We start from the raw sequence: 112,881 nt of genomic DNA, 5'->3' as shown, positions 1-112,881 counted from the left end.
GATCTTCGCGACGCATTGGCGGGCAGCGGTATTGAAGCGGCCGCCGGACCGCAGGCCCTGACCGAAGCAGCCGCGCGTCCGGCAGACTGGGTTATGTCGGCCATTGTCGGCTCGGCAGGCCTTCCGCCTGGCCTTGAGGCGCTGAAGCAAGGCGCAACCCTTGCACTAGCCAACAAGGAAACGCTGGTCTGCGCAGGCGCTCTAGTGCTTGAGACAGCGCGCAAGCATGACGCAAAGCTTCTGCCTGTCGACAGCGAACACTCTGCCGTGTTTCAGGCGCTGGTTGGCGAGGATATGCAGGCCGTCGAACGTATCATCATAACGGCAAGCGGCGGAGCATTTCGCGACTGGCCCCTTAGCGATTTGGCAAGCGCCACGGTCGAACAGGCGTCAAGCCACCCAAATTGGAATATGGGCCAGAGGATTACCATTGACAGCGCGTCGATGTTCAACAAAGCCTTGGAATTGATTGAGACAAAAGAGTTCTTCGGCGTCGCACCAAGTCAGATCGAAGTATTGGTTCATCCCGAATCCATCGTTCATTCCTTGGTGGGATTTACTGATGGCGCGGTCATGGCCCATATGGGTGCGCCCGACATGCGTCACGCCATAGGATACGCCCTGAATTGGCCGGACCGACGCGACCTGCCGGTTGACCGGTTGAACCTTGCAAAATTGGGTCAACTTCGGTTCCACGACCCGGACGAGGCACGATACCCGGCCCTAAGGCTGGCGCGTCATGTGATGGAGCGGGGCGGGTTGTCAGGCGCAATCTTCAACGCGGCCAAGGAACGGGCGCTGGATCACTTTATCGACCGCAAGATCGGCTTTTTGGAAATGGCTGACATCGTCGAAACCGCTCTGGACAGGGCAGAGGCCGAAAGCAGCCTTATTGATGCCCCTTTGACACTTGATAACGTGCTGCAAACGGACCATCTGGCACGTAAGTGGGTAGATGAAACCGTAGCCCAACGCGCAGGATAGAATTTTGGACGTACTTTCACTGATCCCCCAATTCGGTAATCTGGTTTACACCATTGTTGCGTTTGTCATTGCGTTGTCGGTGATCGTGGCGGTGCATGAATACGGCCACTATATCGTGGGTCGGTGGTCTGGGATCCACGCCGAGGTATTCTCGATCGGGTTTGGCCCGGTCCTCTGGAGCCGAGTCGACAAGCGTGGAACACGGTGGCAGATCGCGGCGCTACCCTTTGGCGGATATGTGAAATTTCTGGGCGACGCCAATGCGGCATCGGGCAAGGACGAAGCCGCCATGTCCGAGATCACGCAGCAAAGCCCGGAAGAGTTGCGCAGAACGATGCATGGCGCGCCGCTTTGGGCACGTGCGGCGACGGTCGCTGCCGGGCCGGTTTTCAATTTCGCCATGTCCATCTTGGTTTTTGGGATGATCTTCCTGTCTCAGGGCGTAACGAAAGAGCCGTTGACGGTTGGCGCACTCGCCCCCTTGCCGGGTACGGTTCAGGAGCTTCGTGACGGGGATGAGATCATCGCCATCGCAGGCGTTCCACTACCCGAATTTGGAGAAGAAGGGGTGTGGTCCGAATTCTTGGAAGCGCTACCAGTTGAACCTGTGCTGGACTACACGGTCGTCAGAGATGGTCAGACATTGGACGTTTCCGCACCCTGGCTGATGCCTCCGCTAATCCAGCAGGTGGCACCGCGCAGCGCCGCAATGGATATCGACCTGAAGCAGGGTGACGTCATCACTGCGGTTGACGGTGAGCCGATCTTTGCGTTCGAACAGTTGAAGGACCATGTGGAAGCGTCTGACGGCAAGGTTCTTTTGCTGGATGTATGGCGCGACGGAGCAGAGCTGGAGTTTGCGCTGGCACCACGCCGCACCGATGAACCTCAGCCGGACGGCGGTTTTGTCACCCATTGGCGGATCGGGATTGTCGGCGGCATGATGCTGGAACCAGCTACGGAACCGGCGGGTATCGGCGATTCCCTTTCCGGTGGCGTAAGGCAGACAATTCGGATCGTTGAAGGATCCCTTTCGGGGATTTGGCATATGGTTACAGGTGCTATCAGTACATGTAACATGTCAGGGCCCATCGGTATCGCCGAAACCTCGGGGGCGATGGCGAGCCAAGGCGCTCAGAACTTCATCTTTTTCATAGCGGTACTGTCGACGGCGGTTGGTCTTTTGAACCTGTTTCCCATCCCGGCTTTGGATGGCGGGCATCTGGTTTTCTACGCTTACGAGGCGGTTGCAGGTAAACCACCCAGCGATGGTGTACTGCGCGTGCTGATGGGTGTCGGTGTCTCGTTGATCTTGGGCTTGATGCTTTTCTCGGTATCCAACGATTTGTTCTGCTGATTGTGGCGCGTTCGGCGCGGAAAGGCCGCAATTCCGCCCCAATTTATGGGTAATCTCTATGGCAATCGGATGATTGTTTCAGAGGATGCCATGACACGGGCCCTGCAAAAGTCGTATAAAAGCTTCAGCTTCCTATTCCTGTTGAACTGGGACTCGATCCTGTTCTTCGGCGCGACCGCTTTGGCGATGTTTGGATGCGCTTATCTGATCACAATGTGATTCTCGCATTCCACTGAAAAACAACAGTTGGCGACCTTCTGGGTCGCTTTACTTTTTGGGCTTTTGACAAGATTTCTGAATACCGCTACTCAAACCTAAAGTCCTGAAAATTTGGGTAGAGAAAAATATGACTGATAGGCGAGGCGCAGGCACATCCTGCGGGGGGCAGAAGCTAACAAACAATATTTTGTGGCGAACGCTATCCGTTTTTTCCGTTATAGTTTTAGTGAGTTTAGTGTCGGCGCCGCACGTCGCACAGGCGCAGAGTTACACCATCAATTCCTTCGACGTTGACGGGAACCGTAGGATCGAAACATCCACGATTATTGCCCGTACTGGCATCCAGCCCGGTCAGACCGTGACCGCCGGAGAATTGAACGACGCGTTTCAGCGTTTGCTTGACAGTGGTGTTTTTGAGACAGTCGAACTGACCCCGCGCGGCAATACTCTGCTGATCGAGGTTCAGGAATACCCGACGATCAACCAGATCAGCATCGAAGGAAACCGCCGCGTAAAAGATGACGTTCTGATCGAAGCAATCTCGTCTCAGCCACGCCGCGTGTTCACGCCACAGGTCGCCGAAGCCGACGCAGATCTGATCGCTGAGATTTACTCGGCGCAGGGCAGGGTGTCGGCCACCGTTATTCCGCGCATCATACGCCGCAGCGACAACCGCGTTGATCTTGTCTTTGAAATTGCTGAAGGCACGACAATCGAGGTTGAGCGCGTCAGCTTTGTCGGCAACCGCGCGTTTTCCGACCGCCGCCTGCGTCGGGTGCTTGAGACCAAGCAAGCCAATTTCCTGCGGACTTTCCTGCGGGGCGACACGTTTATCGCGGACCGGATCGAATTCGACAAACAGGTCATCCGCGATTTCTATCTGTCTCGCGGCTATGTCGACTTTCGCGTCAACAGCGCGAATGTGGAATTCACCCGCGAACGTGATGCGTTCTTCCTAGTGATGAATATCACCGAAGGGCAAAAGTTCTCGTTCGGTAAGATCTCGACTGTCAGCGAAATTCCCGGCGTCGATGCGGCTCCGTATCAGCAGGCGTTAAAAATCAAGCCCGGTGTGACTTATTCACCGTCGTTGGTTGAGAACTCGATCGCTCGTCAGGAGCGTTTGGGTATCAAGCAGGGCGTTGATTTCCTGCGCGTCGAACCGCGTGTCACACGTAACCCACGCGACCTGACGTTGGATGTTCAGTTCGTCCTGACCAAAGGACCGCGTATCTTTGTTGAACGCATCGACATTGAAGGCAACACCACAACGCTGGACCGTGTCATTCGCCGTCAGTTCGACACCGTTGAAGGCGATCCGTTCAATCCGCGCGAAATCCGGCAGGCAGCCGAACGTATCCGTGCACTGGGCTTCTTTGCGGTGGCAGACGTTGAACCGCGCGAAGGCTCGACGGCCAGCCAGGTCATTGTTGACGTGGACGTGGAAGAGCAGCCGACCGGCTCGCTGAGCCTTGGTGGTAGCTACTCGGTTTCCGACGGTTTCGGGATTGCGATCGGCCTGAATGAATCGAACTTCCTTGGCCGAGGTCAGAACCTGGGTGTGACCCTGTCGACCGCGCAGGATGCCGAGCAATATACGCTGAACTTCACCGAACCCTACCTGTTGGGACGTAGGTTGCGTTTTGATCTTGGTCTGGGCCTTGCGTCCACGAACTCGAGCTTTGCAAGCTACGACACAGAACGGGTTTTCTTCAACCCACAGCTTAGCTACTCGATTGGTGAACTTTCCGCCTTGCGCGTGCGCTATGGCTGGGACCGCAGCGAGATGACGCAGCAGGATGACGAAGTAAACGGCGCTGTGATTTCGTCAGAGATTGATCAGGGTAAGCGTACAACCAGTTCCTTGGGCGTTTCCTATGTGTACGACAGCCGGATTGGCGGTCTGAACCCGAATGCTGGTGTGTTGTTCGAAGTAGGTCTTGATGCCGCCGGACTGGGCGGAGACAACGAGTACTACAAATCAACCGCCAGAGCGATCGCTCAAACCCGTGTGCTCAGCGAAGAAGTCGTCTTGCGTGCCACGCTTGAAGCGGGTGCACTGCATTGGAGAGGCGACGACTTTAGCCGGACGATCGACCGGTTTGTGCTTGGTCCGAACACGTTCCGCGGCTTTGAACCCGCGGGTCTTGGTCCGCGCGATCTGTCCAACGGTCAGGACGACGCGATTGGCGGCAACTACTACTGGGTTGCCAGATTTGAATCGGACTTCCCGCTGGGCCTGCCCGAGGAACTGGGACTACGCGGTGGCGTGTTCTATGACGTGGGTAACCTGTATAACATCGACGATGTGAATACGGCCGGTGCTGATATCGTTGGAGCAAATGGCTCAATTCGCCACGTCATAGGGGTGTCGGTGCTTTGGGAAACACCGTTTGGACCTTTGCGGTTCAACTTCTCGAAGGCGTTGAAGAAAGAAGACTTCGACCAGGAACAGAATTTCGACCTGACCATTCAGGCACAATTCTGACCAGAGGATGATGAACACATTATCTCTTAAACTGCAGGGCCCCCTTCGGGCCCTGTGTGTTTTTTTGACCATTTTCCTTGCCGGTTTTGCTCAGGCTCAGCAACTGGGGGTTCCGCAAACGGCGGTTCTGACGATTTCCAGTGAGCGTCTGTTCGCAGATTCCGAATTTGGCCAACGTGTCCTGCGTGAGATCGAGGCTGAGGGCACATTGCTGGCCGAAGAGAATGAACGCATCGTTGCTGAGCTTAGTCGTGAAGAAAAAGACTTAACAGAGCAACGGGCCGAGCTTCCGCCGGAAGAGTTTCGACCGCTGGCTGAAGCATTCGATGAAAAGGTGCAATCCCATCGGGACGGGCAGCGGGCAAAGCTGGACGCACTTGCGCGGCGGAGTGAAGAAGCCCAGCAGATGTTTTTTGAGTTGATTCAGCCCGTGCTGATAGACCTGCTTCGTGAATCCGGAGCAACTGTCATTATAGAACGTTCAAGTGTCTTTTTAAGCTCGGACCGCACAGATGTGACCGAATCTGCGATTGCCCGGATTAACGTGGTAATCGGGGACGGAAGCACAATAGAAAACCAGGCGAACGAATAGGTTTGCTTGCCCTTGGGTCGCGGTGTTGCTAACCACGCCGGAAAGAGAAATCCAGAACGGGACACCTTCATCATGAGTACGGAAACCAAGAGCGCAGACATTCAGCTGATCCAGCGGATATTGCCGCACCGCTATCCGTTTCTGCTGGTGGACAAGGTCATCAACATCTCGGGCTATCAGTCTGCGGTTGGCATCAAGAACGTCACCATGAATGAACCGCATTTTCAGGGGCATTTTCCAGGTACTCCGATCATGCCGGGCGTCACCATCGTCGAGGCGATGGCGCAGACCGCCGGTGTGATGTTGGGCGTGGGCATGGATGTGATTGACAGCGAACTGCTGATCTATTTCATGAATATCGACAAATGCAAATTCCGCCGCAAAGTCGTACCGGGCGACGTGCTTGAGATGCATGTGGAAACTGTGCGTGGTAAAAAAGGCGGTAAGATTTTCAAGTTCAGCGGCCGCGCAACTGTTGAAGGCGAGGTAGCCGCCGAAGCTGAATTCTCGGCCTATGTTGATTGGGACATGGAAAAAACGACATGAGCGGCATTCACCCCAGCGCAATCATCGAAGACGGTGCGCAGATCGGTGAAGACTGCATCATCGGGCCGTTCTGCTATGTCGGGCCTCAGGTCAAACTGGGCGACCGGGTCGAGCTAAAGTCGCATGTGGTCGTAACCGGCGATACCTCGGTCGGGGATGAAACGGTCATCTTCAATTTCTCGGTGATCGGTGAAATTCCGCAGGACCTGAAATTCGGCGGCGAAAATACCCGACTTGAGATCGGTAAGCGCAATCGAATCCGCGAGCATGTGACAGTAAATACGGGCACGGATGGCGGTGGCGGCGTGACCCGGATCGGGGATGATTGTCTGTTGATGGCAGGCGTTCACGTGGCGCACGACGTTCAGATCGGCAACCGGGTGATCATGGTGAACCACGCCGGTGCGGCTGGGCACTGCATCATTGAAGATGACGTGATCGTAGGTGGTATTTCTGGTTTGCATCAGTGGGTCCGGGTCGGACGCGGCGCGATCATCGGTGCGCTGACGATGGTGCCGAACGACGTCATTCCCTATGGGCTGGTTCAAGCACCGCGCGGCGAGTTGGACGGGCTGAACCTGGTTGGTCTGAAACGCAAAGGTGTTTCTCGCGAGGATATCTCGGCCCTGCGCGCGGCCTTCCGTGAGCTATCGACGGGCGATGGCACATTTATGGAACGTGCGCAGCGTGTCGGCGCAGAAAACGAAAGCGAATACGTGCAACGGATCGTCGATTTTGTCACCGGACAGACAGACCGTTCTTTCCTGACCCCGAGGAAGTAACCCATGCTGGCGCTGATTGCGGGAACGGGCGCATTGCCGGATGAGGTGGTTGGCCACCTCGAAACCAAACCGATCATTTGCGCGATGGAAGGGTTCACTCCGGATAAGCTCACCGCCGATATCGTCTTTCCGCTGGAGCATCTGGGCAGTTTCATTGCCGATCTGAAAGGGCGTGGTGTCACCGAAATCTGTATGGCGGGCGCTGTAAAGCGGCCTCAGATAAACCCCTCGCGCATTGATGCCGCCACGATGCCTCTTGTGCCCGTGATTCAGCAGGCATTGATGTCCGGGGATGATAGTGCGCTGCGCGCTGTGATCGGCATTCTTGAAGAATCCGGTCTGACAGTACGCGCAGCACATGAAATCGCACCGGCCTTGTTGCCGCAACTTGGTTGTTTGACTAACACGCAGCCGTCGGATGGCGATCTGGCCGATGCAGACAGGGCGGCTGGTATTCTGCGCGCAATGGGAACGGCCGATATCGGTCAGGCCTGTGCGGTCTCAAAAGGGCAAGCGCTTGCTATTGAAAGCATCTTTGGAACTGACTGGATGCTGCAATCGCTGACCCAACGCCCTGATGCGGGCGGAGGAGTTTTGTTCAAAGCCCCTAAACCCGATCAGGACCGTCGTGCCGATCTTCCAACAATCGGCCCCGGCACAGTCTCGGGAGCCGTGGCTGCGGGTCTGACCGGAATCGTTATCGAAAAGGGCGGTGTCATTGTGTTGGATCAGGCGCGTGTCATTGAAGAATGCGACCGCCTCGGCCTGTTCCTATATGTCCGCGAGCGGGCCAACTGATGCGAGTTTTTCTGGTCGCCGGCGAACCTTCGGGCGACCGTCTTGGCGGATCGTTGATGGAAGGGTTGCGCAGCCTTGTTCCGGATGTTGAGTTCGACGGTGTTGGCGGCCCCTTGATGCAGGCACAGGGTCTAAACAGCCGCTTTCCAATGTCGGAACTCTCGGTAATGGGTTTGGTCGAGGTTCTGCCGAAGTTCTTTCACCTCAAACGTCGCATTGCCGAAACTGCTCAGGCGGTTTTGGATATGAAGCCGGATGTTCTGATTACAATCGACAGCCCGGATTTTTCCTTGCGTGTAGCCAAGATTGTCAAAGCTCAAAGCAATATCAGAACCGTACACTATGTCGCCCCAAGCGTATGGGCGTGGCGACCGGGGCGTGCGGATAAAATGGCGAAAGTCATTGATCACGTTCTGGCGCTGCTGCCCTTTGAACCCCCCTACATGGAACGGGCGGGGATGGAGTGTGATTTTGTCGGCCACCCTGTCGCCACTGAGCCGGTCGCCTCGGATCAGGAAATCACCAATTTTCGTACGGCCCATGAATTGGGTGATGCTCCGCTTTTGCTTGCTCTACCGGGTTCACGCCGGGGTGAGGTTGATCGCTTGGCTCCTGTATTTGGGCAGGCGCTTACGCTTTTTCTTCGTGATCACCCGGACATGCGGGTGGTTGTTCCGACGGTTTCGCATATGGTCGATGCGGTCCGTGAACATCTCAAAGACTGGCCGGGCAATCCGGTGGTTGTGGATCCGCGCGACCGGCCCACAGATCAAGCCGTAGACGAAAAACGGGCCGCGTTTGCATCGGCGGATTTAGCGCTTGCAGCCTCGGGCACTGTTTCACTGGAATTGGCCGCACAAAACACACCGATTGTCATCGCCTACAAGCTCAGCTGGCTGACCCAGAAAATTGCAGAGCGCATGGTAAAGCTGAAAACGGTCACCCTCGTAAATCTGGTCTCTGATACCCATGCGGTCCCGGAACGTCTGCTGGATGACTGCACTCCGGAACTCATATTTGAGGCTTTGGCCGAAGTTTATTCCAACCCCAAGGCGCAGCAGACAGCGATGGACGTGACAATGAATCGTTTGGGACGCGGCGGCGAGGCTCCTGGCCTTCGTGCGGCACGAGCGGTGTTGGACAGGCTGCCCGCGCGCCATGGTTGAACATATTCTATTTGCCATTTCTGCCGGGATTGTGACGATTTCGACCAACTTGGACAACCTTGTCATGTTGTTTGGTCTGGTAATGGTGATGAAGACGGCACGCGCCGTTATCGGTTTTGCGGTTGCGCAAGTTCTGATCCTGTCCTTGTCGCTCGCTATTGCCAGCGGGTTGGATCAAACGAGCTTCCTGCACTGGGTCGGGTATCTTGGGATTGTTCCCCTTGCGCTTGGCCTGCGCGGTATTTGGCACCAGATGTCCGGGAAAGATGATCACAAGATACCTGAGCGTGGCGCGGTCACATCGGTCGTTGTCCTGTTTCTGAGCCTGTCAATCGACACACTTGCGGCGATGACGCCTTTGTTGGCGGATTCAACACCTGCGTTCCGGGTAACCGCACTGATCGGTGCGGCCTTCGCGCTTACCGGGTTGATTGCCTTGGCGAGCTGGGGTGCCCCTCGTGCGCAAAACCTTGGTCCACGCATCGCACGACTGGACAGAATAGCCCCCTACATCATGGTTTCCGTCGGTCTTTATATCCTGATCAACAGCCCAACCGACGCCATGTGATTTTAGCGGATCAGTAGCCGCGCCAAATCCAGCCGCCGCCAAAGATTCGGCTGCCTTCAGACGCGTAGAAGACACAGGCCTGACCCGGAGAAATGCCCTCCTCGGGCGTCAGCAGCTCGACTTCGGCGGTGGTGTCTGACAGGGGGCGAACGATCGCCTCGCGCGGTGGGCGAGTGGACCGGACCTTGACCTTCAGATGCCATTCCTCGCGCGACGTGAACGGCTCATCCCCAAGCCAGTTGATTTCGCGCACGGGTACTGTACGGGTTGCCAGCATTTCCTTGGGGCCGACAACCACCTGCTTCTTGTCCACGTCCAGCTTGACGACATAAAGCGGTTCGCTCAGGCCGCCAATGCCAAGCCCGCGCCGTTGGCCAATCGTATAGTGGATTACGCCGTTATGCTGTGCCAGCACACGACCGTCGGCATGGACGATCTCGCCGGGTTCAGCCGCACCGGGGCGCAGTTTTTCGATCACGCTGGCATAGTTGCCATTGGGCACGAAACAGATGTCCTGACTATCGGGTTTGTCGGCCACGGCCAGCCCGTATTGCGCCGCCATCTCGCGCGTCGCGTCTTTCGAGGGCAGGTGGCCCAGCGGAAACCGCAGGAAATCCAACTGATCGGGCGTCGTCGAGAACAGGAAATAAGACTGATCGCGGTTCGCATCCTCGGCGCTGTGCAATTCCGGGCCGTTCGGGCCCATCTTGCGCTGAATATAGTGACCGGTGGCCATGCAGTCAGCCTCAAGGTCCTTGGCGGTTTCCAGCAGGTCCTTGAACTTTACCCGCTCATTGCAGCGGATGCAGGGCACCGGGGTGGCGCCCGCCAGATAGCTGTCGGCAAACTCGTCGATCACCGCGTCCTTAAAGATGTTCTCATAGTCCAGAACGTAGTGCGGAAAGCCGCGTTCTTCCGCTACGCGCCGCGCATCGTGAATGTCGATCCCTGCACAGCACGCGCCTTTCTTAGCCAGCGCCGCACCATGGTCATACAACTGCAGCGTCACACCCACGACGTCATAGCCCTGATCGGCCAGATGTGCCGCCACAACAGAACTGTCCACACCGCCGGACATGGCCACAACCACCCGCGTTTCCGACGGGGGTTTAGCAATGCCAAGCGAGTTCAGCGGTGTCTCGGTATCGAGGGCCATGACGATTCCAGTGCGGATTAAGAAAGACCGGCAGAATATAGGAAAATTCTACACACTCTCAAGGGGTGGTTTCACCCAGCGTTAAGTACGCTGGCTTCAGCTTTGTCGCAGCAGAAAAGGTTATGAAGATGTATTTTCACAAAGTTGAAGGTCCGCGTTCTGTAACCCTGCCGGATGGCACGATTTTGTCGCGCGCAGACCTTCCTCCTGCGGACACGACACGATGGGTGGCGTCGCGAAAAATCGTTGTGGTTCGCGGCGTACTTTACGGCCTGATCACGCTGTCTGACGCAAAGTCACGGTATGGGTTGAGCGATGAGGAGTTCAATTCCTGGGTCTCGGCCGTTGCGGAGCATGGAAAAGACGCCCTGAAAGTGACGGCTTTAAAAAAATATCGACAACCTAAAGATGAAAGTGAATAAGTGATTCAACGGTAACGTCAGGTTAACCATTTTTGAGCAGGCTTAACCTAATTGGTACGTTGAACCGAATTGGAGCAGTAAATGCGTATACTTCTTGTCGAGGATGATCCCACTACGTCGAAAAGCATCGAATTGATGTTGACCCACGCCAACCTCAATGTCTATGCGACCGACCTCGGCGAGGAGGGTATCGATCTAGCAAAACTTTATGATTACGACCTGATCCTTCTGGACCTGAACCTGCCTGATATGAATGGGCACGAAGTATTACGTCAATTGCGCATTGCGCGGGTTGAAACCCCGATCCTGATCCTGTCTGGCGCTGACGACACCGAAAGCAAAATCAAAGGTTTCGGTTTTGGTGCTGACGACTACATGACCAAACCTTTCCACCGTGAAGAACTGGTTGCACGTATTCACGCAATCATTCGCCGATCAAAGGGCCATTCCCAATCCGTGATCCACACGGGCCGCGTCGCGGTGAACCTGGATGCCAAAACGGTTGAAGTCGAAGGCAAAGCCGTGCACCTGACCGGCAAGGAATACCAGATGCTAGAACTGTTGAGTTTGCGCAAAGGCACGACGTTGACCAAGGAGATGTTCTTGAATCACCTCTATGGCGGCATGGACGAACCCGAACTCAAGATCATCGACGTCTTTATCTGCAAGCTCCGCAAGAAACTCAGCAACGCGACGGGCGGTGAAAACTATATCGAGACAGTTTGGGGCAGGGGATACGTCCTGCGAGACCCACAAAGTAACAGAATGGTCGACAGGCGGGTGGCGGTCGGTGCGTAACCCGGATTTTGAAATCTGGCCGTTGGTTCAGAGCGATACCTTCAGTCTGTGAACGGCACGTCTGGACGTGAGAATAACCTCGCCCTATCACTGAGTTCCAAGATTACGTGACAGGGCGAGGGCATGAGCGATTCAACACCAGTATCCGAGCTGACAGAAGCACAGGCCCGATCCGAGCTTGCACGGCTGGCCCCGCTGATTTTACAGGCCAACACACTGTACCACTCGGAAGACGCACCCGAGATTTCGGACGCCGAGTACGACAGCCTCAAACAGCGAAACGCTGAGATTGAACGCCGCTTTCCGCACCTGAAAAGAACGGACAGCCCATCCGACCAGGTAGGTGCCCGACCTTCTGACGGGTTTTCTAAGGTCTCCCACGCCGTCCGAATGATGTCTCTTGGAAATGCGTTCAGCGAAGAAGATGTCGTCGATTTTGACCGCTCAGTTCGCAAATATTTGGGTTTGTCGGATACGCAGCCGCTGTCCTTTACTGCGGAGCCAAAAATAGATGGTCTGTCTCTATCGCTCCGATACGAAAAGGGAATTTTGGTTCAGGCAGCGACCCGAGGGGATGGAGAGGTCGGCGAAAACGTGACAGCAAATGCGCGTACGATTTCCGATATTCCCCAGAGCGTATCAGATGCTCCCGATATTCTTGAGGTCCGGGGCGAAGTTTACATGTCTCACAAGGATTTTGAGGACCTGAATGCACGTCAGGAGGCTTTGGGTGACAAACTTTTTGCCAACCCACGCAACGCGGCTGCCGGATCTCTCAGGCAACTGGATTCGGCAATCACCCAGTCGCGCCCGCTCAGGTTTTTTGCCTATGCATGGGGCGAATTGTCCGATCCTTTGGCCGACACGCAAATGGGCGCAATTGAACGATTGGCAGGTTTCGGGTTTTCGACCAATCCACTGACCGCCGTTTGTGACACCAAGGACCAGATCCTGAACCACTACCGAAGTATCGAAGCGCAGCGCGCAACGCTTGGGTATGATATTGATGGCGTCGTTTACAAAGTAAACGACCTGTCTTTGCAATCTCGGCTTGGATTCAGGTCCACGACACCCAGATGGGCAATTGCTCATAAGTTCCCAGCAGAACTCGCATGGACCCGGCTTGAGGCGATCGACATTCAGGTTGGCCGAACAGGGGCGCTTAGCCCGGTCGCGCGCCTGCATCCGGTAACGGTCGGCGGTGTCGTCGTATCGAATGCGACGCTCCACAACGAAGACTACATCGTCGGGCGCGACGCCAAGGGTGGGATCATCCGGGACGGCAAGGATTTTCGCATCGGCGACTGGGTTCAGGTTTACCGAGCAGGTGATGTCATTCCCAAACTTGCGGATGTCGACATTTCGAAACGCCCGACTGACGCAGAACCTTATGTGTTCCCAACGACTTGCCCAGAATGCCAAAGCGACGCGGTTCGCGAGGAAGGCGACGCCGTAAGGCGCTGTACAGGAGGCATAATCTGCCCGGCCCAAGCCGTTGAGAAGCTGAAGCACTTTGTCTCGCGTAAGGCATTCGACATCGAAGGTCTGGGTGCCAAACAAATTGAGATGTTTTATGACGACCCGGACCTTCCGGTCAGAACCCCGGTTGATATCTTCACCCTGCAAACCCGCGACGCCGCTAACTTAAACAAGCTGGCGAACCGCAAGGGCTGGGGCGCGCAAAGCGCTGGTAACCTGTGGGCTGCGATTGATGAAAAGCGGGACATACCGTTCGGACGTCTTTTGTTTGCGCTGGGCATCCGCCACATGGGCGAAGCCGCGTCAAACCTGATCGCCAACCATTATGGGTCCTGGGACGAGTTCGAAGAAGCCATCACCGCCGCCGCGGATTTTGTCGGTCCTGAGTGGGAAGAATTGCTGGCCATTGACGGGATCGGAGAGATCATGGCCCGCGCATTAGTTTCAGCATTTGCCCAAAATGCCGAGCGGTCCAGCATCGACGCTCTGGTGGCGCAGTTGGACGTACAGAAAGCAACTAGACCCGACACCTCTGGTAGTCCTGTGGCTGGCAAAACGGTTGTCTTCACCGGCACACTGGAAAAAATGACCCGCGCCGAAGCCAAGGCACGGGCCGAATCCCTGGGTGCGAAAGTATCCGGCTCGGTCAGTAAGAAAACCGATTTGCTCGTGGCTGGACCGGGCGCTGGATCAAAGGCAAAAAAGGCGGCGGAATTGGGTATCCAAACGCTGGACGAAGACGGCTGGCTGACCTTGATCGGCGCGTCATGAGCGGAAGGCCCGAAGTCCTGTTCCCACTGTTTGCCGGGCTAGAAACACTGGAAGGAGTGGGTCCCAAGACCGCGCAAACCATGGTGCAGGCCGGGGTTGAAACACCCCGAGATGTGCTTTTCGGTTTGCCTTATGCAGTGATAGATCGACGTAAAAGGGATACGATCCAGGGCGCTGATCTCCCGACAACCTTGACGGTTGAGGTGACGGTGGGACCGCATAGACCGCCGCGCAATAAGGGTGGTGCCTATCGTGTTCACGTCGAGGATTCGCAGGCAGATTTCCAATTGGTTTTCTTCCATGCACGCGGAGATTACTTGAAAAAGGTTCTGCCCGAAGGATCGCGACGGGTGATATCGGGCAAACTAGAGCTGTTCGACGGCATGGCCCAGATGGTTCACCCCGATTATATGCTTCCGTTGGAAAACGCCTGCGACATACCGGAGTTTGAACCGGTCTATCACCTGACTCAGGGGATAACGCAAAAGACGGCTTACAAAGCAGCTCGTAGCGCATTGTCCCATGCGCCTGAACTGGCTGAATGGATTGATCCGGCGCAAGTCACCAAACAAGAGTGGCCTGACTGGGCGACCGCAGTCAAAGCGGCCCACAACCCGCAAGGCGCGGATGATGTCGCAAGCCATGCCCCTGCAAGACAACGCTTGGCTTATGATGAGTTGTTCGCTCATCAGATGACCCTCGCTTTGGCCCGGCAACGGGAACGAAAGGCGAGGGGCGTTGTCAGTGTTGGAACAGGCGCGCTTCAATCCAAGGTTCTGGCGAGCCTTCCGTACAAGCCAACTGGTGCGCAGATGCGGGCGATTGATCAGATCGCTGCGGATATGGCCTCGGACGCGCGGATGAATCGTCTGTTGCAGGGGGATGTCGGTGCCGGCAAGACGCTGGTGGCATTCATGGCGCTGCTGGTCGCGGTCGAGGCCGGAGGGCAGGGCGTGATGATGGCTCCGACCGAGATACTTGCCCGTCAACATCTTGAAGGGCTGCGCCCCCTTGCCGAAGAGGCCGGAATTGTTCTGGAGATACTGACAGGACGCGATAAAGGGGGCGAACGGCGCAACAAATTGGATGCATTAAAAAAGGGTGACATTCAAATTCTGGTCGGAACCCATGCGGTCTTCCAAAATGACGTAGAATTTTGCGACTTGCGACTGGCGATCGTGGATGAACAGCACCGATTTGGTGTTCGGCAAAGGATGGAACTGTCCGAAAAAGGGCGTGGAGCCGATGTATTGGTGATGACGGCAACGCCAATCCCGCGCAGTCTGGCTTTGGCCCAATATGGCGATATGGACGTGTCCGTTCTGGATGAAAAGCCTCCGGGCCGCAAACCCATCAAGACGGCTGTTGTCAGCACAGACCGTATGGAAGAAGTGATCACTCACCTGCGACGGGCGATAGACGAGGGGCGGCAATGCTATTGGGTGTGCCCGCTGGTTGACGAGTCCGAAGTATCGGACCTCACAGCCGCTGAAGAGCGTTTCAAGCGGTTGCGAGCAATTCTCGGGGATAACGTGGTGGGTTTGGTGCATGGCCAAATGCCACCGGCAGACAAAGACGCCGCCATGAAAGCGTTTCAGGAAGGTCAGACCAAGGTTCTGGTCGCAACCACTGTTATCGAAGTCGGCGTAAACGTTCCCAACGCCACCATCATGGTCATTGAGCGCGCCGAGATCTTCGGTTTGGCGCAATTACACCAACTGCGAGGCCGTGTCGGTCGTGGAGTAGCGGATTCGACCTGCTTGTTGATGTACCAACCCCCGCTGAGTGAGGGCGGGCGCAAACGTCTGGAAGTATTGCGTGAAACCGAGGATGGATTTCGGATATCCGAAACAGATCTGCAGATGCGCGGCGCCGGAGACCTTATTGGGACGGCCCAATCCGGGTTGCCCAAATTTCGGATCGCTGATCTTGAGCGGCAAGCCGGTCTGATGGCCATCGCGCAAACGGATGCCAGAGCTTTCCTAGCGAAAGACCCAAAACTAAGCTCGGACAGGGGGCAAGCGGTGCGTGTTCTTCTGTGGCTGATGAAGCAGGATCAGGCGATCCGTTTGATTTCAGTTGGTTAGAGAAAAATTTACCGTTAGTTCACAAATGTTCTCAAAAAGTTCTTTACCGACTCAATGAAATGTGAGAACAAAAGGTCAACAAAGGATTAAAGCTCTGACCGGAGGTGACCCATGTTGACCCAGATAAAGACCGCCATCACCCGCTCGCAATCTACGCTTTTGCAGGATGCAGCCGGTGCCGTTTCTTTGGTGGTTATTCTGATGGTTGCCCTCCACCTGCCCGGAGCGTTCTAACCTTTTCTGCCTGCGATCTCGTGCCGACCAAACCCGCGCTGTCATCCCCATATCAGTCAAGGGTGACCTGCCTGTCCCAATTCCCTTGAAGGGGCCTTGCCTCGGCCCCGTGCGGACCTCCGGACCCACACGAGAAACGCACATCCTGCCGCCGCCCTTTCCGCCCGGAAGGTGCGGCGGTTTTTTTTACAATTGCCCGGTTTTCATAATTTCCAGAATCGCCGACAGAACAGAGTTCACGGCGACAGAGGCCAATATCATCCCCATGACACGGCTTATAATCGCGGCACCAGAATGTCCAATCAGCCGAATGATAGGCTCGGCCAGCAGCATAAGCACAAATGCAATGGCCACGACCGAAATCATGACAAGTGCCGTAATTCCCTGGTCGGCAACGCTGTATCTGTTGTTGTCCGTCAAAATTACGATGGCCAACATAGCACCGGGCGAGGCCAAAGACGGAACCGCCAGCGGAAAAATGGCCGGGTTGTGCTGGTGCATCTGGTCTTTGATATCTTCCTCGGCGGCGCGTTGTTCAGTGTCCTGCTTGCTTTCGCCAAAAATCATGGTCATCGCGAACAGGAACAGAATAATGCCGCCTGCAACCTGAAATGAGTTCAGCCCGATATCCAGCGCCTCAATCAGCAATTGCCCGAAGACTAGAAAGAACAGAAGAATTCCAGCGCTGATAATTGATGCAACCAACGCCATTTTGCGCCTTGCTGCAGCCTCCAGCCCGGCGGTAACGGCAATGAAAACGGGGATCGTGCCGATGGGATCAATCACAACCCAAAGCGTAACGAAATGTTCCAGCAAGTTGTTCAAGTCACAAACTCCCCCTGATTTCGCAGGAGGTTAGACTGAATTGCCGGAAAAAACTATGGTTACGCGCAGTTTGCCTGTTCAGCCTGTTCCATCGCTTCGGCCGTTGCGTCCAAAGCAAGTAGAATCGAAGCATGTCGGTTCTTGTATTCGCGGGCAGGCATCAAAACCTCCAACCCGTCAAACGGGGCGTCAGGGGCAGGGCCATCCTTTTTGAGCATATCGGCCAGTTGATCGCGCGCCGTTTCTATCTGCGCTCTGGTTGCCCCGATAACAGCGCCCCCAACAACGGCGGCCGATGCCTGACCCAAGGCACAGGCTTTCACATCCTGCCCAAATTCCGCAACACGCCCATCCTGAACCTTGACATCAACGGTCACAGTCGATCCGCAAAGAGGCGAGCGTTTCTTCACCGTCGCGTCCGGATTCTCAAGCCGGTCCAAATGGGGAATATCCGAAGCCAGCGCCAGAATTCGGCCAGAGTATAACTTAATCAGGTCATTATCGCCGGACATGGCTTTCCCTCGTTGATTGTTCCTCATACATAGTGAGCATCCACCCGGATGCAAAAGGTTTTTATGATGCAAGCAAGCGCCACATTCGACCCGACCACTTTGAAATATAACGATGCGGGACTTATCCCTGCCATTGCTCAGGACGAAACTTCGGGCGAAGTTCTGATGATGGCGTGGATGAATGCAGAAGCCGTTGAAAAAACGCTGGAAACGGGCCGCGTCACCTATTGGTCGCGTTCACGTCAGTCCTTTTGGATCAAAGGAGAAAGCTCTGGCCACACGCAGGAGTTGGTGGATTTCCGTGTGGATTGTGACCGCGATTGCTTGCTTGTTCTCGTTCATCAGACCGGCCCGGCCTGCCACACAAATCGGCGGAGCTGTTTTTATACTGCCGTTCGGGAAGGTGACGAGATCGAACTAATGTCGCCTATGACATAAACCCACCATCGCCCTTATATCCGCCGGGCTTTGGCCCTCGGCGCGGTACTTTGCGATCGCGCGCGCATCGTCACGTTTTGCTAGTCGTTTGCCGGTGTCATCACGGATCAATTTGTGATGATGGTAAACCGGAGAGGTCAAGCCAAGCAGAGACTGCAACAGAATGTGGATCCGTGTTGCCTCAAACAGATCCTGCCCGCGCACCACGTGGCTAACGCCCTGTTCCGCGTCATCCAATACAACGGACAGGTGGTATGAAGTGCCCATATCCCGCCGGGACAAAACGACGTCACCGATCGTTTCGATCATTTCTTGCCCGCTGAAAGTAATCCACCCGGTTTCACCTTCAGGCCCCACTCCATCTTCTTGAAACCCTGCTGATTCTCCAAACAAATCAACTGTTCGATGCACCGCCGCTTCCATGTCTAATCTCAGCGGTACTGTTCGTGGCATCGGTCCGGTTCTATCCGATTTTTTCCGGCATGTACCCGGGTAGATTATGCCATCAGGCCCAAGCAAAGGGGCACCTTCCTGCGGTGCCCCAACTGCTGCAGCAATATCGCGGCGATTGCACGTACAAGGATAAAGCAAACCATTATTCCAGAGCGTTTCAAGGGCGTGCTCATACACATCCAGCCGCAAAGATTGTCTCATAACCGGCGTAGGCCAAGTAATTCCAAGCCAGTGTAAATCGTCGAAAATCCGGGTTTCCCATTGCGGACGCGAACGTGCGCGGTCGATGTCTTCTATCCTGAGAAGAAATGAACCCTCATGCGACGTGGCCATATCGCAGGCCAAAAGCGCCGAATACGCATGTCCAAGATGCAGGGGGCCCGTCGGAGAGGGCGCAAACCTAGTTACGAATGTCACGACTTTTCAACAATATAGACATCTGATTTGAGGTCCATGCCCGGCAGATGAGGGCCATGCTCACGAAACAGCAGGCGCGTCGCCCCCATGTCCAGCCAATCGTTCAGCCGACAGGTATAGGTGTGATCTGCAAGTGTGTGATCATTGAATGAAAATGCCAGAAGACCCCCTTTGGGCAAAGCATTCATCAACAGATCAAATGTCTCGGGCGGGGCGGCGCCGACGCTGATGACACCAATGGCGGCAATCGCCTTGTACGCACCTTGCTGCAAAGGGTTTGGATCGGACAGATCGAACGTCGACAACCGTCTGTAAACCCCCTTGGCCTCGGCGCCTTCTAACATCTTTGGTGAAGGGTCTACGCCGTCGATGACCCTGAATCCAACCGAGTGCAGCGCCTCGCCGGACAAACCAGTGCCACAGCCATAGTCCAGAACAGGCGTCTGAGCTTCGGGCATATGCGACCAAAGCGCCTCGGCAACGCGACCGGGAGTGACATAGCCATGGGCAGCCACTTCGGAATCGTATGACGACGCCCATTTCTGATAGTGCGCGCGCGTGGCTTCGGGTGTGTCCAGCCCATACGCATCTTTTAGGTAATCGTCGTTCATGCCCGTATGTTAGGCCGCTGACACGGGCTGCGTCCAGTCAGCAATGTGACAGCCACTTGGACCACTCGACCTTGGCACGGTCTGTGTAGGCCTTGTAACGGTCTTTCCGCCCTCGGCGGCCCCCTTTGAGGCCATCAACAGGACGAAACAGGCCGAAATTTACGTTCATGGGCTGAAACGTCTTTGCTTCGGCCCCGCCTGTAATGTGGTGAATCAAGGCACCCATGGCGCTGTCCTGCGGGACCGTCGGCATATCCTGCCCAAGGATTTCCGCGGCGGCCAGACGCCCCGCCAGCAATCCCATGGCCGCGCTTTCCACATAACCCTCAACACCAGTGATTTGCCCGGCAAATCGAATGTTGGGCTTGGACTTCAACCGCATTTGCGAATCCAAAAGCGTGGGCGAATTGATGAAAGTGTTCCGGTGGATACCGCCCAGACGCGCGAAGCTTGCATTTTCCAGACCAGGGATCATCCGGAACACCTCAGTCTGAGCGCCGTATTTCATCTTGGTCTGAAAGCCTACGATGTTGAACAACGTACCAAGCGCGTTGTCACGCCTAAGCTGAACAACCGCATGGGGTTTCACATCAGGCTGATGCGGGTTGGTAAGGCCGACTGGTTTCATAGGGCCATGTCGGAGAGTCTCGCGCCCGCGTTCAGACATAACCTCAATCGGCAGGCAGCCGTCGAAATAGCCAGCAGTTTCGCCTTCGTGAAACTCGGTCTTTTCGGCGGCCAACAGCGCATCAATGAACGCCTCATACTGTTCCCGATCCATTGGACAATTCAAATAGGCGGTCCGCTCTTCCTCGGTCTCGCCTTTGTCGTATCGCGATTGCATCCACGCTTTGCTCATGTCGATGCTGTCTGCATAGACGATTGGTGCAATCGCGTCGAAAAACGCCAACGAGTCCGCTCCGGTTTCCGCGCGGATCGAATCTCCGAGGGCTGTCGAAGTCAAAGGCCCCGTCGCAAAGATCCATTTGCCATCATCGGGCAGGGCGGTCACTTCCTCTTCCGAGATCTGCACACGGTCATGCGACTTGAGCTTTGCGGTCACGGCCTCGGCAAACGGGTCGCGATCCACGGCAAGCGCACCACCGGCTGGCAAGCGGTGTGCATCAGCCGTGGTCATGATCAAACCGTTTGCCGCGCGCATTTCCCAATGCAGCAGCCCAACCGCGTTCTGCTCGTCATCGTCCGATCGGAACGAGTTCGAGCACACCATCTCGGCCAGGTTACCGGTTTGATGCGCAAAGGTGCCAACTTTGGGCCGCATTTCGTGGATGACCACGTCAACGCCCATTTCCGCTGCTTGCCAAGCTGCTTCGGACCCGGCCATGCCGCCGCCCACGATATGCAATGTCTGTGTCATGTGCTGCCACATAGGGCAGAGCGCACGCCAACGCAAACGACTGTTGATCAGGGGAAAGAAAAAGGGGAGGTTTTTTGGGATCGCCGCTGCGGGAATGTCAACGCCAGTGAGAGAAACCAGCTCGGAGGGACCTTCCGCCCACGGCGACCCAAAAGTTTAAGCAAGGCCTTAGCCTTGTCTCAGCATTGCCACAGTGTCGCCCTTTTGAAAAGTCCAAAAATACGAACAGTGGCGAAAAAGGTTTAATATCGTCGCCTTATTGATCCCAATTTGGCGGCCTTTTTTCGATAAATGCAGATATTCCTTCTTCGGTATCCCGATGCAGCATATTTTGTGCCATTACCTCACCCGTATAGGCATAGGCTTGTTCGATCGGCATATCCAACTGCTGATAGAAGGCCTGCTTCCCGATTTTCACCGCTGATCCAAGCTTGGTCGCCAGTTGATCTGCCAGCGCCTGTGTCTCGTGCTCCAGCAGCATTTCTGGTGCCACGCGATTGACCAGACCCAGTTCAGACGCCCGTTCCGCCGAGATGAAGTCGCCTGTTGTCAGCATTTCGAAAGCACGCTTTCGCGGGATATTGCGGCTGAGGGCCACCATCGGCGTTGAACAAAACAAACCGATATTCACACCGTTGACACCAAACCGCGTCCCTTCGGCAGCAACCGCCAGATCGCAACTGGCAACCAATTGGCAGCCCGCTGCCGTCGCAATCCCATGTACCTGTGCAATAACAGGCTGAGGAAGAGATTGGATCGACAGCATCATTCGGGTGCATTGGGCGAACAAATCCAGAAAATAGGCCTTTCCGCCATCTTCAGCCTGACGACCAGCGGTCATCTGCTTTAGATCGTGGCCAGCGCAAAACCCTTTCCCGGCCCCGGAAAGGATAACGACGCGAATTGAACTGTCCTCTCGAAGCGCATCAAATTCCGCCTGCAGAGCGGCCAGCATCTCCTCGCTGAGGGCATTCAGGCGATCCGGCGCGTTCATCTTCAGCCTGGCAACGGCACCTGTGTCGCCACGTTCCAGAATTCCCATCTTGCCCTCCGATCTGATGTGAGGCCAACTCTAGGTCGGCAATTCGAGGAGGGGAAGTATGTCGTTGGTTTTGAACCGCGAAGAGCTGTCGGATTACATGGCGCAGGTGTTTCCGCAGGTACAGGATGACTTTGTCGTTGAAGACGTGACAAAAGATACGATTGTCATGCGACTGGTCGTCGGGGACAGGCACCTGAGGCCGGGCGGAACCGTATCGGGGCCCTCGATGTTCGGCTTGGCCGACGTCTGCGTTTACGCACTCATCCTTGCGCGAAAGGGGCGATTGTCCCTTGCGGTTACAACAGGATGCTCGATGGATTTCATGCGCAAACCAGATGGAGACAAGGACATGATTGCCCGTTGCAGGTTGCTAAAGCTTGGAAGGACTTTGGCGGTCGGGGATGTGCTTATGTATTCGGTAGGTTCGGACAAGCCGGTTGCCCGGGCCACAATGACGTATTCACTTCCGCCGGAAGGGTCTTCTGCCGAATCTTTTGGATAAAAAATGGCCGGGCGAGCCCGGCCAAGGAAGAGGTCCCTTATGGGACTGGGGAAAACCTATCCGTGCCAGAACGGACGATTGATCTCGCGGTCTGCCTGATGGCGGGTCAGCCCGACATCACGCAGCATCCGATCATCCAGTTTTGACAAATTGACCCTGCTGCGGCGTTGACGTTCCCACTTGGTGACAGTCGCCGCAAACCGCACGGCCAGCGCAGCGATCAAAGGCAGCCGAGGGCTGTCGTTCAGCAGCAAAAGGGCGGGGGTGTGCATTGCGCGTGTCATAGTGGGTATCCTTTCAATTGTATTGACACAAACGTAATATGTTCGGTATGTGTGATTGATACATTTCCAATTGTGTCGAAATCAAAGGAAGAATTGTAATGGATACAATTTGGCCGGAGTCACTGCCAAAATCCAAAGGCCCCAAGTATACATTGGTGGCCGACACAATTCGAAAAGCCATTGATAACAAGTTACTGGACGTCGGAGCCAAGCTTCCACCGGTCCGTGAATTGGCGTATCGGTTACAAATCACGCCCGGGACCGTTGCACGAGCATACACGATTCTGACTGATGAGGGATTGTTACAAGCCGAAGTTGGGCGTGGTACATTCGTGGCCCCTCCGAAATCACCGATTCTGGACGATGTCTGGGCGCGGCAGTTGCATCTGCGGGACGACAAATACAATGCCAATGTCAGTTTGTTCAGCCCGCGTTTGGCAGATGTGGGGCAGGTGACCCTTATCCGGGAATGCCTTAACAAGGTTTCGCAGGCAGATCCGGGGCTGTTCCTGAACTATCCGACCCGCGACGCCTATCAACCCGTACGACAAACTGTGGTCGAATGGTTGTCGGACCTGCCGTTGGGGGCGCTGTCACATGACGACATTGTACTGACACATGGCGGCCAGAACGGGCTTTGCCTTGTGTTTCAAACTATCTTGCGTGGCCCTAAACCTGTCGTTCTGGTCGAAGACCTTTCCTATGCTGGGTTTCGGCGCGCGGGAGAGTTGATGCGTGCCGAAGTCGTCGGCGTGAAAATGGACAAGTGGGGAATTGATCCCCAAGCCATGGAACAAGTTTTGCGCCAAACCGCCGCGCAGGCCGTTTGTGTTTCGCCCGAGGTGCAGAATCCAACCGGCGCTCATGCTCCGCTGGAGCGGCGCAAGGAAATCGTGGAAGTCGCCCGCCGCTTTGATCTGCAAATCATCGAAGACGACTGCTATCGCATGGGCGATGCCCGCGAACCCAGCTACCGCGCACTAGCACCGGAACGCGGGTGGCATGTGTCGTCAATCTCAAAAACGCTGACACCGGCATTGCGGGTTGGCTTTGCGATCGCGCCGCGGGAACGAAGTGTCGATCTGCGTCGATCTGCGGAATACGGGTATTTTGGCCTTGCACAGCCTCTGGCGGAATTGACTCGGTTACTGTTGTCAGACCCAAGAACCCGACGGATCGCAAAGGATGTGCGCCTGAAAATGGGCGAATACGTGCGCGTGACTGTCAACGCTCTTGGCGGTTTCGACCTGAGCTGGGCGCCGGATGTGCCATTTGTCTGGCTGAATTTGCCATCAGGCTGGCGCGCGGCCGCATTCAGCCGCGCTGCCGAGCGGGAAGGCATACAACTGAGGTCGGCCGACGAGTTCGCATTGCGCGACGGTCGCGCCCCAAACGCGGTGCGCATTGCAATGAACGGCCATGTCTCTCTGGAACGGTTTGAAGAGGCAATGCAGCGGCTGAGATCCCTGTTGGACAATCCACCCGAGCAAATCAGCGTTTAATCATGGGGTAAAATAATACCTATTTTTCAAATCGTTGTTATTAAACAATTTTATTAGACTTAACGTTGTTGACGTGCACCACGCACCCCTCTAAATACGCTCCATCGAATTCGGGCCGCTCTGTCTTGGGGCGGTCTTTCACATCAAACAGGACTATCCTGCCATGAAAACCTTTTCTGCAACACCTGCAGACATCGACAAGAAATGGATCCTGATCGACGCCGAAGGCGTTGTTCTGGGTCGTCTTGCCTCGATCGTCGCCATGCGCCTGCGTGGCAAGCACAAAGCGTCGTTCACACCCAACATGGACATGGGCGACAACGTCATCGTGATCAACGCTGACAAAATCCAGATGACCGGCAAGAAGCGCGAAGAGAACTTCTACTGGCACACGGGTCACCCGGGCGGCATTAAATCCCGCACCAAGCAGCAGATCCTCGAGGGTGCACACCCCGAGCGCGTCGTGACCCAAGCGGTCAAGCGCATGCTGCCGGGCAACCGTCTGGCGCGTCAGCAGATGACCAACCTGCGCGTTTATGCCGGTGCCGAGCACCCTCATGAGGCGCAAGCGCCCGAAGTTCTGGACGTTAAGTCCATGAACAAGAAAAACACCCGGAGCTAATGACCGATGGCTGATCAGATCAATACTCTCGAAGAGCTGAGCGCCGTCGCAGGCGTTGAAACCGTGGCCGAAGAAGTCATCGCACGTGAGCCCGTGCGTGACGAGCTGGGCCGCTCCTACGCCACCGGCAAGCGTAAAGACGCTGTTGCCCGCGTTTGGATCAAGCCGGGTTCCGGCAAGGTCACCGTCAACGGCAAAGACCAGGACAAGTACTTCGCTCGTCCCGTTCTGCAGCTGATCCTGCGCCAGCCTTTCCAGGTTGCCGGTGTAGAAGGTGAGTTCGACGTTGTTGCAACCGTCAAAGGCGGTGGCCTGACCGGTCAAGCCGGCGCGGTCAAGCACGGCATCTCGAAAGCACTGCAACTCTATGATCCGTCGCTGCGTGGCGCACTGAAAGCCGCTGGCTTCCTGACCCGCGACAGCCGCGTTGTGGAACGTAAGAAATACGGTAAGCGCAAAGCGCGTCGTTCGTTCCAGTTCTCGAAGCGTTAATCGCTGCGGATATCGAATTGGAAAGGGCTCGCGTCTGCGAGCCCTTTTTCTTTGGAACGGTTATTCTTCGTAGACTTTTTTCCAGACGCCGTTGTCAACAACACTGACATAGACGGTATCCGCACCCTGGTGATCGTCGGGACCGTAGGTGATCTCATTCCCAACCAACTCATCTGTGTAGTTCAACGACTCCATCGCGGCGATAAAGCTGTCATGCGTCAGATCGGGCCCTGCGGCTTCCAGCGCTTTGACCATCATTTCAGCCGCTGCGTAGCCAAGCATCGAAAATCCTACAGGGTCTTCACCGGTTGCGGCTTTGTATTCCTCGATAAAGGCGGCCGGGGCAGGTTCCTCCGCACGCGCCCACAGGTCCTGCCACGAGGCGGCGGCATAAAACCCGTCGGTCACTCCGCCAGGTACCTGAGCGACCACGGTCAGGAAACTGGCCGACGTTCCGAGGAATTTCATATCCTCCAAGCCCATCTTCTTGGCTGTTCCGACGACCGTGATCACCTGACGGACCCCCAAGGCCATCGTTACAATGTCGCAGCCTTCTTCCTTGAGCTTGCTCAGCGATCCCACAAAATCGGTTTCATCAGGCTTGTGCGTTGTTTCAGCGGCGAATTCAATTCCGGCTTCTTCGGCACCGGCCTTGCTGCCTTCAAGAATTTCTTCGCCGAAATCCGTGGGCAGGTACATCGTGCACACCTTTTGCGACCCGAACTGGTCGGCGATGTATTTCACACCCACACGGCTTTGGTCATAGTAAGTCGAGAAGGACGTGAATTTGTTCTTCATCGGCTCTTGCAACATCTGACGCGCGGCGGTCAAAGGGGCAACGTTTGGAATACCTTTTGGATCCAACAGCTTGAACCCTGCAAGGTTCATAGGTGTGCCCAATGATTGCATCATCGCAAAGACCTTGTCCCGGTTCAGCAACTTGTTATAGCCCTGCATCGCGCGCGGCATCTGATAACCGTTGTCTTCAACGACAAACCGGATCGTGCGCCCGTGCACGCCACCTTCGGCATTCACGCGATCAAACACCACGTTGGCCCCCTTGGTGGACGGCACACCAACCGCAGCGAAAATACCGCTCAGATCATTGACCGATCCGATGACGATCTCATCATCTGTCACGCCCTGAGTTTGCGCGCTGGCGAATGTCGCCGAAGCGGTCAGCGCAGTGGCTGCAGCCATCCCTTTGATCAGAGTCCTCATATTTTTCCTCCCTTTGGGTAATCCCTTGTCTATTTGTACATGTCTTCAATAAGGTGCCCGTGTTTCTTTTCGACAAAGCTGCGCTTAAGTTTCATGGTCGCAGTAAGTTCATCGTCATCTGCTGTCAGCAAAACGTCGATTAGACGAAAATCCTTGATCTGTTCTACGCGCGCGAACTCTTTGTTGACCTCTGCAACTTCTGACGCGATCTGATCCTTCACATCGACTGCTGCACACAAAGATGCAAAGTTAGAGAACGGAATTTTTCGATCCTGCGCGAACTTCTCGACGTTTTCCTGATCTATCATAATCAGCGCGGTCAGGAACTTTCGCTTGTCACCGATCACCACTGCGTCCGAAATATAGTGGCTGAATTTCAGTCGGCTTTCGATCTCGGCCGGGGTGATGTTCTTGCCGCCTGCGGTAATGATGATGTCCTTTAACCGGCCTGTGATGGAAACGTAGCCTTCCTTGTCAATCTGCCCCATGTCACCGGTTTTCAGCCAGCCATCGGCCGTGAATGTCTCGGCGGTTTTTGCGTTATTACGCCAATATCCCTGAAAGACGTTCAGCCCCTTGATTTGAATCTCACCTTCATCTGAGATGCGAACATCATTGCCGGGAACCGGTTTGCCAATCGTGCCGATCTTATTGTCCTCGATGGTATTCAGCGTCGCCAAGCCAGAGGTCTCCGTCATACCGAATCCTTCGACCAACGGCACACCAATGGCCCAATACCACTTGAGCAGATCGGTCGAGATCGGAGCGGCCCCACTACCGCCCCGCCGCATTTTGTCCATGCCGAGCATTCGGCGAAGGTTGCGCAGCACAAGGCGGTCCCACAGCCAGAATTTTGCAGCCACACCCGCAGGCACGGGTTGGCCAGACAGAATGTACTCTGCCCGGGCAAGCCCCGCCTTCAACGCCATCCCAAAAGCGGCACGACCAGCAGGGGTTGCATCCTGCGTCATGATCTGGACCTGAGAATATATTTTCTCCCAAACGCGCGGAACCGCGGTGAAGGTTGAAGGAGAAACCTCTTGCAGGTTCGAAAAGACAGTCTCGGGGCTTTCTGCGAAATTAACCACGCACTTAGCAGCCAATGGGAAATACACGGACACATCCCGTTCCAGGATGTGGCACAGCGGCAAGAAACACAGTTGCTCATCCGTTTCATGGGTCGGCAGAGAATTGGTGCCACACTCGATTGCCGCCAGAACATTTTCATGACTCAGCATTGCCCCCTTGGGGGCGCCCGTCGTACCCGATGTATAGACCAGCAGCGCCGTGTCCTGCGGTGATGCCAAGGCGATTTCGGCCTCGAACCGATCGGGTTCTTCGGCCTCGGCCTGACGCCCGATGTCGTATAGGGCGTCGATCATCATACAACGGTCGTGGTCCAGATCGTGCAGGCCCTCATCCTCAAGGATGATGACGTTCAACAGGCCGGGAACTTCGGTTTCAATTTCAAGGAATTTGTCCAGTTGCTCTTCATTCTCGACCACCAGAAACCGGCTATCGCTGTCATTCACCAAGTATTTCAATTGATTGGCGGAATCAGTCGTGTAGACCCCCGAAGCGATCCCGCCCACGCATTGAATTCCCATATCGAACCAGGCCCATTCCTTGCGGTCCTCGGACAGGATCGAGACAACCTCACCCCTTTGCAAACCCAGCTTTCGCAGGGCCAACCCGATCCACTTTGCGTGTTGCCAGTAATCTGCCCAGGAATAGGCTTTCCAGATGCCGAAGTCCTTTTCCCGATGCGCCGTGCGCGTTCCCAGATCGGCACAGCGTTTTTGGAATAGCTGGCTGATGGTCTGGCATTCGTCCACCAGAACGGGGCGTTGTCCGGGGGTGGCGTTGAATTGCACGCCGTTGATCTTGGTCTGAGGGGGCAGGGTGCTGATATTCATTCAACTCACCTCCAAGTCTTTCTGCGTTTCCAGCGGCGGTTTTCCCGCGCGCCTTCTTCCTGAACGCCCAAATAAAAATTCTGGATGTCTTCGGATTTCATCAAGACATCTGCGTCGCCATCCATCACGATGCGCCCGACCTCCATCACGTACCCATGATGCGCTAGCTCCAGCGCAGCGTTGGCGTTCTGCTCGACCAGCATCATGGTCATGTTCTGCTCGTCATTAAGGCGTTTTAGGATGCCGAAAATCTCCTGCACCAGTAGGGGCGACAGCCCTAGTGAGGGCTCGTCCAACAGCATGATCTTCGGGTTCGCCATCAGCCCACGCCCGATTGCCAGCATCTGTTGCTGTCCGCCCGACAGGGTTCCGGCCTCTTGATTGCGGCGCTCTTTGAGGATCGGGAAGTACGAAAACACCAGCTCGCGGTCATGGTCGATCTGTCCCTTATCCGTCGCCGTATAGGCCCCGAGGCTGAGGTTTTCATCGACCGTCAGAAGCGGAAACACTTCGCGTCCTTCGGGGACATGGACGATGCCTTTTTGCACGACCTTATGCGGCTCTGATCCTTGGATTTCGTCGCCGTCAAAGGTGATCTTGCCCTTTTCTGGGTCCATAACGCCTGACACGGTTTTCATCAGCGTCGTCTTGCCTGCACCGTTCGCGCCCAGGATCGACACGATCTGCCCGGGATGTACGTCCAGCGACACGCCGCGAATGGCCATGATCGGGCCATAGAAGCTTTCGATATTGCGAATGGTCAGGATCGGCGCGCTCATGAGGCTTTCCCCAGATAGGCTTCGACCACCGCCGGATGGGACTGCACTTGCGCCGGTGTCCCCAGCGCCAGCATCGAGCCATCGGCCATTGCCAACACCCGGTCAGACACGCCCGAGACCAGCCCCATGTCATGTTCCACCATCAGTACCGTGATCCCCATCTGCCGCCGGATATCGTCGATCCACCAGCGCATATCCGTTGTTTCCTCGACCGACAGGCCCGAGGCCGGTTCGTCCAGCAACAGCAGCTTGGGATCGGTGGCCAATGCGCGGGCTACCTCGACCACTTTGCGCACTCCGTAGGGCAGGCCCGAGATCATCTTGTCGCGATAGGCCTGCAGATCGAGGAAGTCGATGATCTCCTCGACCTTTTCGCGGTTTTCCAGTTCTTGCCGCCGAGCCGAAGGCAGGAACAGCACCTCGGACAGCAGGTTGGTTTTGCGGTGCCGATGCCGCCCGACCAGCAGGTTCTGCAACACAGTCGCATGTTCGAACAATTCGATATTCTGAAACGTCCGCGCCACGCCATACGCCGCCACGCCCGAGGGCTTGACCTGCAGCAGATCATACCCGTCAAAACGGATCGACCCGGCAAACGGATCGTAGAACCGCGAAATCAGGTTAAACACGGTCGACTTGCCCGCGCCGTTAGGGCCAACGATGGCAAAGACTTCGCCTTCCTCAACCGCAAAGGACAGGTCATTCACCGCCGTCAGGCCACCGAATTTCAGGGTCACGTTCTGGAACTCAAGCAAGCTCATCTCAGGCGCTCCGTCTTGAGGTAAGATTTCTGACGTTTGAACATGTCTTGGCGGTAGAAGGGGAACAGTTCGAACCATGTGCGGATTTTCAGCCATCGGCCATACATGCCCATCGGTTCGAACAAGATGAAGGCGATCAGAATCATGCCGAAGATGCCGAACTCAAGCCCTGGAATAGCAACGGTATTGCCGCCGAACAGAGCGCCCACATATTCCTTTGAGATCGACAGGAATTGCGGAAGGAACCCGATAACAACAGCACCCAGAAATGCGCCGTGGATCGACCCCAGCCCACCAATCACGATCATCATCAGCAGTTGAATCGAGATTACAACGCTGAAGGTTTCATTGTTGAACGCGCTCGAGAACATCCCCATCAGCGCACCCGCCCATCCAGTGACGGCGCAGGATAGCGCGAATGAGATCATCTTGGTCCGCGCGATATCAACACCCATCGCCTGCGCTGAAACTTCAGAGTCGCGCACCGCGATAAAGCTGCGCCCCAAAGGTGCACGCAGCAGATTGATATAGCCCAGCGTGACCAGAACCGTAACGCCCAAGACCAGCCAGAAGAATTGAACCGGGGTACCCCAACGGTCGATCGTCAGGCCAAAGATATCGACGCCTCCGATGAACTTACCGCCGACACCGCCCGTAAGAGGCTCGGCCAGTACGATCACGTCATCCATCAGAATCGACAGTGCCATGGTGAAGATCGCGAGGTAAATGCCGTGCAACCGCAGGGCAGGGATGGCGACCGTCACGCCCGCGATGCCGGTTAGGACACCGGCCAACGGGAAAGCGATCAGGAAGGGTACTCCGGCCTCGAGCAGGATGACATTGGCATAGCAGCCAAAAGCTAGAAACGCCGCGTGGCCCAGACTAACTTGCCCGGTGTGGCCCGTTAGCACCATCAGGCCTAGACCGGCGATGGCCCAGATCAGGACGTTCGTCAGCTCACCCAGATAAAAGTCGTCCAACCACCACGGGGCCGCCGCCACCACTGCCAGCAGAGCAAGGTAAAGGCCAAGCTGAAAGCCGTCTTTCCAAGGCCGGATATCCTGCATGTAATTGGTTTTGAAAACAATCCGCATATGCCTAGACCTTTTTGACCCGAACCTGACTGAACAGCCCGTTGGGGCGGAAGATCAGCACCGCCAGCAACAGCGCATAAGGTGCAATCTGGCTGTATCCTGCAGCGATGTAGCGGCTGGCAAAGGGCTCGATGACGCCGACGATCAACCCTCCGGCCAGCGCACCGGGCAGGCTGCCGAACCCGCCGATCACAGCCGCGGCAAACGCCTTGATCCCCAGCAGGCCCGTAGTTGGATCGACCGAACCTTTGGCGGCAAACAGGATACCCGCGATACCAGCGACCACGCCAGCCAGCCCCCAGATAAACCCCTGAACACGTTTGACGGGGATACCCATGTAATAGGCCGCCAACTGGTTTTGCGATGCCCCCTGCATGGCCAATCCCAGCTTCGTGCGGCTAAAGAAGATGTATAGCCCCCAGGTCAGCAAGACTGTGACGACGATAACCGCAACATCCTCCATCCCCAGCACGAGGCCGCCAAAACGGACCTCTTTCCCGGCCAAAGGGTTCTGCAGCGTTTGCGGCTCGTGCCCCCAGATCAAACCCGCGGCAAACCGGATCACGAAGCCCAATGCGATAGTCAGAATCACAACCGCCGTCTGGCTTTCACCGAACAGTCTTCGGATGATCAACCGGTCCAGCAAATACCCCAGCGCACCCATGATCCCCAACGAGATCGGCAACGCCATCCAGAAAGGAAGCCCCATATATTCGGTATTTGTAAGCCCGATGGTGACGAAAGCCCCCAGCATCATGAAATCGCCTTGCGCGAAATTCACAGCTTCGGTCGCCTTATAAATCAAAACAAAGCCAAGAGCGATCAGGCCATAGACACAGCCGTTCGCCAGCCCGCTGATCAACAGCTGAGCGTTATCCAAGTTCACCTCCCATTACCGGTTCAACCGGTATTTTTGGCGCTCCGAACCTCCTCCTTTGTTCAGAGCTTTGTTCTACTATGGCGCGATTATCACCTTGCCGTCACCCTTTTTCAGCGCATCCGCCAGACCCGTCACCACGTTCCTAAGAGGAAGCCGTTGCGATACATCCGTTTTCCAGCGACCGTCAGCGAAACGCGCCTGCACTTCACCAACAACGCGCATCTGATCCTCAGGCGGAGTCGAGGTCATCCATTTCGTCAACCAGAACCCTTCAATCTGCTTTCCCATAAAAATTAACTGGCCGGTCTGCGTCAGCGCCGGGGTTTCCGTGCTGAGCTTGCCATAACAAACCCAACGTGCACCGTTAGGCATGGCGCAAAAAATCTGCTCAGATATCTGGTCAGCAACTGCGTCCAGAAAAACCCGTGGCTTCAACTCAGAACTCAGCTTGGAAAATTTCTCCAGCATCATTGGATCCGAGGTAACCAGCACGTCGTGCGCTCCCAAGGATTTCAACGCTTCAACTGCATCTGCGCGACGAACGATCGCGATGGGCTTTAGCCCCAGGTCGCGCCCCAAGCTGCACATCAGCTTGCCTAACTGGCTGGTCGCCGCTGACACGATGAAGGTCTCACCCGAGTTCTTGGCGATGTCGACCATGGCCATGGCGGTCAGCGGGTTTACGATCTGTGCCGATCCATCCTCGTCACTGACATCTGGTCGAAGCGGAATACACATCAGCGCCTGTGTCACGACATATTCGGCCCAAGCCCCAGCGCCCGCCGCAATAAAAGCCACGCGTTTCCCGTGTAACGCCTCGGCGCCTGTGCCCGTTGCCACGACATCCCCACAGCCTTCGAACCCCGCTGCGGTCCCTTTGACACGTGGCTGGCCGTATTCACCTTTGATGAAATGGATATCCGACGGATTTACAGAAGAAGCCCGCAGCTTGATTAAAACCTGTCCGGGACCGGGTACCGGTACCGGTAGATCAGCTTCCGCAAGCCAATCGGCGGCATCATCAATGAATGGTCCTGACGCTGTGTCCGAATAGCCGTCATGCGTCTGAATGACTGCAAACATTTTAGAGGGCAGGGCGGCCATCGCAAATCCTCTTCTTTGGGTGTTATCTCCACGCCGTGCCAAAAATTTTGACAAGACTTCGCGAAAACACTTCCAGGTACGTGTCAGGCTTTCAGTCAGCCAAACAAAGGTTTCGCGCTACGTCAACTTTGTAGGAGACTTACCTGACGGAACTTCGCCACGCGGCCAACGCATCGGGCCGCCACCAATTTGGCGGCCCGTTTTTTTTATTGTCCCTGAAGCAAGGCCTGCAATTCCTGCAGTTTTGCTGCGAACAATTCAGGAGAGGCTTTGATTTCGTCCAGAATGGATATGGCTTTCGTTTTCATATCCTGCGCCAGTGCGCTGTCCTGGACCGACGCGACCATCGCATCATAATCGAAATTTTGCACCGTCAGCGTGCCTTCTTCGATCCAGGAATTCAGCAGATCCTGACCTTGCTCTGCCAAAGCAGCCACTTCTTCGCCAGCTTGATTTGCAAGGTCCGCCGCTGCCTGACCTGCTTGATCTGTTGCGTCAGAGGCCTGTTCTGTAACCGACTCCACGGCGTCACTGACGGCGTCACCAGCATCCTGAGCCGCTGATTGCAACCGTTCCGCTGGGGTCGGCTCGGGTTGATTCAAATAGTAGTAGATACCAGCACCAATAGCGGCGACCACTACACCTAACACGATAGTACGCGACATCGAAATCTCCTCAGAATATGTGTAACCGGGATGGCTTAAAGATAGGGATTATCCAAGGGGAAATCCTCGGCCACGTCATCAATAAGCGAGTTTAAGCCGGGCAACGCCGATCCCATGCGAAACACCGGCAACATCGCGCCGCAAAGGCAAAAAAGTGCACAATACATTTGGGGATAGTGGCGGAGAGACAGGGATTCGAACCCTGGGTGGGCTTGCACCCACAACGGTTTTCGAGACCGCCCCGTTCGACCACTCCGGCACCTCTCCGCGGGGGTCTGTGAGGGGGGGATTTAGTGAGGAACGCGCAGGGGTGCAAGCAGAAAATTCCTGAAATTCAATCTGACGGGATTTTCCATTGCCTGTTGGCGTAAAACGCCTAGGCTCTGATACCATGATACACTCTGCACGCTCTGCCTTTCAGTCGATTTCAGCCCTTGTTGCCACGCTTGCCACACTGTCCCTTCCGGCTGGTGCGGCGGATAGGGACCGGATCGAAGCCTTTCTAACCACCACCGGTTTCGACGTCGCATTGGAAAGCATCGCGCTGGCGTCGGCGTCGGCACCGCAAATGCTGGGAATTGACCCCGAGGGATTCGGCTCGGACTGGACACGCCTGACCGAAGAGGTCTTTGACACCGAAGACATGCACGAAACGGCCGTGTCGATATTGGAACAAACACTCAGCGACGATGCGCTGAACCACGCGGTCGAGTTCTATGCCTCGGATCTTGGGCAGCGTCTGGTCGAGGCCGAGAACGAATCTCATATGATCGAGGATGACGACACCAAACAGCTTGAGGGTCAGGAAATCGTTTCCAGTTTGGTCCAGGAGGGATCCAAGAGGGTGGAAAGCCTCAAACGCATGAACACGGCCATTGACGCCAGTGGTACGGCTTTGCGCGCCCTTCAGGAAATCCAGGTCCGATTCCTGTTGGCCGCCAGCGCGTCCGGCGTCATTGACCTTCAGCTTAGCGCCGACGAACTGCGCCAGATGATGCAGCAAAACGAAATCGGTATGCGACAGGCTTTGCAGCTTTCCGCACTGGCAGGCGCGGCGTACACCTATCAAGGCTTTTCCGACGACGAGGTGATCGCCTATGCCGAAGCGTTGGAGGACCCCCTGATGCAGGAAGTATATGAATTGTTAAACGCGATTCAGTACGAAATCATGGCGATGAAGTTCGAGGTGCTGGCAGTACGAATGGCGGATCTACATCCCGCACAGGATATCTGATGCGCTTCTTGACCACTTTGTTCGTCGCTGTGCTGTGGATCACTCCGCTGAGTGCCGCAGAAAAAGTGGACCGCCTTATGGAGGCGCTGCGCCTGTCCGAGGTTGTCGACATCCTGACAAGCGAAGGTAAAGCGCAAGCACACACGATGAACGAAACCTTTATGGGAAACTCAGGCGGTGAGTACTTTCACACCCAGATAGAAGACATCTATAATCCGGACTGGATACATGATCAGATTTCCATGGCTTTCCTCGAAACCCTGACAGACAGCCAGTTGGACCGCGCAATCGTGTTTTTTGAAAGCGACTTGGGTCAAACGATTGTTTCGCTTGAAAACTCGGCGCGATTGGCAATTCAGGACGAAACCATCAAGGAAATGGCGCAGGACAGCTATTTCGCAATCGACCGATCCTCGCAATCTTATCGGCTGATTGACGAATATATCGAGGTCAACGACCTGATCGAAAAGAATGTCCAGAGTTCCCTAAACGCCGACTACAACTTTTTCCGTGCACTCACAGAAGATGCTGGCGGTGACGGGACTGACTTGATTGAGCAATTGCTTCTCGACAAAGACAACATTGAACGGGAAACCGTTACATGGTTGTATTCCTTCCTGCTTTTGGCCTATCAGCCACTGACCGAGGCACAGATGCGTGAAAACATTGCATTCTCGCGAACGGACACGGGCCGCGCTATGAATGATGCGTTCTTTCTTGGCTTCAATCGTATGTACGACGACGTGTATTACCGCCTCGGTCTAGCAGTTTCGCATGTCCTGAGCGGGTCGGACCTGTAAACCGTATTTGATGTTGACTTTCCTCTTCAATCTATGGATAAGCGCGCATCCCGGTCGGATTTTCCGCGCCGGGTCTCGTTATTATTGACCTAAGGGGTTACCCCGAAGGGTCGTCACACAGCCCGAAAAGGGCGCGCTGTTCGAGGTGGCTGAGGCCATTAATGCCCGCAAGGGGACCACAGAACGCGGTTAGACAAAGGAAAAACGCAATGTTTGCGGTCCTCAAGACTGGCGGCAAGCAGTACAAGGTTCAGGCGGGCGATATCCTCCGCGTTGAAAAGCTGGCTGCCGACGCAGGTGAAAAAGTTCAATTCAACGATGTTCTGATGCTGGGCGGTGACGCTCCGGTCGTTGGCGCACCTTTCGTTGAAGGCGCAGGCGTACAGGCCGAAGTGATCGAACAGATCAAAGGTGACAAGGTCATCAAGTTCGTCAAGCGCCGTCGTAAGCACAGCTCGAAGCGTACCGTTGGCCACCGTCAGAAACTGACTCTGGTCAAGATCACCGACATCCTGTCGTCGGGCGCTGACAAGTCGGGCATCAAAGCCGCAACCGGTTCCGCGCCTGCTGGCGAAGCTGCTCCGGCGGCGAAAAAGCCAGCAGCGAAGAAAGCTGAAGCCAAAGCAGCAGCACCCGCTGCTGCTGCCGCTGACGATCTGACCAAGCTGAACGGTGTCGGCCCCGCCGCCGCCAAAAAGCTGAACGACGCTGGTATCGAGAGCTTTGCCGCTCTGGCCGCCTTGTCGGACGAGCAGATTGCTGCTATCGACACCGTCAAAGTGAAACCCGAATGGGTTGAACAGGCCAAAGAACTGGCCAAAGGCTAAGGAGAGAGAGAATGGCACATAAAAAAGCTGGCGGTTCCTCCCGTAACGGTCGCGACTCAGCGGGTCGTCGCCTTGGCGTAAAACTCTATGGTGGCCAAGCGGCCATCGCAGGCAACATCATCGTACGTCAGCGCGGCACCAAGTTCTGGCCGGGCGAAGGCGTAGGCATGGGCAAGGATCACACAATCTTTGCAACTGTTGATGGCGCCGTGAAGTTCCATAAGGGACTCAAGAACCGCACCTTTATTTCGGTCCTGCCAGTGGCGGAGGCCGCAGAGTAAGCCGAAACCCATAAGGTTTAGAAATAAATGGGGGACCGGCAGAAAATGCCGGTCCCCTTTCTCGTTTTTAACACAGTTTTGATCTATGAGCCCGATGACACACGCAGCAAGCACCATACCGCCCCTGTTTCAGGGACGGATTGCCCATGCGGTTGAAGATCGTCTGGGCCGCAAATATCTGATGTGGGCGTTAATTGGTTTCACTGTTGCGTCCGCAATTTACGTGTTGTTCGGAGGAGGAACGCACTCATGAAGCTTGAGACAATAATAAACCAGCCGGTGATAGAAACCGAGCGGTTCGACCTGCGCCCGTTGCGCCGGTCGGATATGGGTCTCATTGAACACTATGCAGGTGATGAACGCGTCGCGCGGATGACGACAGCAATCCCACATCCGCTGCCGCCTGGATCGACCGAAGCCTTTGTGACCCGTGCCATGTCTGATGACCGGGACGAGGATGTTTGGGCCATGGACGCGACCAAGGATGGCGGCCCCGAGCTTATCGGCCTGATTTCGTTGACGCGACTGGATCGCAACCAATCCGAGGTTGGCTATTGGGTCGCGCCCGTCTACTGGAACACGGGCGTCGCTTCGCTGGCTGTAGAAGCGTTGGTAAACTCCAACCCGTTGGAGAACGCCAACATGTTCGCCAGTGTATTTCAGGACAACCCTGCCTCGGCGCGGGTTCTGACCCATTGTGGGTTTGAATATCTAGGCGATGCGGAAAGCTATTCGGTGGCGCGCGATGCAAATGTGCCCACCTGGACATATACAAAGAAACTCTGACTTGTGGCCGATGGGGCCTTTGCAGTAGGGGACAGACATGAAATTTCTCGATCTTGCAAAGGTCTACATCCGGTCCGGGGCCGGTGGGGGCGGCTGCGTCAGCTTCCGGCGCGAAAAATACATCGAATATGGCGGCCCTGATGGCGGCGATGGCGGCAAAGGCGGTTCCGTTTGGGTTGAGGTTGTTGACAGCCTGAACACACTGATCGACTTCCGCTATCAGCAGCATTTCTTTGCCAAGAACGGCCAGCCTGGCCGCGGCCAGCAGCGTACCGGCAAGGATGGCGATGATATCGTCCTCCGCGTGCCTGTTGGGACCGAAATTCTGGACGAAGACGAAGAGACCGTGATCTGCGACCTGACCTCGGTCGGGCAGCGCGTGCTGCTGGCCAAGGGCGGTAATGGCGGCTTTGGCAACCTGCATTTCAAGTCGGCCACCAACCAGGCGCCGCGCCGGGCCAATCCGGGGCAGACAGGGATCGACCGCACCATCTGGTTACGGCTCAAGCTGATCGCCGATGTCGGTCTGTTGGGGATGCCCAATGCGGGCAAATCGACCTTTCTGGCGGCGACCTCGAACGCACGGCCCAAAATCGCGGATTATCCGTTTACCACGCTGCACCCCAATCTGGGCGTTGTCGGCGTGGATAACGTGGAATTTGTCGTCGCCGACATCCCCGGCCTGATCGAAGGCGCGCATGAGGGGCGCGGCATTGGTGATCGTTTTCTGGGCCACGTCGAACGCTGCGCTGTGTTGCTGCATCTGGTCGATGGAACCTCGGAATCCGTGGCCGAAGATTATCGCACCATCATTCACGAGCTTGAGGCCTATGGCGGAGAACTGGCCGAGAAACCTCGGATCACGGTGCTGAACAAGGTCGACGCACTAGATGACGAAGAACAAGAACTAGCCAAAGCCGAACTGGAAGAAGCGGTGGGCGGCCCCGTCATGGCCATGTCCGGTGTTGCGCATCTGGGCGTGACCGAGGTGCTGCGTGCGTTACGTGCCGAAATTGACGACAATCGCGTGCGCCACAAACCCGCCGAGGAGGCCGCACCTTGGCAACCCTGACGTCGGCGAAACGACTGGTTGTAAAGATCGGGTCCGCCTTGCTGGTGGACCGAAATTCAGGGTTGTTGCGTTCAGATTGGCTGCATTCACTGGCACAGGACGTAGCGTGGCTCAAGGGGCAGGGGACTGACGTCATTTTGGTGTCGTCCGGGTCGATTGCCTTAGGGCGGGGTGTGTTAGGGCTGCCTATGGATGCCCTGCCTCTGGAACAATCACAAGCCGCGGCCGCCGTTGGTCAAATCCGGCTGGCCCGCGCCTATGAAGAGGCGCTGACCCCGCACAATATTACGACAGCACAGGTTCTGGTGACCTTGGAGGATAGCGCCGACCGCCGCCGCTACCTGAACTCACGCGCGACGCTTGAGACATTGCTAAGCCTTGGCGTGGTGCCGATTGTCAACGAGAATGACACGGTCGCAACGGATGAGATCCGGTACGGCGACAATGATCGTCTGGCCGCCCAGATCGCCGTTACAGTCGGTGCAGATCAGTTGATCCTGCTGTCGGACGTGGATGGATTCTATACCGGCAACCCTGTTCAGGATGCCTCGGCCACACGCTATGACGTGATCGAGGAAATCACGCCAGAGATTGAAGAAATGGCGGGTGACGCCGGTTCGGGCCTGTCCAAGGGTGGGATGAAAACCAAATTGCTGGCGGCTAAGATGGCGACGGCGGCAGGTTGCGATATGGCAATCACCGAAGGTTCACCACTGAACCCACTGAAAACACTCGAAAATGGTGCCAATTGCACATGGTTCACCGCAACGGTCGATCCGCACGCGGCGCGCAAACGCTGGATTTCGGCCATGAAACCGCGTGGTGAAATCGTGGTTGATGCGGGCGCGGCGAGGGCCCTTGGCAATGGCAAAAGCCTGCTGCCAGCGGGTATCGTCGAAGTGACCGGAGATTTCGGGCGCGGCGATCCTGTGGCAATCATCGACCCACAGGCGCGGCGGTTGGCCCAAGGACTCAGCCGCTATACCGCGCAAGAGGCGGACGCAATCAAGGGCCGCAAGTCGTCAGAGATCGAAGCCACGCTGGGCTATCCCGGCCGCGCTGTTCTCATCCACCGGGACGACCTGGCGCTATGAAAAACACACGAGAAAGGCACCTGAGATGAAGGATTTTGACAGCATTCCCGCCCTGATGGCTGATCTCGGTGCACGGGCGAAGGCCGCTTCGTCCGAACTGGCCTTTGCCAGTGCCGAGCGTAAGCACGCCGCCCTGATCGCGGCAGCCGATGCAGTATGGGCACGTCGCGCAGAGATCGTCGAAGCCAACAAGAAAGACCTCGAGTTCGGGCGCGAAAAGGGCCTGAGCCCGGCCATGATGGATCGTCTGATGCTGGACGAAGCCCGTGTGCAAGGTATGGTCGATGGGCTGCTAACCGTGGCTGATCAGGCTGACCCTGTGGGTGAGGTTCTTTCCGAATGGGACATGGCGTCCGGCCTCAACATTCAGCGCGTGCGAACACCGCTCGGCGTCATTGGCGTCATCTATGAAAGCCGCCCGAACGTGACGGCGGATGCCGGTGCCTTGTGCCTGAAATCAGGGAATGCCGTGATCCTGCGCGGTGGGTCCGAGAGCTTTCACTCTTCGAGCGCTATCCATGCCTGCCTGGTCGAAGGATTGAAGGCCGCGAACCTGCCCGAAGACGCTATTCAGTTAGTCCCCACACGGGATAGGGCGGCCGTTCAGGAATTGTTGCGAATGACCGACTATGTCGACGTCATTGTCCCGCGCGGCGGCAAAGGTCTGGTTGGGTTGGTGCAACGCGAAGCCCGCGTACCGGTCTTTGCGCATCTCGAAGGGATCGTGCACATCTATGTCGACAAAGCTGCGGACCCGGCCAAAACGCTCGACGTGGTGCTGAACGCCAAGACCCGCCGGACGGGGATATGCGGTGCTGCCGAATGCCTGCTGATCCATCAGGATGTGGCCGAGACGCTGGGCCACGATGTCATCGCCGCCTTGCTGGCCACCGGGGTCGAGGTTCATGCCGAGGGGGCCTTGGCCGTCGAAGGCACGCAAGCCGCCAGCGATGAAGACTGGGGAAAGGAATTCCTCGATAGTATCATCGCCGCCAAGCCCGTCGCGGATATCGACGCGGCCATCGCGCATATCCGTCAGTACGGCTCGAACCATACCGACTGCATCATGACCGAAGATACGCAGGCCGCTGCCCGGTTCTTTGAACGTCTCGACAGCGCGATCCTGATGCACAACGCCTCGACCCAATTTGCTGATGGCGGTGAGTTTGGGATGGGCGCCGAGATCGGGATCGCCACCGGTAAAATGCACGCACGCGGGCCGGTGGGGGCGGCTCAGTTGACCAGTTTCAAATATTTGGTGCGCGGCAACGGCACGACCCGGTCCTAAAACCGGATAGTAACGCGGGTTGAGGTGGTTTCCGCTGCAACCCGCCGCCCCATCGCAGCAGCGGCCGCGGGCAGCAATGCGAATTGCACCTGAGCCGGTGTGACCTTGTTGGAAAACCGTCCCGATGGCAGGTTCTTCCACAGATCGCTGTCCAGATTCAGCTTGTCGCCAACGCCCGTCACCGACCAGATTTCCCCATCACTGCGGATCGTCACCTCGCCCCCAAAGGGCATGGCGCTTTCGCAGCACATCAACGCCAGAAAGGCCAGCTTGACCTGACTGCGCGCCACCGCCTCGGTCTGGTTCCAGTTGACCCGAACGCGGCCAGCGGCCTCGACATCCCTGAGCAGCTCCGACACTTTGGCCCGCCCCAAGGGCTGATCGCTGGCCGCGCCAAACGCCACACGAAAGAACCTTATCCGCGCCCCGGCGCTGCCCACGCTGCCCGCGATCAGCTCCATCTCGGGACCTTGCGTGCCGCCAACCATCTCCAGCAGTTCCAGCCCGTTGGTGATCGCGCCAATTGGGCTGATCAGGTCGTGGCAGATCCGCGAGCCGATCAGTTCGGCCAGGTTGACGTCTGTAGCGCTCATGCGTACCTCCTGCTGTATCTGCCACCGGACCCGGAGCCCAGTCATGTCAGACCTCAATGCCATTCTTGCACCGGGCATGTATGTCCGCCACCCCGATTTCCCCGATTGGGGCATTGGACAGGTGCAGTCCAACATCGGTGGCAAAATCACCGTTAACTTCCGCGAGCAGGGGAAAGTGGTGATTGACGGATCGCGCATCGCCCTGATGCCTGTCTTTGATCCGTGAAACTGGTTTAGGAAAGGTTAACGTCCGGTCGGTCTTACCCTATGTTGCCATCCCCCCGAAACCTGCGGTATCAGCGCTGAAACAACACGGAACATCAGATGCCGGACGCGGGCCCATCCTTCACCGTCAAACTTGCCGAGACAGAGGCCGAACTGCGCGCTGCGCAGCGCCTTCGATATGACGTGTTCGTGCGGGAGCTGGGCGGCGGCGGAGAGATGGTCGACCACGAGGCTGGGCTTGAGCGGGATCGCTTCGATCCCTATTTCGATCACATGCTGGCCATCGACGACCAGACCGGCGAAACTGTGGGTGTTTACAGGCTGTTGCCGGGCGAACGTGCCGCAGAGTTGGGTCAGTTCTATTCCGAAGACGAATACGATCTGACCGTCCTGAGAGACAGCGGCCGTAGGCTGTTGGAACTGGGCCGTTCCTGCTTGCACCCCAACTATCGGGGCAGTACGGCGATGTACCATCTGTGGAATAGTCTGGCGAGGTATGTGTTAGAACGACAAATCGAAGTTCTGTTCGGCGTTGCCAGCTTTCACGGCACCGATGTGCAGGCTTTAGCGCAGCCTCTGTCCATGCTGCATCACAACCATCTTGCCCCACCGGACTTAAGGGTCCGGGCGCAACCTGACGTGTTTCAGTCTATGAATATCGTCGACGCGGACGCGTTGGATCGTCGCGCGGCCATGGTGCGAGTGCCCGCCCTAATCAAAGCCTATTTGCGACTGGGCGGGTTCGTGGGCGAGGGGGCGTTTATCGACCACACCTTTAACACAACGGATGTGTGCCTGATCCTCGACACGGCGCGCATGAATGAACGCCAACGGCGAATTTATAGCGGAGCATGAAGCGTTGAGTGAATCGTCCTGGCACAGCGAAGATGCCCCTGACCCCATCGAACTTGGCGTTTCGGGCTGGGCGCTTGCCATCCTGCGGGGTGTACCGTTGGTTGTGTTGCTGCTTGGCGGCCTTGCCATCCTTCTCGTCCTGCGTCTGATCGAAATCCCCTTTTTCGCGCTACGTCGCCCAGTGACTCCGTTCATTACGCAATTCGTCTGTCGAAATGCCCTGCGTATTCTCGGCATCGGGTTCAAAGGGTCCGGTGAATTGATGACGCAGCGCGGAGCGGTTGTCGCAAACCACTCATCCTGGCTGGACATTTTTTCGCTGAACGCGCGGAAAAGAGTGTACTTTGTGTCGAAGGCAGAGGTCGCCAAATGGCCCGGCATCGGTTGGCTGGCCCGCGCAACTGGCACGGTTTTCATCGAAAGAAACCGCAAAAAGGCGCGCGAACAGACGCTTCTTTTTCAAGAGCGTTTGACCGCCGGTCACAAATTGCTGTTCTTCCCCGAGGGCACATCGACGGACGGGTTGCGCGTTTTGCCATTTAAAACAACGCTCTTTGCGGCGTTCTTCACAGATGAACTACGTGACTTCATGTACGTACAGCCGGTTTCGGTGATCTATCACGCGCCCCGAGGGGAGCCAGACAGGTTTTACGGATGGTGGGGCGACATGGACTTCGGACCGCATCTGCTGAAAACACTCGGGGCGCGGCGGCAAGGGTCTATCGAATTGATTTACCACACACCCGCTAAGGTCAGCGACTTCGCCAACCGCAAAGAACTGGCTGCGCATTGCGAAGCGGCGGTTCGTCACGCACACAGTCTGGCGCAGCTTGAAAAATAAGGGCAAAAGCCTCTTGCGCTGCTATTAAAGCTGCCGTATACGCGCGCCATTCAAACCCGCAGGCGGGGTTTGGGCTTTTTGAGGGAGACATCCTCATCAGGACCGCCGGTTGGAGCATCCGCTTCTTTCACCCCCGCCAAGGCGTAAACCGGAAAAGGAAAATAGCATGGCTCTTCCCGAGTTCACCATGCGTCAGCTGCTGGAAGCTGGCGTTCACTTTGGTCACCAGACACAGCGTTGGAATCCCCGCATGGGCCCGTTCATCTACGGCTCGCGCAATGGCATCCACATCATGGACCTGACCCAGACCGTTCCGATGCTGGATCAGGCGCTGCAGGCCGTTCGTGACACCGTTGCAAAAGGTGGCCGCGTTCTGTTCGTTGGTACCAAGCGTCAGGCCGCTGGGCCGATCGCTGAAGCGGCTGAAAAGTCGGCTCAGTACTACATGAACCACCGCTGGTTGGGTGGCACGCTGACCAACTGGAAAACCGTTTCCCAGTCGATCAATCGTCTGAACCAGATCGACGAAGCGATGGAATCCGGTGCCGAAGGCCTGACCAAGAAAGAGCGTCTGGGCATGGAGCGTGACCAAGCTAAGCTGCAGGCTTCGCTGGGCGGAATCCGCGAAATGGGCGGCGTTCCTGACCTGCTGTTCGTCATCGACGTCAAAAAAGAAGCACTGGCCATCGCCGAAGCCAACAAGCTGGGTATCCCGGTTGTGGCTGTTGTCGACACCAACTGCTCGCCCGACGGCGTGGACTACATCATCCCCGGAAACGACGACGCAGCCCGCGCAATCGGCCTGTACTGTGACCTGGCCGCACGTGCAGCTCTGGACGGTATGACCGCTCAGATGGGTGCCGCAGGCGTTGACCTGGGCGCGTTCGAAGAAGCTCCGGTTGAAGAAGCCGTTGCGGAAGAAGCGCCCGCAGAAGCCGACGCAGAAACCCCTGCCGAAGCGTAAGCTGCCCGTCACGTAAATGACATATGGGGCAGGGTATGACCTGCCCCAATTCCGTTTGAATTGAGGAGAGCCAAAAATGGCAATCACAGCAGCAATGGTAAAAGAACTGCGCGACTCGACCGGCGCAGGCATGATGGACGCGAAAAAAGCGCTGACCGAAACCGGCGGCAACATGGATGAGGCCGTTGATTGGCTGCGCACCAAAGGTCTGGCTAAGGCGGCCAAGAAATCGGGCCGTACCGCAGCCGAAGGTCTGGTTGCTGTTCACGTTGACGGCGGCAATGGTGTTGCTGTCGAAGTGAACTCGGAAACCGACTTCGTTGCGAAGAACGGCGAGTTCCAGGAAATGGTTGGCAAGATCGCTTATGCGGCTGAAGGCGTTGCTGATGTTGACGCACTGCTGGCGGCTGACCTGGGTGGTAAGACCGTTGCAGACACACTGACCGACAAGATCGCCACCATCGGCGAAAACATGTCGGTTCGCCGCATGGCCAAGCTGTCGGGAGACACTGTTGTGTCTTATGTCCACAACGCGGCCACCAACGGCATGGGCAAGATCGGCGTTCTGGTCGCGCTGACCGGTGGCGACGAAGCGATCGGCAAGCAGGTTGCGATGCACATCGCGGCTGTGAACCCTGCAGCTCTGTCCGAAGCCGATATGGATCCGGCGGTTGTCGAGAAGGAAAAGCAGGTTCAGATGGACATCGCCCGCGAATCCGGCAAGCCCGAGCAGGTGATCGAGAAGATGATCGAAGGCCGCATGAAGAAGTTCGTGGCGGAATCGACTCTGCTGAACCAGCAATTCGTTGTGAACCCCGACCTGACCGTTGAAGCAGCGGCCAAAGAGGCGGGCGCAACCATCACCGGCTTCATCCGTTTGGAAGTTGGCGAAGGCATCGTTGTCGAAAAAGAAGACTTCGCAGCCGAAGTTGCCAAAGCCGCTCAGGGCTAAATTTGATCTCAGGACCTGCTTTGGGGTTCTGAGATAACTGCAAAGGCCGGTTACGCATTGCGTGGCCTGCCTTTTGCTTGCGCAAATAAAAAAGGACACCGAAGTGCAAGGCCTTGTGGTAAAATGTTGATGGGAGGTCAAAGTGGCCTCCCATTGCATTTTCAAGGTTGAATCCGAATTTCAAACGGCATCCAGCTCGCCCAAATTAATGTTCTTACCGCTCTTTGGCTGGTCGTAGATCAGGTTCTTTAGCAGTTCCATTGCTTGCTTGTCAGATTTCATGAACAGCGTCACTAGATCGGTGTTACAAGGGTAATGTGCGGCTCTTTGCTAAATCCCCCTCTAAGCGATTTTCGGACAAGCAGCCGTTCAGGCAAAGCGCAGCGGATTCAACGAGAGAGCCCAAAATTGACTGATGCTGCGCGAAGCTCCAATGACAGCAATGCGCAGAAAGCAGACTTTGCAAAGTCCGGTTGACCACATTGTCCACCAAAGGCGACAGTTCTGCTTCGCGACTGGGCTATACATAGCCCTCAAAGCGTATTGTTTGCGGGACTTCAGTTGCACCGTTTTCCTGAGCGAGTAGGGCGCGTGCTGACGAAAAGGTAGCAAGCGCAAAAAGAACAAGAAGGGCCTTTATCATCGTAGCGCCTCGGATCCGGGTTTTGAACTTGGGCCGGGGTTCACAAATGATCGCCCCGGCCAGCGTCAGGACAAACGAGGTAGTTCTTGCCCTGAAACATCGTACTTTCGTCTAGTTGAGAAGATCACCGACGATGCCGACGGCATCGACAACGGTAGACAGATCATTCGTAACTTCGAGGACTTCGCCATCGACCTGAATGTAGCGGTTTCCTTTGCCGGGCTCCCCCAGCTTCCATTTGGAAAGGTCCCCAATTTCTTCGAACTCCAGATCAGATGGGAGCTTGGCACCGCGCGTGTAGCGCTTGATCTGGCCAGGCGGCACAGCCTTTGGGCCTTTGCCGGGTTTGTCTTCGATCTGAATGCTGACATCACCGTTCTTGCCCCCCTTGTTCGGCTTTTTACCCTTGTTGTCTTTGGCATGGGCATCGCCGCCTCCAAGGATGAAAAACACAACTGCTAAGGCTGCGAGAATTTCGTAGGCGATCTTCATAGATTGTTCCTTTGCTTCCCAACTTCATTCGACCGGCGTTGAAAATTCCGGCACGCGCTTGATCTCTCTTAGTTGCCCTTTGGCACACCCCTTAGTGACTGCCTTCACCCCGCATTAGAAAACTATCCGGGTTCTTAGACCGAACAGGGTAATCCGGTCCTGATCGGGATTTAGAAGCGGGTCGGAAATGAATTGTACCGATGGCGTGATCTGCAATCCGGGTGAGATTGAAAAACGGTAGAAAGCTTCAAGCGTGAACTGATCGCCATCTATGCCTCTTGCTTCGGCCCAGTTTAGGCCCAGACCGGCCAAATCGGTGTTGCGACCATAGTAACCGAGACCGGCAGAAATCGACCGTTCATAAAGCGCTGCGGTCCCCTTCGAGGCCCCAGCCCGAAAGAACGGCATCCACTTATTGTCAACAAACCATGCGGCAGAAAACGCAGCGCCGTAATCTTCTGGACGGCTACCATCGTCAGCCGCATCCGCATGCCAGAGAGTCACATGGACATTGTCAAAATAGATGCGATCAAAGCCGGACGTGTACCCAAGCTCGAGTGATTTGAAGAGATTGCCATCGCTAAACACATCAAAATTTGGATCGGACGGGTCGGCGTTTGCGTCTGAGATGCTCGTAATAGCGTAGAAGTTTTCGCTCAGCTTTATCCCGCCAGCAATTCCAAGGCCTTGATTGGGCGCGTTGATTGTCGGATTGGTGTTGAAAGACAGGTTCTGAAAACCACTGTAGGGGCTCACCAACCCGTAGATATCCACAAAGTCCGTTACATCGATCTGCCCGACTTGCAGCGTCCACGAGCCGTCCTCGGCCCTTTGGGTCCAGAACAGGTTGGTCAGCAGCAAACCATTATCGTTGAAGGCTGTCCCCGTGATAGAAAGCGCTCCGCCATCCAGACCGAGAAATTGCGGGGCAACATCCGTGTAACTGTGCCGGTCTTCGATCTTGAATGTCAGAGAACCCTGTTCAGTTGCCTGCCAACTGCCGTAGAACCGCGCAATTCCGCTGGCTGCTTCGCCGGTTCCCAGATCAGCATCCGTGGTTTGGCCCAATGCCAGGTAGTCAATGTTGAACCGAAAACCACCCTCAGCCAGTCGGTCTTTCCACTGAAACCAACCCGGTGCGATGTTGCGTGGAAAATCGGAACGATATTGCGGATCGGTGAGCCCGTCTCCGGGCGCAAGATCAGCTTCGACTGAAGATGGCCCGGATAGTCCCTGAGCCGACGCTGCGCCAGCAAAAGCAATGCTCAATGCGGCAACCAGAAGTCTTATCATTTTGACGCCTGTGCCCCACCGGTCTTGCGATTTCCCGCCGCGCGGATGCGATCAGCAGCACGCTGCTGCCATTCCAACCTGTCTGCCTCGGTTTCCAGAGTTTCGACACGTTCCGTCTCTAGCTGGAAAGTCGCATTCATAGGCATGAGGCCGTCAACAACCATCATATTCTGAACAGAAGGATCGATGGTCAGCGTGCCTGTCAGCCGAACGGGTTCGTGGAAATAGCTAGGCGCCCAGTCCCCGTTCAACCGCACACGGATCATCTGGTTAGGCGGAGGTGGAGGCATGTGGCTGCACATCCCTCTTTCTGGCACCAAATACGCCACAGGCCGGCCGTCCGGATCGCTCGGAGCAGGAATGGCAAAGCCCGCGAGTGTGATTGTTCGGCCGTCGAATTGCGCGTTTCCGCTCGTTCCAGCCTTTCTTCGCCGCTCCGTCACGACCTCTCGCTGATCGAGTAGCCAGTCGACATCAATCCCATCAGCCGCCAAGGCATCCTCAGTCTCGGTCAGAAGCTCTTGCCATTTCTGCCTCTCTTCTTCGCTGCCACTATCCTGCTGTAACCTGCCGCGCAGCCGTACGACGTAAAGGACATCGTCGAATTGTTCGGCGCTAAGTTCGCGATAGGGGTCTTCAAAGACCTGCGCAGACGGATCTGGCAGGTCCGCCCAGTCCAACGCGGTTCCAGGCGTCGCCGCAGCATCATAACCGCACAAAACCAACCCTGCGAATACTGCGGAGCAAAACCAATTTCGCATGAATGCTCTCCGGCTGCTTTATCTGGTCAATCCAGTGTGTTTTTGTAGATCACACCGTCCTTCATGATCAGGCGGATTGTTTCCGGGCTGTCCGGCCTTGGGTCCGCACCAAACCACTGATCACCTGTTCCAACGACCGAGAAGTCTTCGAGGGGGTTGCCGTCTATCAGTAGGATGTCGGCATAGGCGCCTTCTTCGATCACACCCAGTTTGCCTTCTGGATAGGGGTTCATGAAATCACCGCTAAGTGCCGCGATCTCGCCGCCTACCGAAGTCAAGGTTACCATCGACGCATAGGGGCCGAAGAAATGGTTGTTCAGATGCTTCTCGTAGGCGATCTGAATGTTGCACGCCTCGACTGAGCCCACGCAATCGGTTTGGAACCCGCGCGGCGCCGGGCATTCCTTCATGCTGGGAATATAGGCTTCGAAGGTCGCCGAGGCCGATTTGGCTTTCCTCAAACTGTTAGGGTTGTTTTTCACGGACGGAACGTCAAGAAGGCCCGGATCAAATGCCGTGATGTTCGTCGTGATGTACGCTCCTTTTTCTTTCATCAAAGCAGAAATTTCGCAGTCAAAGTGAAATCCGTGTTCAATGGTTCTAACCCCTGCATTCAGGGCATTGATGATCGCTTCTTTGCGGTAGGAATGTGCCATGACATAGGTGCCGTACTCGTTGGCAACCTGAACAGCAGCCTCGATCTCTTCCTTCGAACCGGCGAGCAACTGCCATGGATCGAATGCCGAAATCACCCCACCTGATTGCATGAACTTCAGTTGCGTGGCACCCATGCGCAAGTTGTTGCGGCCATACATGTAAATTTCGTCAACACCGTTGACCTGTTGGGCCATATTCAGAGTGCCAAAGTTGGTCACCCCGCCCGGCGGAGATGTGAAAGATGCGAAGTCGGCATGGCCGCCGCGCGTCCCGAGAAATGCGCCGGAAGGATAAAAGCGGGGGCCGACGATCTGGCCTGCGTCTATGGCACGCCGCAGCCCGCCACCAGCGCCCCCGGCATCGCGAACGGTCGTGAAGCCCTGCATCAGGTACATTTCGGCCATCCGTGTCCCGTGGATGGCGAAATCCTCCCAGGTCGAGTTGGTTTCCATCTCGGCAATCGATGGCCCCATGAGCATCAGGTGCGCGTGATTCTCGATAAAGCCCGGTGTCAGAGTGCGTCCGCCACCGTCGATAACCTTCGCACTCGGCGCATCAATGGCATCGGTTGAGACGGACTTGATCAGATTGCCCTCGACCAGAACACTGGCATTCTCAATGCGTTGCTCATTCACACCGTCGAAGACATGCACGTTGGTAAACAGCGTTTGGGGTTCTTCTTGATCCTGAGCCTGCGCGGTCGTCGAAAAAGAAAGAACTGCCGCGACAATTGCCGTCGAGCAAAGAGACATTCGTAAGCCGGACATAAGTACTCCCTTCATATTCATGTTTTGCCAACTATAGTCTGGAATTCATTGGCTCGGTTGCCCCTTTTGAATTAGGATGTGCGAATGTGACTGCAAAAATGGCCACTTCTTAAAGCTAATCCAGACAAGGGTTATGAGCTTGCCTTTCAACTCCACCTCCCGAGAGCATAGCGAGGGCTTTATTCGCCTCTCTTTAGCTGCTCCGTTTCTGCAATATCTCACCGAACGTAAGATCAATCCGCAACCAGCATTGGATCAGGTCGGCTTGAAAGCCGAACTGTTGACTAACCCATCCGTGTTCGTTCACTCAGAGTTGGTTTACGGCTTGGTAAATGCTTTCTCAGAAGTGTCAGGGGATCGATACCTTGGACTGAATGTAGGGGAGACGTTTGACCTGCAAGAGTGGCCTCCATTCGCTCAAGCCCTGCAAACTACAAAAACGCTGTTCGAGTTTTTTACCCGCTTTGTTGGGCTTGTACCGCAGGAGTCTAATTCTGTGCGGCACAGCCTTATCATTGAAGCGGACAAAGCGACTTATCGTATCGATAGGCAACAGGAACCAACAGTCCCGCCCATTCAGGTAACCGGTTTTGGTGCTGCAATCTATGTACGCCTGTTGCAGACCGTCGTCGGCGATTCCTGGGACTCTTCGCGTGTGCGATGGGAAAGCAGATACATCAATGGTTTGCCTGTCAACTACAAAGGGATCGAGGTTGGCCTTGGAACCGATCCCGGAATGCAAATTAGTTTTCCTGTGGAATGGTTGTTTTTGCACCATGTCTGTGACGGCTCTGCCAAGCCGATGGTCTCACCGCGACAAGATGAAGAAGTAACTGTGGTGGCTGCTTTGCGCTCTGTCTTGCGCGGCAAACTGGATGAAACCGATTTGGGGCCGGAGATGGTGGCCGAGTTGCTGGGAATACAGCCGGAACGGTTCCTGAAAGCGCTTCAACAACAAGGCACAACGTTACCGCGCGAAATCAAACGGCTGCGTGTCGATGTCGCCAAGGAGCACCTCAAAGATGACCAGATGACAATTGCGGAGATTGGTCTGATGCTCGGCTATTCTGACAAGTCCCATTTCACTCGCTTTTTCCGAAGTCAGACCGGAATGACACCGACCAAGTTCCGAAGCAAGTAAATGTGGTCGAGCCAAATGAACGCTTCGAAGATTAGGTCCTCGTGGGATCAGTTCGGAGAAGTTGTAGTGCGACGTTGAACAGGTTAGTCGACGACACGAATGGTTGGTTGCCACCGCCGATACAACCTCTGCAACTGGCCGTTTCGTTGTGTATTTCGGAGTTAGCAAAGCTTGGTTGCGAAGGTCCGGTTTGGGCTGCCTGTGGTCATCCACCCTCAACAGGCGAGTGACAGTATTGTCCGCGTCTTTCCAATTCGTGGACCGTGCAGAGAAGGTCAGCTCTGGTGTCGTTTCAGAGTTCTGTAAACAGTTGAAAGCAATCAGGGCGGTCAGTTTGTGGATACCAGTCGCGACAACCCAATCGAAGTTTATGGCATTTCGCTACTTAGAACACTGGGTCGCTTGACGTGTTAAAACGCAAACAGGTCTCTCTCATAAACAAAACCCTTGGCGAGCCCAATCTTCATGGCTGGAGTATCCTTAGCTTTGTTCATCAGGTTCGTATAGTTGTGGGCAAACCTCAGAATATCGACCATTTTCGAAACCATGACGGGGTTGTAATATTGCTTATAGTACCAGAGCCGACCGCGTCCAGAAGATACCAGACCGCGTTCAAAACCCATGATCTTCGTTCTGGCCCGCGCATGATACATATCAACGGGATGAGTCCCGGACCTGACAGCGAACTGGGCAATTTGAGTATAGTTCAAGTCATTTGGGTTCGTTTTGAAGATTACGCGCTTCTCAGGTTCATTGATGAATTGGAACGGATATAGCAGCCCCTCATCCCTGCTTTCTCGTTCGCCGAAATAATTCATCAATTCGTGCAGATAGTCCTCTGGCGGGCGTTGCTGCAATAAGGAGCGCACTAAAACTTCCATGACACCGTCTTGCTTCCTGGGTGACACCGGATCGCCTGTACCCAGAACGACGTTTGAGCGATCAAGAGCTCTCTGAAGTCTGCTGTATTCCTTGTTTCCTTCTGCGACCAACGCCTTTCGCTGGTCCGTCACCAGATATTTCGTAATTGCGATATCCGCAATTCTGACACGCTTGGCCTTTACTTCATTTGCGAATACAGCTGCATATGCAGCAGAAAGGCCAGCATCGCGGTCAGTTGAAAAATTCAACTTTGCATACTTGCTCCCCAGCTTTTTCTTGACCAGCATGATATGGGCGAATTCAGCTGCGTCCTGTCTCACCCTTGCTGCTTTTTCCAGAAGCTTCACATCTTCCTCGGATGCCGTGAAGGTTCCCTTCTCCATCCCGCCTCGGGACTTGTTCAAAGCATCATGCTTGTCACGCAGATTTTTTAAGTATTCGGTCGCAAACCAGACCCTCGCATTTTCTCTCATTGAGCGGGGCTTTTCTAAGTCACCTACAATTTCCATGACCTTCTCAATTGCCGCTGGCTGAACGTCGGGATCTACATCTGTTGTAGAGGCGACCACGTAATTACTGTCACGCGCGACAGTGCAGATATGGCGAACTTCAACAGCCTTTCGAACTCCCCTGTCCGGCCAATTTACCTGAAGAATTTGCGTATCAGTGGCGAAGTAGGGTGATTGACCCGCAATGGCACTTGGTAACAGCCTTTCTCGTTCGGCAGCAAAGGCTTGGCACTGCACATGAATAAAGTCGATCTTGCGGTAAACTTCTGCCGGCTGGACATCCAGTGTCCGGCAAATCGCAGATATCGTCATTCCATTAACAAGACTCCTCAGAACTTTCCCGTTCAGATCGCTGCGGAAATGACGTCTGCTCGACTTACCCAAAGAGAAGGTTTTCTTGCAAGCTTTACACTGAAACCTCGGGTCGCCCTTTGCGGTCTTGCCAAACTTTCTGTATCGGCTAGGCATAAGTGAAATTGTCGCCCCATGATTGATACATGCAACACTTGGACAACTTTCACGTTTTGTTCCCCTATGCAGTCGAGACAGTCTCGCATACTCTTCGAACACAGCCTTGTTGGATTTTACGATGCTGGATCGGTCGCAAGCGGGGCAAACAAAGGTTCGCTCATCACCAGAACCGATTACGCGACCTCGTCCGAGGTTCGAACCTGGTTGGGAGCGTCGACCTCTACCATCCCTGGGGTCGGGTAGAACGCCGAACATTTCGCAAACTGGGTTGCGACAAAAATTGACTGAATAGCCGCCAACAAGCCGAGGTAGGCGATATCGCTCCTGCCTCGCAGCTTTTTGCGAGAGGTCCGACAAGTTAGGCAAACAACATCCCCTTAATATTCAACGAAAACACCCAGCAGGCTAGCCGCTGGGTGGGATATCGTCAACATTTAGCTACAAGGCCTTGACCGAAGTGTCCTGTGCTCATTGGATAGAATGAGGGGCCCCGCATGATGGGGATGGTCGAGGCCCCCCGCAATTTCCGACATAGGTACGTGGACGAATAGACGCCCCTTTGCCAGAGCGATCAGAGAGCTTTGTTATTGCAAAGGTCCGACCAAATGTTCCCAGGCTAAAGCCACCACTCACGGAACAATATCACTTTGCAACCAAACGCTCAGATTCGGGAAGTCATGTTTTCCTTACCTAGGGTAAATTGACGCAGAGAAGCGTCAATAACTCAGCGATTTTGCCTACATAATGAACATTTGGTTCTGCAGCGATGCTTTGAGAACAGCCTGAGCCGTCGTCTCCACGGCAAGCGACTCGCGTGCAAGCCTGAGATGCTTTTCGACAGTCGCTGCGGTCAGCCCCATCAGCAGGGCGATGTCCTGCGTTGTTTTACCGTCACCCACCCATTCCAGAGCTTCGCGCTGCCGCTTGGTCAGCGCGCGGTTGGGGGCATTGTAGGGCAGGGTCAAAATCTTGAGATGCGCGACATTGTTCATCAACAAAATGTCTTCGCCATGCTCGGCCCATACCTCATCAACTTCTTCCTGTGTGCGCGAGCCGCAGCCTGAAAGAGAGATTGCACCCTTCGAGCGCATAGATACAGAATTGAAGCTGACCGTATAACCGGCCGCAACACCCTTGGAACGATTGAACTCAATAACTTTGCGCTCAAGCTCTGTAAGCGTTCCGTCCTCCATCATGTCCTGAGTAATTTTCCAACTACCGGCGCCTTCGTTCTGCAGTGCCCATTTCAGCATCGGAGCGTTGAAATACAGACCATCCCGCAGGAACCCGTCCAGATAATCCCTGCCATGGTTGGTCAGGATCACAAAGTCTTCGGGATCACCCAGCGACGTTTCAGTTCTATAGCGCGTGAACCCATAGAGCAGGCGATCGAAACCATACTCGGCCATTTGCCTGCAATGAGCGTCCCAAAGCTCCTCCAGCGTTTTTGTATAGCTGAGAAAATGGAGATACTCTGTTAGCTTCATGTAGAAGCCCTTGCGTTCAAATGGGCAGACAATGCATCCAGCGCCAATATATAGCTCTGCGGTCCAAACCCGCAAATTTGCCCGATTGCCACACGCGCAATGTACGAGTTGTGCCGAAAGCTTTCACGCGCATGGATATTGGACAGGTGTACTTCGACAACAGGCAACTCAACTGATGCGATGGCATCCATCAACGCGATCGACGTATGCGTATACGCTCCAGCGTTCAGAACGATTCCGTGCTGGGTGCCCTTGGCAACGTGAATTGCATCAATAAGCTGACCTTCATGATTGGATTGGAAATGCGATACGTCCAATCCGACAGAATTGCCGTGTTTCACACACAAGCTTTCAATCATTTCAAGCGTGGTGCTACCGTAAACCTCAGGCTGACGCGCGCCCAGAAGATTTAGGTTCGGACCGTTTAAAATCAGAGCTTTGTGCATAATCTCACTGTTCCTGTTTACAAGTTCATAAACGCGAAAAGGTAGGAATGTCCACCGCCTGCAATTTTTCGAACATAAGGGAATGGCCCTTCCCACACAGTTAATGGGGCGGCTGTTCGCCTTCCCGAACTACGCGCCACGACGAAAACAGCTTTACCCAAGATGCGACTGTCCGACGGTGTCAGCGAAACCAAGATCACGCTCCTTCAGGCGCGACGTTGAGTAATGCTTGCATGTCGTCCCCGTTGTCCCTGTTATCCAATCAGAAAGAACACTGGCGTCACCGCAATAAACATCACGATCCCGGCCATGCGCACCTTCAAATTGCAGTTGCGCGCCGGATCGCGGCAGTCTTTGCACGCCAACTAAAGCTCGGAGGAGAAAGATCATGACCCCAGAAACGTTGTTCTCAATGAACGGCAAAACAGCGCTCGTGACAGGTGGCGCGACTGGAATTGGGCGCATGGCCGCCGAAGCCTTGGTTAGGGCAGGGGCCCATGTTCTGATCGCCTCGCGAAACCGCGATGCCTGCGAAGCCGTGGCAGAGGAGTTGAATGCCCTGGATGCCCCGGGCAGCGCCGAAGGGTTCGGAGGCGACGTCGGCACCAAAGAGGGTATCGATGACATGGTGTCCGAGGTTGGGAAGCGGACGGAAAGACTCGACATCCTTATGAACAATGCGGGCGTTACTTGGGGCGCGCCGATGGGGCATTTTCCCTACGAAGCCTGGGCCAAAGTGATGTCTGTAAACGTCGCCGGGATTTTTGACCTGACCCAAAAACTGTTGCCAATATTGATGAAGTCCGGCACGCCCGATGATCCTGCTCGCGTGGTCAACGTCGGATCCGTGATGGGAGAGGTCCCAATGGGGGACGGTGCCTATAGCTACTCGGCATCGAAGGCGGCGGTCCTGCACCTGACAAAGATCATGGCAAAGGAACTGTCACCATACAATGTCACCGTGAACGCGTTGGCCCCGGGGCCGTTTGTTTCCCGAATGACAGCGTTCGCGACTGCAGACGAGGACGTAAGGGCCAAAGTAGGGAAATCCGTTCCGCTTGGCCGGGTCGGCAGCGAAGAAGACATCGCCGGTTGTATGCTGTTTCTCTGCGGGCGCGGCGGCAGCTATGTAACCGGAGCCGTCATTCCGGTTTCAGGCGGCATTAACGTGGTGACCGCTGGAAACATCTTCGCTGAGGCCCTCTAAGACTATGTTGCGGTAGATGCCGAAGTTTCCGAGCCTTTAAACTGACTAACAGTTTGAGCATACGCACTTCGGCCAACGGGCGACAATTAATCACGACGGACCGGACAGCTCTAGTTCAAGGTTGCCAAGGCTGTTCTTTCCAAAGAACATCTCAGACCCAACAAAGAACGTAGGCACACCGAATACGCCCTTTCTTACAGCAGCTTTTGTTTGATCCTTAAGCTGCTGTTTGACCTCGACACTTGTCATCGCCTCGCGAAGCTTGCGAACAGGCAATTCGTTTTCCTGTAGGATATCCATCAAAACGCCAAGCTCATCAACCTTTTGGCCATGCACCCAAATCGCGTCAAATATGGCATCTACATATTTGTTTTCCCATGATTTTCCCTTGGCATAAACTGCACCCCGCATGGCAAATTTCGTGTTTACGGGAAAGTGCGGGCTCATGTGGAAACTCAAACCGCGACGTCTGGCAAAACGGTGCAGGTCATGCGTGAGGTAAGCGCTTTTCTGACGGATGTCAGAAAAGGCTTGAAACGGGCTTTGGTTATTCGTGGCCTTGAAAACTGTTGCCAGCAACACTGGCACCAAGTTGATTTCCACGTCGTGTCTGTCGGCCAATTCCGGCAGTATCTTATGCGCAAGAAACGCATTTGGACTGCAGAAATCATAAATAAAATCCATGGCTTGCGACATGTTCTTCCTCCTGAAGGAATATGGCTACTACGCACTCACCACAAGCAAATGATTCTCCAACTGCTAACAGTTTAACAGACTGATGCCCTTAAAGTGCGACAGCAGGCGAATTCCGCCGATTTCCTGCCGATCTGCTTAGTGATGCCTCATGAAATCGATTCACCCTACGGCATTCAGTCAGGGCAATGATTGAACGAAACGGGCTAGGCTGTTACGCCATGTCTTAAATCCAATTGGAGACCCCGTATGACCGAGGCAGAACGTATTCTCATAGACCTTTTGAACCTCGAAAGATTGGAAGTTGACCTTTATCGGGGCGTAGGGTCAGGCGGCGAAACATCCACACGGATATTCGGCGGGCAGGTGGTTGCCCAGGCGCTTGCCGCCGCGTATCGCACAGTGGACGAACGGCTGTGCCATTCCTTACATGCATATTTTATTCGACCTGGCGATCCATCAATACCTGTTATTTATCAAGTTGATAGAGCCCGAGATGGAGGTTCATTCACAACGCGCCGGGTCGTTGCAATTCAACACGGAAAGCAAATCCTGAACATGTCCGCATCGTTTCATGTGCGCGACGAAGGCTGGGATCATCAGCATGATATGCCGCAACTGGAAAAGCCGGAAAATTATCCAGCACGCACAGAGCTAAAGGAAAAATACCTGAGCGCGCTTCCGGAACGATTGCATGGCGAACTGATGCGTGAACGTCCAATTGAAGTGCGAGAAGTCAACCATGTGCATCCTTTGAAACCCGAGAAAACAGATGATCGCAACCAAATGTGGATGCGCATGAATGCCGCAAAGCAAGCAGATGAAAGAACGCAACAATTACTACTGACCTATGCGTCCGACATGAGCCTGTTGAGTTCTGGGATGCGACCACATGGGCTGAGCTGGTTCACAGGCGAAGTTAATGGCGCAAGCCTTGACCACGCCATGTGGTTTCACGCCCCGGTGCGGTTCGAAAACTGGCACTTATACTCAATGGATTCCCCGTGGACCGGTAGAGGCCGGAATTTTAATCGAGGCTCAATCTATTCCGAAGACGGTATCCTGGTGGCATCGGTTGCTCAGGAAGGGTTAATGCGGAAAGTCCAAAAGAGTTCTTAAGGTTCTGTTTTAACATCAAATTTCCAAGAAAAACGCTGTTTGTGCGGCTGTTTTTCTAACGCCGCATATTCACAATTTAACCATAATACCGATTATGCGAACAATCATTGTGTAGCCGCAAAGCTAAAATGTCACCCATGAGCAATTCAGGAATGTCACTCTGCCCTCAAAAATCAATGAGGGTGAGCAGACATGGGATGGGTGGTTATGAGCGAGCGCGAGTTAAACCGTGTGGAGGTGCTGGCGCAGGTCGATGATGGACGGCTGACAGTCGATAATGCGGCGAACATGTTGTACCTGACGCGTCGGCAGATTTTCCGACTGATGAAGCGGTATCGGCAGGACGGAGCATCGGCGATCCGGCACAAGGCACGCGGCAAACCTCCGAACAATTGCATTCATCAAACGAAGCGTGACTATGCGTTGAGCCTGATCCGGGAAAGCTACGCAGATTTTGGGCCGACACTGGCGGCTGAGATGCTGGCCGAGCATCATGGTTTCAAAGTTTCGCGCGAGACTGTCCGTAAGTGGATGCAGGAAGATGGCATCTGGCTTTCGCGCAAACAGCGACGCACGTTCCATCAACCACGTCTGCGGCGGGAATGCTTCGGCGAACTGATCCAGATCGACGGCTCAGATCACCGATGGTTCGAGGATCGGGGCGATCCCTGCACCCTGCTCGTCTTCATCGACGACGCCACCAGCACTTTGATGGAGCTGCGTTTTGTCACCTCCGAGAGTACCTTCAGTTATTTCGAGGCATTGGAAAGCTATCTGCTCAAACACGGTCGCCCGGTCGCATTCTACAGCGAAAAGCACACGGTGTTCCGCGTTCCTAAGCCCAACGATCACATGACCGGCATGACGCAGTTCGGGCGCGCTCTTGCAGAGCTGAACATCGAGATCATCTGCGCCAATTCTTCCCAAGCCAAAGGTCGCGTGGAACGCGCGAACCGCACACTGCAAGACCGTCTGGTCAAAGAACTGCGCATCGCGGGCATCTCCAACATGGATGACGGGAATGCGTTCCTTGCGGGCTTCGTCGAACGCTACAACACCAAGTTTGCAAAGGCTCCCGCCAAGCCAGACAACCTGCATCGCGCTTTGAACATCGAACCAGATCGCCTTTCCGAGGTCTTCTGTCTGCGCGACAAACGCTATGTCACTAAGGATTTGACGCTGAAGTACGACCGCAAACGTATTCGTCTGGAGGTCAACGATTTGACGCGCGGTCTCGTCGGCAAATACGTCGATACCTATGAGTTTGCAGATGGCCGCATTCAGGTGCGCGCAAAAGGCGTCGCCCTGCCCTGCGCCGTCTTCGACCCGCACCAACAGCGCGTCACACACGCCACAATCACAGAGAACAAACGTCTGAGCGCCGTCCTCGCCCACATCAAAGAAGAACAAGAGAAGGCCGGGCCGCCGCCCAAGGTCAAACCCGTCAGCGCAAAGAACGGCTACAAGAAGAATGGTCGTCGCCCGCCAGGACGACCTTCAAAGATGGAAGCGTACTATGAACGGCGAAGGGCGGAACGGGCGGCAGAAGCCAAAGCGGTAGAGACTACTTCGGGAACGTCCAAAGCTCTTCATCCGCTTGAATAGCCGCGACCACCTCTTTCGCGCGAGCCGCAGCGCCCCTCGCAGGACCTAAGCCCATGTAATTCGCTTCAATATCTACGAGGTATCCGACAACTTCTTCTTCTGCTACGCCCCGTCGGAGCTGACCAGCAGCTTGAAGGAGATAGCTGTCATATTCGTCCGCGAACGGTTGGCAGTCTTCATCATCCCACTTTTGTCCATCAGCCAAGAGCCCGATTGGGTCCCATTTCGACCAACCAATATCCCGCAGACGCGAGAGCTTAATTTTCGGCGGAGGTGTCAATGGTGGATCGAGAAGCGGCATTTCAAAGCACTCAACAAACATAGTTTGGTTACAAGCTACCCGATCCCGCAAGGCTTTTCAGCCCTTCGATATTTGAGGTCTCCAGGCTGCTAAGCCTTGCTACCGTCGCGCCCTGTGGTGACACTTCTGCTTTGCAGACCCGGTGACATTTCTACTTGGTTGCAACATCATTGCAGCCCTACAATGAAAAATCGCAGGACTTCCATCCTGCGATTCAACAGTAAAATCCCCTTAGTAAAACGCCTGCAATCCGGTTTGCGCGCGTCCGAGGATCAAGGCATGCACGTCATGCGTTCCTTCATAGGTGTTTACCGTCTCAAGGTTGACCATGTGGCGGATCACCTGGAATTCCAGAGAAATCCCGTTGCCGCCATGCATGTCGCGGGCCATGCGTGCGATTTCAAGCGCCTTACCACAGTTGTTGCGCTTGACGATCGAAATCATCTCAGGCGCTGCTTCGGCCTGATCCATCAGACGACCGACACGCAGACTGCCCTGCAACCCCAACGCAATCTCGGTCTGCATGTCAGCTAGCTTGCGTTGGAACAACTGTGTTTGGGCCAAAGGTTTGTCGAATTGCTTTCGGTCCAAGCCGTATTGACGTGCGCCATGCCAACAAGCCTCGGCTGCGCCCATGACGCCCCAGCTAATTCCATAGCGTGCGCGATTCAGACAGCCAAACGGGCCTTTCAAACCTTGCACATGCGGTAACAGAGCGTCGTCGCCCACTTCGACACCATCCAGAACGATCTCACCAGTGATCGACGCACGCAAGCTCATCTTGTTTTGAATTTTCGGAGCACTCAGCCCCTTGAGGCCTTTTTCCAGAACGAACCCACGAATTTTACCGTCATGCGCATCCGACTTGGCCCAGATCACGAAGACATCCGAAATCGGAGAGTTCGAAATCCACATTTTGCTGCCGGTCAGCCGATAGCCGCCGTCAATCTTTTCGGCACGGGTTTTCATACCGGCCGGGTCTGAACCAGCATCCGGTTCGGTCAGCCCGAAACACCCAATCCATTCACCGCTGGCAAGTTTGGGCAGATATTTTCGGCGTTGTTCTTCGCTGCCATAGGCATAGATCGGGTACATCACCAATGAGCTTTGAACCGACATCATCGAACGATAACCAGAGTCCACACGCTCTACTTCTCGGGCGACCAGACCATAGGAAACGTATCCCCCGCCCAAGCCACCGTATTCTTCAGGGATCGTTGTCCCCAACAGGCCCATTTCACCCATTTCCCGAAAGATCTCGGGGTCGGTTTCTTCGTTCTGAAAGGCGTCGTTGACTCGGGGCTGCAGCTTTTCCTGCGCATAAGCCCGCGCGCTGTCGGAAATCATCCGCTCGTCTTCCGTCAACTGATCAGACAGACGGAATGGATCGTCCCAGGCGAATTGCCCCAAGTCCGGTGCATCTTTGGCGCGCAAGGTGGGCTTCGTGTTGGGGGCGTTCATGGTGTGTCTCCGCTCAAATATCTGGGCGCAAACTAACCTGTCAGCCTTTCAAATGACAGTAAGAGATTCGCAACCAACCATGAGTTTTTCTCATGGTCGATTACGCGTGTCCCCTGCCCGGCTTTACCCTAGAGCGTAACCTGCACCGCGTACGGTGCGAACAGGATCTTCGCCACCATGTTGGGTCAATGCTTTGCGCAACCGTCCGATATGCACATCTACCGTCCGTGTATCGACATAGATATCGCGGCCCCACACGCGGTCCAATAGCTGCTCACGGCTCCAAACACGCCCCGGCTTTTCCATGAACGTGCTCAGAAGACGGAATTCTGTCGGGCCAAGCTTCAGAGGTTTACTGTCTCGGCTGACCTTATGTGTTTCAGAATCCAGTATGATATCACCGAACTCCAGCCTAATGCCCACTGTTGCAGGCCGTACGCGCCGCAGTTGAGTTCTTACCCGGGCCATCAGTTCGACAACCGAATATGGCTTGACCACATAGTCATCCGCTCCGGTTTCCAGACCGCGCACCTTGTCGACCTCTTCCGTGCGAGCAGACAGCATAATGATCGGAATGGAACGCGTATCGGGCCTTGATTTTAGCCTGCGGCAAACCTCGATCCCGCTGAGATTTGGCATCATCCAGTCCAGAACGATGATGTCCGGACTGTCCTCGTCGACCAAAAGCAGGGCCTCGTCCCCGTTCTCGGCCTTGGCCACCCGAAACCCCTCGGCCTCAAGGTTGTACGCCAGCACCTCACGCTGTGCCAGCTCATCTTCGACCACAAGAACGGTGGGTTGGTCGGCGGACATGTGTCAAATCTCCTGCGGGGTGTGCGACGTGATATCGGCCTTGGGTCGCGCCTCGGCGGGGCGTTCACCCGTGACAAGATAGACAACCTGTTCGGCAATGGCGGTGACGTGGTCACCCATGCGTTCGATGTTCTTGGCAATGAAATGCAGGTGCATACAGGACGAAATGTTGCGTGGGTCTTCGGCCATGAAGGTCAGAAACTCGCGGAAGAGGCCGTTATACATTTGGTCCACCTCTTCATCACGGTTGATGACATCGGTGGCCAGTTCTGCGTCACGTTGGATATAGGCGTCCAGCGCGTCACGCAGCATATGTTCAACCTCGCGGGCCATACGGCGAAGAGCCGCAGCGCTGCCGTTGATCTCACCCGCATTGACCAGAACCGTAGTGCGCTTGGCGATGTTCTTGGCATAGTCCCCAATACGTTCCAGGTTGCCTGAAACCTTTAGCACCGACAGCACCAGACGCAGATCACTGGCCGTTGGCGCCCGCAAGGCGATAAGACGCGCAGTTTCTTCGTCGATCAACTCTTCCAGCGCGTCGATGGCCTTGTCGCCTGCGCGGACCTGCTGGGCCAGCTCTTCATCTCGTGATTCCAGCGAGCGAGCGGCGCCCATGATGGCGGCCTCAACCAGACCGCCCATTTTCATGATGTGGGCCTGAATCGCTTCGAGATCGCGGTCGAAAGCGGATGCAATATGTTGTTCAGTCATGATCTGATACCTGTCCTCAACCGATCCGGCCGGTGATGTAGCTTTCGGTGCGGGGATCTTCGGGGTTGGTGAAAATCTGGCCTGTCTCGCCAAATTCAACGAGGTTCCCAAGGTGGAAAAACGCAGTTTTCTGGCTGACCCGTGCGGCCTGCTGCATCGAGTGGGTCACGATCACCACCGAATAGCGCGAGCGCAACTCGTCAATCAGTTCCTCGACCTGCGCGGTTGCAATTGGATCAAGGGCCGAGCACGGCTCATCCATCAGAAGGACTTCCGGTGCAGTCGCAATGGCGCGTGCGATGCACAGACGCTGCTGCTGACCACCGGATAGGCCGGTGCCGGGGGCATCCAGACGATCCTTGACCTCATCCCAGATCGCACCACGGCGCAGGGATTTCTCAACGATTTCGTCCAGTTCCGCCTTGTTCTTGGCAAGACCATGGATGCGTGGGCCATAGGCCACGTTGTCATAGATAGACTTGGGGAACGGGTTCGGCTTCTGGAACACCATACCCACTTTGGCGCGCAGCTGCACCGGATCAACGCGCTTGTCATAGATATCTTCACCATCCAGCAGAATGTCGCCCTCAACCCGGCAGATGTCGATCGTGTCGTTCATCCGATTCAGACAGCGCAGAAAAGTGGACTTGCCGCAACCCGACGGGCCAATGAACGCAGTCACAGTTTTTTCTTCAATCTCAACGTTCACATCTTTGATGGCGTGAGTGTCGCCGTAATAGACCTGAACCTTGTTCGCGGCGATCTTGATAGCTTTGGAGTCCACGGTTCTCTCCACTCGTGTCATATCGTTCATAATTAGCCCCTTACCAGCGGCGTTCAAAGCGGCGGCGCAGGAGTACCGCGATGGTGTTCATTGTCACGAGGAAGATCAACAGAATGATGATTCCCCCCCAAGCACGTTCGTAAAAAGCAGGGTCAGCGCGTTTGGACCATTCGTAGATTTGCGCCGGCATAGCCGAGTTCGGCGATAGGAACCCCGCCACAATCCCATCCGGCGGGTTCGAGGCGATAAAGCCCACCATCCCGATCAAAAGCAGCGGTGCGGTTTCGCCAAGCGCCTGCGCCAGACCAATGATGGTGCCGGTCAAAATGCCGGGAGCGGCCAGCGGCAGCACATGGTGGAACACCGCCTGCATTTTCGAGGCCCCTACCCCAAGGGCTGCATCGCGGATCGACGGCGGCACCGCCTTCAGCGACGCGCGTGTCGAGATGATGATCGTCGGCAACGTCATCAGCGTCAGCACCAGACCGCCCACCAGCGGCGCCGAGGTCGGTAAGTGCATATAGTTGATGAACACGGCCAGACCCAGAATACCGAACACAATCGACGGGACGGCGGCCAGGTTCGAGATGTTCACCTCAATGATATCTGTCAGCCGGTTCTGTGGCGCAAACTCCTCAAGATAGATCGAGGCCGCAACACCGATCGGCAGCGCCAAAGCCAACACCACGAACATCATGAACAGCGATCCCAGCATAGACACACCGATCCCCGCGGCCTCGGGCCGTTGGTCTGAAGCGTCAGAGCCGAAGATGAAATCGGGGTTGAACGCCTTATACAGCACACCCGCGTCCCGCAATTGATCTACAAAATCCAACTGTGCAGCCGTTATGCTTTTGTCATTGGCGATGGACTCACGGGTGACGCGGCCTTTCATATACCCATCGACGCGGCTGTTGACCAGAAAGCGGAAGCTGACCGTTTTGCCGATCTCATCTGGGTTGGCGATCACGTAGTTCCGCAACTGAGCCTGCGCCGACTTTGATAGGATCTTACCCATTTCTTTGGGTTTCAGATCCGTCTGAATACCAAGTTCCTGTACTTCGGCCTCAAGCGCCGAGGCAATCAACGGGGCATATCCGAAGGTCGAGACCTTTTTGATATCTTCGATGTTGCGGTTGCCCTTCTTGTCCAGCTTGTCGGCCTTTAGTTCGACATTCAGCTCAAGAAAGCTCTGCTGGAAGGCGCCGGTGCCTGCTGTCACGATATTCGTGACCAGAATGATCAGCATCAGCAGGCCGATCCCGATGGCGGCAATTCCGTACAGCTTGAACCGACCCTCGGCGGCATTACGGCGTTTGGTGCGCGCGTCTTTCTCGAACAATGAGCCACCCCTGGGCTTTGCAGCAGGAGCAGCGCCAGGCGTTTGGGAAATATCGGTCATTCGTACTGCTCCCGGTATTTGCGTACGATATAAAGGGCGAAGATGTTCAGCCCCAGCGTGATGATGAACAGGGTCAGACCCAGCGCAAAGGCCACCAGCGTCTCAGGGCTGGCAAAGTCGGTATCGCCGGTTAACTGACTGACGATCCGGGTTGTGATGGTCGTCATCGCCTCGAACGGGTTGCCCGAGAACTTGGCGATTGCACCGGCGGCCATAACCACGATCATTGTCTCACCAATGGCGCGGCTGGCGGCCAGCAGGATCGCACCCACGATACCCGGCAAAGCGGCGGGCAGAACCACCTGACGCACAGTTTCGGACTTTGTAGCACCCAATCCCAACGACCCATCGCGCATCGACTGCGGAACCGCGTTGATGATGTCGTCCGACAGCGAGGACACGAACGGGATCAGCATGATGCCCATTACCAGCCCCGCAGTCAGCACCGCGTTCGAGCTGGCCATCCAGCCAACCCCCAGCGCACCGCCTTCGCCGAACATCGACACCAATGCGGGGCCGACCGTCAAAAGGGCAAACAGACCGTAAACGATGGTCGGGATACCGGCCAGGATTTCAAGCAGCGGTTTCGCCACAGCGCGCGTCGCGCCCGTGGCGTATTCCGACAGGTAGATTGCCGCGAACAGGCCAATCGGTACCGCGACCAGCAACGCAATCAACGAGATATAAAGCGTACCCCACAGCAGCGGAAGGATCGACAGCTCTGACCCGCCACGGAAGTTGGGGGCCCAAGTACTGCCAAAGAAGAAGTCTTTCCACGAATGAAGCTGGAAGAAGTTCAGCGTTTCAAAGAGCATCGACAAAACGATGCCCACGGTTGTCAGGATCGCGATAGAGGCCGCCAGCAGCAGTAGCGCCAGAACCGCCTGCTCGACCACGTTACGGGCGCGAAATTCCTTATGTGTGCGGACATAGGCGAACGCTGCCCCCAAAAGTGCGACAGCCAGAACAATGGCCTGCATGGCAACCGATCCGGTCGACGTCATACTGCGGTATTTTTGCGCCGCTATCAGGATCGGCTGAGAAATCTCCTGTGTCAGTACCTGCCCGGCGTCCTTTAGTGTTGCCGTCAGTTGATCAATATCCGAATTCGCGTCTTGGGCCTGCGCTTCGGTCATTGCGCCTGCGGCGACTGCCCCATCCAACCCAACGGCCACGCGACGTACTTCGCTCATTATGAGGCCGCGATCAGAACCTTCTGGGATCGACTGCTCGGGGATAAGGCTGGAAACCGTACTGTTCACGATCATCGGCTGGGCAAGAAGCCATACAATCAAAACGCCAAGTGCCGGAACCAACGCAGACAGGGCGACATTGTACCCATAATAGGACGGCAGCGAATGCAAATCGCGCGCGTCTCCTCCTGCGCTTGCCAAGGCACGGGAGCGACCCGTGAAGAAACCGATCACTGCCAGCGCAAGCAGGATAAGCAGCAGCCAGGATAATGCCATGAGAACTCCGATGGTATCGCAAGTGGAGGAGTCAAAAAGAACCGGGGCGCGAATATTACGCCCCGGTTCCGTTCACAAGATATATTAGGAACCGCCGCCCAGAACGGTTTCGTTCGCAACTGTTTCCTGTACTTTCGCCAGTTCAGGATCCGAGACCAGACCATATTCCGCCAGCGGGCCGTCGGGGCCTGCGATCTCGTCCGCGACGAAGAACTCAGCATATTCTTTCAGACCGGGGATCACGCCGATATGGGCTTTTTTCACGTAGAAGAACAGCGGACGCGAAACCGGATACTCACCTGATGCGATCGACTCGGTCGAAGGAACGACGTCCGACATGGTCGCAACTTGCAGCTTGTCGGTGTTGTTCTCGTAGAAGGCCAGACCAAAGACGCCGATGCCGTCCTTGTTGCTGTCGATACGGGCCAGAGTTTCGGTGTAGTCGCCGTCGATGTCGACCGACACGCCGTCGGTGCGGATCGCGATGCACTGTTTTTCCGCTGCTTTCTTGTCGTCGCCGGCAGCTGCCTTGAACACTTCGAAATCGCCCAGGTGCTCACAGCCAGCCAAGATAACCTTATCTTCGAACACTTCACGGGTGCCGTGCTTGGTGCCTGGAATGAAGGTTGCGATCGGCTGCGCCGGGAAGTCCGGGTTCACGTCGGCCCAGGTCTTGTTGGGGTTGTCGACAACTTCACCGTCCACGACGATTTTGGCTGCCAGCGCTTTGTACCAGTCTTCCGGCGTGAACTCGAACGAGTTGCCGTTGATGTCGGATGCGAAAACGATGCCGTCATAGCCAATCTGAACTTCGATGATGTCCGTTACACCGTTTTCGGCGCAGGCTTTGATTTCTTTCTCGCGGATAGCGCGCGATGCGTTGGCAACGTCGATGGTGTTTTCGCCAACACCTTCGCAGAAGCGCTTGAGGCCAGCCGACGAACCGCCCGATTCAACAACCGGTGTCGGGAAGTCAAAGTTCTCACCGAAGGCTTCAGCAACAATCGAAGCATAAGGCAGGACGGTCGAAGAACCAGCTACCTGAACCTGATCACGAGCAGCGGCAGCAGTGGCCGAGATTGCAGAGATGGCAAGAGCCGAAGCCGACAGTTTTACAAAGGACATTTCAGTCTCCCTGAAAGGATAGAATTTGATCACCCCCATGATGATCCTGCGGCACCCCTAAGAGCCGTGCGTAAGCCTTTTGTGACAGGTTTGTAACGCTTTTATGACACCTTGCTTTGTTTGAAGGTGACGTTACGAAAGAAATATCGGCCAAAAACTGACAAATTGGACGACCATAGACAGAATCTGAACCGAGTTATCGCGGCAAAATAACTGTAAACACAGAACCTTTTCCAAGGTCGCTTTCCACGCGCAGGCGACCACGGTGGCGATTTACAATATGCTTCACAATGGCCAAGCCCAGCCCCGTTCCGCCCAGCTCACGCGATCTATGACTGTCGGCGCGATAGAATCGCTCAGTCAGACGCGGCAAGTGTGTCGCATCGATTCCCGGCCCCTTGTCGATGACCTGTACCCTTACAGCAGGACCACGCATCGCCGTATCCCGGTCCGAGGACGTGATGCGCACTTCGACCACGCCACCGCTGCCGCCGTATTTGATTCCGTTTTCGATCAGGTTGGTGAAAACCTGACGCAGCTGATCGCTGTCACCGGTTAACGTAACAGGCCCCTGATCCGCCGAAAGGGTCAGTTCGACACCGGCGTCCTCGGCCAAAGGACGTACCGAGTTCAAAATCGACTGCATCATTCCCGTCAGTTCCAGTTGCTCTTTCGGGCGGACGCGTTCCTCGCTTTCAACCCGGTTCAATGAAAGCAAATCACCCACCAACCTGTTCATGCGGTTGGCTTCCTCGGTCATGATCTTAAGAAACCGCTCGCGCGCGACGGCATCGTCACGGGCAGGTCCCCGTAGGGTTTCAATGAACCCCATCAAGGCGGTCAGAGGGGTTCGCAGCTCGTGACTGACATTGGCAACGAAGTCACGACGCATCTGACCGGCCTGCTCCAGATGGGTGACATCCTGAAAGATGGCCAACACAGCGCCGCCGGAAACCGCTCCGACGCCGTTCATATACCGGCACTGAACTTCGAAGGTTGTGTCCTGCGCCCCGTCGTTCGCCAGATGACGCGTTTTCGCCGGCCCTTTTGTGCGCAGGCTCTGCTCCATGGCTTCGATGACCTGAGGCTGCCTCAGGATCGTTGCGAAGTGCCGACCCTCGATCCCCGCGCCAAGCAAGGTTTTGGCGTGCGTGTTGGCGGCGATAATGCGTTCCGTTTGATCGACCACCAAAGCCGGCATGGGAACGGCCGCGACAAATTCGGTGAGCTGGTCATTTGACATGGAAAAAACCTCTTGGAGGTAATCAGACCGCCGTCATCGTATCCCGGAACCTGCGCATATTGCTCTGGTAATGCAGGGCGCTTAGGGTCAGACCCTTCGCGGCTGCATCGTCCAATGTGCGCACAACCTTGCCCGGTGATCCCATAACAAGTGAATTATCCGGTATCTCTTTGCCTTCCGTAATCAAAGCCCCTGCCCCGATCAGGCAATTCTTGCCAATCTTTGCCCCATTCAGGACGATCGCCCCCATTCCAATCAGAGAGTTCTCGCCAATCGTACAGCCATGCAGCATAACCTTGTGGCCGATGGTGCAGTTCTTGCCAATAGTCAGGGGAAAACCTGCATCAATATGCATGACGCAGTTTTCCTGAACATTGCTGCCTTCGCCGATGCGGATCTCTTCATGGTCGGCGCGGATGGTGGACCCAAACCAGACCGAGGCGCCCTGCTCCATCACCACTTTACCGATCAGGTTGGCGTCCGGTGCAACCCATGTGTCATCGTGAATTTGCGGCGTATGCTCGCCCAAGGCGTAGATTGTCATGACAGGCCCTCAAATTCATTTTGTAGTGCGCGAACGTGGTTTTGAAGGCTGGGTTGCTGAATACGGCGCATACGTTCGGCGCTGACGATGGTCTTCAGTTTTTCTTCCGTCGAATCCAGATCGTCATTGACCAGAACGTAATCGTAATACCCCCAATGGCTGATTTCGTCCCAGCTCTTGAGCATCCGTTTGGCGATCACGTCGTCACTGTCCTGGCCACGGCTTTCCAACCGACGGCGCAGTTCCGGGATCGAGGGCGGCAGGATAAAGATCGAAAGCGCGTGTTTGCCAAGGTCCGAGTTGCGGATCTGAACCTCACCCTGCCAATCCACATCGAACAATACGTCTTTTCCGCTGTTGATCGACTCGCGGACAGGCCCGGCTGGTGAGCCGTAGAAGTTCCCGAAAACATGCGCGTGTTCCAGCATCTGCCCTTCGGCGACCTGCTGTTTGAACGCATCCTCCGTCAAAAAGAAATACTCGCGACCGTGTTCTTCGCCCGGACGCGGCGCGCGGGTGGTGGCCGAGACCGAAAACTCCAGATCGGTATCCCACTGCATCAACCGTTTGGCCAATGTAGATTTTCCTGCACCAGAGGGCGAGGACAGAATGATAAGTAGGCCGCGTCGATCCGCCATTTGGCGCTCCTGTCGTTATTCCACGTTCTGAACTTGTTCGCGCATCTGATCTATAACGGCTTTCAACTCAAGCCCTACCGAAGTCAGATCGGCACTTTGCGCTTTTGAACACAGGGTATTGGCCTCTCGGTTGAATTCCTGCATCAGAAAGTCAAGCTTTCGGCCAACTGCAACGTCCTGTTCCAGCAAGTCCCGCGCCGCCAAGACATGCGCTTTCAGGCGATCAATTTCTTCGGTGATATCGGCCTTGACCGCGATCAGTGCAAGTTCCTGCGCAACACGGTCCGGGTCGGCACCCTGCGCGTTATCCATGACGCGCGTCAGGTTCTCGCGCAGCGTTTCTGCGACCTTATCCTTTCGCTGCTCCGCCAGATTTGCAGCCTGTTCTGTCAATTCCGCCACCGTTTCCAGTTGACCATTCAATATTTGTGAAAGCGACTGACCTTCGGTCTCGCGCATCGCGATAAATTCGGTCAAAAGCCCCGGGAACTCAGCGATTAGATGTTCGACCAATGGCGCAGGATCGTCTACGTCGCTGCCTGCATCCAACATACCTTTTAACGCGATAAGGTCAGAAGCACGCGACGGGGCAAGCATGATATCCCGCGCTTCTGCCATTTGCTGCGTTTTTGCCAGGGCCTCCAGCGCAGCCCCCATTGCGACTTCGTTCAAAACAAGGTCCGGCGCAGATTCATCACGGTTAAGCCGCAGGGACAGCGTGACGCTTCCCCGGCTCAGGGCCTTGGACAATTGCCCACGCAATGCGACCTCTAACCCCGTCAACCAGTCCGGAGCACGCACGCGCATGTCTAGCCCCTTGCCATTGACGCTGCGCAACTCCCACGTCCAGCTATGCGGCCCAAACGCCCCCTTGCCAGAGGCAAATCCAGTCATGGATCTGATCATGCCCGCCCTTTCGTCGCTGCTCGTCTCAGAATACTTGACCGCACCTAATGCCATCACAGCACGCAGGGCAAGAGTTTGCTGGGTTTCGCCTGAAGACAGCTAAGTTAACCATTCATTAAAGAATTCCTCCAAGAGTGGCACCAACCATGTCAGTTTGGCCCCTGTCAGAACTGGTCATTCGAAAGATGCCCCCGATATCTGGCATTTTAGGAAAATGATGGCCACTTGGCGTTAGGGCAATGAAATGACGCCCTTTTTCGGAAACGGGTCCGGGTCTAACTTTGGAAAGATCATCGCGATGGATCGCTTTGACAGTGGCCGCATATTTTCGCCCATTCGCCAGGCTGAGGCTTATTGGAGCGCGCTGCTATCGGGTAGCGAGATTCCAATGCGATCGCAGATTGATCCACGCGGACTTGAGAACATTTTGGAAAACACCTTTATCCTCGAACGCATAGCACCCGGCCTGGCCAGGTTTCGCCTTGCGGGCAGTCATCTGAACAGGCTTGCCGGGATGGAGGTTCGGGGCATGCCTCTGACCGCCTTTTTCGAACCGTCGGCACGATCTCAGATTACAGAGATATTGGAACAGGTTTTTGCAGGACCTGCGATTGCCGAGTTTGAACTTGCAGGCGCTGGGAAACCGGGGCGCGCCCATCTGGATGCGCGCATGATCCTGCTGCCACTGAAAAGCGATTTAGGGGACGTAAGCCGCGTCTTGGGCGTACTTGCCAGCAATGGTGCCATCGGAGCCACGCCCAGACGGTTCGGCGTGCTTGGTCAGAAGGTTCGCACAGTGGCGTCCGTTCAATCACCGCGCACGAAGATCGAACCGACCTCAGCAGGATTTGCCGAGGGACAAAGGGAGTTTGATCACTCAAAGTCCCATTTGCGTCTGGTTGTATCGCGAGATGATTAGGTAACAAAAAAGCGGGCCTTTGCCCGCTTTTTCTATGATTTAGCTCGCCGCTCGTTTGCTGCGATCGCGCCTCAGGTTAGTCAGTTCCTCGGCCACAAGGAAGGCCAGTTCAAGGGACTGCGACGCGTTCAAACGAGGGTCGCAGGCGGTGTGGTAGCGGTCTGAAAGATCCTCTTCCCTCACGGCGCGCACGCCGCCCGTGCATTCGGTTACATCCAGACCGGTCATCTCGAAATGTACACCACCGGGGATAGTACCCTCGGCCTGATGTACGCCAAAGAAGTCGCGAACTTCGCGCAGGACTGAATCAAACGGACGCGTCTTGTAGCCCGTTGCCGATTTGATGGTATTGCCGTGCATCGGATCGCAGACCCAAGTCACATTAGCACCCTCTTCCTTCACGGCTTTGACCAGACGCGGCAGATGCTCACCGGCTTTGCCCGCTCCGAACCGCGCGATCAGGGTCAGGCGACCCTCTTCGTTTTCGGGGTTTAGCTTGGACATCAGAACCTTCAGGTCTTCCGCCGTCGTGGTCGGACCGCATTTCAGACCAATTGGGTTCAATACACCGCGGCAGAATTCCACATGCGCGCCGTCGGGCTGACGGGTGCGGTCGCCGATCCAGATCATATGGCCAGACCCGGCCAGCCAGTTGCCAGAAGTCGAATCCAGACGCGTCAACGCCTCTTCATACTCCAGCAGCAGACTTTCGTGGCTGGTATAGAACTCGACGGTCGAGAACTCATGCGTGGTGTCGGCGGTGATACCAGCCGCGTGCATAAAGTCGATCGTGTCCTGAATCCGGTCCGCGATCTCAGAGTATTTCTGAACGTCCTGTTCATCTGTGAAGCCCAAAGTCCACGAATGCACCATGCTCATATCCGCGAAGCCTCCGGTCGAGAAGGCCCGCAAAAGGTTAAGCGTCGCCGCTGCCTGCGTATAGGCCTGCAACATCTTGCCGGGATTCGGAATACGCGCTTCGGGCGTGAACGCCAGTTCATTGATGATGTCGCCACGATAACTTGGCAGTTCCACACCATCGACAACCTCGGTCGGGGCGCTGCGTGGCTTGGCAAACTGTCCCGCCATCCGGCCAACTTTGACCACGGGAACTTTGGCACCATACGTCAGCACCATAGCCATTTGCAGCATCACCTTGAAGGTATCGCGGATTGCGTCGGCGCTGAATTGTTCAAAGCTTTCAGCACAGTCGCCACCTTGCAGCAGGAACGCCTCTCCACGTCCGGCGGCGCCCAAAAGCTGTTTCAGGCGGCGCGCTTCCCCGGCAAAAACCAGCGGGGGATACTGCGAAAGCTGGGCCTCGACCTTAGACAGCGCGTCCGCGTCGGTATAATCTGGCATCTGAACCCGGGGCTTGTTGCGCCAGTTCGATTTTTGCCACTCGGTCATAGCTTTGATCTCCGCTGAAGTATTCAGGTCGTCTCTATACAAAATGCATTGAAGAGTGACCATATACGATTTGCGCCTCTTGACGCGGGAAACAAGCTTTGATCATGGTTGCTGTCAAATCTGTCGCCGACGCAACGTCATTAGGCGCCGAATCAAGGACACCTCGCCATGCAAGAGCAACGCCAAGTTGTCACGGTGGAAGACACTGCGGCCAACCCTAAGAATTTCGTATTTGTCTTGCTGGACAAATTTTCGCTGCTGTCCTTTGCTTCGGCGCTGGACAGCCTGCGTATTGCCAATCGCATGGCCGACAAAGAGCTGTATTCGTGGACTTTTGCAGGCGAAGGCGGTGATACCGTCAAATGCTCGGCCGGGACCGAGTTCAAGCTGGACACCGATCTGAACGAATTGCAGCGCGACGACGTTGTGATCATATGCGGCGGTGTAGACGTTCAGGCGGCGACCACCAAGAAAGTTCTGAATTGGGTTCGGCGCGAGGCACGGCGTGGTCTGAAAATCGGCGGGCTTTGCACAGCGGCATATACTCTGGCCAAGGCCGGACTTCTGGACGGCAAACGTGCGACGATCCACTGGGAAAACTCGGACAGCTTTGTCGAGGAATTCGATGAGGTCGAGCTAACAAAGTCTGTTTTCCAAATTGATGGCAACCGGATGACAACTGCGGGCGGGACCTCATCCATCGACCTGATGCTGAAGATCATCGCTGATGATTACGGCGAAGATCTTGCCAACGCGGTCGCCGACCAGATGATCTATTCCTCGATCCGCACCGATCAGGACACGCAGCGCCTGTCCACCCCGACTCGCATCGGCGTGCGCCATCCCAAGTTGAGCCAGGTCATCCTGATGATGGAAAAAAACATCGAGGAACCGATCTCACCTTCGATCCTTGCCAAGGATGTGGGCATGTCCACGCGCCAGTTGGAACGCCTGTTCCGTCGCTACCTGAGCCGTTCTCCCAAGCGGTACTACATGGAGCTTAGGCTGCACAAAGCGCGCAACCTGCTGATGCAGACAGATATGAGTGTCATTAACGTGGCGCTTGCCTGCGGCTTCGCCAGCCCCTCGCATTTCTCGAAATGCTACCGCGCTCACTATAATACGACACCATACCGGGAGCGCGGTGCCCAAAGTGGTCGCCTTTCGGTTTAACCCTGGGGCGCCATCCGATAAACCGCGCCTTCTCCTACGGAAATAAACCAAATGGACCCGTCAGGCGCTTCGACAATGTCCCGGACGCGCTCGGTCTCGGCTCCTTTGATTTGCTCGACTTCCTTTAGGGGTGACCCCTCAAGCCGGGCGATGTAGTTGAACTTGAGCGACCCCACGAAGATGTCGCCCTTCCACTCGGGCCAGAGTTTTCCGGAATACACCATCAATCCCGAAGGTGCGATGGATGGGTCCCAGTAGAATTTCGGTTGCTGCATCCCGGACTTCGCGGTGCCTTCGCCGATTGACTTGCCTGAATAATGCTTACCGTAGGAAATAACCGGCCAACCGAAGTTCTGACCCGGCAGAACAAGATTCACCTCATCCCCGCCCCGCGCACCATGTTCCGACGTCCACAGTCGCCCTTGTGCATCAAGACCCGCGCCCTGTGGGTTTCTATGCCCATAAGACCAAATCTCGGGCCTTAAATCGGGTTGACCGACAAGCGGGTTGTCAGACGGGACCGAACCATCCCGGTTTATCCGGATAACCGAGCCGATATGGTTCGACCTGTCCTGAGCTTGAGGCCGGTCACCGCGATCACCGATTGTGACAAACAAGGTTCCGTCATCGGCTTCTACGACCCGAGACCCAAAATGCCGACCACCAGATCCCCCCGGCATGGCTTCGAAGATCACCCTTAGATTTGTAAGGCGTTTTCCGTTCTCTGACAGGCGTGCGACCGCCACGGCAGTTCCTGCACCACCCTTCTGACGTTTTGAAAAAGTAAGAAAAATCTCACGGCTTTGGGTAAAATCGCGTGCGATGGTCACGTCCAGCAACCCACCCTGCCCTTTGGCCACCACATCCGGTGCACCGCGCACCCGGCGTGCGTCCCCGTCAGTGACATATAATAGCTGTCCGTCACGCTCGGTCACCAGAAACGTACCGTCTGGCAGTATCCCAACCGCCCACGGGGTATCCAGCCCATCGACAAGTGCGCTCACCTGCACCGGACCGGCTGATGTTCTTAGTTCATCGGCGTCGGCCACCATTGGACCGAACAACAGGAGTGAAACCGCGAACGCTCTGAGCATGGGGATCTCCACTTTAGGGGCACTGCGACAACCGCAACAAAACAAATAAGATTATGGGCCGCAAAAACACGTTTGCGTTAGGACTTTTCTTTTCCGAACAGCTTGCCTAGGGTCATGCCCAGAACGAATACGTTCACAATAGGGAGTAACCATATGAAAAAGCTGCTTACAGCAACTGCAGCAACCGCTCTGCTGTCCGGCACCGCAATGGCCGAAGATGTCACACTGGGCGTTCTGTTCGGCTTTACCGGTCCGATTGAATCGCTGGCACCTGCCATGGGCTCGGGCGCGGAACTGGCAATGGCCGAAGTCACCGAATCCGGAAAACTGCTGGACGGTTCGTCTGTTTCGGCATCCCGCGCTGACACCGGCTGCATCGACAACGGTCTCGCCACCTCGAACGGTGAGCGCATGATCGCAGACGGTGTCGCTGGCATCATCGGCGGCGACTGCTCGGGCGTGACCGGAGCGATCCTGCAGAACGTCGCGATTCCGAACGGCATGGTCATGATCTCACCGTCGGCAACCTCGCCCGGCCTGTCGACCATGGAAGACAATGGCCTGTTCTTTCGCACCGCCCCGTCGGATGCGCGCGAAGGTCAGGTGATGGCCGACATCCTGAACGATCGCGGCATCAGCTCGATCGCTTTGACCTATACCAACAATGACTACGGTAAAGGTCTGGCGGACGCTATCCAGTCGTCGTTCGAGGCTTCGGGTGGCGAAGTCACTATCGTGGCCGCGCACGAAGACGGCAAGGCCGACTACTCGGCCGAAGTGGGCGCGCTGGCCTCGGCCGGTGGCGACATACTGGTGGTCGCGGGCTATCTGGATCAGGGCGGTCTGGGCATCATCCAGTCGGCGCTGGACAGCGGTGCGTTTGACACATTCGGTCTGCCCGGTGGCATGATCGGTGACTCACTGCCCAATAACGTCGGCCCCGACCTGAACGGCTCGTTCGGTCAGATCGCCGGTTCGGGCGGTGAAGGTGCTGAAAAGTACTTTGCCATGGCCGAAGCTGCGGGTTTCGACGGTTCTTCGCCCTATTCGCCCGAAAGCTATGACGCCGCAGCGCTGTTCATGCTGGCAATGCAAGCCGCCGGGTCCACCAACCCTGCGGACTATGGCGCCAAGATTATGGACGTTGCCAACGCTCCGGGTGAAAAGATCTATCCCGGTGAACTGGCCAAGGGTCTGGAATTGCTGGCCGCAGGTCAGGACATCGACTATGTCGGCGCATCCGGTGTTGAACTGATCGGCCCCGGTGAAAGCGCCGGTTCGTATCGTGAGATCGAAGTCACCGACGGCGAAAACAAAACCGTCAACTTCCGTTGATCGGACTTAAATAGTCATAAAAACAAGCAGCCCGGGCCTTGTGTCCGGGCTGTTTCAATGAAAAAAGGCCGCACCCCGGAAAACGGGGATGGGACAACAACGCCGAAAACGGCGGCTAGGGGAAAAGATGATCGTCGTCGAAGACGTGCACAAGCATTTCGGCGGGTTTCATGCGGTGGACGGGGCATCGCTGGAAATCCAAAAGGGCTCGATCACCGGTCTGATTGGGCCGAACGGGGCCGGAAAAACCACTCTGTTCAACGTGATCGCGGGCGTTCTGCCGCCGACCAGCGGCAAGGTTCATATGGACGGTGAGGACATCACCGGCCTGCCCCCGCATGAGCTGTTCCACAAAGGCCTGCTGCGCACGTTCCAGATCGCGCATGAGTTTTCCTCGATGTCGTGCCGTGAAAACCTGATGATGGTGCCCGGCGCGCAATCGGGTGAATCGCTTTGGAACACATGGTTTGGGCGCAAACGCATCGCTGACGAGGAACGCGCGCTGCGCGCCAAGGCCGATGAGGTGCTTGAGTTCCTGACCATCGAACATTTGGCTGATCATAAGGCCGGTCAGGTCTCGGGCGGGCAGAAAAAACTGCTGGAACTGGGTCGCACCATGATGGTCGACGCCAAGATCGTCTTTCTGGACGAGGTTGGTGCAGGCGTGAACCGTACCCTGCTGATGACCATCGCCGACACGATCCTGCGCCTGAACAAGGAACGCGGCTATACCTTCGTGGTTATTGAGCATGACATGGATTTCATCGGCAAAATCTGCGACCCGGTCATCTGTATGGCCGAGGGCAAGGTGCTGGCCGAAGGTACCTTGGATGAGATCAAAGCGAATGAGCACGTGATCGAAGCCTATCTAGGCACCGGCCTGAAGAACAAAGACAAGCTGGAGGCCGGGGCGTGAGCGACAATCCTTATCACGACGACAAGGGCAACAAGGACGCCTCGATTACCAATACGCATGGCGTCGGCACGATGACCCCCGCCCATCGCAAAAGTGGCGAGACACATAAAGTCGAAGGTGGCCCTTTCCTGATTGGTGACACCATGACCGGTGGTTACGGCAAAGGGCCAGACATCCTGCACGATTGCACCATCGCCGTCGACAAAGGCGAGATTGCGGTGATCGTCGGCCCTAATGGCGCGGGCAAATCGACCGCGATGAAGGCTGTATTCGGCATGCTAGACGTCCGCGCCGGAGCTGTTCGACTGGACGGCGAAGACATCACCAAACTGTCGCCGCAGGACCGGGTGATCAAGGGGATGGGCTTTGTTCCGCAGACGTCGAACATCTTCACCTCAATGACGGTGGAGGAGAACCTTGAGATGGGTGCCTTCATCCGCCGCGACGATATCAGCCAGACGATGGAGCAGGTCTATGACCTTTTCCCCATCCTGCGCGACAAGCGTAACCAAGTCGCCGGAGAGCTGTCGGGCGGCCAACGCCAACAGGTCGCCGTGGGCCGCGCGCTGATGACTCAGCCCAAGGTGCTGATGCTGGATGAGCCAACCGCCGGTGTCTCGCCCATCGTGATGGATGAGCTGTTTGACCGGATTATCGAGGTTTCCCGCACCGGATTGCCGATCCTGATGGTCGAACAGAATGCCCGTCAGGCACTGGAGATCGCGGACAAGGGATATGTGCTGGTTCAGGGGCGGAACGCCTATACCGGCACGGGCAAGGAACTGCTGGCCGATCCCGAAGTGCGTAAGAGTTTCTTGGGGGGGTGAGGTGCTTCGTATGAAAGTCATTACCGCTCTTGCGGTTTTTCACGTGTTCGTCTTTACGACTATGCCCGCGTCTGCTGAAACCTACACTTGTCATGCAGAAAAATTCTGTTGGAACGCGGCTTACTCGACTCCGCAGGGCTGCCAGAAGGATAATCGAGCGTTCGAGGTTTCCATAAACAAACGTCGAATGACACTTGCTGGCGGCGGTTTAGAAATAGTGTTGAAGGAAGCTCGGCCTTATTGGCAAGATGTCGATTGGTATCAATCCGGCATGACCGACACTCGTGGCTTGATCAATGTTGCTTTCGACAATGAATCCAACGAACCATCGTTTTCCCTTGAACAAATGATCGAAGATTCCGTGCAGCGCAAACTGTGGACGTTGGTAGGAATTTGCGAGGTGATAAACTAATGGACTTCCTCAACGCCCTTGTGGCGCTCTCCAACTTCGTTCTTGTTCCCGCAATCGCCTATGGCAGCCAATTGGCGCTGGGAGCGCTGGGGGTGACACTGATCTATGGCATCCTGCGGTTCTCGAATTTTGCTCATGGCGACACAATGGCCTTTGGCGCCATGATCGCGGTTCTGGTCACGTGGGGCTTGCAAGCCGCCGGGGTCAGTTTCGGGCCGCTGCCGACCGCTCTGCTTGCCCTGCCCTTTGCAATACTGGGCTGTATCGTTCTGGTGCTGGTCACCGACCGGCTGGTTTACAGGTTCTACCGCGAACAAAAGGCCAAACCGGTCATTCTGGTAATCGTGTCGATGGGCGTGATGTTCATCATGAACGGGATCGTGCGATTCATCATCGGTCCTGATGATCAACGCTTCTCGGACGGCGCGCGGTTCATCGTCTCGGCTCGTGACTTCAAAGCGATGACCGGGCTACGTGAAGGGCTGGCGATCAAGACCTCTCAGGGCATTACCGTGGTTGTTGCGGTTGTCGCCGTGGTGCTGTTGTTCTGGTTCTTGAACAAGACACGCACCGGCAAGTCGATGCGCGCCTATTCCGATAACGAGGATTTGGCGCTGCTGTCCGGCATCAACCCAGAACGTGTGGTGATGATAACATGGATCATTGTCGCAGCGCTGGCGACCACGGCGGGTGTGCTCTATGGCCTCGACAAAAGCTTCAAACCCTTCGTCTATTTCCAGCTTCTGCTGCCGATCTTCGCCTCGGCCATTGTCGGCGGTCTTGGCAACCCGATTGGTGCCATCGCGGGCGGGTTCATCATCGCGTTTTCCGAAGTCACCATCACCTATGCGTGGAAAAAGGTGCTGACCTATCTAGCACCCGAAGGTCTGGAGCCCTCGGGCCTCGTTCAGTTCCTGTCCACCGATTACAAATTCGCCGTCAGTTTCGTGATCCTGCTGATCGTGCTTCTGTTTAAGCCCACGGGCCTGTTCAAGGGGAAAGCGGTATGACCGAGTCCGTCAAAAACACGCTGCTTTTCATTGTCGTTGGCTCTCTGATCCTGCTGACGGGTTTCACGCAAAGCTGGAACTCGGCCATTTTGATCCTGAACATGGGGCTGATCTCGGCGATCATGGCCATCGGGGTGAACCTGCAATGGGGCTTTGCCGGGCTGTTCAACGTGGGCGTCATGGGTTTTGTCGCGCTGGGTGGGCTGGCCGTGGTGCTGATCTCGACCCCGCCCACGCCAGGCGCATGGTCGGCCGGAGGATACGGCATTCTACTCGCCCTGCTTTTGGGGGCCGCGACAGTGGTCGCTGCCGTGCTTGTCGCCACGCGAATGCCAAAGGGACGAATGCAAACCCTGTCTATCATCGGTATTCTCATCGCCGGGTTCTTTATCTATCGCGCGGTGTTCGATCCCAGCATCGCCGCGGTCGAGGCGATTGACCCCGCAGTCGCAGGCAATATCGGCGGTTTGAACCTGCCGGTTCTGTTGGCATGGCCTGCGGGCGGCTTGCTGGCAGCGGGCGCGGCCTGGTTGATCGGGAAAACTGCGCTGGGCCTGCGGTCAGACTATCTGGCGATTGCGACGCTGGGTATCGCCGAGATCATCATCGCCGTCATGAAGAACGAAGACTGGCTGGCCCGTGGCGTCAAGAATGTCTACGGAATCCCGCGCCCCGCCCCAGTGGTGGGTTATGAGGTCGAGTTGCAGGCCGATCCCGGCTTTATCGCCCGCGCCGAATGGCTGGGGCTTGATCCGGTTACGGCTTCGACCCTGTCTGTCAAATTGGGCTATTCACTGTTGTTCACAATCGTCCTGCTGGCGCTGCTATGGATGGCGCAAATGGCGCTAAAAAGCCCATGGGGTCGGATGATGCGCGCCATTCGCGACAACGAAGTCGCGGCCGAAGCAATGGGCAAGGACGTCACCCGCCGCCACTTGCAAATCTTCGTTCTGGGGTCGGCGATCTGCGGCATTGCTGGCGCGATGATGACCACGCTTGACGGCCAGTTGACGCCCGGCACCTACAATCCGCTGCGGTTTACATTCCTTGTTTGGGTCATGGTAATTGTCGGCGGGTCCGGCAACAATTTCGGCGCAGTTCTGGGGGCTTTCCTGATCTGGTTCCTGTGGGTCCAGGTCGAGCCGATTGGCTTGTGGATGATGAACCTGATTACGGCGGGAATGCCGGACGGTAGCGCGCTTAAGGCACACCTGATTGAAAGTGCCGCTCATATGCGGCTGTTCACTATGGGTCTGATCCTTCTGATCGTGCTCAGGTTCAGCCCACGAGGATTGATACCCGAAAAATAGACTGACCCAAGGTTAAGTTTCAAACCGCGCCAAGTGTTTGGCGCGGTTTGTTGATTTCAGCGTATCGCTTGTTTACACGATAGGTGACCGCAGTGCTTCAGGCCGGTGTTCCCCTCACCCTGGATAACGCGGACGGCCTGATGAGTATGAAAAGAGTTCACATGAAAACCTTGATCACCAAAACAGTTCTTTTTCTACCGCTTGTCGCAGGTTTGTCGGGATGTATTCCGTCACCCGAAGACGTCGAAAGCGCACCGGTGAAAGTTCAAACCCCCAAGGGCGAAGTCACCTGCCAGCTTTATCGCCTGGACCGGGTAATCTGGGATCGCGCCACTGACTTCCCGGCTGACAAGATGTCGGTGCCAGAGGCGGACGCCTACTGTAAGCAGGAAGGCCAGCGCCGCCTGAAGTGATCCGGCTGGCTGCGCGCTGAACCAAATTGGTCCGGCGCGCGGCCCCTAATTGTTTTTAAACAATCCACCAAGGATACCGCGAACAATGCGGCGTCCGGTGGTGCCTTTCAGCTCTTTGATAACCGCCTCGCTCATCGCCGACGTAAACGTATCCTTTTTGCGGGTGACGCGGGACGAGGACCGCCCCACCCTGCTGCCGGAATAGCGTCGCGCTGTCGAAAATTCACGTTCGGCCACGGATTGAGTTTCTTCGTGTTCTTCGGCCTCAGCAGCGGCTGCGGCGGCGGCCGAAGCACGGGATTTCAAAATCTCGAACGCGGACTCTCGGTCTTGCAGCGCATCATATTTTGCTTTCATCGGGGACGTATCCATCACGGCCTGACGCTCGGCCGCAGTTACCGGGCCAAGCTGCGAGCCCGGCGGTCTGATCAAAGTACGTTCGACAATACCCGGCACGCCCTTTTTTTGAAGCATCGAAGTAACGGCTTCGCCAACCCCGACTTCACGGATTGCGGCCTCGGTATCAAGATCCGGGTTCTCGCGATATGTCTCGGCGGCAAGGCGCAGGTTCTTTCTGTCCCGCGCCGTGAACGCACGCAGGGCGTGCTGAATACGGTTCCCGAGCTGACCAAGAATATCTTCTGGGATATCTGCTGGGTTCTGAGAAATGAAATAAACGCCAACCCCTTTTGAACGGATCAGGCGCGCGACCTGTTCGACCTTGTCCACCAGAACTTTTGGGGCGTCTTCAAAAAGCAGGTGCGCCTCATCAAAGAAAAACACCAGCTTTGGCTTATCCGGATCGCCGACTTCGGGCAGTTCTTCGAACAATTCACTAAGCAGCCACAAAAGGAACGTCGCGTAAAGACGCGGCGCACCCATCAGCTTGTCCGAGGCAAGGATATTCACGACGCCCTGCCCGTTTTCGTCAACGCGCATCAAGTCCGCAAGTTCCAAAGCTGGCTCGCCGAACAGGTTGGTGCCACCTTGGTTTTCAAGAACCAAGAGGCGTCGCTGAATGGCCCCTATCGAAGCCGTCGAAACATTGCCAAAGCGTAAGGACAACTGCGTTCGATTTTCACCAATCCAAACCAGCAGCGATTGCAGATCCTTAAGGTCCAGCAGCGGCAACCCTTCTTCGTCCGCCACACGAAAGGCGATGTTCAAAATACCTTCCTGTGCCTCGCTCAGATCCATCAGACGAGACAGAAGAAGCGGCCCCATCTCAGTTACGGTTGTACGGACGGGATGCCCTTGTTTGCCAAACAGATCCCAAAAGGCGACAGGGCACGCCGCATAAGAATAATCTGTGAAGCCAATTCTTTCGGCGCGTTCGTGAAAAGACTTGTGCAGATTATGCGTTTCACTACCCGCCTTGGCCAACCCGGACAGATCGCCCTTAACATCGGACAAAAACACCGGAACACCTGCCTGCGAAAATCCCTCGGCAAGAATTTGCAATGTCACCGTTTTTCCGGTTCCAGTCGCACCAGCGATCAATCCATGCCGATTGGCATATTTCAACGTCAATGATTGAGGCTGGCCATACTCGTCACCGGCGCCACCCAAAAAAATACCATTTTCCATATGATTATGGTCCCAATATCCACCGATCTGACGGCAGCATACAAATTTAATATTTAACTGCGATAGTCTATTCGTTGTCTCCGCAGTGAGAGGTGCGAGGCAACGATCTTCCTCCCTGTCGACTGGCCGCGCTTTCGGGCGCGGCTTTTTTTTAAGATTGCGGCCTATGTCATTAAATTTTCAGGTTTGCAGTTGACCGATGCGCTCCCCTCTCGTAACGTCTGCGCATAACTAAGTCGGCCAGTCCGACGGGGAGAAAATTCAGTTGAAGGGAGCCGCTCCACCGGCTCCCTTCTTCGTTGGAAAAAGCCCCGAAAATCGCGGCAAACCGGCAAGATTCCGATCACTTCCCTGCATTTTGAAAGCTTAGTGCCTGACACCCTGCCACAAGGATGTTAGACCGGGCAAAAAGCTTAACCAATCTGCCGAGGCGTTCATGTTCAAGAAACTTCTCTCACTCAACATTGTTGGCGCCGTGCTTCTATCAGGCGCGGTTGCAGCTCAGGAAACTCAATCCGGTGAATCTCAACCGGCGCAGGCAGACAGTGGTCTTGATCTGGGTCAGTCCGGGCCGCGTGTCGGCGAACAGTTCATCAAGGAAAAGTCAGGCGACTGGGAGGTTTCCTGCATCAAGGCCGAAGAGGGCAATGACCCCTGCGCCTTGGTCCAGATCCTGAACGGTCAGCAGGGTGAACCTATTGCCGAAGTCACCATTGGTAAATTGCCCGCTGGTGGAGCTGCCGCTGCATGGGCCAGTGTGATCGTTCCCCTTGAAACCCTGCTTCAGGCGCAGCTTGCCCTGTCAATCGACGGAGCACCGCGCAAACTCTACAATTACCACCACTGTGTTCCTGTCGGCTGCGTTGCCCAACTTGGGTTGAGCCAAGGCGATGTCGACGCAATGAAAGCAGGTAGCAAAGCGGTTCTGTCGCTGGTTCCGGCCCGTTTTCCGGATCAGGTTCTGTCAATGGACATGTCGCTTGCGGGATTCACGTCGGGGTTTGACAGCCTGACGGCACAGCAAAACTAAGAACGGCAGACAAAGGCGGCTGAAGAAATAGTCGCCTTTCTTTTCCGCCCGACGTGCTTAGACACGTTTCAGCGCCAAAACCGCATTCAGGCCGCCAAAGGCAAACGCATTGCTCAGCGCCACATCTACTTTGGCGTCGCGCGCGTCATTTGGCACCACGTCCAAGGCGCACTCGGGATCAGGTTCTTCATAGCCTATGGTTGGCGCGATCACCCCGTCGCGCAAAGCCATTATGCAGGCCAGCAACTCAACAGCTCCGGTTCCTCCAATCAAGTGACCGTGCATCGACTTGGTGGACGAGATCATCAACTCGTCCGCATGCGGCCCAAAGACATCAGCAACGGCAGCACATTCGGTTTTGTCGTTGGCTGCCGTCCCCGTGCCGTGCGCATTGATATAACCAACCTGATCTGCGTTCAGACCCGCATCGGACAACGCACCAGACATGGCCCGCGCCGCGCCCTGCTTGCTGGGCATTACGATATCCGATGCATCGGATGACATCGCGAAGCCGACGACCTCGCACAATATGTCCGCACCACGGGCGCGCGCGTGTTCATATTCCTCGAACACAAAAACTCCAGCGCCTTCACCCTGAACCATTCCATTCCGGTTCGCGCTGAACGGGCGGCAGGCGTCCTTGGACATGACGCGCAGTCCCTCCCAGGCTTTGACGCCGCCAAAGCAGAGCATGGATTCCGAACCACCGGTCAGCATCGTTGGCGCAGCGCCGCTGCGCACCATCTGAAATGCTAGCGCCATAGCGTGGTTCGAGGACGCACAGGCCGTCGAAACAGTAAAGCTTGGCCCCTTGAGGTTTTGTTCCATCGACACATGGCTGGCAGCAGCATTATTCATCAATTTGGGCACGACGAACGGGTGAACCCGGTTCTTTCCATCCTCATAGACAGAGCGATAATTGTCGTCCCACGTCGAAACGCCCCCTCCGGCCGTGCCCAGCACAACACCGGACCGCGCGGCCAGATCACCGTGAAACTCGATACCGGATTGTTCGATTGCTTCCTTAGCAGCCGTCAGCGTGAACTGCGTGAACCGATCGTACAGGGTCATTTGCTGTCGGTTGAACCGGCCCTCGGCCTCGAACCCCCGGACCTGACCACCGATTTTGATGGCCAACCTCTCAACGTCGCGGAACTCCAGTTCGGAAATCCCACAGCGGCCCTCACGCATTGCTTCAAGTGTGGCGGGAACGGAGTGGCCCAGCGAATTGATCGTCCCGGCCCCGGTAATGACAACGCGTTTCATGATCTTGAGTCAGACCTTTTCCGACACAATTTTTTCGATGCCGGAAATGATCGCTGCCACGTTCGAGATGTCGAAATCACTTGCCGTGGGTTCGTTGGCATTGAAAGGAACAGTGATATCGAACTCTTCCTCGATGGCGAAAATGCTTTCCACCAGACCAAGGCTGTCGATTCCAAGATCCTCGAGCGTACTTTCGGGCGTCACATCCGAAGGTTCCAACACGGCCTGTTCGGCGATGATGGCGATGACGCGTTCGGTGATGCTCATGTCGAACCTCTGATTGTCCCGTTGAGGGTGATTTAATCGTTCGGAGCCTGTTTGAAAACAGCCTTTTTGAGCGCCTCGACGTCACGCGCCATGCGTGGAAGGCGGCGCTGGGCTTTGTACATGTCCGTATGCGTTTCCATCTTTACGCCCGGATACCCCAAAATCACACGCCCGGCCGGCACATTGGAAAGGATTTTCGTACCCCCACCTGCGATCACACCGTCGCCGATAAAAATGTTATCGACCACACCGGTTTGACCGCCAAGAACCACGTTATTGCCGATCTCGACCGAACCTGAGACGCCTGTTTGTCCGCACAGTAGGCAATCTTTACCAACACGCGTGTTGTGGCCGACATGCACAAGATTATCCAATTTCGAGCCATCACCGATATACGTGTTTCGGATTGTGCCGTTATCGACCGTGCAGTTTGCGCCGACTTCAACATCGTCCCCGATTTCAACCGCGCCAAGCGAGTGGATACGCAACCAACTTTGCGCCCGCGCATCGCCCTGGTCACCCAACGTTTTACGCACGTTTTCTACGCCTGACACCTCGGGCGTAACAAAGCTAAACCCGTCGCCACCAATCCGGGCACCCGGTTGCGCAATGAAACGATGGCCGATTTGGGCTCGGGCCCCGATGCTGACCATCTCGCGCAGCAACGCGTTCTCACCCAAGACGGCATCCATTCCGATCACACAATGCGCGCCAATCACGGCCCCTTTGCCGATCTTTGCGCGCGCGCCAATCACCGCCAATGGACCAATCGAAACGCCGTCGGCCAATTCTGCCGTTGGGTCAACCACCGCCGAGGGGTGAATGCCAGGCGCAACACCCTGCCCCGGATCAAGCATCGAAGTGATCCCGGCCATGGCCATTCTGGGACGAGCAACAAAAATAGCAGCCTTCAGGCCCAATGCCCGCCAATCGGCCCCTGCCCACAGAACCGCCGCCTGCGCGTTCCCCGCACCAAGAGCGTCGGCATATTTTGGCGACATGGCCATTGCCAAATCCAAAGGCCCCGCATCACCGGGTTCTGCTGCGCGCTCAATGGCAAGATCACCTTCGCCCTGGTATTCAGCACCCAGGGCTTCGGCGATTTGTAGAATTGTGTACTGCATGTCGGGCTTCCCGGAATTAGGACTTAACCCGGTGATTACCCCTGAACGTCCGGCAGGGCTACCCCTGCTTTCTGGAGCGCCTCCCAGATTTTCCGGTCGCGGTCGTAGACATCACGTCGATACTGCACCTCACCCTTCGGGCCGATATAGGCCGTTCGATAGATCAGATGAACCGGCACGTGTTGCTCCAACGGCACCGTGGTCTCTTTTCCGGTGGCAAGAATGCGATGGAAGAACGCCTTGGGGTCTTCTTCCTGTTTGGCCAGAAGCGCATAGGCAAACTCGAACGGTTGAGCCAGACGAATACACCCGTGCGAGAACGCCCGAACCTCACGCGCGAACAGAGATTTCTGAGGCGTATCATGCAGATAGATGTTGTATTGATTTGGGAACATGAACTTTACCAGCCCCAAAGCGTTGCTTTGGCTCGGCGGCTGTCGCATGGCAAACGGAAAGTTGCGAGCGTTGAATTGGGTAAAGTCCACGGCCCCGCGATTCACTTGTCGACCACTGCGGTCGGTGATGTGAATATGCCCAACAGCATTAGGGTTGGACTGCAGCTTTGGCAGGTATTCCTTGGTGATAATCGAACGTGGCACGTACCAACTGGGGTTGATAACCATATGCTCCATTTCGTCCGAAAATTCCGGGCTGCGCCGATCATGAGTGTTCTTACCGATCACCGTCCGGGTTTCGAATGAGACCAAGCCATCATCAACAATCTTGGCAGAAAAATCCGCCTGATTGACAAGGATATGCCGCGCGCCCCGCTCTTTCGGCAACCAGCGTTCACGCTCGAGCGCCACATATACGGACTTCAGGCGGTCAGATGCCGTCCGGTTCAACTCTGAGATTGTTCCTTGACCGGCCACCCCATCCGCAGCAAGGCCATGATCGGATTGAAACCTCTTTACAGAATCCAGCAACGCATCGTCGAATTCAGGGCTTGCCGTGGACTTCAAATACCCCATGGAAATCAAACGATTGCGCAGTTTAATTACATTCGGCCCCGTGTCACCGTATTCCAGCTTATCCGAGGGAACGCCCGCCCCCCAGCCGCCTTGTCGAATAAGGTTTTCAAGCGCGATCTTCTGCTTCATCAGCGCGCGGTACTGTGCGTTTTGCGGGGTAAGCAGATCAAAATACGCGGCATCGTGATCCACCAAGCCCTGCAGATGCTGGGCGGCTGTCCGGCGTTCGACCTTGCGCACCAGCCCGTCGTCAATCTGGGATGGGCGTAAGGCGCCCGAGTACATGTCATTGGCGTAGGCGACGAAAGCACGGCTCAGCGACATTTCGACCGCACCTAGATCGCGCTGGGTTTGCGCGTCCTGCATCTGAGCCAGCAAACCCTGCACGTCGTAAGCGCCCTGTGGCAAACCGTGCATGTCAACGCTGGACAGTGCGCGGATCAAACCTGACCTGCGTGCCTGATGTGCGGCCGAATTGCCAACCCAAACCGGAGAAAACCCGTTAGAGCGGTAAAAATCGGACATTCCAGAGCCTGAGGGCAGAAATTCGGCAACGGACATCTGAAACGCGGTCGCGGGTTTGGAATCGGTGTTCGCCAGCGCCGCAGACGCCGCAAAGCAGGCTGCGAAGATGAAACCAGATGGCGCACGTAAAAATGCTCGCATGGGATGACCCTGATTATTCAATAACTTGGACGTTTTTTCAGTTCACGTCGAACAAATATGATTGCGGGTCAGACCGCTTGTCCATTCACAAATGCATCACTTCAAATCTTCTTTTTGGCCGTGATGCGCGTTTGCATCGTCAAGGGACCGGCATAACCCATCTGCTTAAAGACTATACCGAAATGCATCATCTGCGCAAAAAACTGCCGAAAATTCCCCCTTGAATAGATGAGTATGAAAGACTTCTTGGCGGTCTTTCGCGTCTGTGCCATAAATTCGGCATCTGGGATGGGAAAAAATTAAGAACGCGCGCGTAACATCGTGTGCAGGCAGGAACAGTACGGGACGAAACTATAATGACTACGAGCAGTACTTCGGGCTTGACCCGGCGTGCCCTATTGGGCGCATTCGCAGCTACGGCAGTTGTCGCGGCACCGACTTATTCCAATGCAGCAGGATTTCTCCGCGGCGGTGGCGACATTCGCCGTATTCGCATGTATTCGGGTCGCACCGGTGAACGGATCGACATGATCTATTGGGTCGACGGCAAATACATCAAGGATGCCGTCAAGGAAGTGAACCACTTCATGCGTGATTGGCGCACCGATCAGGTCAAACCTATGGATCTGCGCACCATCGACATCATGGCTGCCTCTCACAATCTCCTGAATGTTGACGAGCCTTATATGCTGCTGTCGGGTTATCGCTCGCCGCAGACAAACGCGATGTTGCGGTCACGGTCGCGTCGCGTTGCCAAGAACTCATTGCACATGAAAGGTCAGGCTGCTGACCTGCGCCTATCGTCCCGTTCAGTCTCGCAAATGGCCAAGGCCGCAATGTCCTGCCGGGCCGGTGGTGTTGGCAAATATTCCCGCTCGAATTTCGTCCACATGGATTGCGGTGAAATCCGAAGCTGGGGCGGCTAATAACAACCCACCCCCCAAAACACAGAGCGCCCACGGGCGCTTTTTGTTTTTCTGGAAGGTCTGACGACGGGCGCAATACCGACAAATGCAGAATTGCGACGTCAGGATAGATAAACTGATCGGATGATTATGGCGCACCTGAGAGGATTCGAACCTCTGGCCTCTGCCTTCGGAGGGCAGCGCTCTATCCAGCTGAGCTACAGGTGCCTTGGTCGTTAGCTAACCTTGATCCGATCCGGGTGCAACTGCAAATCGCCCCCATAGCGCCGGCATTTACGCAAACAAATCATGCGCCAGTTCAAGCGCGTCGACCAGCGTATCGACCTCATCCATCGTGTTGTAAAGACCAAAGCTCGCGCGGCAAGTTGCGGTAACACCAAAGAAATCCATCAGTGGCCCCGCGCAATGATGACCGGCGCGGACCGCGACGCCCTTCTTGTCCAGAATGGTGGACACATCATGCGCATGTCCGGCCCCATCCAGCGTGAAGCTAAAGATCGCGGCCTTGTCCGGACGCATGCCTTGAACCTGAAGCCAATTGAGACCAGCAAGTTTCTCAAACGCATAATCGCGCAGCCCCGCCTCATGCGCGGCAATGTTCTCCATACCTAGATCCATCATGTAATCCAGCGCGACACCTAGCCCGATGGTCTGAACTATGCCGGGGGTACCGGCCTCGAACTTCATGGGAGGGTCGTTATAGATCACCTGATCTTTGCTGACTTCTTTGATCATGTCGCCACCGCCGATAAAGGGGCGCATCTCGGCCATGCGCTCGGATTTGATGTAGATCGCACCCGAACCGGACGGACCATACAGCTTATGCCCCGTGATCGCATAGAAGTCGCAGCCGATTTCCTGCACGTTCACCGGCATGTGTACGGCGCCCTGACTTCCGTCCACCAGCACTGGAACGCCCTTGGCGTGTGCGCCTTCGGTAATTGCCTTTACGTCGACAACTGTGCCAAGAACATTCGAACACTGTGTTACGGCAACCAGCTTGGTCTTGGGTCCGATCGCGTCAATAACCGCTTGCGGGTCCAGCCCGCCGTCCGGATCAATGTCGACCCATTTCAGGACAACGCCCTGCCGCTCGCGCAGGAAGTGCCAGGGAACGATGTTGGCATGGTGCTCCATGACGCTCAGGACGATTTCATCACCGGCCTCGAGACGCGGCATCGCCCAGCCATAGGCTACAAGGTTAATTCCCTCAGTCGTGCCAGAATTCAAAACGATTTCGTTTTCATCTTGGGCGCCAAGGAACCGCGCGATGGTGCCACGAACGGATTCGTATTTCTCGGTCGCGAGGTTCGACAGATAATGCAAACCGCGATGAACATTTGAATATTCTTCGGCATACGCCCGCGTCACCGCATCAATCACGACCTGAGGTTTCTGCGCCGAAGCGCCATTGTCCAGATAGGTTAGCGGCTTTCCATTCACCTCTCGGGACAGGATCGGGAAGTCAGAGCGGATTTTCTGCACATCATACATGGTATTTTCTTTCCTACACCGGACCACTGGGTGTCAGCACAAGGACAAATGGCAATGCAACCAAAGCCGACAACACAATGACCCCAAAGGATTTGAGGAGTGAGCCGAACTTATGCGCTTCGTTCAGGAAATGCAGTGTGACGTAAAGGCTTAGTATCGCCGTCGCCAGCATCAACATGACCATAAAGAAGGGCACGACCAGAGACACCAGCAAAGTCACCGTAAGCGCGACAATTTGAAGAAACTGCAACCAAACGGACAGAATCATGATGTCTTCAAATGAGGCGGTACCACCCATGAACTTTCCAATGAACAGGAAGGCCGCGATACTCAGCAGCATGGCACCCGCCGATCGCACAAGGTTCAAAAGCACCGGTTCAGGTTCCAACACGCCCTGTCCCTGCGGAACTACGATAAGTTGGTCGATTCCAACCTGAACGAGTCCATTCAGAACAACCGCCAGGAAAAAGGCCAACCATAAAACCTCGCGCCCCGGACGCAGTGACAGCAAGCGGCGGGCGGCTTCGGCTGGATTGGTTACGGTGAGAACCGCAAGATGGCTGAGAGAGGCACTATTCATTCTGAGAACCCCTGCGCTTGCCGCAAACCGGACATCCAAAACCACAGAAATACCGCGACCCAGATCAGGCCGACCGCTGATAGCGTTGGCCCCGGCCCAATAAATCCCGCAACCAGCCCATTTAGCAGAACCAGCGGTGTCGATGACAAAAGAGCCCAGAACAGTGCGACCCGCGCGCCATAGGCCGAACCTTTGCCGCCAATCAAACGCGCTGCGCCGTACGATATGAACGCCAGCAAATAAAAGAAGAGAGGCAGGATAATCACCGTACCCAAAAGCGCACCGCCCATGAGCATGTTCAACTCAAGCCCTTCAAGATGCGCGCGTCGGGACAGGCTGGGTAGTTGCGCAATGAAGGCCACGACACAAAACGCCATGACAAAGACCAAAGCGCGATCTTCACGTTGCCCCAATTCGAGAAGCCGGCGCACGACACGGCCCGGCCCTCGATATGTGGCCACAATATCGGACGTAACCGGCATCAGCTATGTCGCGACAACCAGCCTTCCAGCCGGCTCACGATCGCTTCAGCCAAGGCTTCATCCTCGATCTCGTCCACGGCCTCGGCCAGAAACGCCAACGTCAGCATGTTGGTCGCGTCTTTGGTCGGAACTCCGCGCGAGCGCAGGTAGAAAAGAGCCGTTTCGTCGATCGCGCCCGAAGTCGAGCCATGCGAGCATGCAACGTCGTCGGCATAGATCTCAAGCTCGGGTTTGGCGAGAAACTGGCTGTCATCGTCCAACAGCAACGATTGGCTGATCTGATACCCGTCAGTTTTCTGCGCGCCCTCTTTCACAAGGATCTTGCCCTGGAAAACGCCGGTAGCGCCGTTGCGCAAAACCTTCTTGAACACCTGACGGCTTTCGCAGTTCACCGCGTCATGGGTGACAAACACAGTATCATCGTGGTGAAAATCACCATCGCCAACACAAGCACCCGCCACATGCGCCACAGCGTCATCGCCGGTCAGTTCGATGACTTGCTCGTTGCGGGTCAGCACTCCGTTCACGGTCAGTGTAAAGGACTTGTAGACCGACTCCTTACCCAAACGGGTGAACATATGGGTGGCGGCCCGGCGCTCATGGTCCCGGCCTTGTGCGCGTACATGGTGCAGAACGCCTTCATCGGCGATGTCGATTTCCATGCATTTGTTGAAACGCGACGCGGCTGGCCCATTCTCAAGAATGGTCACTTCTGCTCCGGATTCCACGCGAATGATATGATGCAACATCGCATCCGAGGTTTCCGACGCATGCCGATAAATAAAGCTGATCGGCTTCGAGGGCTTCCCAGTCACATGAATCGCGATACCGTCTGCGGCAAATGCCGTATTCAACGCAGCAAGCGGACGCTGCACCGGAGTTTGCCCACGTGCTTCCAGAACGCCATACAGTTCTTTTGCCCAGTGGATGTCTTTGCAGCAGATGTCTTCGATCCGATCAATCGTGATGCCTTCCAGCTCAAGATCATCCGACTCTTCGGGACTGAAAACACCGTCCACGAACACGATTTTCAAGCGGTCAAACTCGCTGAACAGCATCGCCTCATCAGGGTGGAACAAGGCAGCAGTGGGCGCCTCGGCCGAGACCAGCGTATCGGGGCGTGTATATTTCCAATACTCATCACGCCGCCCCGGCAGACCCATTTCAAGAACCCGCGCCAGCGCATCTTCGCGCGCGGCGCGCGTGCAACCAGCGTCGGGCATAACCAGATTGGCCAGGCGCGCCTCGGTTGCGGTTTGTTTCACTTCGGGCAGCGCCATCAGTTCACCTCGGCCAGAATGTCAGCGTAACCGTTGTTTTCAACCTCAAGCGCCAGATCAGGACCGCCGGTCTTGACGATCTTACCATCTGCCATGATGTGCACGACATCCGGTTTGATATGATCCAACAGACGCTGATAGTGCGTGATTACCAGGAACCCACGACCTTCGTCGCGCAGCGCGTTCACGCCTTCTGCGACCAGTTTCATCGCGTCGACATCAAGACCCGAATCCGTTTCATCCAGGATGCACATCTTGGGCTCAAGCATCGCCATTTGCAGGATCTCGTTACGCTTTTTCTCACCGCCCGAGAAACCGACATTGACGGGGCGTTTCAGCATGTCCGCGTCGATCTTCAAGGATTTCGCCTTGGCGCGAACCTCTTTCAGGAAATCAGCAGCCGACAGTTCGTCTTCGCCGCGTGCTTTGCGTTGTGCATTCACAGCGGTGCGCAGGAAGGTCATGTTGCCAACGCCCGGAATTTCGACCGGGTATTGGAAGGCCAAGAAAACACCGGCGGCGGCGCGTTCCTCGGGCTCCATCTCCAGCAGGTCCTCACCATCCAACGTGGCTGACCCATCGGTTACTTCGTATCCGTCACGACCCGACAGCACATAGCTGAGTGTCGATTTGCCCGAGCCATTCGGCCCCATGATCGCATGCACTTTTCCCGCCTCGACGGTAAGGTCGACACCTTTGAGGATTTGCTTTTCCTCTTCCTCGAGTTTCACGTGCAGGTTTTTGATTTCCAGCATTTTTTGACCCTTTAGCGTATCGCAAGGGACCACCCGGCCCCGATAAATTCAGATTTCAAGAGAGAGTTCAGGGTTACCCGACAGAACCTTCAAGGCTGATCGCAACCAATTGCTGCGCTTCCATGGCAAACTCCATCGGCAGCGCCTGCAGGACGTCCTTGCAGAACCCATTGACAACCAGCGCCACGGCCTCTTCCTCGTCCATGCCGCGTTGACGGCAATAGAAAAGCTGATCGTCATCCACCTTGGATGTCGTTGCCTCATGCTCAACCCGGCTCGAGTTGTTCTTAACCTCGATATACGGCACCGTATGCGCCCCGCATTTGTCGCCAATCAGCAGGCTGTCACACTGGGTATAGTTCCGGCTGTTCTTGGCCTTGGGATGCATCGAGACCAGCCCACGGTAGGTGTTTTGCGCCTTACCCGCACTGATGCCTTTGGACACGATCCGCGACTTGGTGTTCTTGCCAAGGTGAACCATCTTGGTGCCGGTATCGGCCTGCTGGTAGTTGTTCGTGATCGCGATCGAATAGAACTCACCCTGGCTTTCCTCACCACGCAGGATGCAGGACGGGTATTTCCACGTCACAGCCGAACCGGTTTCAACCTGCGTCCACATCACCTTGGAGCGATCCCCCCGGCAATCGGCGCGTTTGGTCACGAAGTTATAAATACCGCCCTTGCCGTTCTCATCGCCGGGGAACCAGTTCTGAACGGTCGAGTATTTCACCTCGGCGTCTTCCTCGATGATGATCTCAACCACAGCGGCGTGCAGTTGCGCGGTATCGCGCTGCGGCGCGGTGCAGCCTTCCAAATAGGACACATACGATCCCTTGTCGGCGATGATCAGCGTCCGCTCAAACTGACCGGTGTTTTCCGCGTTGATGCGGAAATAGGTGCTCAGCTCCATCGGGCAGCGCACACCCGGCGGGATGTAGACGAACGAGCCATCCGAGAACACGGCCGAATTCAGCGTGGCGTAGAAGTTGTCCGAAACTGGAACCACCGACCCAAGGTATTTCTTTACCAGTTCGGGGTGCTCGCGGATCGCCTCGGAAATCGAACAAAAGATCACACCGGCTTTCTTCAATTCGGCCTGAAATGTTGTTCCGACGGACACCGAATCAAACACCGCGTCCACGGCAACCTTGCGACCTTCGGCGGGCGCATCCTCGGCCCCCTCGACGCCAGCCAGAATCATCTGCTCTTTCAGCGGAATGCCCAGCTTTTCATAAGTGGCCAACAGCTTGGGATCGACCTCGTCCAGCGACTTGGGCTTTTCTTCCATCGACTTGGGCCGGGCATAGTAATACTGGTCCTGAAAGTCGATCTTGGGATAGTTGACCATCGCCCAGTTCGGCTCTTCGATCTGGGTCCAGCGCTCGAACGCGGCCAGACGCCACTCGGTCATCCACTCGGGCTCTTCGTTCTTTTCCGAGATCAGACGGACGATATCGGGGTTCACGCCCTTGGGCGCATACTCCATCTCGATATCAGTGTCCCAACCGTATTTATAGGTTCCGACCTCGCGTACCGCGTCCACGGTTTCCTGATCGACACCCTCTTTTACCTGGGTCTGGTCCAAAGCGGCCATAAGTCACCCTCCGTCAGATCACGCGGCCCGCGCGCGATGTTTCTTTTCTTTTGCCAGCCACGTTTCCGCGAAACGCAGCACATCTTCTTCCGTTGTCTGATGTCCAAGCGACACGCGCACTGCGCTGGATGCCACCTCCTCATCAAAACCCATTGCGGTCAAAACCGCGCTTGCCCGGACCTTGCCGCTGGAGCAGGCCGAGCCAGCACTGACCGCAAAACCTGATAAATCCATCTGCATGACCTGCGTCTCGCCTTTCCAGCCGGGAGTGGCAAAACACAGCGTGTTCGGCAGGCGATCCTGACCATTCCCGATAAAAATAGTAGTTTTAGAACCAGCCTCAAGAGCCATTTCTAGAATATTTCTAAATTCTTCAACCTGCGCCCAAACCCCATTGGCCAGATCGCGCGCAGCCGCCTCAGCCGCCGCTCCGAAACCCGCGATTCCAATGACATTTTCGGTGCCGGACCGACGCCCCATTTCCTGTCCGCCGCCCTTTATTCGGGCGGCCAGATCAGTTCCACGCTTCATTACGACTGCGCCAACCCCTTTTGGCCCACCCAGTTTGTGCGCCGAGATCAACGCCATTTGTACGTCCAGCCAGTTGAACGCCACGGGCAATTTTCCAAACGCCTGCGTCGCATCCGTTACTGCCAGACCCGCAGGCAAAGACTGGATGATCCCCGTCTCGGAATTTGCAAGCTGCAAGGTGGCGTTTTGCGGCTCTGGTACATTGACCAGTCCGTTTTCGGAAACTGTAAGGTCTTCCTGTATCCAGGCCCTGACCGCATCATGCTCAATCCCGGCTCCATGTAAGCCGCGGCCCTCCAACGCCAGCGCCGCACCTTCGGTCGATCCCGAGGTAAAAACGATATCGGCACCATCCGCCCCAAACGCCGCAGCAACCTGGGCGCGCGCCCGCTCAATCAGCGCCTTGGCTGCACGCCCTTCCGCATGGACCGACGACGGATTGCCACACAAATCCATTGCCGCCAGCATAGCATCCCGTGCTTCGGGCCGCAGAGGAGCTGTCGCGTTATGATCCAGATAAACGCGATTCATGGATGCACCTTTAACGGCTCATCATGTCGTGTGATTGCCCTGAATGCGCAATTAATCATTTCAGTCGTCCACGACCGAAAATAGATTTGGAACTGCCGGGCAAGGCGCCAGATCATTTTTGATGACGTCAGAAAGACGGGTCTGATGCAAAAAGACATAGACATGTGCGCTCAGACCTTCCCACAACCTGTTGGTTAAGGATTGCGCGCGACTGCCAGAGGATCCCCCTGACGCTCCTGCGCCCTTTTGCAGCGCATCCACAGTCTCATCAACCGCAGCCAAAACCTCGACAACACGGATTTCCGAAGCGGGTCGCGCCAGCCGATAGCCACCACCCGGCCCTCTGACTGACGACACCAGATTGGCGCGACGCAGTTTGACGAACAATTGTTCGAGATAAGCTAAGGAAATGTCCTGTCTTTCCGAGATTTCGCCCAACGTCACCAGCCCGTCGGGCGGTTGAAGTGCGATATCAGCCAAAGCGACCATCGCATAACGACCTTTGGTCGACAGCTTCATTTTCTTTCCCTCTTGGCTGACATCGCGCGAAAACATTGACGCCGCCGCTGCCAGTGCGTATCTCCGACTGACAGCGCCAAAGCGCGCAGCATTACAATTAGAACCGTTCTAAGGTGCCTGACGATAACAGTCAAGTATAGACAGGCACCCAGAAGAAAAAGACAGGACCGACGCACACATGCCCGAGGTGATTTTTCCCGGACCAGAAGGCCGCCTGGAAGGCCGTTACCACCCGCAAAAGGAAAAAGACGCACCGATCGCCATCGTGCTGCACCCGCATCCTCAATTCGGCGGGACCATGAACAACAAGGTGGTCTATAATCTTCACTATGCGTTCTACAACATGGGCTTCACCGTTCTGCGGTTCAATTTCCGTGGAGTGGGCCGCAGCCAGGGCGAGTATGATCAAGGCGTCGGTGAACTGAGCGATGCCGCCTCGGCGCTGGATTACCTCCAGTCGATGAACAACAACTCGAAACACTGCTGGGTGGCCGGATTCTCGTTCGGTGCGTGGATCGGTATGCAACTGCTGATGCGTCGTCCTGAAATCACCGGCTTTATTAGTGTATCGCCCCCGGCCAACATGTACGATTTTTCGTTCCTGGCCCCCTGCCCCTCGTCCGGGCTGATCATCAACGGTTCCGCAGACCGTGTTGCACCACCTGCAGACACAACATCGCTGGTCAACAAACTGCACGAGCAAAAGGGCATCACCATCACCCATAACGAGGTTGAAGGCGCTGACCACTTTTTCCAGGATCGCCACATGGACACCCTGATCACCGATGTCAGCGACTATGTGAAACGCCGGCTGACCGAGACCACGCGCTGATGTCTGACACGCTCAACTCGCTTGCGGCGAAACTGGCCGAAGACACGTTGAAAGTCATGGATGAAACCGGTGACGATCGCTTCTTTGTCGAGGTCGGCGACTTGCTGGGCGCATCCTCTCAGACATTGGAAGAGGCATTTCTGACGGAAATCCGGGTGCGACTGGCCGAACGCAAGGCGCGACAGTTCGTCATCAAGCGCCTGTCGGAACACCGCAAGCAAGTAAAAGCGATTGAAAAGCAATGACTGACAGGCTGTCCGCGCAAGTTGAGTTCCTGAAACGCGCGGACAAACTGAAATCGGTTGATCGCGCCAACGCATTGTTGGATCAGTCCCGTGCCGAAAATGCGGCCGAGCATAGCTGGCAATTAGCTCTTTGGGCCTTGGTCATGCAGCCTTTGGCTAGCGATGACGTTGATATCGACCGCGTCATACGAATGCTTCTGCTGCATGATCTGGTTGAGATCATAGTCGGCGATCATCCGATCCACCTAGAGACAGACTGGCAGGCCGTTGAGCGTGCGGAACAAGTAGCGGCAGCAGAGTTGTTCGGGCTGCTTCCTGACGATCAGTCGCAGTCGTTCCTGTCGCTATGGCAAGAATTTGAGGCGGACACATCCACAGACGCCCGTTTCGCCAAGATCCTTGATCGGTGCCAACCCTTGTTCCAGGTACTGTGCGCGCCGAAACCGCGCTCTGTCCATTTGGACGTCGTCCGCGACAACCTGAACGGCGGACGTGCGGCTTATCTGGAAACAGACTTCCCCGATGCGTTCCGGCTTGCCCGTGTAATGCTGGAAAACACGGATGGCCAAGACACACCGTTTGCAAGACGTCTTCCTTTCCTAGCCGAGTCTGACCATCTCAAATCCGTGTCGCGGGCGTCACGGCTATTGTCCGGAGAGCGGTTCGAAAACTCTGCCGAGCATTCCTGGCACATCATGCTGTTTGCGTGGGTGTTGTCCGAGTACGCCGACCCGGATGTATCAATCGACCGGGTCCTCAAAATGCTCTTATTGCACGACATCGTCGAAATTGACGCCGGTGATCATCCAATCCACGGTCAGGTAGACCACGCCGCCCAGGAAGCCGAGGAACAGGCTGCGGCGACCCGGTTGTTCGGAATGCTCCCGCCTGAGCAGAACATGAAGTTTTATGCACTTTGGCAGGAGTTCGAAGCCGCGGAGACGACAGATGCATGTTTTGCCAAAGCGATTGACCGGTTTCAAACCCCGATCGGAAATCTGGAAACCGGTGGCGGATCGTGGGTGGATTACAACGTGACCTTTGCCCAGATCGAAAGCCGCGTCGGCAAACCTATTTCGCGGGGCGCCCCAAAACTGTGGTCATGGCTGCGCCCCCAACTGGATAGGTATTTTTCAGAAACGCTGGCCGAATAACGAAAGAAGGGGCGAAAATGCCCCTTCTCCCCGCAACCGGCGGGCGCTTAGACCCGAGCACCATTTAACCATTCAACATTGTCGGCCACACTGTCGTTTACTTCCCCTCCGTCAGTCAGCCGCCCCAGCGCCACAATCAAAGCCGATACAGCAATGACAGAAATTGCAAATTCCGTCATGAAAATTACTCATAAAATACAACCTTCTAACACCTCCCGAATGCCACAAATTTGCGTGTCTAAACAGTAAGGTAAACCGGACCTTCAACGGAGTTTCTTGCTCTTTCCCCTTCGAAAAACCTGATCATCCAAAAAGGTCTTGCAGTGATCAGAAAAACCGTGCTCAACAACGCTTGGTTCAATCATATCGAGACCTACCGTGCCCAAAGCCTATTTGATCCTTCTTCTGGCAGTAATTGCTGAAACCGTTGGGACAACGTCATTGCAAGCCAGCCAGCAATTCAGCCGATTCTGGCCATCAGTACTTGTTGTTGTGGGCTATGGCATCGCGTTCTATCTGCTGGGTCTGACGTTGAAGTACATGCCAGTCGGAATCGTTTACGCGATTTGGTCCGGTCTTGGCATCTTTCTGATTGCGATCATCGGGTTTATTGTCTTCGACCAAAAGCTGGACTGGCCAGCCGTACTCGGACTGACAATGATATTGACCGGAATCCTTGTCATTCATCTGTTTTCAAAAACCGCTGGCCACTGATCGCCGGTTAGGGCTGGTCTATTTGGTCAAACCACGTTATGCGCGCGGCAACTTCCCGTTCAAAGGCTGACCTCTCATGGACCTGCGCAATATCGCAATCATCGCTCACGTGGACCACGGCAAGACGACCCTGGTGGATGAGCTGCTCAAACAATCCGGCGCGTTCCGGGAAAATCAGGCCGTGGCGGAACGCGCCATGGACAGCAACGATCTGGAGCGCGAGCGCGGGATCACCATCCTGGCCAAGGCGACTTCGGTCGAATGGAAAGGCACGCGCATCAACATCGTCGACACCCCCGGCCACGCCGATTTCGGCGGCGAGGTTGAGCGAATCCTGTCGATGGTCGACGGCGTGGTTCTGCTGGTCGATGCCGCCGAAGGCCCGATGCCGCAGACCAAGTTCGTGACCTCCAAAGCGCTGGCGCTGGGCCTGCGCCCCATTGTGGTGCTGAACAAGGTAGACAAACCCGACGCTGAACCCGACCGGGCCCTGGACGAATGCTTCGACCTTTTCGCCAATCTCGGCGCGGACGATGACCAGTTGGACTTCCCGGCGATGTACGCCTCGGGCCGATCCGGCTGGGCGGATATGGAGCTAGACGGTCCGCGCAAGGACCTGACCGCCTTGTTCGACCTGATCGTCGATCACGTCCCTGCCCCCAAACAGGCCGACAAGAAAGACGAGCCGTTTCGTATGCTGGCAACGACGCTTGGCAGCGACCCGTTCATCGGCCGAATCCTAACCGGCCGCGTCGAGAGCGGCACACTGAAAGCGGGCGACAGCCTAAAGGCGCTCAGCCGCGATGGCACGCTGATCGAGAACTTCCGCGCATCGAAAATCCTGGCCTTCCGTGGTCTGGCGCAACAACCGATCGACGTAGCCGAGGCCGGTGACATCGTCACCATCGCTGGCATGAGCAAAGCGACCGTTGCGGATTCTCTGGTATCCCCGCAGGTTGAAGAGGCCCTGCCCGCCCAACCCATCGACCCGCCGACCATCACAGTGACCTTTGGCATCAACGACTCGCCTCTTGCCGGTCGTGACGGAAAAAAGGTTCAGTCCCGCGTGATCCGTGATCGCCTGATGAAAGAGGCCGAATCGAACGTCGCCATCCGCATCACCGATACGCCCGGCGGCGAAGCGTTCGAGGTCGCAGGCCGTGGCGAATTGCAAATGGGCGTTCTGATCGAAAACATGCGTCGCGAAGGGTTCGAACTCAGCATCTCGCGCCCACAGGTTCTGTTCCGCGAAGAAGACGGTCAGCGCATGGAACCCATCGAAGAAGTCACCATCGACGTCGACGACGAATTCTCGGGCGCTGTGATCGAGAAAGTCACCGGCGCGCGCAAAGGCGAGTTGGTGGAAATGCGCCCTGCAGGCGCCGGTAAGACCCGCATTATCGCGCATGTGCCGTCGCGGGGTCTGATCGGCTATCACGGCGAGTTTCTGACCGACACGCGCGGCACCGGCGTGCTGAACCGCGTGTTCCACGGCTGGGCGGCCCATAAAGGCCAAATTCCCGGTCGTCGTGCAGGTGTTCTGATCTCGATGGAGAACGGACAGGCTGTCGCCTACGCCCTGTGGAACCTAGAAGAGCGTGGACGCATGTTCGTGGCGCCGCAGACCGATGTCTATCCGGGTATGGTGATCGGCGAACATTCCCGCGACAACGATCTGGAAGTGAACCCACTCAAGGGTAAAAAACTGACAAACGTGCGCGCTAGCGGATCTGATGACGCGGTACGACTGACGCCGCATGTTCAGTTCTCACTGGAAGAGGCGATTGCCTATATCGACGACGACGAACTTGTTGAGGTTACGCCCAACGCCATCCGGCTTCGCAAGCGCTATCTTGATCCGCATGAACGCAAGCGGATGGCCAAGTCTGCATAGGGTTTTCAGTGAATAACTTCACATCCAAAAAACAATGACATGAGTGTTGTATTTTTGATCCCTATTTGGGGACAATCGCACCCTAAAAGCCCACCCACCCGGTGGGCTTTTTCCTTGTTTAGAAACGACTTTCTACCTATGGGCGATTAAAATTAACTTTTCTTTTACCCTCACTTCTTGAAATTATGGCGAAGGATGGATGTATTTGTGGTCAAACTGTGACATCATTGTGTCCAGTAGTGACGTGTTAAAGAGTTCGAAGGAGTGACGCTATGCGCGTGAAATCCCGTTTGTTATCTGTGGTCTTTGTGTCCGCAACTTTCCCCTTTCTTTCGGTCGGGGCCGCTCAGGCCAACGAAATGTGCACGGTCAAAACCGCGCGGCAATCAGTGTCCACCGAAACACTTTGTAGTTGCCAGACGGTAGACGCCCGAATGCTGCGTTACATTCAACGCAGGCCAGACTTTGACGACATTCTCGCGCGCACTTTAGAGGCCTGCCCCGCGTTCGCGGCTGTTCTGACTGATATTCCGACAGCGGCCATTGGCAATTCACAACGCTCCGGCGACGGGCCTGCAAATAACGATCCTAGTTTTCAAACTGCTTCTGACGATTCGGGCGGCGGCGGTACTGGTGGTGGATCTGGTGGCGGTAATGACGGTGGTTCCGGCGGCGGTTCTAGCCCGTCACCGACTAGCGGCGCACCAGGTGGCGGTAATAACGACGACGGCGGCGATAACGGAAACGGAAACGGCGACGATAACGGAAACGGTGACGACAACGGCGACGGAAACGGCGGCGATAACGGAAACGGTGACAATAACGGCAACGGAAACGGCGGCGATAACGGAAACGGTGACGATAACGGCGACGGAAACGGCGGCGACAACGGAAACGGTGACGACAACGGTGACGGAAACGGCGGCGACAATGGCGACGGCGACGACAACGGTGACGGAAACGGCGGCGACAACGGCGACGGCGACGACAACGGTGACGGAAACGGCGGCGACAATGGCGACGGCGACGACAACGGAAATGGAAACGGCGGCACAAACCGCTCTGGCCATAACGACGGTACTAATCCCGGCGGCCAATCCAACAACCCGAATGGCTCCGATAACCCAGGTGGCGGTAACGGTGGAAGCAATAATGGCGGCAACACCAACGGGCGCGGCAACGGCGGAAACAACAACGTCGATATTTTCGGCGGAAACGGCCAGGGCGGAAGCAACGGAAACGGTGGCGGAGGCAACTCGCGCGGACCGGGCCGTGGTGGTATTTTCGACTGATACAATTTCGGTCGGGCCGGAGATACCTGCCTATAACTCAATCCAAAAGGGCGGCCCTATGGCCGCCCTTTTATTTTTCTCTCTACTCCAATCAAATTCGAGTTCCAGATTGGGTCTAGCTTTTTCTGTAGACACCAACCCAATTACTGGGCTGTCTTGGGTCCTGCATCCTGAGAAAGAGGTAACGCGTTGAAGACCAAGGTTTTATCCGGTTGGTCAGATTGTCCAGGATCAGATCCCCGCCCGCAGAGCGATACACCAAAACAGCATGCGCCCGCCGCCGAGTATCCAATACGGTCGCGATCAAAAGTTTGCTTGGATCAATGCCTGCCCGGATCAAATCCCGCTTCTTGAGTAGTGCAAAATCTTCACAATCACCCCCGCGCGAGGTGGGCAGCGCCCATCGCTCGACGGTTCTGTACTGCGACTGGTCCGTGACTTCTCGGGTGGTTGCGTTGACTTGGCGATTAACCCTGTGGACGATCTGCATTTCCTGCTGGGTCGACAAGGAAAGTGACGCCTTACTTGAACACGCCCATGAATATTGTCTGCACAACTGGCGCGCACCCGACGGAGGGGGCGACGCAGCCACCGCGCGGATAAAGCTTCCTTCGCTTGCCTGAACATTCGAGCCACCAAACATGGCGGCGCATGCCAAAGCAGATATTCCAATGGCCCGCCCTAGCGACAGGGCCGACCTCTTAACAATTGCTCTGTTTTCAATCCCAACAGAATCCATGCCTGTCCCTCGATCCTTGTGTCTCCAAGCGATTGCAAACAGACCGGACCGTATCCCCAGTTCGGAAACTATCGGTAAACGGAACCGTCTGCGCAATCTGACGTGACCGTGCGAAGGAAAAGAGGCGGAATTTCGTGACTCAATTTGACCATTTGGGGCAAGAATTGCGTTGAGCCAGCCACAATTATGGCACGTAGGGCGCGAGCTGCGTTCAGAAACCCGATGCAACCCATTGTAAATAATATAAAATTAGAATGATATTGTGAGCCCGGCGAAGGCCACAATTGGGATTTTGCGCGTTGGCTGAAATCCGCGCAATAAACACGGTCGCCGGGTTTGTTGTTACCCGGCGACGAAAAAACTGATTCTACTCGGTGATTTCCACGACCACGAGTTCACGCTCACTTGCGCCGCGCGCGTGGTCCAGGGCTTCTTGATACTCGGGCGAGTTATAGCATTCGACCGCAGCTTCTACGGACGGAAACCGGGCAACCACGTTGCGCGGCCGTTCTTTGCCTTCAAGCTGCACATATCGCGCGGCGCGCGCGATAAATTCTCCGCCGTGCTTGGCGATCGCTGGTCCAGCAAGCTCGGCGTATTTTCCATAAGCCTCGGTGTCCGTCACCGTGACATGTGCGATCCAAAGTGCGGGCATCTTACCCCTCCAGTACCTGTTCCGCGGCTTTGATCGCCGCATCAGAATTCGAAGCATCCTTGCCGCCACCCTGCGCCATGTCAGGGCGGCCACCACCGCCCTTACCGCCCAGTTCCGCGACAGCGGCGCGAACCAGATCGACCGCCGAAACTTTTTCGGTCAGGTCCTGCGTTACACCAGCCGCGACAGCCGCCTTGCCGCCTGCATCCGCGATCAGCAAAACAGCCCCCGATCCCAGACGGCTTTTGTGTTCGTCGATCAATGCAGGCAAGTCCTTTCCGGACACACCAGTTAGCGCCTGCGCCAGGAAAGGCACGCCGTTCACGTCTTTTGCTTCAGCGCCACCCTGACCTGAGCCCCCGGCCATCGCCAAATCGCGACGCAACTGCGCCACTTCGTTCTGCAAGGCCTTGCGCTCGTCCAACAGGGTCTTCACCCGGCTGACTACGTCGTCGGGCTGGGCCTTCAGTTCGGACGCAATCTGCCCCAACCGCTGATCCTGCGCCGACAAATGGCGGAAAGCCTCATCCCCGGTCAATGCTTCGATACGGCGCACACCCGCGCTGCTGGCACTGTCGCCAAGAATAACAAAGGTTCCGATATCGCCGGTCTGTTTGACATGCGTACCACCGCATAGCTCGATCGACCAAGTTTCGCCGTCCTGCCCTTTGCCTGTGGGCGCTTTGCCCATCGAAACAACGCGTACCTCGTCGCCGTATTTCTCGCCAAACAGCGCCTGCGCGCCCAGTTCGCGCGCATCGTCCGGCGTCATGATCCGAGTTTCCACGGTCGAGTTCTGGCGGATAAAGGCATTCACCTCACGCTCGACCTTTTGCAGTTCCTCTGTGCTCAGCGCCTTGGAGTGGCTGAAATCAAACCGAAGCCGATCAGAGGCGTTCAGCGACCCGCGCTGTGCCACGTGATCACCCAGCGTTTCGCGCAGCGCCTCATGCAGCAGGTGCGTGGCCGAATGGTTGGCCCGGATCGCGCTGCGGCGGGTATGGTCCACCTCAAGCTCGACGCCGTCACCCTTGGACAGCGCACCCTGACTGACCGTTACACGATGCGCATAGACCTTACCTTCGGCGAATTTACGAGTGTCTTCGACCTCGGCCACATCCTGCATATTCTCAAGCCGTCGGATTTCACCGGTATCCCCAACCTGACCACCGGCCTCACCATAGAAGGGAGTTTGGTTCACGATGACCCAGCCGGTGCCGCCCTGTTCGATAGTGTCGGCCAGCGCGCCATCCACGACCAGAGCAGCCACCTGCCCTTCGGCCTTTTCAGTATCATAGCCCAGAAAATCCGTGGCCCCGGCACCGTCCAGCACGTCAAACCAAACTGCCTGATCGGCGGCCTCGCCCGAGCCCGCCCATGCGGCGCGTGCTTTGGCCTTTTGTTCGGCCATCGCCTCATCAAATCCATCGGTATCCACGGTTCGGCCCTTTTCACGCAGCGCATCCTGCGTCAGGTCCAGCGGGAAACCATAAGTGTCATACAGTTTGAATGCCGCTTCACCGGGCAGAGCGGCCCCTTCGGGCAGGCCCGCAACCTCATCATCAAGCAGTTTCAGACCGCGATCCAGTGTCTGCTTGAACCGGGTTTCCTCAAGCAGCAGCGTTTCTTCGATCAGCGCCTGCGCCTGTCCCAGTTCCGTGTATTGCGCACCCATCAGCTGCACCAAAGAAGGCACAAGGCGGTGCATCACCGGGTCTTTCGCACCCAGCAAATGCGCGTGACGCATGGCGCGACGCATAATCCGGCGCAGAACATATCCGCGCCCGTCATTGCTGGGCATCACCCCATCGGCAATCAGGAATGAAGTCGACCGCAGGTGATCAGCGATTACGCGGTGGTGAACATTCTGATCACCATAAGGATCAACGCCGGTCGCATCGGCCGACGCCTCAATCAGCGTTTTGAACAGGTCAGTGTCATAGTTGTCATGGCTGCCCTGAAGCAGCGCGCCGATCCGTTCCAGTCCCATGCCGGTGTCGATGGACTGCATGTCCAGCTCCACCATCGAGCCGTCCTCGAACTGTTCGTTCTGCATGAAAACGATGTTCCAGATCTCGATGAACCGATCACCGTCTTCCTCGGCCGAACCCGGAGGGCCGCCCCAGATGTGGTCGCCATGATCATAGAAAATCTCGGTGCACGGACCACAGGGTCCGGTCGGGCCCATTTGCCAGAAGTTGTCACTGGTGGCGATGCGGATAATCCGATCCTCGGGGACGCCGACCTTCTTCCAGATCTCAAACGCCTCATCATCAGTGTGGTAGACCGTTGTCAGCAGGCGGTTCTTATCGATACCGAATTCCTTAGTGATCAGCTCCCACGCGAAGGGGATCGCGTCATGCTTGAAGTAATCCCCGAACGAGAAATTTCCCAGCATCTCAAAGAACGTATGGTGACGTGCGGTGTAACCTACATTGTCCAGATCGTTATGCTTGCCGCCTGCGCGCACACATTTCTGCGCCGTCGTCGCGCGCTGATAGTCGCGGGTTTCAACGCCGGTAAACAGGTTCTTGAACTGCACCATGCCCGAATTTACGAACATCAGTGTTGGGTCATTGCGGGGCACCAAAGGGCTGGACGCCACCACTTCGTGCCCTTGTTTGGCAAAGTAGTTCAGAAAGGTCGATCGAATATCGTTCAGCGTTGGCATAAGGCTCTCTCAGCGCGCAGTCATCTTGTTCCAGAAGGGTTTATCCCCGTCCCATGGGATAGTCCACAGGATTGGAAGACCAAACGAAACAAGGCGGCCCCGAAGGACCGCCCGTCTGTCAGAAATCGGGATCGGATCAGGCTTCGAGGATGTCGTCATCCTCGGCCGCGCCGGGCGGCATATCAAAATCCAACCCATGCGCGGCTCGGATCTTGTCTTCGATTTCAAGCGCGATCCGGCTGTTGTCACGCAGGTACTGCTTGGCATTCTCACGCCCCTGCCCGATCCTCTCGTCGCCATAGCTGAACCACGAGCCAGATTTCTCGACCACACCAGCCTTGACGCCAAGATCCAGCAGCTCGCCCATCTTGCTGATGCCTTCGCCATACATAATGTCGAATTCCACCTGCTTGAACGGAGGTGCCACCTTGTTCTTGACGACCTTCACACGGGTCTGGTTGCCGACAACCTCGTCCCGATCCTTGATCGCGCCGATGCGACGGATATCCAGACGAACCGAGCTGTAGAATTTCAGAGCGTTGCCCCCGGTCGTGGTCTCAGGGCTGCCAAACATCACGCCGATCTTCATCCGAATCTGGTTGATGAAAATCACCATGCAGTTGCTGCGGCTGATCGAGCCGGTCAGCTTGCGCATCGCCTGGCTCATCAAACGGGCCTGAACGCCGACATTACTGTCGCCCATGTCGCCTTCAAGTTCCGATTTCGGCGTCAGCGCCGCCACCGAGTCGACCACGACCATGTTCACCGCGCCCGAGCGCACCAGCGTATCTGTAATCTCAAGCGCCTGTTCGCCAGTATCGGGTTGCGAGATCAACAGCTCATCCAGATCAACACCCAGCTTGCGGGCATATTGCGGGTCCAGCGCATGTTCCGCGTCGACGAACGCACAGACACCGCCGCGCTTCTGCTGTTCTGCAATACAATGCAACGTAAGCGTGGTCTTACCCGAGCTTTCGGGTCCGTAAATCTCAACAATCCGGCCCATCGGCAGGCCACCGATTCCCAACGCGATATCCAGCCCCAGTGATCCGGTTGAGCTAGCGTCAATATCCTGCTTGGCATCTTCGCCCAGCTTCATGATCGAGCCCTTACCGAACTGCCGTTCGATCTGGGCTAGCGCACTGTCGAGCGCCTTTTGCTTGTCTGCGTTTTTCTTGTCGCTCATCGTCAGAAGATCCGCCATTGTCCTGTCGCCTTCCCTTTTGTCACACCCTTTAACGGGCGGCAATCACTGCTTTGTTCGCCTCTTGTTCCTTATGGGACCAAAAAGAGAACATTTCAATAAAAACTTACAGAAAGTACTGTTCAGCAATTGTGTTAAAGAGTCGTTTACGCCACTCTGCCCTTGTGACAAACTTGGCCAAGGACGCGATAATTGCTTGTTTTCTATAAAGAACGTCTTGCGTTCCTGGCCGTACCTAAAACCGGAAGTACAGCGTACCACACGGCGTTGCAGGATCGCGCTGACTTTGTGATTACCGGCCCGCCAGACCTGAAACACGCGCCGGTCCGACGCTATGATCGTTTTTTTCAGAATATCTTTCGAAAAATGTACGACACCGAGATGGAAATCATGGCCGTCGTTCGAGAGCCGATCGACTGGCTTGGCAGTTGGTACAAGTTTCGCGCCCGGCCCGAGCGTCTGGGCCACCCTCATTCCACCCACGACCTGAGCTTTGATGATTTCGTTCAAGCTTACATGCAGACCCCGCGCCCGGACTTCGCGGATGTAGGCAGTCAGAGCCAGTTTTTTCGTACACGGAACAACGGTGTTGGCGCAAGTCACGTTTTCAAATACGAAAATCAGGACAAAATACTGGATTTCCTGCAAGACCGACTTGGCACCGAGATATCTTTGACCCAAGAGAATGTCTCACCAAAACGCGATTTGAGTTTGAGCCCGGAAACGAAAATAGCATTTCGCCAATCACATGCCGCCGAATTCGCATGTCATGACGCTGCGCTCTGACCGTTTCAATTGATTTGTTGAAACACCGCTTCTGTAAGTTGGTTCAAAGAAAAGGGTTTCGGCGGGAAGGTCGAATTGCTGATATCGTGGTCCGAGTTCCCAAATGCGCCTTCGGTATAGCCTGACATGAAGATGACTCGGACATCGGGACGATCTTTCATTGCCTTGCGAACCCATGTCGGCCCATCCATGCCGGGCATAACGACATCGGTGACAAAAACGTCCACATTCAGGGACCCGTCTTCCAGCAACCGTAAAGCCTCTTCCGCACAATCCGCCTCAAGCACCGTGTACCCTTTCAACCTCAACGCGCGGGTGGCAAATGCGCGGACCGGTGCTTCATCCTCAACCAAGAGGACAACGCCTTCGCCCGAGCGAGCACCCTGAGCGTCAGGCAAGGTGGCTTCTTCGGGAACAACCCGCTCCTCTGCGCCAGAGACAGGCAGGAATACCGTGAATTCGGTTCCGCGCCCAATCAGACTGTCAACAAAGATGAACCCCCCCGTCTGCTTTACGATTCCGTAAACAGTAGACAGGCCCAGCCCGGTGCCTTCGCCGGTTCTTTTCGTCGTGTAGAAGGGTTCAAACACCTTTTGCAATTTGTCCGAAGCAATCCCGGTGCCGCTATCAATGACCTTAACAGTAACGTATTCGCCGGGTTGAACCGTCGCGCAGTCCCTGCGAAGTGGCTCTGTCATACGAACAACCTCAGTTTCAATTCGCACATCCCCCCCTTCCGGCATGGCGTCCCGTGCATTCACGACAAGGTTCATGAAAACCTGTTCCAGTTGGCGCTTATCTGCCCGCACGGGTTTGAGAACCGGATCATGGCTGAGGATCAGGCGAATTTTCTCTCCGACCAGTCGGTTCAACAGATGGATGAGGTCAGAAATTGTATCCCGCAAGTCCAGAACTTCGGGCTGAAGGGTCTGTTTGCGTGAGAACGCCAGCAATTGACTTACCAGCGCAGCCGCGCGGTTGGCGTTTTGGTTGATCTGAACCAAATCTCCGTAGTTTGGATCATTCTGATCATGTCTAAGCAGCAACAGGTCACAATGCCCCGAGATCGCCGTTAGCAGATTGTTGAAGTCATGCGCGACACCACCCGCCAGTTGCCCAACGGCCTGCATCTTTTGTCCCTGAACGAACTGGGCCTCCAAAGTCTTGAGCTCCGTCGCATCGTTCAGCACGGCGATCAGGCAAACTTCGCCCTTGTTGACGACCTTGCTCAGAGTGACCTGAACGAAGACCTCTTTATCCTTGCGACTTAACCTAAGAAATTCCGAACACGGTACTGCATCATCTGCGGCAGAACGTGCCAGCAATTCGTGGATTGGATAGCCCAGCCCTTGCATGATCTGCGCCACGTTCGTTTCACCCGGGCGGATATCCCCGACAAGCTTGGCGGCCAGACGGTTGACCTCTTTGATCTGCCCGTCAAGCGAAAGGCACATGAGGGGGACTGGTAAATCATCAAATGGGGCCTCAGGCGCGGGGCCGGCTGACACATTCACTGGAAGAATAAGTGTATCTTGAACTGATCCCGAGCGTGAAAGCTCACACACTGTCACCGGGATTGACGTATCGGCAGTTTCGGCACGCACAATTTCACCAGCAGGCGGGAGTTCTGTCGCAAAGACTTGCTCTATGGTCTCAGGTCGGAAACCAAGCAGACTTTCTGCAGCCCCGTTGACACGCAGCAGCGTGCCATTTCTTCCGTGCGTCAGAACAGGAACATCCGCATTGTCCCATTGCCCCCGCTCGTCCATTTTGAAGCGCCAGCAATATAAGCCGTGCCCAACATCAAAGACCGAGACCGGCACAGTCGACCCAACGGTGACAACGTCTTCACGTGCCTTTCCGTGAATTTCCGCCAAAGCTTGCAGACGAAGCAAAACCGCAGACGGGTTGGCAAACACGGACTTGAGAGAACTGTCCAGCCTGACCCCCGGAAAAGCACGGAACCGAGCCGAAGCCCTGGAATTCGCGTGGCGCACGCGCCCTTCGGAATCTGCGATCACGCAGGGAAACATGTCCTGTTCTGCGAACGATGCCATGACCTTGATGGCCTGCCGAAGGAATAGTTCTGCGATCTGCCCCCTGAGCACGACCAAAAATGCAGTCGACAGAAATGAGGCACCGACGACCAGAAATCCAGTTGCAATAGCTTCCGGTAGGTCTTTGGCAAAGGGTGCGAAACTAAGTGCGCCACCCAGCATGACCAAAGCAACAAGCCTTACGTTGGCAGGAAATTTCCTGAGGGAATGTTCAGAAATCAAGGCTAGGGTTTCAGGCATTAACAACTCGGATCAAAAGATTTTTTGGAGATCAGCCCAAATTGATTAACACCTTATTAATTTTCTCGCCACAATCTACCCCAAGTTGTTTGATGTGTCAAAATTACCGCTTTAGATGTGATGCGAAGAAACCGTCCGCGCCCTCAGTCGGCAACCACCTTTTGCGAAATGCCTCTCTCCATTCGGAATGCAGCGCCGTAAACCTGTCAACGACTTCGTCGTTTTCGGGCCTCAACATCGAACAGGTCGCGTAGGCCAGTGTTCCGCCTTGACCGACCAGCGACGACGTTACCTCCAAAATTTCAAACTGCAATTCAGTCAACTCAGTCAGGCGCTGTGGGGTCAATGCCCACTTCCCGGCAGGTGCACGCCGCCATGAACCGCTTCCTGAACATGGTGCATCAACCAACACGATATCAAAAGGACCGTGTTTCCGAACTTCTTGCGTGGACACTGTCGTAATCTTGGCACCAGCGCGGTCAGCGCGTGCAGGAATGTCACGCATCCGACCTGCGTTAACATCATGTGCGAAAACTTCGACACCGTCATGCGCAGCCAAGGCCAAAGACTTTCCTCCGCCGCCAGCGCAATAGTCGAGAACGCGCAGACCGGGCTGCAAGTCCAGCGCAGATACGACAGCTTGACT

The 112,881-nt window shown here is 55.8% G+C and carries 115 protein-coding genes and 2 tRNA genes (2 of these 117 cut by a window edge); 56 read left to right on the top strand and 61 right to left on the bottom strand.

All coding sequences use genetic code 11. The features are described 5' to 3' along the window. The 10 genes from dxr to GOV87_RS08875 form a co-directional block, all read left to right on the top strand. Positions 1–984: the 3' portion of a 1-deoxy-D-xylulose-5-phosphate reductoisomerase gene (dxr, locus tag GOV87_RS08915; RefSeq protein WP_171211522.1), read on the top strand. Its footprint begins 189 nt before the window's first position; the window shows 984 of its 1,173 coding nt (coding positions 190–1,173); its start codon lies off the left edge, out of view; it ends in the stop codon at positions 982–984. A gap of 4 nt (positions 985–988) precedes the next feature. Then, positions 989–2,341 carry an RIP metalloprotease RseP gene (gene rseP / locus GOV87_RS08910; RefSeq protein ID WP_171121386.1) on the top strand — a complete coding sequence of 451 codons (1,353 nt, stop codon included), beginning with the start codon at positions 989–991 and terminating at the stop codon, positions 2,339–2,341. A gap of 90 nt (positions 2,342–2,431) precedes the next feature. After that, positions 2,432–2,560 (top strand): hypothetical protein, encoded by a 129-nt coding sequence (locus tag GOV87_RS20555; RefSeq protein ID WP_255431721.1) that lies wholly within the window; start codon positions 2,432–2,434, stop codon positions 2,558–2,560. 127 nt (positions 2,561–2,687) lie between these two features. Further along, positions 2,688–5,048, top strand: a complete 2,361-nt coding sequence (bamA, locus tag GOV87_RS08905; RefSeq protein WP_171211521.1) for an outer membrane protein assembly factor BamA — start codon at positions 2,688–2,690, stop codon at positions 5,046–5,048. Positions 5,049–5,112: 64 nt separating this feature from the next. After that, the gene (locus GOV87_RS08900; RefSeq protein ID WP_254428761.1) at positions 5,113–5,640 is read left to right on the top strand and encodes an OmpH family outer membrane protein; all 528 of its coding nucleotides are present in this window, start codon (positions 5,113–5,115) and stop codon (positions 5,638–5,640) included. Positions 5,641–5,712: 72 nt separating this feature from the next. Further along, positions 5,713–6,186: a 3-hydroxyacyl-ACP dehydratase FabZ gene (fabZ, locus tag GOV87_RS08895; protein ID WP_171121388.1), complete on the top strand. Its 474-nt coding sequence runs from the start codon at positions 5,713–5,715 to the stop codon at positions 6,184–6,186. Further along, positions 6,183–6,968, top strand: a complete 786-nt coding sequence (gene lpxA / locus GOV87_RS08890) for an acyl-ACP--UDP-N-acetylglucosamine O-acyltransferase (RefSeq protein WP_171121389.1) — start codon at positions 6,183–6,185, stop codon at positions 6,966–6,968. The genes fabZ and lpxA overlap by 4 nt, the downstream gene beginning before the upstream one ends. Positions 6,969–6,971: 3 nt before the next feature. After that, positions 6,972–7,766 carry an LpxI family protein gene (locus GOV87_RS08885; protein WP_171211520.1) on the top strand — a complete coding sequence of 265 codons (795 nt, stop codon included), beginning with the start codon at positions 6,972–6,974 and terminating at the stop codon, positions 7,764–7,766. After that, positions 7,766–8,932: a lipid-A-disaccharide synthase gene (gene lpxB / locus GOV87_RS08880; RefSeq protein ID WP_171211519.1), complete on the top strand. Its 1,167-nt coding sequence runs from the start codon at positions 7,766–7,768 to the stop codon at positions 8,930–8,932. Before GOV87_RS08885 ends, lpxB begins: the two co-directional genes overlap by 1 nt. Further along, positions 8,925–9,500, top strand: a complete 576-nt coding sequence (locus GOV87_RS08875) for a hypothetical protein (protein WP_171121392.1) — start codon at positions 8,925–8,927, stop codon at positions 9,498–9,500. Before lpxB ends, GOV87_RS08875 begins: the two co-directional genes overlap by 8 nt. A gap of 10 nt (positions 9,501–9,510) precedes the next feature. On the opposite strand, the gene mnmA is transcribed toward GOV87_RS08875, so the two are convergent. Next, positions 9,511–10,656, bottom strand: a complete 1,146-nt coding sequence (gene mnmA, locus GOV87_RS08870; protein ID WP_171211518.1) for a tRNA 2-thiouridine(34) synthase MnmA — start codon at positions 10,654–10,656, stop codon at positions 9,511–9,513. 128 nt (positions 10,657–10,784) lie between these two features. Between mnmA and GOV87_RS08865 the strand changes: the two genes are divergently transcribed. The 5 genes from GOV87_RS08865 to GOV87_RS20550 all read left to right on the top strand — a co-directional run bounded on the left by GOV87_RS08865 (position 10,785) and on the right by GOV87_RS20550 (position 16,447). Next, positions 10,785–11,078, top strand: a complete 294-nt coding sequence (locus GOV87_RS08865; protein ID WP_171211517.1) for a DUF1153 domain-containing protein — start codon at positions 10,785–10,787, stop codon at positions 11,076–11,078. 81 nt (positions 11,079–11,159) lie between these two features. Beyond that, positions 11,160–11,876 (top strand): response regulator transcription factor CtrA, encoded by a 717-nt coding sequence (gene ctrA / locus GOV87_RS08860; RefSeq protein ID WP_171121395.1) that lies wholly within the window; start codon positions 11,160–11,162, stop codon positions 11,874–11,876. Positions 11,877–11,999: 123 nt separating this feature from the next. After that, positions 12,000–14,126, top strand: coding sequence for an NAD-dependent DNA ligase LigA (gene ligA / locus GOV87_RS08855; protein ID WP_171211516.1), 2,127 nt, complete (start codon positions 12,000–12,002; stop codon positions 14,124–14,126). Beyond that, a complete protein-coding gene (gene recG, locus GOV87_RS08850; protein ID WP_171211515.1) occupies positions 14,123–16,213 on the top strand; it encodes an ATP-dependent DNA helicase RecG in 2,091 nt (696 codons plus the stop codon). Before ligA ends, recG begins: the two co-directional genes overlap by 4 nt. A 111-nt stretch (positions 16,214–16,324) precedes the next feature. Further along, a complete protein-coding gene (locus tag GOV87_RS20550) occupies positions 16,325–16,447 on the top strand; it encodes a hypothetical protein (RefSeq protein WP_256367685.1) in 123 nt (40 codons plus the stop codon). A 186-nt stretch (positions 16,448–16,633) separates the two neighbouring features. Here GOV87_RS20550 and GOV87_RS08845 read toward each other — a convergent pair whose 3' ends face one another. Both GOV87_RS08845 and GOV87_RS08840 read right to left on the bottom strand, forming a co-directional pair. Beyond that, positions 16,634–17,272, bottom strand: coding sequence for a MarC family protein (locus GOV87_RS08845; RefSeq protein WP_171211514.1), 639 nt, complete (start codon positions 17,270–17,272; stop codon positions 16,634–16,636). Positions 17,273–17,331: 59 nt separating this feature from the next. After that, positions 17,332–17,784: an iron-sulfur cluster assembly scaffold protein gene (locus GOV87_RS08840; RefSeq protein ID WP_171121399.1), complete on the bottom strand. Its 453-nt coding sequence runs from the start codon at positions 17,782–17,784 to the stop codon at positions 17,332–17,334. Positions 17,785–17,832: 48 nt separating this feature from the next. Here GOV87_RS08840 and hisI point away from each other — a divergent pair, with 48 nt between their 5' ends. Then, on the top strand, positions 17,833–18,222 hold the full coding sequence (gene hisI, locus GOV87_RS08835) for a phosphoribosyl-AMP cyclohydrolase (RefSeq protein WP_171121400.1): 390 nt from the start codon (positions 17,833–17,835) through the stop codon (positions 18,220–18,222). Here hisI and gluQRS read toward each other — a convergent pair. The 4 genes from gluQRS to GOV87_RS08815 form a co-directional block, all read right to left on the bottom strand. Next, entirely contained in the window at positions 18,202–19,092 is an 891-nt protein-coding gene (gene gluQRS, locus GOV87_RS08830) for a tRNA glutamyl-Q(34) synthetase GluQRS (RefSeq protein ID WP_171211513.1), read from the bottom strand. The two genes, hisI and gluQRS, sit on opposite strands and share 21 nt — an antisense overlap. Beyond that, positions 19,089–19,703 (bottom strand): class I SAM-dependent methyltransferase, encoded by a 615-nt coding sequence (locus GOV87_RS08825; RefSeq protein ID WP_171125102.1) that lies wholly within the window; start codon positions 19,701–19,703, stop codon positions 19,089–19,091. Before GOV87_RS08825 ends, gluQRS begins: the two co-directional genes overlap by 4 nt. A gap of 37 nt (positions 19,704–19,740) precedes the next feature. Then, complete coding sequence (trmFO, locus tag GOV87_RS08820; protein ID WP_171125100.1) at positions 19,741–21,081, bottom strand: methylenetetrahydrofolate--tRNA-(uracil(54)-C(5))-methyltransferase (FADH(2)-oxidizing) TrmFO; 1,341 nt, start codon at positions 21,079–21,081, stop codon at positions 19,741–19,743. Positions 21,082–21,337: 256 nt separating this feature from the next. Beyond that, positions 21,338–22,123, bottom strand: coding sequence for an enoyl-CoA hydratase (locus GOV87_RS08815; RefSeq protein ID WP_171211512.1), 786 nt, complete (start codon positions 22,121–22,123; stop codon positions 21,338–21,340). Between the two features lie 58 nt (positions 22,124–22,181). Between GOV87_RS08815 and GOV87_RS08810 the strand changes: the two genes are divergently transcribed. After that, complete coding sequence (locus tag GOV87_RS08810; RefSeq protein WP_171211511.1) at positions 22,182–22,625, top strand: PaaI family thioesterase; 444 nt, start codon at positions 22,182–22,184, stop codon at positions 22,623–22,625. A 56-nt stretch (positions 22,626–22,681) separates the two neighbouring features. Here GOV87_RS08810 and GOV87_RS08805 read toward each other — a convergent pair whose 3' ends face one another. Then, a complete protein-coding gene (locus tag GOV87_RS08805; protein ID WP_171121406.1) occupies positions 22,682–22,909 on the bottom strand; it encodes a DUF1127 domain-containing protein in 228 nt (75 codons plus the stop codon). A 98-nt stretch (positions 22,910–23,007) separates the two neighbouring features. Between GOV87_RS08805 and GOV87_RS08800 the strand changes: the two genes are divergently transcribed. From GOV87_RS08800 to rpsI, 3 genes are all read left to right on the top strand, one after another. Continuing rightward, the gene (locus tag GOV87_RS08800; RefSeq protein WP_171211510.1) at positions 23,008–24,411 is read left to right on the top strand and encodes a PLP-dependent aminotransferase family protein; all 1,404 of its coding nucleotides are present in this window, start codon (positions 23,008–23,010) and stop codon (positions 24,409–24,411) included. A 163-nt stretch (positions 24,412–24,574) separates the two neighbouring features. Next, complete coding sequence (rplM, locus tag GOV87_RS08795; protein ID WP_039536983.1) at positions 24,575–25,033, top strand: 50S ribosomal protein L13; 459 nt, start codon at positions 24,575–24,577, stop codon at positions 25,031–25,033. A gap of 6 nt (positions 25,034–25,039) precedes the next feature. Further along, the gene (gene rpsI / locus GOV87_RS08790; RefSeq protein WP_170388395.1) at positions 25,040–25,525 is read left to right on the top strand and encodes a 30S ribosomal protein S9; all 486 of its coding nucleotides are present in this window, start codon (positions 25,040–25,042) and stop codon (positions 25,523–25,525) included. 60 nt (positions 25,526–25,585) lie between these two features. On the opposite strand, the gene GOV87_RS08785 is transcribed toward rpsI, so the two are convergent. The 9 genes from GOV87_RS08785 to GOV87_RS08745 all read right to left on the bottom strand — a co-directional run bounded on the left by GOV87_RS08785 (position 25,586) and on the right by GOV87_RS08745 (position 34,212). Next, entirely contained in the window at positions 25,586–26,746 is a 1,161-nt protein-coding gene (locus GOV87_RS08785) for an ABC transporter substrate-binding protein (RefSeq protein ID WP_171211509.1), read from the bottom strand. Positions 26,747–26,775: 29 nt separating this feature from the next. Further along, positions 26,776–28,662, bottom strand: coding sequence for a long-chain fatty acid--CoA ligase (locus GOV87_RS08780; protein WP_171211508.1), 1,887 nt, complete (start codon positions 28,660–28,662; stop codon positions 26,776–26,778). Positions 28,663–28,667: 5 nt separating this feature from the next. After that, entirely contained in the window at positions 28,668–29,441 is a 774-nt protein-coding gene (locus GOV87_RS08775) for an ABC transporter ATP-binding protein (protein ID WP_171211507.1), read from the bottom strand. Next, entirely contained in the window at positions 29,438–30,202 is a 765-nt protein-coding gene (locus tag GOV87_RS08770) for an ABC transporter ATP-binding protein (RefSeq protein WP_171211506.1), read from the bottom strand. Before GOV87_RS08770 ends, GOV87_RS08775 begins: the two co-directional genes overlap by 4 nt. After that, positions 30,199–31,296: a branched-chain amino acid ABC transporter permease gene (locus GOV87_RS08765; protein WP_171211505.1), complete on the bottom strand. Its 1,098-nt coding sequence runs from the start codon at positions 31,294–31,296 to the stop codon at positions 30,199–30,201. Before GOV87_RS08765 ends, GOV87_RS08770 begins: the two co-directional genes overlap by 4 nt. A 4-nt stretch (positions 31,297–31,300) precedes the next feature. Beyond that, on the bottom strand, positions 31,301–32,176 hold the full coding sequence (locus GOV87_RS08760; RefSeq protein WP_171121413.1) for a branched-chain amino acid ABC transporter permease: 876 nt from the start codon (positions 32,174–32,176) through the stop codon (positions 31,301–31,303). A 75-nt stretch (positions 32,177–32,251) separates the two neighbouring features. Beyond that, positions 32,252–33,280 (bottom strand): alcohol dehydrogenase catalytic domain-containing protein, encoded by a 1,029-nt coding sequence (locus GOV87_RS08755; RefSeq protein WP_171211504.1) that lies wholly within the window; start codon positions 33,278–33,280, stop codon positions 32,252–32,254. Positions 33,281–33,486: 206 nt separating this feature from the next. Then, positions 33,487–33,945, bottom strand: a complete 459-nt coding sequence (locus GOV87_RS08750; protein WP_171121415.1) for a hypothetical protein — start codon at positions 33,943–33,945, stop codon at positions 33,487–33,489. A gap of 177 nt (positions 33,946–34,122) precedes the next feature. Further along, a tRNA-Ser gene (locus tag GOV87_RS08745) sits at positions 34,123–34,212 on the bottom strand. Between the two features lie 124 nt (positions 34,213–34,336). Between GOV87_RS08745 and GOV87_RS08740 the strand changes: the two genes are divergently transcribed. From GOV87_RS08740 to GOV87_RS08700, 9 genes are all read left to right on the top strand, one after another. Beyond that, positions 34,337–35,179 (top strand): DUF2059 domain-containing protein, encoded by an 843-nt coding sequence (locus tag GOV87_RS08740; RefSeq protein ID WP_171211503.1) that lies wholly within the window; start codon positions 34,337–34,339, stop codon positions 35,177–35,179. Next, entirely contained in the window at positions 35,179–35,979 is an 801-nt protein-coding gene (locus tag GOV87_RS08735) for a DUF2059 domain-containing protein (protein WP_171211502.1), read from the top strand. Before GOV87_RS08740 ends, GOV87_RS08735 begins: the two co-directional genes overlap by 1 nt. 209 nt (positions 35,980–36,188) lie before the next feature. Continuing rightward, complete coding sequence (locus GOV87_RS08730; protein ID WP_171211501.1) at positions 36,189–36,806, top strand: 50S ribosomal protein L21; 618 nt, start codon at positions 36,189–36,191, stop codon at positions 36,804–36,806. A gap of 11 nt (positions 36,807–36,817) precedes the next feature. Then, positions 36,818–37,087 carry a 50S ribosomal protein L27 gene (gene rpmA, locus GOV87_RS08725; protein WP_010440093.1) on the top strand — a complete coding sequence of 90 codons (270 nt, stop codon included), beginning with the start codon at positions 36,818–36,820 and terminating at the stop codon, positions 37,085–37,087. A 94-nt stretch (positions 37,088–37,181) separates the two neighbouring features. Beyond that, the gene (locus tag GOV87_RS08720) at positions 37,182–37,340 is read left to right on the top strand and encodes a hypothetical protein (RefSeq protein WP_171121419.1); all 159 of its coding nucleotides are present in this window, start codon (positions 37,182–37,184) and stop codon (positions 37,338–37,340) included. After that, the gene (locus tag GOV87_RS08715; protein ID WP_171211500.1) at positions 37,337–37,873 is read left to right on the top strand and encodes a GNAT family N-acetyltransferase; all 537 of its coding nucleotides are present in this window, start codon (positions 37,337–37,339) and stop codon (positions 37,871–37,873) included. The genes GOV87_RS08720 and GOV87_RS08715 overlap by 4 nt, the downstream gene beginning before the upstream one ends. Before the next feature lie 37 nt (positions 37,874–37,910). After that, entirely contained in the window at positions 37,911–38,945 is a 1,035-nt protein-coding gene (gene obgE, locus GOV87_RS08710) for a GTPase ObgE (RefSeq protein ID WP_171125069.1), read from the top strand. Then, complete coding sequence (proB, locus tag GOV87_RS08705) at positions 38,933–40,039, top strand: glutamate 5-kinase (RefSeq protein WP_171121422.1); 1,107 nt, start codon at positions 38,933–38,935, stop codon at positions 40,037–40,039. Before obgE ends, proB begins: the two co-directional genes overlap by 13 nt. A 25-nt stretch (positions 40,040–40,064) precedes the next feature. Beyond that, positions 40,065–41,327 carry a glutamate-5-semialdehyde dehydrogenase gene (locus GOV87_RS08700; protein WP_171125065.1) on the top strand — a complete coding sequence of 421 codons (1,263 nt, stop codon included), beginning with the start codon at positions 40,065–40,067 and terminating at the stop codon, positions 41,325–41,327. Here the strand turns inward: GOV87_RS08700 and GOV87_RS08695 are convergent. Then, complete coding sequence (locus GOV87_RS08695; protein WP_171211499.1) at positions 41,324–41,920, bottom strand: histidine phosphotransferase family protein; 597 nt, start codon at positions 41,918–41,920, stop codon at positions 41,324–41,326. The two genes, GOV87_RS08700 and GOV87_RS08695, sit on opposite strands and share 4 nt — an antisense overlap. A gap of 43 nt (positions 41,921–41,963) precedes the next feature. Here GOV87_RS08695 and GOV87_RS08690 point away from each other — a divergent pair, with 43 nt between their 5' ends. The 5 genes from GOV87_RS08690 to tsf all read left to right on the top strand — a co-directional run bounded on the left by GOV87_RS08690 (position 41,964) and on the right by tsf (position 45,757). Then, positions 41,964–42,146 carry a DUF3553 domain-containing protein gene (locus tag GOV87_RS08690; RefSeq protein ID WP_170388360.1) on the top strand — a complete coding sequence of 61 codons (183 nt, stop codon included), beginning with the start codon at positions 41,964–41,966 and terminating at the stop codon, positions 42,144–42,146. A gap of 98 nt (positions 42,147–42,244) precedes the next feature. Beyond that, complete coding sequence (locus GOV87_RS08685) at positions 42,245–43,000, top strand: GNAT family N-acetyltransferase (protein WP_171211498.1); 756 nt, start codon at positions 42,245–42,247, stop codon at positions 42,998–43,000. Then, positions 42,966–43,841 carry a 1-acyl-sn-glycerol-3-phosphate acyltransferase gene (locus GOV87_RS08680; protein ID WP_171211497.1) on the top strand — a complete coding sequence of 292 codons (876 nt, stop codon included), beginning with the start codon at positions 42,966–42,968 and terminating at the stop codon, positions 43,839–43,841. The genes GOV87_RS08685 and GOV87_RS08680 overlap by 35 nt, the downstream gene beginning before the upstream one ends. A 166-nt stretch (positions 43,842–44,007) precedes the next feature. Further along, positions 44,008–44,805, top strand: a complete 798-nt coding sequence (rpsB, locus tag GOV87_RS08675; RefSeq protein ID WP_171121427.1) for a 30S ribosomal protein S2 — start codon at positions 44,008–44,010, stop codon at positions 44,803–44,805. A gap of 76 nt (positions 44,806–44,881) precedes the next feature. After that, positions 44,882–45,757: a translation elongation factor Ts gene (gene tsf, locus GOV87_RS08670; protein ID WP_171211496.1), complete on the top strand. Its 876-nt coding sequence runs from the start codon at positions 44,882–44,884 to the stop codon at positions 45,755–45,757. A 754-nt stretch (positions 45,758–46,511) separates the two neighbouring features. Here tsf and GOV87_RS08665 read toward each other — a convergent pair. From GOV87_RS08665 to GOV87_RS08650, 4 genes are all read right to left on the bottom strand, one after another. Further along, on the bottom strand, positions 46,512–46,892 hold the full coding sequence (locus GOV87_RS08665) for a hypothetical protein (protein ID WP_171211495.1): 381 nt from the start codon (positions 46,890–46,892) through the stop codon (positions 46,512–46,514). A 114-nt stretch (positions 46,893–47,006) separates the two neighbouring features. After that, positions 47,007–48,185, bottom strand: coding sequence for a carbohydrate porin (locus GOV87_RS08660; protein ID WP_170367312.1), 1,179 nt, complete (start codon positions 48,183–48,185; stop codon positions 47,007–47,009). Then, complete coding sequence (locus GOV87_RS08655; RefSeq protein ID WP_170367313.1) at positions 48,182–48,946, bottom strand: DUF3299 domain-containing protein; 765 nt, start codon at positions 48,944–48,946, stop codon at positions 48,182–48,184. Before GOV87_RS08655 ends, GOV87_RS08660 begins: the two co-directional genes overlap by 4 nt. A 26-nt stretch (positions 48,947–48,972) precedes the next feature. After that, entirely contained in the window at positions 48,973–50,370 is a 1,398-nt protein-coding gene (locus GOV87_RS08650; RefSeq protein ID WP_170367314.1) for an amidohydrolase family protein, read from the bottom strand. Between the two features lie 133 nt (positions 50,371–50,503). On the opposite strand from GOV87_RS08650, the gene GOV87_RS08645 reads away from it, so the two are divergent. Beyond that, positions 50,504–51,511 carry an AraC family transcriptional regulator gene (locus GOV87_RS08645; protein ID WP_171211494.1) on the top strand — a complete coding sequence of 336 codons (1,008 nt, stop codon included), beginning with the start codon at positions 50,504–50,506 and terminating at the stop codon, positions 51,509–51,511. Positions 51,512–51,921: 410 nt separating this feature from the next. Here the strand turns inward: GOV87_RS08645 and GOV87_RS08640 are convergent, their stop codons facing one another. The 3 genes from GOV87_RS08640 to aroQ form a co-directional block, all read right to left on the bottom strand. Then, positions 51,922–53,214, bottom strand: a complete 1,293-nt coding sequence (locus GOV87_RS08640; RefSeq protein WP_171211493.1) for a hypothetical protein — start codon at positions 53,212–53,214, stop codon at positions 51,922–51,924. A gap of 896 nt (positions 53,215–54,110) precedes the next feature. After that, complete coding sequence (locus GOV87_RS08635) at positions 54,111–54,860, bottom strand: LuxR family transcriptional regulator (protein WP_171121429.1); 750 nt, start codon at positions 54,858–54,860, stop codon at positions 54,111–54,113. Next, the gene (gene aroQ / locus GOV87_RS08630) at positions 54,857–55,306 is read right to left on the bottom strand and encodes a type II 3-dehydroquinate dehydratase (protein ID WP_171125057.1); all 450 of its coding nucleotides are present in this window, start codon (positions 55,304–55,306) and stop codon (positions 54,857–54,859) included. The genes GOV87_RS08635 and aroQ overlap by 4 nt, the downstream gene beginning before the upstream one ends. Before the next feature lie 388 nt (positions 55,307–55,694). On the opposite strand from aroQ, the gene GOV87_RS08625 reads away from it, so the two are divergent. Next, positions 55,695–56,513, top strand: a complete 819-nt coding sequence (locus GOV87_RS08625; protein WP_171211492.1) for an SDR family oxidoreductase — start codon at positions 55,695–55,697, stop codon at positions 56,511–56,513. Between the two features lie 90 nt (positions 56,514–56,603). On the opposite strand, the gene GOV87_RS08620 is transcribed toward GOV87_RS08625, so the two are convergent. Next, positions 56,604–57,209, bottom strand: a complete 606-nt coding sequence (locus GOV87_RS08620; protein WP_171211491.1) for a 2-hydroxychromene-2-carboxylate isomerase — start codon at positions 57,207–57,209, stop codon at positions 56,604–56,606. Positions 57,210–57,455: 246 nt separating this feature from the next. Here GOV87_RS08620 and GOV87_RS08615 point away from each other — a divergent pair, with 246 nt between their 5' ends. Together GOV87_RS08615 and GOV87_RS08610 are read left to right on the top strand one after the other, a co-directional pair. After that, positions 57,456–58,325, top strand: coding sequence for an acyl-CoA thioesterase II (locus GOV87_RS08615; protein WP_171125051.1), 870 nt, complete (start codon positions 57,456–57,458; stop codon positions 58,323–58,325). Between the two features lie 192 nt (positions 58,326–58,517). Further along, a complete protein-coding gene (locus GOV87_RS08610) occupies positions 58,518–59,930 on the top strand; it encodes an ISNCY family transposase (RefSeq protein ID WP_171211490.1) in 1,413 nt (470 codons plus the stop codon). Here the strand turns inward: GOV87_RS08610 and GOV87_RS08605 are convergent. The 12 genes from GOV87_RS08605 to GOV87_RS08550 form a co-directional block, all read right to left on the bottom strand. Beyond that, on the bottom strand, positions 59,890–60,231 hold the full coding sequence (locus GOV87_RS08605) for a hypothetical protein (RefSeq protein ID WP_171211489.1): 342 nt from the start codon (positions 60,229–60,231) through the stop codon (positions 59,890–59,892). The two genes, GOV87_RS08610 and GOV87_RS08605, sit on opposite strands and share 41 nt — an antisense overlap. 231 nt (positions 60,232–60,462) lie before the next feature. Beyond that, positions 60,463–61,692, bottom strand: a complete 1,230-nt coding sequence (locus GOV87_RS08600) for an acyl-CoA dehydrogenase (RefSeq protein WP_171211488.1) — start codon at positions 61,690–61,692, stop codon at positions 60,463–60,465. A gap of 123 nt (positions 61,693–61,815) precedes the next feature. Next, positions 61,816–62,505, bottom strand: coding sequence for a phosphate regulon transcriptional regulator PhoB (phoB, locus tag GOV87_RS08595; RefSeq protein WP_171121435.1), 690 nt, complete (start codon positions 62,503–62,505; stop codon positions 61,816–61,818). Positions 62,506–62,508: 3 nt separating this feature from the next. Further along, positions 62,509–63,219, bottom strand: coding sequence for a phosphate signaling complex protein PhoU (phoU, locus tag GOV87_RS08590; protein WP_171121436.1), 711 nt, complete (start codon positions 63,217–63,219; stop codon positions 62,509–62,511). Between the two features lie 16 nt (positions 63,220–63,235). After that, positions 63,236–64,033: a phosphate ABC transporter ATP-binding protein PstB gene (gene pstB / locus GOV87_RS08585; RefSeq protein ID WP_171211487.1), complete on the bottom strand. Its 798-nt coding sequence runs from the start codon at positions 64,031–64,033 to the stop codon at positions 63,236–63,238. Between the two features lie 10 nt (positions 64,034–64,043). Next, on the bottom strand, positions 64,044–65,405 hold the full coding sequence (pstA, locus tag GOV87_RS08580) for a phosphate ABC transporter permease PstA (protein WP_171211486.1): 1,362 nt from the start codon (positions 65,403–65,405) through the stop codon (positions 64,044–64,046). Beyond that, positions 65,402–66,874: a phosphate ABC transporter permease subunit PstC gene (gene pstC, locus GOV87_RS08575; RefSeq protein ID WP_171211485.1), complete on the bottom strand. Its 1,473-nt coding sequence runs from the start codon at positions 66,872–66,874 to the stop codon at positions 65,402–65,404. The genes pstA and pstC overlap by 4 nt, the downstream gene beginning before the upstream one ends. Before the next feature lie 84 nt (positions 66,875–66,958). Next, complete coding sequence (locus tag GOV87_RS08570; protein ID WP_171125041.1) at positions 66,959–67,999, bottom strand: substrate-binding domain-containing protein; 1,041 nt, start codon at positions 67,997–67,999, stop codon at positions 66,959–66,961. 196 nt (positions 68,000–68,195) lie between these two features. Further along, complete coding sequence (locus GOV87_RS08565) at positions 68,196–69,242, bottom strand: ATP-binding protein (protein ID WP_171211484.1); 1,047 nt, start codon at positions 69,240–69,242, stop codon at positions 68,196–68,198. A 22-nt stretch (positions 69,243–69,264) separates the two neighbouring features. After that, positions 69,265–69,786 (bottom strand): gamma carbonic anhydrase family protein, encoded by a 522-nt coding sequence (locus tag GOV87_RS08560; protein ID WP_171121442.1) that lies wholly within the window; start codon positions 69,784–69,786, stop codon positions 69,265–69,267. Then, positions 69,783–70,424 (bottom strand): guanylate kinase, encoded by a 642-nt coding sequence (gene gmk, locus GOV87_RS08555; RefSeq protein ID WP_171121443.1) that lies wholly within the window; start codon positions 70,422–70,424, stop codon positions 69,783–69,785. Before gmk ends, GOV87_RS08560 begins: the two co-directional genes overlap by 4 nt. A 15-nt stretch (positions 70,425–70,439) precedes the next feature. Continuing rightward, positions 70,440–71,330 (bottom strand): YicC/YloC family endoribonuclease, encoded by an 891-nt coding sequence (locus GOV87_RS08550; RefSeq protein WP_171211483.1) that lies wholly within the window; start codon positions 71,328–71,330, stop codon positions 70,440–70,442. A gap of 244 nt (positions 71,331–71,574) precedes the next feature. Here GOV87_RS08550 and GOV87_RS08545 point away from each other — a divergent pair, with 244 nt between their 5' ends. Beyond that, on the top strand, positions 71,575–72,249 hold the full coding sequence (locus tag GOV87_RS08545) for a PAS domain-containing protein (protein WP_171211482.1): 675 nt from the start codon (positions 71,575–71,577) through the stop codon (positions 72,247–72,249). 39 nt (positions 72,250–72,288) lie between these two features. On the opposite strand, the gene GOV87_RS08540 is transcribed toward GOV87_RS08545, so the two are convergent. Next, positions 72,289–73,659: a class II 3-deoxy-7-phosphoheptulonate synthase gene (locus GOV87_RS08540; protein ID WP_171211481.1), complete on the bottom strand. Its 1,371-nt coding sequence runs from the start codon at positions 73,657–73,659 to the stop codon at positions 72,289–72,291. 168 nt (positions 73,660–73,827) lie between these two features. Between GOV87_RS08540 and GOV87_RS08535 the strand changes: the two genes are divergently transcribed. Beyond that, positions 73,828–74,832, top strand: a complete 1,005-nt coding sequence (locus tag GOV87_RS08535; protein WP_171211480.1) for a GlxA family transcriptional regulator — start codon at positions 73,828–73,830, stop codon at positions 74,830–74,832. On the opposite strand, the gene GOV87_RS08530 is transcribed toward GOV87_RS08535, so the two are convergent. Then, a complete protein-coding gene (locus GOV87_RS08530; RefSeq protein ID WP_171211479.1) occupies positions 74,829–75,926 on the bottom strand; it encodes a PQQ-dependent sugar dehydrogenase in 1,098 nt (365 codons plus the stop codon). The genes GOV87_RS08535 and GOV87_RS08530 overlap by 4 nt on opposite strands. 153 nt (positions 75,927–76,079) lie before the next feature. Between GOV87_RS08530 and GOV87_RS08525 the strand changes: the two genes are divergently transcribed. The 7 genes from GOV87_RS08525 (at position 76,080) to GOV87_RS08495 (ending at position 82,149) form a co-directional block, all read left to right on the top strand. Continuing rightward, entirely contained in the window at positions 76,080–77,261 is a 1,182-nt protein-coding gene (locus GOV87_RS08525) for an ABC transporter substrate-binding protein (protein ID WP_171121449.1), read from the top strand. Between the two features lie 127 nt (positions 77,262–77,388). Next, entirely contained in the window at positions 77,389–78,177 is a 789-nt protein-coding gene (locus tag GOV87_RS08520) for an ABC transporter ATP-binding protein (RefSeq protein ID WP_171121450.1), read from the top strand. Continuing rightward, positions 78,174–79,004: an ABC transporter ATP-binding protein gene (locus tag GOV87_RS08515; protein WP_171211478.1), complete on the top strand. Its 831-nt coding sequence runs from the start codon at positions 78,174–78,176 to the stop codon at positions 79,002–79,004. The genes GOV87_RS08520 and GOV87_RS08515 overlap by 4 nt, the downstream gene beginning before the upstream one ends. 10 nt (positions 79,005–79,014) lie before the next feature. Then, positions 79,015–79,416 carry a hypothetical protein gene (locus GOV87_RS08510; protein WP_171211477.1) on the top strand — a complete coding sequence of 134 codons (402 nt, stop codon included), beginning with the start codon at positions 79,015–79,017 and terminating at the stop codon, positions 79,414–79,416. Next, positions 79,416–80,426 (top strand): branched-chain amino acid ABC transporter permease, encoded by a 1,011-nt coding sequence (locus GOV87_RS08505; protein ID WP_171211476.1) that lies wholly within the window; start codon positions 79,416–79,418, stop codon positions 80,424–80,426. The genes GOV87_RS08510 and GOV87_RS08505 overlap by 1 nt, the downstream gene beginning before the upstream one ends. Then, positions 80,423–81,736, top strand: a complete 1,314-nt coding sequence (locus GOV87_RS08500; protein WP_171211475.1) for a branched-chain amino acid ABC transporter permease — start codon at positions 80,423–80,425, stop codon at positions 81,734–81,736. The genes GOV87_RS08505 and GOV87_RS08500 overlap by 4 nt, the downstream gene beginning before the upstream one ends. 140 nt (positions 81,737–81,876) lie before the next feature. Then, the gene (locus tag GOV87_RS08495; protein WP_254428763.1) at positions 81,877–82,149 is read left to right on the top strand and encodes a hypothetical protein; all 273 of its coding nucleotides are present in this window, start codon (positions 81,877–81,879) and stop codon (positions 82,147–82,149) included. Between the two features lie 45 nt (positions 82,150–82,194). On the opposite strand, the gene GOV87_RS08490 is transcribed toward GOV87_RS08495, so the two are convergent. Next, a complete protein-coding gene (locus GOV87_RS08490) occupies positions 82,195–83,736 on the bottom strand; it encodes a helicase HerA-like domain-containing protein (protein ID WP_171211474.1) in 1,542 nt (513 codons plus the stop codon). A gap of 436 nt (positions 83,737–84,172) precedes the next feature. Between GOV87_RS08490 and GOV87_RS08485 the strand changes: the two genes are divergently transcribed. Next, positions 84,173–84,766 carry an invasion associated locus B family protein gene (locus GOV87_RS08485; protein WP_171121455.1) on the top strand — a complete coding sequence of 198 codons (594 nt, stop codon included), beginning with the start codon at positions 84,173–84,175 and terminating at the stop codon, positions 84,764–84,766. Positions 84,767–84,823: 57 nt separating this feature from the next. On the opposite strand, the gene GOV87_RS08480 is transcribed toward GOV87_RS08485, so the two are convergent. The 4 genes from GOV87_RS08480 to GOV87_RS08465 are packed head-to-tail and all read right to left on the bottom strand — an operon-like array spanning position 84,824 to position 89,060. After that, positions 84,824–86,032: a beta-ketoacyl synthase gene (locus tag GOV87_RS08480; RefSeq protein WP_171211473.1), complete on the bottom strand. Its 1,209-nt coding sequence runs from the start codon at positions 86,030–86,032 to the stop codon at positions 84,824–84,826. 9 nt (positions 86,033–86,041) lie between these two features. Next, the gene (locus tag GOV87_RS08475) at positions 86,042–86,299 is read right to left on the bottom strand and encodes an acyl carrier protein (protein WP_171211472.1); all 258 of its coding nucleotides are present in this window, start codon (positions 86,297–86,299) and stop codon (positions 86,042–86,044) included. 32 nt (positions 86,300–86,331) lie between these two features. Beyond that, positions 86,332–87,423, bottom strand: a complete 1,092-nt coding sequence (gene lpxD, locus GOV87_RS08470; protein ID WP_171211471.1) for a UDP-3-O-(3-hydroxymyristoyl)glucosamine N-acyltransferase — start codon at positions 87,421–87,423, stop codon at positions 86,332–86,334. A gap of 35 nt (positions 87,424–87,458) precedes the next feature. Continuing rightward, a complete protein-coding gene (locus GOV87_RS08465) occupies positions 87,459–89,060 on the bottom strand; it encodes a murein L,D-transpeptidase (protein WP_171211470.1) in 1,602 nt (533 codons plus the stop codon). Between the two features lie 356 nt (positions 89,061–89,416). Between GOV87_RS08465 and GOV87_RS08460 the strand changes: the two genes are divergently transcribed. Further along, positions 89,417–89,986 (top strand): DUF882 domain-containing protein, encoded by a 570-nt coding sequence (locus GOV87_RS08460; protein WP_171121460.1) that lies wholly within the window; start codon positions 89,417–89,419, stop codon positions 89,984–89,986. A gap of 130 nt (positions 89,987–90,116) precedes the next feature. On the opposite strand, the gene GOV87_RS08455 is transcribed toward GOV87_RS08460, so the two are convergent. From GOV87_RS08455 to GOV87_RS08415, 9 genes are all read right to left on the bottom strand, one after another. Next, positions 90,117–90,193, bottom strand: a tRNA-Arg gene (locus GOV87_RS08455). A gap of 66 nt (positions 90,194–90,259) precedes the next feature. After that, positions 90,260–91,480, bottom strand: a complete 1,221-nt coding sequence (locus GOV87_RS08450) for a cysteine desulfurase (RefSeq protein WP_171211469.1) — start codon at positions 91,478–91,480, stop codon at positions 90,260–90,262. 13 nt (positions 91,481–91,493) lie between these two features. Next, positions 91,494–92,060: a Yip1 family protein gene (locus GOV87_RS08445; protein ID WP_171125001.1), complete on the bottom strand. Its 567-nt coding sequence runs from the start codon at positions 92,058–92,060 to the stop codon at positions 91,494–91,496. Beyond that, positions 92,057–92,542, bottom strand: coding sequence for a YIP1 family protein (locus GOV87_RS08440; protein ID WP_171124999.1), 486 nt, complete (start codon positions 92,540–92,542; stop codon positions 92,057–92,059). Before GOV87_RS08440 ends, GOV87_RS08445 begins: the two co-directional genes overlap by 4 nt. After that, positions 92,542–93,822: a SufD family Fe-S cluster assembly protein gene (locus GOV87_RS08435; RefSeq protein ID WP_171211468.1), complete on the bottom strand. Its 1,281-nt coding sequence runs from the start codon at positions 93,820–93,822 to the stop codon at positions 92,542–92,544. Before GOV87_RS08435 ends, GOV87_RS08440 begins: the two co-directional genes overlap by 1 nt. Then, the gene (sufC, locus tag GOV87_RS08430; RefSeq protein WP_170553354.1) at positions 93,822–94,577 is read right to left on the bottom strand and encodes a Fe-S cluster assembly ATPase SufC; all 756 of its coding nucleotides are present in this window, start codon (positions 94,575–94,577) and stop codon (positions 93,822–93,824) included. Before sufC ends, GOV87_RS08435 begins: the two co-directional genes overlap by 1 nt. Positions 94,578–94,650: 73 nt before the next feature. Further along, positions 94,651–96,171 (bottom strand): Fe-S cluster assembly protein SufB, encoded by a 1,521-nt coding sequence (gene sufB / locus GOV87_RS08425; protein ID WP_170413089.1) that lies wholly within the window; start codon positions 96,169–96,171, stop codon positions 94,651–94,653. 18 nt (positions 96,172–96,189) lie between these two features. After that, positions 96,190–97,233 carry a cysteine desulfurase family protein gene (locus GOV87_RS08420; RefSeq protein WP_171121469.1) on the bottom strand — a complete coding sequence of 348 codons (1,044 nt, stop codon included), beginning with the start codon at positions 97,231–97,233 and terminating at the stop codon, positions 96,190–96,192. A gap of 60 nt (positions 97,234–97,293) precedes the next feature. Next, positions 97,294–97,752, bottom strand: coding sequence for an Rrf2 family transcriptional regulator (locus tag GOV87_RS08415; protein ID WP_171121470.1), 459 nt, complete (start codon positions 97,750–97,752; stop codon positions 97,294–97,296). A 178-nt stretch (positions 97,753–97,930) separates the two neighbouring features. On the opposite strand from GOV87_RS08415, the gene GOV87_RS08410 reads away from it, so the two are divergent. From GOV87_RS08410 to GOV87_RS08400, 3 genes are read left to right on the top strand one after another with little or no spacing between them, the layout of a single operon-like run. Then, positions 97,931–98,584 (top strand): alpha/beta hydrolase, encoded by a 654-nt coding sequence (locus GOV87_RS08410; protein ID WP_170450609.1) that lies wholly within the window; start codon positions 97,931–97,933, stop codon positions 98,582–98,584. Beyond that, positions 98,584–98,829, top strand: coding sequence for a hypothetical protein (locus tag GOV87_RS08405; RefSeq protein WP_171121471.1), 246 nt, complete (start codon positions 98,584–98,586; stop codon positions 98,827–98,829). The genes GOV87_RS08410 and GOV87_RS08405 overlap by 1 nt, the downstream gene beginning before the upstream one ends. Beyond that, complete coding sequence (locus GOV87_RS08400; RefSeq protein WP_171211467.1) at positions 98,826–99,983, top strand: HD domain-containing protein; 1,158 nt, start codon at positions 98,826–98,828, stop codon at positions 99,981–99,983. Before GOV87_RS08405 ends, GOV87_RS08400 begins: the two co-directional genes overlap by 4 nt. Before the next feature lie 47 nt (positions 99,984–100,030). Here GOV87_RS08400 and GOV87_RS20545 read toward each other — a convergent pair whose 3' ends face one another. Continuing rightward, positions 100,031–100,162 (bottom strand): hypothetical protein, encoded by a 132-nt coding sequence (locus GOV87_RS20545; protein ID WP_256369266.1) that lies wholly within the window; start codon positions 100,160–100,162, stop codon positions 100,031–100,033. Between the two features lie 199 nt (positions 100,163–100,361). On the opposite strand from GOV87_RS20545, the gene GOV87_RS08395 reads away from it, so the two are divergent. From GOV87_RS08395 to GOV87_RS08385, 3 genes are all read left to right on the top strand, one after another. Beyond that, positions 100,362–100,697 (top strand): SMR family transporter, encoded by a 336-nt coding sequence (locus GOV87_RS08395; protein ID WP_171211466.1) that lies wholly within the window; start codon positions 100,362–100,364, stop codon positions 100,695–100,697. A gap of 76 nt (positions 100,698–100,773) precedes the next feature. Beyond that, positions 100,774–102,591, top strand: a complete 1,818-nt coding sequence (gene typA, locus GOV87_RS08390) for a translational GTPase TypA (RefSeq protein WP_171211465.1) — start codon at positions 100,774–100,776, stop codon at positions 102,589–102,591. Positions 102,592–102,863: 272 nt separating this feature from the next. Next, entirely contained in the window at positions 102,864–103,883 is a 1,020-nt protein-coding gene (locus GOV87_RS08385) for a hypothetical protein (protein WP_171211464.1), read from the top strand. Positions 103,884–103,998: 115 nt separating this feature from the next. On the opposite strand, the gene GOV87_RS08380 is transcribed toward GOV87_RS08385, so the two are convergent. From GOV87_RS08380 to recA, 4 genes are all read right to left on the bottom strand, one after another. Then, entirely contained in the window at positions 103,999–104,526 is a 528-nt protein-coding gene (locus GOV87_RS08380) for a transglutaminase-like cysteine peptidase (RefSeq protein ID WP_171121711.1), read from the bottom strand. Between the two features lie 463 nt (positions 104,527–104,989). Further along, positions 104,990–105,277, bottom strand: coding sequence for a DUF1330 domain-containing protein (locus GOV87_RS08375; protein ID WP_171121476.1), 288 nt, complete (start codon positions 105,275–105,277; stop codon positions 104,990–104,992). Between the two features lies 1 nt (position 105,278). Continuing rightward, the gene (gene alaS / locus GOV87_RS08370; protein WP_171211463.1) at positions 105,279–107,948 is read right to left on the bottom strand and encodes an alanine--tRNA ligase; all 2,670 of its coding nucleotides are present in this window, start codon (positions 107,946–107,948) and stop codon (positions 105,279–105,281) included. Between the two features lie 136 nt (positions 107,949–108,084). Beyond that, positions 108,085–109,152 (bottom strand): recombinase RecA, encoded by a 1,068-nt coding sequence (recA, locus tag GOV87_RS08365; protein ID WP_170629954.1) that lies wholly within the window; start codon positions 109,150–109,152, stop codon positions 108,085–108,087. Positions 109,153–109,344: 192 nt separating this feature from the next. Here recA and GOV87_RS08360 point away from each other — a divergent pair, with 192 nt between their 5' ends. Continuing rightward, positions 109,345–109,938, top strand: coding sequence for a sulfotransferase family 2 domain-containing protein (locus tag GOV87_RS08360; protein ID WP_171211462.1), 594 nt, complete (start codon positions 109,345–109,347; stop codon positions 109,936–109,938). A gap of 5 nt (positions 109,939–109,943) precedes the next feature. Here GOV87_RS08360 and GOV87_RS08355 read toward each other — a convergent pair whose 3' ends face one another. Together GOV87_RS08355 and GOV87_RS08350 are read right to left on the bottom strand one after the other, a co-directional pair. Continuing rightward, positions 109,944–112,235, bottom strand: coding sequence for an ATP-binding protein (locus tag GOV87_RS08355; protein WP_171211461.1), 2,292 nt, complete (start codon positions 112,233–112,235; stop codon positions 109,944–109,946). A 103-nt stretch (positions 112,236–112,338) separates the two neighbouring features. Continuing rightward, positions 112,339–112,881 carry the end of an RsmB/NOP family class I SAM-dependent RNA methyltransferase gene (locus GOV87_RS08350; RefSeq protein WP_171211460.1) on the bottom strand. It continues 615 nt past the right edge of the window, so the window shows 543 of its 1,158 coding nt (coding positions 616–1,158); its start codon lies beyond the right edge, outside the window; its stop codon occupies positions 112,339–112,341.

The organism is Ruegeria sp. HKCCA5426 (assembly GCF_013034585.1).
GTDB lineage: Bacteria > Pseudomonadota > Alphaproteobacteria > Rhodobacterales > Rhodobacteraceae > Ruegeria.
Note: the sequence above shows the minus strand (reverse complement) of the source record. Positions and strands in the feature narration are given on the sequence as shown.

Excerpts from the sequence above, each read along its gene's own strand:
- GOV87_RS20555 (WP_255431721.1), top strand. The coding sequence starts at position 2,432 with ATGACACGGGCCCTGCAAAAGTCGTATAAAAGCTTCAGCTTCCTATTC.
- bamA (WP_171211521.1), top strand. The coding sequence starts at position 2,688 with ATGACTGATAGGCGAGGCGCAGGCACATCCTGCGGGGGGCAGAAGCTA.
- fabZ (WP_171121388.1), top strand. The coding sequence starts at position 5,713 with ATGAGTACGGAAACCAAGAGCGCAGACATTCAGCTGATCCAGCGGATA.
- lpxA (WP_171121389.1), top strand. The coding sequence starts at position 6,183 with ATGAGCGGCATTCACCCCAGCGCAATCATCGAAGACGGTGCGCAGATC.
- GOV87_RS08885 (WP_171211520.1), top strand. The coding sequence starts at position 6,972 with ATGCTGGCGCTGATTGCGGGAACGGGCGCATTGCCGGATGAGGTGGTT.
- lpxB (WP_171211519.1), top strand. The coding sequence starts at position 7,766 with ATGCGAGTTTTTCTGGTCGCCGGCGAACCTTCGGGCGACCGTCTTGGC.
- GOV87_RS08875 (WP_171121392.1), top strand. The coding sequence starts at position 8,925 with ATGGTTGAACATATTCTATTTGCCATTTCTGCCGGGATTGTGACGATT.
- mnmA (WP_171211518.1), bottom strand. The coding sequence starts at position 10,656 with ATGGCCCTCGATACCGAGACACCGCTGAACTCGCTTGGCATTGCTAAA.
- GOV87_RS08865 (WP_171211517.1), top strand. The coding sequence starts at position 10,785 with ATGTATTTTCACAAAGTTGAAGGTCCGCGTTCTGTAACCCTGCCGGAT.
- ctrA (WP_171121395.1), top strand. The coding sequence starts at position 11,160 with ATGCGTATACTTCTTGTCGAGGATGATCCCACTACGTCGAAAAGCATC.
- ligA (WP_171211516.1), top strand. The coding sequence starts at position 12,000 with ATGAGCGATTCAACACCAGTATCCGAGCTGACAGAAGCACAGGCCCGA.
- recG (WP_171211515.1), top strand. The coding sequence starts at position 14,123 with ATGAGCGGAAGGCCCGAAGTCCTGTTCCCACTGTTTGCCGGGCTAGAA.
- GOV87_RS20550 (WP_256367685.1), top strand. The coding sequence starts at position 16,325 with ATGTTGACCCAGATAAAGACCGCCATCACCCGCTCGCAATCTACGCTT.
- GOV87_RS08840 (WP_171121399.1), bottom strand. The coding sequence starts at position 17,784 with ATGTCCGGCGATAATGACCTGATTAAGTTATACTCTGGCCGAATTCTG.
- hisI (WP_171121400.1), top strand. The coding sequence starts at position 17,833 with ATGCAAAAGGTTTTTATGATGCAAGCAAGCGCCACATTCGACCCGACC.
- GOV87_RS08825 (WP_171125102.1), bottom strand. The coding sequence starts at position 19,703 with ATGAACGACGATTACCTAAAAGATGCGTATGGGCTGGACACACCCGAA.
- trmFO (WP_171125100.1), bottom strand. The coding sequence starts at position 21,081 with ATGACACAGACATTGCATATCGTGGGCGGCGGCATGGCCGGGTCCGAA.
- GOV87_RS08815 (WP_171211512.1), bottom strand. The coding sequence starts at position 22,123 with ATGGGAATTCTGGAACGTGGCGACACAGGTGCCGTTGCCAGGCTGAAG.
- GOV87_RS08810 (WP_171211511.1), top strand. The coding sequence starts at position 22,182 with ATGTCGTTGGTTTTGAACCGCGAAGAGCTGTCGGATTACATGGCGCAG.
- GOV87_RS08805 (WP_171121406.1), bottom strand. The coding sequence starts at position 22,909 with ATGACACGCGCAATGCACACCCCCGCCCTTTTGCTGCTGAACGACAGC.
- GOV87_RS08800 (WP_171211510.1), top strand. The coding sequence starts at position 23,008 with ATGGATACAATTTGGCCGGAGTCACTGCCAAAATCCAAAGGCCCCAAG.
- rplM (WP_039536983.1), top strand. The coding sequence starts at position 24,575 with ATGAAAACCTTTTCTGCAACACCTGCAGACATCGACAAGAAATGGATC.
- rpsI (WP_170388395.1), top strand. The coding sequence starts at position 25,040 with ATGGCTGATCAGATCAATACTCTCGAAGAGCTGAGCGCCGTCGCAGGC.
- GOV87_RS08785 (WP_171211509.1), bottom strand. The coding sequence starts at position 26,746 with ATGAGGACTCTGATCAAAGGGATGGCTGCAGCCACTGCGCTGACCGCT.
- GOV87_RS08780 (WP_171211508.1), bottom strand. The coding sequence starts at position 28,662 with ATGAATATCAGCACCCTGCCCCCTCAGACCAAGATCAACGGCGTGCAA.
- GOV87_RS08775 (WP_171211507.1), bottom strand. The coding sequence starts at position 29,441 with ATGAGCGCGCCGATCCTGACCATTCGCAATATCGAAAGCTTCTATGGC.
- GOV87_RS08770 (WP_171211506.1), bottom strand. The coding sequence starts at position 30,202 with ATGAGCTTGCTTGAGTTCCAGAACGTGACCCTGAAATTCGGTGGCCTG.
- GOV87_RS08765 (WP_171211505.1), bottom strand. The coding sequence starts at position 31,296 with ATGCGGATTGTTTTCAAAACCAATTACATGCAGGATATCCGGCCTTGG.
- GOV87_RS08755 (WP_171211504.1), bottom strand. The coding sequence starts at position 33,280 with ATGGCCGCCCTGCCCTCTAAAATGTTTGCAGTCATTCAGACGCATGAC.
- GOV87_RS08750 (WP_171121415.1), bottom strand. The coding sequence starts at position 33,945 with ATGTCGCGTACTATCGTGTTAGGTGTAGTGGTCGCCGCTATTGGTGCT.
- GOV87_RS08740 (WP_171211503.1), top strand. The coding sequence starts at position 34,337 with ATGATACACTCTGCACGCTCTGCCTTTCAGTCGATTTCAGCCCTTGTT.
- GOV87_RS08735 (WP_171211502.1), top strand. The coding sequence starts at position 35,179 with ATGCGCTTCTTGACCACTTTGTTCGTCGCTGTGCTGTGGATCACTCCG.
- GOV87_RS08730 (WP_171211501.1), top strand. The coding sequence starts at position 36,189 with ATGTTTGCGGTCCTCAAGACTGGCGGCAAGCAGTACAAGGTTCAGGCG.
- rpmA (WP_010440093.1), top strand. The coding sequence starts at position 36,818 with ATGGCACATAAAAAAGCTGGCGGTTCCTCCCGTAACGGTCGCGACTCA.
- GOV87_RS08720 (WP_171121419.1), top strand. The coding sequence starts at position 37,182 with ATGACACACGCAGCAAGCACCATACCGCCCCTGTTTCAGGGACGGATT.
- GOV87_RS08715 (WP_171211500.1), top strand. The coding sequence starts at position 37,337 with ATGAAGCTTGAGACAATAATAAACCAGCCGGTGATAGAAACCGAGCGG.
- obgE (WP_171125069.1), top strand. The coding sequence starts at position 37,911 with ATGAAATTTCTCGATCTTGCAAAGGTCTACATCCGGTCCGGGGCCGGT.
- GOV87_RS08700 (WP_171125065.1), top strand. The coding sequence starts at position 40,065 with ATGAAGGATTTTGACAGCATTCCCGCCCTGATGGCTGATCTCGGTGCA.
- GOV87_RS08695 (WP_171211499.1), bottom strand. The coding sequence starts at position 41,920 with ATGAGCGCTACAGACGTCAACCTGGCCGAACTGATCGGCTCGCGGATC.
- GOV87_RS08690 (WP_170388360.1), top strand. The coding sequence starts at position 41,964 with ATGTCAGACCTCAATGCCATTCTTGCACCGGGCATGTATGTCCGCCAC.
- GOV87_RS08685 (WP_171211498.1), top strand. The coding sequence starts at position 42,245 with ATGCCGGACGCGGGCCCATCCTTCACCGTCAAACTTGCCGAGACAGAG.
- GOV87_RS08680 (WP_171211497.1), top strand. The coding sequence starts at position 42,966 with ATGAACGCCAACGGCGAATTTATAGCGGAGCATGAAGCGTTGAGTGAA.
- rpsB (WP_171121427.1), top strand. The coding sequence starts at position 44,008 with ATGGCTCTTCCCGAGTTCACCATGCGTCAGCTGCTGGAAGCTGGCGTT.
- tsf (WP_171211496.1), top strand. The coding sequence starts at position 44,882 with ATGGCAATCACAGCAGCAATGGTAAAAGAACTGCGCGACTCGACCGGC.
- GOV87_RS08665 (WP_171211495.1), bottom strand. The coding sequence starts at position 46,892 with ATGAAGATCGCCTACGAAATTCTCGCAGCCTTAGCAGTTGTGTTTTTC.
- GOV87_RS08660 (WP_170367312.1), bottom strand. The coding sequence starts at position 48,185 with ATGATAAGACTTCTGGTTGCCGCATTGAGCATTGCTTTTGCTGGCGCA.
- GOV87_RS08655 (WP_170367313.1), bottom strand. The coding sequence starts at position 48,946 with ATGCGAAATTGGTTTTGCTCCGCAGTATTCGCAGGGTTGGTTTTGTGC.
- GOV87_RS08650 (WP_170367314.1), bottom strand. The coding sequence starts at position 50,370 with ATGTCCGGCTTACGAATGTCTCTTTGCTCGACGGCAATTGTCGCGGCA.
- GOV87_RS08645 (WP_171211494.1), top strand. The coding sequence starts at position 50,504 with ATGAGCTTGCCTTTCAACTCCACCTCCCGAGAGCATAGCGAGGGCTTT.
- GOV87_RS08640 (WP_171211493.1), bottom strand. The coding sequence starts at position 53,214 with ATGACGATATCTGCGATTTGCCGGACACTGGATGTCCAGCCGGCAGAA.
- GOV87_RS08635 (WP_171121429.1), bottom strand. The coding sequence starts at position 54,860 with ATGAAGCTAACAGAGTATCTCCATTTTCTCAGCTATACAAAAACGCTG.
- aroQ (WP_171125057.1), bottom strand. The coding sequence starts at position 55,306 with ATGCACAAAGCTCTGATTTTAAACGGTCCGAACCTAAATCTTCTGGGC.
- GOV87_RS08625 (WP_171211492.1), top strand. The coding sequence starts at position 55,695 with ATGACCCCAGAAACGTTGTTCTCAATGAACGGCAAAACAGCGCTCGTG.
- GOV87_RS08620 (WP_171211491.1), bottom strand. The coding sequence starts at position 57,209 with ATGTCGCAAGCCATGGATTTTATTTATGATTTCTGCAGTCCAAATGCG.
- GOV87_RS08615 (WP_171125051.1), top strand. The coding sequence starts at position 57,456 with ATGACCGAGGCAGAACGTATTCTCATAGACCTTTTGAACCTCGAAAGA.
- GOV87_RS08610 (WP_171211490.1), top strand. The coding sequence starts at position 58,518 with ATGGGATGGGTGGTTATGAGCGAGCGCGAGTTAAACCGTGTGGAGGTG.
- GOV87_RS08605 (WP_171211489.1), bottom strand. The coding sequence starts at position 60,231 with ATGCCGCTTCTCGATCCACCATTGACACCTCCGCCGAAAATTAAGCTC.
- GOV87_RS08600 (WP_171211488.1), bottom strand. The coding sequence starts at position 61,692 with ATGAACGCCCCCAACACGAAGCCCACCTTGCGCGCCAAAGATGCACCG.
- phoB (WP_171121435.1), bottom strand. The coding sequence starts at position 62,505 with ATGTCCGCCGACCAACCCACCGTTCTTGTGGTCGAAGATGAGCTGGCA.
- phoU (WP_171121436.1), bottom strand. The coding sequence starts at position 63,219 with ATGACTGAACAACATATTGCATCCGCTTTCGACCGCGATCTCGAAGCG.
- pstB (WP_171211487.1), bottom strand. The coding sequence starts at position 64,033 with ATGAACGATATGACACGAGTGGAGAGAACCGTGGACTCCAAAGCTATC.
- pstA (WP_171211486.1), bottom strand. The coding sequence starts at position 65,405 with ATGACCGATATTTCCCAAACGCCTGGCGCTGCTCCTGCTGCAAAGCCC.
- pstC (WP_171211485.1), bottom strand. The coding sequence starts at position 66,874 with ATGGCATTATCCTGGCTGCTGCTTATCCTGCTTGCGCTGGCAGTGATC.
- GOV87_RS08570 (WP_171125041.1), bottom strand. The coding sequence starts at position 67,999 with ATGTCCTTTGTAAAACTGTCGGCTTCGGCTCTTGCCATCTCTGCAATC.
- GOV87_RS08565 (WP_171211484.1), bottom strand. The coding sequence starts at position 69,242 with ATGTCAAATGACCAGCTCACCGAATTTGTCGCGGCCGTTCCCATGCCG.
- GOV87_RS08560 (WP_171121442.1), bottom strand. The coding sequence starts at position 69,786 with ATGACAATCTACGCCTTGGGCGAGCATACGCCGCAAATTCACGATGAC.
- gmk (WP_171121443.1), bottom strand. The coding sequence starts at position 70,424 with ATGGCGGATCGACGCGGCCTACTTATCATTCTGTCCTCGCCCTCTGGT.
- GOV87_RS08550 (WP_171211483.1), bottom strand. The coding sequence starts at position 71,330 with ATGATCAGATCCATGACTGGATTTGCCTCTGGCAAGGGGGCGTTTGGG.
- GOV87_RS08545 (WP_171211482.1), top strand. The coding sequence starts at position 71,575 with ATGACGCCCTTTTTCGGAAACGGGTCCGGGTCTAACTTTGGAAAGATC.
- GOV87_RS08540 (WP_171211481.1), bottom strand. The coding sequence starts at position 73,659 with ATGACCGAGTGGCAAAAATCGAACTGGCGCAACAAGCCCCGGGTTCAG.
- GOV87_RS08535 (WP_171211480.1), top strand. The coding sequence starts at position 73,828 with ATGCAAGAGCAACGCCAAGTTGTCACGGTGGAAGACACTGCGGCCAAC.
- GOV87_RS08530 (WP_171211479.1), bottom strand. The coding sequence starts at position 75,926 with ATGCTCAGAGCGTTCGCGGTTTCACTCCTGTTGTTCGGTCCAATGGTG.
- GOV87_RS08525 (WP_171121449.1), top strand. The coding sequence starts at position 76,080 with ATGAAAAAGCTGCTTACAGCAACTGCAGCAACCGCTCTGCTGTCCGGC.
- GOV87_RS08520 (WP_171121450.1), top strand. The coding sequence starts at position 77,389 with ATGATCGTCGTCGAAGACGTGCACAAGCATTTCGGCGGGTTTCATGCG.
- GOV87_RS08510 (WP_171211477.1), top strand. The coding sequence starts at position 79,015 with ATGAAAGTCATTACCGCTCTTGCGGTTTTTCACGTGTTCGTCTTTACG.
- GOV87_RS08505 (WP_171211476.1), top strand. The coding sequence starts at position 79,416 with ATGGACTTCCTCAACGCCCTTGTGGCGCTCTCCAACTTCGTTCTTGTT.
- GOV87_RS08500 (WP_171211475.1), top strand. The coding sequence starts at position 80,423 with ATGACCGAGTCCGTCAAAAACACGCTGCTTTTCATTGTCGTTGGCTCT.
- GOV87_RS08495 (WP_254428763.1), top strand. The coding sequence starts at position 81,877 with ATGAGTATGAAAAGAGTTCACATGAAAACCTTGATCACCAAAACAGTT.
- GOV87_RS08490 (WP_171211474.1), bottom strand. The coding sequence starts at position 83,736 with ATGGAAAATGGTATTTTTTTGGGTGGCGCCGGTGACGAGTATGGCCAG.
- GOV87_RS08485 (WP_171121455.1), top strand. The coding sequence starts at position 84,173 with ATGTTCAAGAAACTTCTCTCACTCAACATTGTTGGCGCCGTGCTTCTA.
- GOV87_RS08480 (WP_171211473.1), bottom strand. The coding sequence starts at position 86,032 with ATGAAACGCGTTGTCATTACCGGGGCCGGGACGATCAATTCGCTGGGC.
- GOV87_RS08475 (WP_171211472.1), bottom strand. The coding sequence starts at position 86,299 with ATGAGCATCACCGAACGCGTCATCGCCATCATCGCCGAACAGGCCGTG.
- lpxD (WP_171211471.1), bottom strand. The coding sequence starts at position 87,423 with ATGCAGTACACAATTCTACAAATCGCCGAAGCCCTGGGTGCTGAATAC.
- GOV87_RS08465 (WP_171211470.1), bottom strand. The coding sequence starts at position 89,060 with ATGCGAGCATTTTTACGTGCGCCATCTGGTTTCATCTTCGCAGCCTGC.
- GOV87_RS08460 (WP_171121460.1), top strand. The coding sequence starts at position 89,417 with ATGACTACGAGCAGTACTTCGGGCTTGACCCGGCGTGCCCTATTGGGC.
- GOV87_RS08450 (WP_171211469.1), bottom strand. The coding sequence starts at position 91,480 with ATGTATGATGTGCAGAAAATCCGCTCTGACTTCCCGATCCTGTCCCGA.
- GOV87_RS08445 (WP_171125001.1), bottom strand. The coding sequence starts at position 92,060 with ATGAATAGTGCCTCTCTCAGCCATCTTGCGGTTCTCACCGTAACCAAT.
- GOV87_RS08440 (WP_171124999.1), bottom strand. The coding sequence starts at position 92,542 with ATGCCGGTTACGTCCGATATTGTGGCCACATATCGAGGGCCGGGCCGT.
- GOV87_RS08435 (WP_171211468.1), bottom strand. The coding sequence starts at position 93,822 with ATGGCGCTGCCCGAAGTGAAACAAACCGCAACCGAGGCGCGCCTGGCC.
- sufC (WP_170553354.1), bottom strand. The coding sequence starts at position 94,577 with ATGCTGGAAATCAAAAACCTGCACGTGAAACTCGAGGAAGAGGAAAAG.
- sufB (WP_170413089.1), bottom strand. The coding sequence starts at position 96,171 with ATGGCCGCTTTGGACCAGACCCAGGTAAAAGAGGGTGTCGATCAGGAA.
- GOV87_RS08420 (WP_171121469.1), bottom strand. The coding sequence starts at position 97,233 with ATGAATCGCGTTTATCTGGATCATAACGCGACAGCTCCTCTGCGGCCC.
- GOV87_RS08415 (WP_171121470.1), bottom strand. The coding sequence starts at position 97,752 with ATGAAGCTGTCGACCAAAGGTCGTTATGCGATGGTCGCTTTGGCTGAT.
- GOV87_RS08410 (WP_170450609.1), top strand. The coding sequence starts at position 97,931 with ATGCCCGAGGTGATTTTTCCCGGACCAGAAGGCCGCCTGGAAGGCCGT.
- GOV87_RS08405 (WP_171121471.1), top strand. The coding sequence starts at position 98,584 with ATGTCTGACACGCTCAACTCGCTTGCGGCGAAACTGGCCGAAGACACG.
- GOV87_RS08400 (WP_171211467.1), top strand. The coding sequence starts at position 98,826 with ATGACTGACAGGCTGTCCGCGCAAGTTGAGTTCCTGAAACGCGCGGAC.
- GOV87_RS20545 (WP_256369266.1), bottom strand. The coding sequence starts at position 100,162 with ATGACGGAATTTGCAATTTCTGTCATTGCTGTATCGGCTTTGATTGTG.
- typA (WP_171211465.1), top strand. The coding sequence starts at position 100,774 with ATGGACCTGCGCAATATCGCAATCATCGCTCACGTGGACCACGGCAAG.
- GOV87_RS08385 (WP_171211464.1), top strand. The coding sequence starts at position 102,864 with ATGCGCGTGAAATCCCGTTTGTTATCTGTGGTCTTTGTGTCCGCAACT.
- GOV87_RS08380 (WP_171121711.1), bottom strand. The coding sequence starts at position 104,526 with ATGTTTGGTGGCTCGAATGTTCAGGCAAGCGAAGGAAGCTTTATCCGC.
- GOV87_RS08375 (WP_171121476.1), bottom strand. The coding sequence starts at position 105,277 with ATGCCCGCACTTTGGATCGCACATGTCACGGTGACGGACACCGAGGCT.
- alaS (WP_171211463.1), bottom strand. The coding sequence starts at position 107,948 with ATGCCAACGCTGAACGATATTCGATCGACCTTTCTGAACTACTTTGCC.
- recA (WP_170629954.1), bottom strand. The coding sequence starts at position 109,152 with ATGGCGGATCTTCTGACGATGAGCGACAAGAAAAACGCAGACAAGCAA.
- GOV87_RS08355 (WP_171211461.1), bottom strand. The coding sequence starts at position 112,235 with ATGCCTGAAACCCTAGCCTTGATTTCTGAACATTCCCTCAGGAAATTT.